Origin of the sequence: Acinetobacter sp. WCHAc060033 (genome assembly GCF_004209125.1) — a bacterium.
GTDB lineage: Bacteria > Pseudomonadota > Gammaproteobacteria > Pseudomonadales > Moraxellaceae > Acinetobacter > Acinetobacter wuhouensis.
Genome location: NZ_SGSW01000014.1, coordinates 1 through 102,303, shown reverse-complemented (window position 1 = coordinate 102,303; position 102,303 = coordinate 1). Strand labels below are relative to the sequence as shown.

Genomic DNA, 102,303 nt, shown 5'->3' with positions numbered 1-102,303 from the left:
GAACTTGGTTATAATTTTGGTAAGTTTACTTCATACACTGATACCGTATGGACTTATACACCACAGTCAAATAGTGGAAATACAGCACTACAGCTGACTGAGAAATTTGAAAAAGTAAATCTAGCTGGTAAGTCAATTAGTGAATACCTAAGTGGTTTCGAACATTATGCAGGTCTCAATAATGCATTGAAATCAGAAGTAGGAAGCTATCCTGCTTATTATGTACAAAAGCTACAAGGGAAAACCTTTCCTGAGGGTTCGACTTGTTTAAGATCAGTATCTTCATCAAGTAATAATGATTTTGCCTATGTTGACTTAACATATGACTCATCAATATATGAGCCAAATTCATATTTTGATGGTGGATATAAAACAATCTCTATGGGGAATTATCCTTTATATTTAGCTACAGATTTAGACTACTATCTAGAATCTGAAGCTACAACGAAAATTGGCGCTAATTATTATTCTGCCGAATTTAATAAAAAAGGCACTTACTATACTCTAGCCGAGCATATTGCTGAGTATGAAAGAGATTTAGATGATGCAGTTCAAGAGTTTGGAAAAAATAGTCCCGAGGCTCAAGTTCAAGATGCTTATTTAAAAGGGTTAAAAACTGAATGTGCCTTATTTAACAAAACAGCGAGTGTCGCAATTGATGCCGTTCGTTAATTAAATTCCAATGCCTACTAATCTCGTATTTATTAGTAGGCATTAACTTCACTGATAGAATAATATTAGTCATTAGTTTTATAATAAAATTCTATAGTAACATAATTTTACAAAATCAAATTCACTCATAATTCCGTGTTTAAATTTAGAACAACTTAACAACAATAAACTTTAACTAGAAAAAAATTAATGAAAATGAAAAAATTTTCCTTATTCTTTATTTTTTCTTTATTTTAGCCAAAATTAAACAATGTGACGAATATCACATTAATATTGTGTTCTCAAAATTCTAGTGTATTTTTTATTATGATAATTACATCACACTATTAAAATAATTAGTGACACAATGAATGTTAAAATATTATCTTCCATCATCGTATCTTGTTTAACACTTACAGCTTGTGGCGGTGGTGGAGGTTCAGGATCCAACAATCCAAACAATGATAATCAAAACTTAGCTACTAACCAAGCACAAGCTTCTATAGAACCGCAACAAGCACCTGTAAATACAACTCCAAAAAACAATAATGGAACATGGAGCAACTATACAGCGACTGGTTTTGACAGTGTTAGTTTTCAAAAAGAAACTTTGACTATTGAAAATGGAAACGTATATAACCAAATAATAAATACAGCTGAATCATTATACAAACCATTAGATCCATTATATTTTAGCCCAATGGGTATTTATCATAACAATCAAACTTCGACAAAATATGGCACTCAAATTGGCAATATTTTAAAGAAATCTGATACAGAAATTACGTATACACCATATACAACTCAGTTAAATACAGCTGATTTAATTTTCACAAAAAAGATTAGAACCATAGATATATCAGGACAAAAAGTACTCAATAATGTATTTAATGAACAATTCAATATCATGACCAGTTATCAAGATTGGAAATTGGTCAATAGTATAGTTGGTACAGCCATGTACAATTGGTTCAAAAGGCAAAATGAAACCACCTTTCCAGCTGGATCGAAGTGTTTTAGCGTCATTACTGAAGAATCTAATATTCCATTTATTCGCACAGATATTAGTTTGCTAAGCCAAACATCTACACATGAATATGATATTGAAAGTTGGAGTGAATTAAAAAACTCACCAACATCTTTCATCGTGAATATGTTCAATATCACAGGTTTTTTTGAAAAAGATAATAACTATATATCAGACTACGGTATTATTGAATATAACGGCGTTCGCCGCTTTGTTGAGTATTTTAGAGGTGGAATCTATTATAATATTAATGACAAAATTAATAGCCTTGAGAGTATTGTTGAATCTTTTGATGAAGATGAAAAAGTAAAATTCAAAAAAGATCTAGAGCATTTAAAATACAATAATTGTGAATTTTATAATGAGGTTGCTTCAGAAACAATCGAAAGCAATTATTTGAAATTTTAAACACACAGTGTGAAGGTCAGATTAAATTTCTCAATCTGACCTTTTTAATATCACACTTGCCAGTTAAATCTGCCTGTTTATTCACAGCAATTTTACCGATATTTTCCAAAAACTTTCCAAACCTCATTATCCGCAAGTGGATCACTATAACTATCATTGCGTTGTTTACGTGGCTTATCTCGTGCATCAACCAATTCAAAATCTTTTTCTGTACTTAAAATCAAACCATTCACATAAAAACGAGTACGGGTATATTCACTTGCACCATGTTGAAAAATATAAGTTCTTAAATCAATAAATTCACGATGCGCAACCAATGCAGCTGTATCATCACTATTCAGCCAATGGGTCATTTTTAAAATTTGTTCAGGTTTAAATTGACCACACTTTTCAAGCAGTGATGCAATTCCACGAAACGTTTTCGACTCTTTTGCCCGTGTTTTATTGATACGAATACGGTCTACATGAAAAAAGAACAATGGTAAATTTAAATGGCTCGGTAGCTGAATCGCATCCAAGACTTCGTCTTCCATAAAAGGTTGAAACAATTCTTGTGCCCTTTCAATCAGACCTATCCATTGTCGATAATAAGTATCCACCTCTGATTTTGAACCATAATAAATCGGTAAACCTTCAACATGGGCTAAATTTGAAGGCGGCCAAATATTTTGTCGTAATAAAGCAATATCACTTTTTAGACTTTGTATGGCAATCGCATCCTGCATGATTTACTCCTTAAGTAATTATAATGCTTAGGCTATTTTGAGTATGCTATAGTCAGCGTATTGAAACAACATCTCTTTAAGGAAATATGATGTCTAATAATGATGATTTATATGAAGATAGTGAAAATGCTGAAGCTGAAGATCAATTTTTCGAGCGCGCAGATGAATTCATTGCTGTAGCGAATAACTTTGCCGATTCTACTCATCAAGTGACACATTTGACTGCTGAACCTGGAAATGTAAGTGCATCATTCATGTTTGCAAATGCACGTTATAGTGTCTGGAATGCAGCGTGTTCATATCGTGAAGCTTCAGATTTTATCAAAGATCGCCAAGTCATTTTAGATTATTACATGGAACAATTTAAAAGCATGCTGGAAAATAATCTAGATGAATATGCAGATAATTTTGAAACATATTTTCCAAAAACGGAAGATGATGAGGACGTAAAGCAGTCTTTTAGTTAATGGATTGTCAGGCATAGATTGCCTATAATACCCAACCAATGAAATACGCTATGTGGAAAAGTCATGTCTCAAAAAATCGATGCTACTGATGTCACCGAAGAAGAAGCTTTAAATGCTGTTTTTTTTGAGCGTGCTGATGAATTTATTAAACAAGCCAATGAATTTTGCCGTCCACCAAAAGGGCAACAGCCAAACCCTGAAGAATTACGTGGTCAAGTCAGTGCCGCGATGTTATTTGCAACTGCACGTTTTAATACTTGGGTTGCTGCTAACACCTTTAAAGATGGCGATGAAATGCGTGATGCAAAAGAACAAGTGATGTCTTATGTATTGCAACAATTTCAAATGATGCTTGAAGATAATTACGACGAATATTGTGAACAGTTTGAAAACTATTTACGTTTCCGTAAAAATGAAGATTTTCATACTCACAAGCATGATCACGATGACCATAAACACTGATTGATTTAAATCAAAATTATGGTTTTAAATACGCGCGGTCTGAATAAGATCGCGCGTATTTTTATTTCTATAACTGATGTTGCGTAGTCATATCAAAATTGTAGATTGTACCTAGATACAAAGTGGATACGCGATAACGTCATCCGCATTTGTCTGAGGCAAGACTACTTCTGACTATAAATGTTTCTGCGATATATTCAATATTTTGACGTGAGTTGGCGAGTTCTGCGGATGACAATGGTTTTGCCTACTTTTTCCGAAAAAAAAGTAGGGCGAGCCGCAGGCTAACCCTGAAATTAAAACTTTCGATGTGCGACTCCGCCGAGTGTGCCCTAAAACAATTTGAAAGGTGCTTTGTTTTTTAAAGTGCGTAACATCAATCAATAAAAAGATAATGCATAAAATTTAACAACTCACTACATTCACAATTTACAAAAATAAGGTATTGTATTTATTTGATAAGAAATAACAATTTGGACGTTATATGCAAAAATTAGACTTCGCCATTATTGACCCACATATTCATCAATGGGATCCCTACAATACCCCACATGCCGCTGCACTTGCGGTCAAACTTTTAGGTAAACGTCCTTATCTATTGGATAAAATAGTTCGTTTAGTCAAATCTAAAGATTTGATTGAAACCATTGGGTTGACCTCGCATATTACTCGCCCTTATTTACCTCAAGATTATAAAAATGATCTTGGACAATATCATGTGGAACAAGTGGTTCATATCGAAGCCAGTTGGGCAAAACACAAAGGTAAAGGTGTTGTAGGCGAAACTGAATTTATTGAATCACTTCCATTTGGTGAAGACACAGTAAAACTCGGTGGGATTGTTGCAACAGCTGATCCTTGTGACAGTAATTTTAAAAAGATCCTCAAATTACATCAAAAAGCCTCGCCGCATTTGCGTGGTATACGTCGGATGGCTTCATATCATGAAGATAAAGGCATTCACAATTGGACAGAAAACCCAAGTTTGTATACCGATAAAAAATTTCTAAAAGGTTTTGAGCAACTCGCGCAACACAATCTCAGCTTTGATGCATGGGTTTATTCACAACAAATTCCAGATGTAATTGCGCTGGCAAAAAGATTTCCTGAAACATCCATTGTTTTAGATCATTTGGGCACACCAGCAGGACTATTTGGAAAAGTGGGGCAAAATACAGGGCTCACTCAAACGGCGCGTGAAAATATTTTTTTATCAATGGCAAGACTATATTGCTGAATTATCGACATGTCCGAATGTCTATACGAAAATGTCAGGCTTATTTATGCCTATTTTAGGTCATCAATTTTATAAGAAGAAGCAATTGGCTTCAAAGCAGCAAATTATTGACCTTGTTTCTCCTTTGATTCTGCATGCATTGGAAAGTTTTGGGACATATCGTGTGATGTTTGCTTCAAATTTTCCGATGGATCGAGTCAATACCAGTCTGGTCAATATCATTGATGCCTTTAGTGATATTGTGCAGCAATATGATGAAATGGCTTTGGAAAAAGTATTCCATCACAATGCCAAACAGTTCTATCGCTTATAATTTATTTTCAATAAGTTAAGTACTTGTTCTTAACTTATTGTATTTTTAATGTGCGCTTTGTTTTTAAAAGTAAATGCTTAAGGTTAGTATATAATTTCTGTATACATTTACACCGCTAAATCTTCTGCAAATTGTAGAAGTTTCTGCAAACCAATGGATGCCCCTCCACACACGATCACCAAAACATTTGCAGTAGGTTCAAAGTCAATCTTCTGACCATACAGCACCGATAGTGTCGCTCCACAAGCAGGCTCAACCAAAGTTCGATGATCGTCCAAAAAGTTGAAACATGCCGAAAGTGCTTCTTGGTCTGAAACAGTTAAACCCATGACTTGCTCATTTTGGGAAATATGAAAAGCATTTGCGCAGACTTGTTTTGCAGCAAGCGTCGTGGCAATACCTGTGACCTGATCGAGTTGAATATGTTGTTTGGCTTTCATCGCGGTATTCAGTGATGCTGTTCCCTCAGTTTCAACCGCATAAATTGGCACATCTAATCCATGATTTTTTAAACCTTGACTAATGCCAGACAATAAACTCCCACCACCGACAGATAAAATCACAGCATCAGGTTGGACACCATCTTCGATTACTTCATCTATGATTTTAGCAACGCCTTCCCACAAATATGGATGATCAAAAGGATGAATATAAATTGCTTCTGAATTGACAAAGCTTAAGGCAAGATCATTTGCGTCCACCCAAGAATCGCCATGCACAATTACCTCAGCATTTTCTTGTCGTATCAAATCAATGGCTTGTTGCGATGTCGTTTTAGGGACAACAACTGTGACAGGAATCTTGAGCATATTGCCCATATACGCAACTGAAATTCCTGCATTTCCGCCCGATGAACTAATAAACTTTTTTGCACCTTGCTGAGCATACTTTTGACATGCTTGACCAATACTTCTTTCTTTGAAAGAACCTGTGACTTGTGCAGATTCCATTTTCAACCAAATATTACAGCTGTTTAAATCACTCAGTTTTTTCGAACGGATCAGCGGTGTTTTCATTGTTTTATTTCATATCATAGGATGACAAAAGCTGATCTTAATCCAATTTTTCTGTCTTTAAATCAAAAATCAGTAACTTTATACAAATTGCGCTAAAAAATTTTCAATTGCAAATTGAGCGATTTCGGCATCCTGAAAAGATTTCACACCTGAAACGCCAATAGCACCAACCAATTGTCCGTCATACAAAATCGGTTCACCACCTTCCAGCATTCCAGAAAAGGAATCCATGGTCAGAAAACCCATTTGACCGTTTTTAATCAAATTTTCAAACACAGCTGATGGACGACGGCTGATTGCAGAACATTTGGCTTTTTCTACAGCCAAATTTGCAGTCATGGGCGAAGCCCCATCCATACGCTTCATCGCTAATAAATTGCCCGTTTCATCGACAATACAAATACTGACATTAAACGCATGTTCTACTGCATATTGATACGCTTGATTTAACAAAAATTCAGCATCAGCCAAGCTTAAATAATGTTTGGTCTTCATTCTCAAAATCCTATTTGAAATAAAAAAGCCCGTAGCGAACTACGAGCTCATTTTAAATGGAGTGATGATCAAAATCAGTAGACTTTTATTTCATTTCCGCAAAAACTTCTTTCGCCATATCAATAGTGAACTGAATATCTTCAACACTATGGGCAGCCGAAATGAAGCCTGCTTCAAATGCAGATGGTGCAAGGTTTACACCACGTTGCAACATACCGTGGAAGAATTTACGGAATGCGTCAACATCACATTTTAGGATATGGTCAAAACTGGTAATTTCAGTTTGATCAGTGAAATAAATACCAAACAAACCACCCGCTTGTTGTGTGAAGAATGGAATGCCCGCTTCATCCGCAGCAGCTTGTAAACCTTTTAGCAATTTATCTAATGTTGCTGATAAATTTGTATAAAAATTTGGTTGACGCAAGGTTTCAAACATTTTGATCCCAGCACGCATTGCCAATGGATTACCTGACAAAGTCCCTGCCTGATACACACCACCTAAAGGTGCAATGCATTCCATGATTTCACGTTTACCACCAAATGCACCGACAGGAAGCCCTGCACCGATGATTTTACCTAATGTAGTCAAATCAGGTTTTACATTGTAATACGCTTGCGCACCGCCCAATGCAACACGGAAACCTGTCATCACTTCATCAATAATAAACACTGATTTATATTGATCACATTGCTCACGAATTGTTTCTAAGAAACCTTGGATTGGTTTTACAAGGTTCATATTGCCAGCAACAGGTTCAACAATCACACCTGCAATTTCATTACCAAACTTAGCAAAACATGCTTTTACAGCGTCAATATCGTTGTATGGGAGAGTCAATGTATGCTTCGCAAAATCCGCAGGTACACCTTTAGAGGTCGGCTCGCCCATGGTTAGCATACCTGAACCCGCTTTCACTAAAAGTGAATCTGAATGACCGTGATAACAACCTTCAAATTTCACAATCATGTCACGACCTGTATAACCACGCGCCAAACGAATCGCGGTCATGGTTGCTTCAGTACCTGAGTTGGTCATACGAACCAATTCAATTGAGGGTACAATTTCACAGATAATATCCGCTAAAGTAGTTTCGTGAACTGTTGGCGCACCAAAACTCAAGCCATCCACTGCTGCTTCTTGAACTGCTTTGATAATTTCAGGATGCGCATGACCTAAGATCATTGGTCCCCAAGAACCGACATAGTCGACATAGCGTTTACCATCGACATCGTATAAATAAGCCCCTTTGGCTTTTTCGATAAATACTGGCGTACCACCCACACCATTAAACGCACGTACAGGTGAATTCACACCACCTGGAATATGTTTGCTGGCTTGTTTAAACAATTGTTCTTGCTTTGGAGATAAGCTCATAAATTTACCCTTTCTAAAATTCAACCAAAAACTTTAATACTATTACGATAATACCCAATACATATTTATGCTGTAGTATCAAAAAGCGCAGACCATTCATCCAAACGTTCAGGAATGGCATTCATTGGACGACCTAATATATCACTAATCACAGCACAATAATCTGCACCTGACTCAATCACATTTTTTGAATTTTCAACAGTTAAGCCACCAATTGCACAAATCGGTACATGAAGTTGAGCTTTGGCTTGTTTTAAAGTTTCTAAACCAATATTCCCTGCTTCTGGTTTAGTATCTGTTGCATAGATTGCACCAAACGCCACGTAATTTGCACCATCTGCAATCGCTTGTTCAGCCAATTCCAAAGAGTTATTACAACTACGTCCAATCAAAACATTATTTGGTAATTGTGCTACAGCTTCAACAATAGAGCCATCACCTTGTCCTAAGTGTACACCAACGCCATATTTGACTGCCATTTCAAGATCATCGTTAATTACGAATGGCACACCATATTCTGCACACATGGCTTTCATATATTCCACTTCGTAAATTTGATCTTCTTTTGCGACTTTTTTACGACGATATTGCAACACAGCGATGCCGCCATTTGCCATTGCCCCTTCCAATTTTGCCAGTAATAATTCTAAAGGGTCATCGTTGGTGATGAGGTAAAGACCGCGCATAGTATCATCCAAAAATTTTAAAGTGGTTTGATTATAGCTGAGAATCGTGACGTCTTTTTAGAATCTTAGCTGTGTATTTGAGCTGTACAATGATGAACTTGGAATAGTAACCTACATCGACGTCCAAATCTGTCAGCGAAATTCAAAAATCTAATCTAATATTCACGTGTGACCTGCTTATCAATGAATTAGCCGATTAAAGAAAGATTTCTTTTCGCATGTTCTTCCAACAAATCTCTAAAATATTCAGTTTGATACAAAGGCTTCATCTGATAAAAATGCTTTAAAACCTCTGCCCTTTTTATCTTATACATTTCAGGCTCAACCCATGAATATTCTTGTTGAATCTGTTGTTCATATTCCGCAAAACGTTGTGGAAAACTACCTAAAATTGCGAGGTCTATATCCAGTAAATAATTTAAATCATGATCTTTTGAGGGGTGATGTTTTTTTGTGGCAATAATCCATTGCGCAACTTTTTCCAGCTTTTCTTTTTTAAGTATACCCTCGCAATGCTTTTGCATGAGTTTTGCACTTTGTTCTTCATTGTCTGAGGCTTGGGGATTGTAAACCACATCATGAAACCAAATTGCCAATTCAATAGCGATTGGATCTTCTAATCGGTCTTTAATTTGGTGAAATAATTCAAGACATTCAATAATATGCTGATGTGTATGATAATAATTTTGTGAATAAGAGAATGAAAGTATCTAAAATAATGATTCGGACTGATTTTTTGGAATATTTAATTCAGTTGAGAATTGCGCCCAATATTGCAGAAATTGATTGGTAAAATTTTGCATTGGACACAATCCTTATTCATTTTAATTCATTTAGTTAAGCCACTTGCTCATCACGTTTAAACACCAACTCACCTTGAATTGAGCTTTCCGCATCAAAATAATAACCATCGGTATTAAACGACTTTAAATCATCTAACTTTTCCAATTTATTTTGAATGATGTAACGCGCCATTAAACCACGGGCTTTTTTGGCATAAAAACTGATAACTTTATATTTGCCATTTTTCTGATCCAAGAATACAGGTTTGATAATTTCTGCATTAATTTTGGCTTCTCTGACTGACTTATAATATTCATCAGACGCAATATTCACCAGTACTTTTGAGCCTGCTTGCTCTAAATCTTGGTTAATTAAATTGGTAATTCGATCTTCCCAAAAATCATAAAGATTTGTACCACGATCATTTTTCAAACGAATACCCATTTCCAAACGATACGGCATCATCAAATCCAATGGACGTAATAAACCATACAATCCTGACAAACTACGCAAATGATTTTGGGCGAATTTCAGCTCATCTTCAGACAGACTATAAGCATCCAAACCTGTGTAAACATCACCTTTAAATGCAAAAATCGCCTGACGTGCATTGGCAAAACTAAAGTCAGCATTCCAATCACGGAATCTCTCTACATTTAGATTGGCAATTTTTTCACTTACCGTCATCAATTTTGCAATTTCCGATGCCGAAAGCTTACGACTTAGGTCTATAAGCTGTTGAGATTGGTCGAGTAGTCTTGGTAGAGTATGCACATCAGTCGGAAGTGCAGTTTCGTAATCGAGCGTCTTAGCAGGGGAAATTAAGGCGAGCATGGTTTTCCTGATCAAAAAATAACTAATCAAACTATAACAGTCGGATTATTTTAAATCCAATTCGTGTTTTCTGTGAACAAAATCGCTAAACTATACCACTTCCCTGCTCTGATCGTTTAAATTATGTCCGAACAAATGTTCATTCAAGGCGTGGTCGGCAAAATCGAAGTATTTGTTGATTACCCTGTAGGCGAAGTAAAAGGATTTGCTGTCGTTAGTCACCCCCATCCATTACAAGGTGGTACTCCTCAACATAAAGTTCCAGCTTTACTTGCGCAAATCCTAAATGAACAGGGTTGCATCGTTTATCGCCCAAGCTTCCGTGGCTCAGGTCAAAGTGAAGGTGTTCACGATGAAGGCTTTGGCGAAACTGACGATATTTTAGCTGTTATCAAACATGTTCGGCAATTACACAAAAGTCTACCTTTCTATGTCGGTGGATTCAGTTTTGGCGCGCATGTCATGGCGAAAGCCTATTATCACTTGCCTGATGAAATTAAACCGAAACAAGTGATCTTATGTGGCTTACCTACAGCGACTGTCGATGGTGTTCGTCACTATGAAACCCCTGCGATTAAAGGGGATATTTTGTTTGTACACGGTGAAGCTGATCCAACCACTAAACTGTGTGATGTGTTGGAATGGGCGAAACCACAACGTCATATCATCACGGTTTTACCAGGTGCAAATCATTTCTTTACCGGTTATTTGAAACAGTTAAGAATTGCGATTTCACGTTTCTTATTAGTACCCTAAACACAGTAAAGAAAAAAAATGACACAGGTTGATGGATATTCAAATTTCCATCAACCTGAAATTTTTCCAATGAGAAGCTGAATTCTCTTTAAATATCTAAACCTAGAAATCTCAGTAGTATATTTTCAATTCAATAGCCAAAATTTCAAAAACTCACGCTACATATTTCCAAATAAAAGATTGCAAATCTATGCATTGAATATCGGCAAAGTTTATAACTTAAATGGAATGCTTTGTGTGATATGCTGTAATAAGTGCTCTTATATATTTCTATGTAGAATCAATCGCTAATGATAAATTTCCGAATAAAACATTGATCAATTATACATTTTGAATATGTTTAAAAAATCAGGATAGACAATGAAACTTGCCGAAGCATTATTAACACGCAGTGATCAGCAGAAGAAGCTTGCTTCACTTAAGCAACGTATCAATGCCAATGTATTGGTACAAGATGGTGACGAGCCATCCGAAGACCCAAATGATTTACTCAAACAAGTTTTTGCTTTGACACAAGAGTCGCAAAAATTAGTTTTAGCGATCCACATGACCAATGCAACTGCAGAACTAGCAGATGGTCGTTCTTTACTTGCGTTACTCACTCAACGCGATGAACTTGTTGAACGCCATAAAATATTAACTTCAGCCATTAGCAATACCAATCGTGAACCTGATCGTTATAGTTCGCGAGAAATTAAATGGCACAAAGTCATTACCGTATCATCCTTGCAAAAACAAGCCGATGATATAAGTGCCAAACTCCGTGACTTAAATGTCTTGATACAAGCAACGAATTGGCAAATTGATTTGCTTGAAATGTAGAAATCGAAAAGTTTCCGTTTATAATCCAATTCGAACATACTGGGCGAGTACAAGATCCCTTATTTCCACAACACAGGATTGAAAATAAAGTGTAGTGGCTTGCAAAGCGAGCGGGTCAGCTTAAAAAATTAAGCACAAATCAACCCATCACCTTGCACAAGGCAAACCTTTGTGAAAGCAAAGTCACAATGCACTCAGCATTACCATGTACTGACAGTATGTTCACCTTGCTTTTATTCATTCACGATTCTTGTTTAATATTTCCGCTCTTAAATACTAAACAACAATTACATGTGTCACTTAAATTTTTTAAGCCCAACCCTATTACTTGCTATTTCAATTGATTATTCATTCATTATTGGCGTTTTATGCGAATAAAATTATCCATCTTTAGTTATATAATCAATATCTTAACTATTTTTAATGCAATTAAAATATTTTAACTTAGGTGTAGGGAATAATGAAAACTCTTATTGGGACATTGGCAATCGTATGTATCAGTTCAATTGCATATGCAGACGATATCACAGGGACATGGCGCTACATTGATGATAAAACTGGTGAAGCCAAAGGTCTGGTGAAAATCGAAAAGCAAAGTAATGGTACATTTTCTGGCACGGCACTAAAATCCACACCACGTCCAGGTTATACCCCAAAAGAATTTTGTACCAACTGCCCTGCACCTTATACCAATAAACCCATCATTGGAATGCAAGTGATCTCAGGCTTAAAAACAACGGATCTAGTGAATTATACAGATGGGCGAATCATCGACCCTGTCTCAGGTAAAATTTACCGCCTCAAAGGTCGTGTCAGCCCAAATGGGAAGAAGCTATTTTTACGCGGTTATTTAGGGGTTTCTGCTGTTGGTCGTAGTCAGACGTGGTTAAAAGTAGAATAATTTTAAATCATATTGATTAATTTTATATGTGAATGGAATGGCAAATATAAGTTTGCCACTCCTAAGCTAATTTTGTTTAAGCTTTCCATTCAAAGCCGCTAAAGGCTTCATCTTTTTTTAAAGTATTCTCTACTGCGTTTGCCAATTGTTTGATCATACTTTGTGTCGCAATCTTTTTAAACCATACTTGTTCTTCATCAGCATGTGCTGAAATTTGACAAGTCAAAAGTCCATCATCATTTAAACGACAATTCACACCTAAACCAATCGGATGATTTTCCACACTTACTGCTAAGTTTTCTTCTGAACTTGTTGATTCAGTTTTAAAACCATACTCAACAAGTTGTGTCGATAATAAGTCGGTCACATAGGCTTGAGTGACATGACATGCATTGCCCTGAGCATCATTTTTAATATGATTTTCACAGTTCGCAGTAAATTGTAATGTTCTCATTGCTTCATCCAAAAGGCTTTATAGTTGTATGGTTTTAGAATAAGCAATAAAAACAAAACAGCCAAGCAAAAGCTTAGCTGTTGTCGAACAAATATACAAAAATTAGACCAATTACTCAGTCAGCAGTTATTCATCCACTTGAATGTTTAAACCCGCTTGCGTTGCAAGTTGAGTAAATGTCGGGAAACTTGTTGCCACTGTTTCAGTACCAACAATTTTAATTTCTTCTGAATTACGCAGACCTGCCATTGAGAAGCTCATCGCAATACGGTGGTCATGATGTGACTCAATTTCACCACCCGTGAAGATTGCGCCCCACTCGCCTGATTTACCTTTACCTTCAATGATAATGCCATCTTCAGTTGGTGTGCAGTCGATGCCCATAGTTTTTAAGCCATCAGCCATCACTTGGATACGATCAGATTCTTTCACACGCAGCTCAGCAGCACCCGTGAGAATCGTTTGACCTTCGGCACATGCCGCAGCAATAAACAATGCAGGAAATTCATCAATCGCTAAAGGCACTTGGTCTTCAGGCATGTGAATACCTTTCAATGTACGGCTACCACGAATACGAATGTCTGCAATCGGTTCACCACCTGCAACACGTTCATTCTCAACCGTTAAGTCAGCACCCATTTGCTTGAGGATTTCAATCACACCTGTACGCGTTGGGTTAATTCCTACCGCTTCAAGTGTTACATCTGAACCCTCAGTAATTGCTGCACCCACCATAAAGAACGCTGCTGATGAAATATCAGAGGGTACCTGAATCTCAGTACCGACTAATTTTCCACCACCTTGCAGTGAAATACGGTTACCTTCAGTTTTGACATCATAGCCAAATGCACGAAGCATGCGCTCAGTATGGTCACGTGTTGGTTCAGGTTCAGTCACAGACGTTTCACCTTCTGCCCACAAACCTGCAAGCAAAATACCTGATTTCACCTGAGCCGATGCCATTGGCAAATCATAATGAATGCCTTTCAGCGCTTGCGCACCTGTGATCGAAATTGGTGGTGTACCACGTTCACCTGTGCTTTGAATTTGTGCACCCATTTCACGTAAAGGCTTGGCAATACGTTCCATCGGACGTTTAGACAATGACGCATCACCTGTCATCACAGAATCAAAATCTTGTGCAGACAACATGCCTGAAAGCAGACGCATGGATGTACCTGAGTTGCCCATATACAGCGCAGTTTTCGGTGCTTTTAAACCATTGATCCCCACACCATGAATGGTCACTTCGCCATTTTTCGGGCCTTCAATGCTTACACCCATATCACGGAATGCCTGTAAAGTTGCTAAAGCATCTTCACCTTCAAGGAAACCTGTCACATGCGTTGTTCCTTCCGCAATCGCCCCAAACATGATGGAACGATGTGACACTGATTTGTCACCTGGCACGGTAAATTTACCTTTAAATGTCTTCTCACCCGGCAAAATGGTAAATTGTTGTGTCACCTTATTTTTCTCCATCAAAGGTTTATTGGCGAGCATGTGATTGAAATGCTGACGTACGGCTTGCGCATGTCCAAGCAGTCCCATCAATGCTTGTGAATCTTCATTTTCAATGAGTTGGCGTAATGTTGCGAGTTGAGCTTCAAAACCATCAACTGCATTCAGAATAGCTTTTTTATTGGCAAAGAAAATATCGTGCCACATCTGCGGATCACTGGCTGCAATCCGAGAGAAATCACGAAAACCACCTGCGGCATAACGGAAAATATCAAGATTATCTTCACGATTGGCAAGTTGTTCAACCAAGTTAAACGCCATCAGATGCGGTAAATGACTGGTATGCGCAAGTACTTCATCGTGCTTATCAACATCCATACAGATCACTTCCGCTTTAGCGGTTTGCCACAGTTGAATCAACTTTTCGACTGCCCAATCTGCACTGCTTGGTAATGGCGTCAGAATCACTTTGTGATTGGCGAATAAATCGACTTTACCTGCATGTACACCTGTATGTTCAGCGCCTGCAATCGGATGTCCTGGAACAAAACCTACAGGTAAGTTTTCACCAAATACTGCTTTGGCTGCTTCCACCACATTACCTTTGGTACTGCCCACATCGGTAATGATGACATTTTCAGACAAATACGGTTTGATACTTTCCAAAGCCTTTTGCGTCGCACGTACAGGCAAAGCTAAAACGACTAAATCAGCATCTTTCACCGCTTCCGCAGGATCACTAAAACCCTCAGAAATAATGCCCAAAGCTTTAGCATCTTCCAAAGTTTTTTTCGAACGTGTAGATGCGACAATATTTTCAGCTAAATGTTCGGCAATCATGACACGTGCCAAACTTGAGCCGATTAAGCCCAAGCCGATAAATGCCACTTTTTTAAACATTTTTTGATCTTTTAAAACAGGTTGTGACATGATGAGTTCTATATTCCTCTATTTCACAACGACTTAAAGTACAGCAGCAGGATAAGAACCTAAAACACGCACTTCTTTGACCAACGGACGAATTTCTTCAATTGCCGCTTTGACATTATCCTGTTCCACATGCCCTTCAAGGTCGATGAAGAACACATAAGCCCATTTCTCAGGCAATGCAGGACGGGTTTCAATACTGGTTAAGCTGATTTGGTGTTTTGCAAATGGTGCAAGAATTTCCAATAACGCCCCTGCACGATCATGCGCAGAAATAAGCAATGAAGTCTTATCATTACCACTTTGTGGAATTTTCTCACGACCAATTACAAGGAAACGTGTGGTATTTTCAGGATTGTCTTCGATGTTACCGTGTAAAATTTCTAAATCATAAATGCTTGCCGCAACATCCGATGCGATCGCAGCAGAATGCCATTCATTGCGGATACGGCGCGCCGCTTCAGCATTTGAGCTAAGTGCAACACGCTCAACACCTGGATAATGTGCATCGAGCCATTTACGGCATTGCGCAAGCGTTTGTTGATGCGCATAAATCTGTTTAATGCTGTCTTTACGGGTATTTGAAGAAATCAGGAATTGGTGATGAATACGCAATTCAACTTCACCAATCACATTTAAATGTGATGCCTTAAAGCAGTCCAAAGTATGGTTGACCACACCTTCAGATGAATTTTCGACAGGCACTAAACCATAGTGCGCACTGCCCGCTTCCACTTCACGGAACACTTCGTCAATGGTTGGCAATGGACGAACCACAGCATCTTGACCAAAATGTTTAAGCACTGCTGAATGGGTATAAGTTCCAACTGGACCTAAGAACGCAATGCTTTGTGGTGCTTCGAGTGCCAAACATGCAGACATAATTTCACGGAACAAACGTGCCATCGTGGTATCTGACAATGGGCCTTCATTGCGCTCCATTACATTACGTAACACCTGTGCTTCGCGTTCAGGACGATAAAACAACGGGTTCTCTTCTGCGGCAAATTTTGCTTTTGCAACTGCTTCAGCCAAACGCGCACGGCGGTTGATCAGTTGTTGAAGTTGCTGATCTACTGAGTCAATATCTTCACGGATTTGAGCAAGATCGAGAGAAGTCGTGTTTTGATCATCGTTGATCATTGTTATATCGCCCTTTTAAAAGTCTGGAATCACAAGTCGTTTAAACTTTAAAACGTCCACAGTATAACAATAGTTCAGGCGAATTTGTTGCACAATACTGCTTTTATCTTGCTTTTAAGCAGGTCTATTCTTCATCCGAAAATAATGTTTAAAGCAATATCACCCACAAGATAAAGCAGTTTACAAAGCCCCTATAGAAAATTATTCATTGAGATTTATGATAAATAGAATAACGTGCAGATCGAGTCATAAAATATGAATAAAAGAATCGCTGTTCTCATCACCCATGACTTCGAAGATGCCGAATATCATCATCCCGTCGAAGCCTTTCGGGCGGCAAGTCATTCTGTACGTAATATCGAAAAACAAGCAGGCAATATTGTTTATAGCCAACAGCGTAAATCTTCGGTCAGTATTGATTTAGGTATTGATGATATTTCAGTTAAAGATTTTGATGCGCTGATGATTCCGGGTGGTCAATCCCCTTACCATCTTAAAAAAGATGAACGTTTTATTGATTATCTACGTTGTTTCGCCAATGCACAAAAACCGATCTTTCTATCCTGCTATAGTCCACATTTGCTGATTGATGCGCAAATTGCCATTGGGCGCAGACTGACGTCTATTGAAACCATGATTCAAGAGTTAAAAAATGCAGGTGCGGTGATATTTGATCATGATGTGGTGAATGACAATAACTTGTATATTTCTTCACGCTCTACCCAAGAGCTACCTATTTTTATTCGTGAATGTTTAACGGTTTTAAGGGCTTAGAAGTAGCTTTCTTCATTAAACTTCTTATAAAAGTTATTTTAAGCGAGATCTAGAGCAATATTGAATGTTCCCTCTCCTTTCAGGAGAGGGTTAGGGAGAGGTTCTCTATTTTAAAGCCCTCATCCTAACCTTCTCCCAAAGGGAGAAGGAACTTCCAGTATGCTTTTGAATATATTTTCAGCCTAAAATTTAAACATTTTCTGACTCTCACAAGAAGTCTATTAACTCAATAGAAATAACTTCTATCCATTTCTTTCAATCAACGCCCTAAAACACCACGCGCAACAATTTCTTTCATGATTTCATTGGTTCCACCGTAAATACGCTGAATACGAGCATCGACAAAGAAACGTGAAATTGGATATTCAGTCATATAGCCATAACCACCGAATAGCTGAAGTAAGCTATCAATCACTTTCATTTGCATATCTGAACTGAAGCTCTTTAATGCTGCCGCAGTTTCTACATCCAATTTGCCTTCTTTATATAAAGCTAAGTTTTGGTTATAGAATGCAGCCGTTGCTAACTCGTCAATTTTTGCTTGCGCCATGACAAAACGAGTATTTTGGAATGAACTCACTTTTTGACCAAAAGCTTGACGCTCTTGTACATATTGCGTTGTCACATCAATCGCACCACGAATCGCACCCAAAGCTGTTGCAGCAATCGCAGTGCGCTCACGTGGTAATTCTTGCATCAAATAAGCAAAGCCTTGACCTGCATTACCCAATAATTGATTGGCTGGTACTTTGACATTATCAAAGAACAACTCTGAAGTATCTTGAGAATGTAAACCAATCTTGTCTAAGTTCGTACCCTTTTTAAAGCCTTCCAAATGTGTATCTACAAGTAGAAGTGAAACACCTTTAGCACGTGCCTGTGGATCAGTTTTTGCTGCCAAAACAACCAAGTCTGCATGTTGACCATTTGAAATAAAGGTTTTAGAACCATTAAGTAGATAATGATCGCCATTCAAAATTGCCGATGAACGCATACCTTGTAAATCAGAACCCGCACCCGGTTCAGTCATGCCAATCGCACCAACAACTTCACCTGCGACCATTTTTGGCAACCAATACTGTTTTTGCTCTTCATTGGCGATATGTAGAATATAGGGTGCTGCAATTTCAGAATGGCAAGAAATCGCGGTAGATAAAGCGCCATAGCCTGCACGTGCTGATTCTTCGATCAGCATCAAAGAATACTCTGTAGGTACACCATAACCGCCATATTCTTCAGGCACATCGACACAAAGGAAACCATTTTCACCCAATTGTGTCCAAACTGAACGTGGCATCAAGCCTTCTTTTTCCCATTGCTCATAATGTGGTGCAATGTTTTCGCTCATAAAGCGTTTAAAGTTATCTCTGAATAATTCTAAATCTGCATCATATGCCAACATTTTCTATATTCCTTTGTATCCGAGTTTTTGATTTTATGATCACAAGCATGCTAATCATTTTTTTAACACTTGTCATGACCGCATAAGGTCAGTTTTTTTGGGCAATTTTGTCAATAAGGTGTTTTGAAGTGAAGACATTTACATAAAAAAAGAGTAGGCAACTGACCTACTCTTTTATTTACGATCAATTTCTCAATCAATCATCAAAATTTATTGTCTTTAAACATCGGCAATGATGAATTTAACTTCGTCACTTCATTCATTAACTTATTCACCACAGATGGAATCAAAGCATCTGCCATTTGAGCGGCTTGAAGCCCTAACTTTTCACCTAAAGTCGGTTTACGACGAGTTTGAATCACATACACATCATGTTGTGGCAATAGGCTAAGTAAATACTCATCCGAAGTTTGTAATTTATCGACAAGGTTTAACTCACGCGCATCTTCACCATACCAGTGCTCACCTGTTGCTACTTTTTCAACATTCAATTGCGGACGATATTTTTCCACAAAGTGTTTGAAGAGTTGATGGGTTTGTTGCAATTCTTCTTCAAATTTAGCTTTGCCTTCTTCGGTATTTTCCCCAAACATGGTCACAGTACGTTTGAATTGACCTGCTGTATAAAGCTCAAAATCAACATGATGTTCTTTCAGTAAACGATTGAAATTCGGTAGCTGTGCAACCACACCAATAGAACCCACCACAGCAAATGGTGCTGAAACGATTTCATTGGCGATACACGCCATCATATAACCGCCACTGGCAGCCACTTTATCTACGCAAATCGTAAGGTTAAACCCTGCATCACGTAAACGTACCAATTGTGCTGCTGCCAAGCCATAACCATGCACCATACCGCCTGGACTTTCTAAACGTACCACAACACGATCACGCCCTGCTTTTGCAGTCGCTAAAATCAGCGTGATTTCTTCACGTAAATTTTCAACCGCAGAAGCTTGAACATCACCTTTAAAATCTAGGATATAAATTTTTTGATTGTTCTTTTTACGCGCGCGTGCTTCTTTTACAAGTTGTTGCGTGAGTTGCAAAAGCTCTAACTTAGATGCAGTAGTCTGCGCGATTCTTTTTCTTTGCTCATTGATTCGGGCATTTAAATGACTGATACGAATCTCAGCAGGCGCTTTAGGTAAATGAAATAACATAGAATTTGTATTCTCTTAAATATTGATTAAATGCTTTTTTATTAAGATGCGGATTGATTGTCCAAATTTCAATACACTTTTTGAAATAATCTACTATTTTTAATGATTCACCCCAAAGCCAACATGATTAAAATCATGCAACATGAATGCTTGAACAAAAAAAGACTTAAGCTTCAAAACATTAAGATATATTAAAAATTGTATAAACAGGCGAACTATTTTTATTTTAGGTGGTGTGCAATTCCATTACATACAATGAAATTGCACACTTAAACACATCAAATGACTTGATCTTGCTCAATTCATTATTTCGAAACTTTATAATATTTGCTCAGCTCTTCAAATACAGGAGCTTTCACATTATCTTTCAATAAGTATCGCGTAATTACGCCTTGATCGGTATGAATCTCCATAAATACACTTTGAGAGCCTCTAAAATCAGCCATCACATTCACTGGCACTAATACACTATTACGTGAACGATTCGCCTTGAACGCAAAATCAATTTCAGTTGGTCCAATTGCATTAAATGAATGGCTTTTCACACCATCACTAAATACAACTTTTTCAATATTATATTTCGTATAAGCACTATTTAAACTCAGCTTCACTTTTAAAATATCTTTGTGCGCTTCGTTCCAAACCACAGTAACGATTGGACAAATTTCATTCGGCTGACAAATTAACAGTCCTTGAGTACCCAAATTTGATGTGTTGTTAACCGAATTTGATGCACAACCTGTGATAAGCAGCGCAGCTAGCGGAATATACCAAAGTTTATTGATCATGTTGATGCCCTATTGGATGCCCAAAAACTTAAAAGGTTGAGTCACTTTAAACGAAGAGTTTGCCTTAGCCGCATAGACTTTCGCTTGATCGACACCTAACTCCAGTTTTTTGGTTTTACCATCTTTAAAATCTATATCTTTTAAGTCTACCCAAAATACGTTTGGTGATACAGCAGATTCAAAGAAATATAAACCGCGCTTATGGTCAACCACAGTACGCCAACGAGTTGAAGAAATATTCGGTTCCTCTTCAGTATTTAATCCAAACGGTACTGAGGTATTACGTATCACACTGAATACACTTGCTAAAGAGTGTTCAGGTGTCGCATCTTTTGGAATAGCATTAATATAGAATGAAGCTCTTGCAAAGCGATCCGCTGCACGGTTCGTACCAGGCAACATGGTTGTACCACCAATTTGTTTCCAATAGGTATTCAATGCCAATTGCTGATCAAAAGTTGGAGAGTTCGTCATCACTTGATATTTTTTGTTGTGATGAATCACTTGTTGTCCATTAATATATTCAATAATTGCACTATCACCAGTTGAATCAGAAATAGATAGATGTAAGGTCGCTAAACGCTTTTCACCAGGCACTTGATCGGTCACAACCATAAAAGGTTCTTTCTCAAGTGCTGCAATCGCTTCATTCACAGTTGCATAATTGTCCAAGACATATTGTGCCCATAATGAAATACTTAAAGGTGGTTTTTTATTCTTATTTACATCTGGATATTCAGACTCGACCAACCACAATAAGTTTGCAACTAAACCTTTCTCATTGACACCATCTGTTGTGGAAATATCGTAGCCTGTTGCAATAACACTACCGTACTTAGACGTCCATTGGATGGAATGTGGTCCTGCCATACCTGTACGCTTTACCTTGCTTGGCAAAATCCATAGATTTGTTCCGACATCGCTCTTCCAATCCATAGAACGTGCTGTCATTACATCATTATTGCCCAAATAGACAACGCGTGTACAAGCCGTCGCGACTTCTGCTGCGACCATAAGCCCTGCTGCAAACAATACTTTTTTTAGCGCATTATTCATACTTCAGTCCCTCTCAGAAAATAGGTAAATTTATACCGATGACTGGTCCATGTTGACGAATGTCCCAATGAAAATGATCCGATTTATAGTCTTGTTCAAAATAACGATAGCCCGCTCTAAGATTTAAGTCTCGGCTTAAAACTAGAATTCGATACCCGATATAAGCTTGTGCAGAAATGGTATTTTCACTACCAAAAGTCACTTCTGAAGCTAAATTCCACGATGAGTCAAAATTATATTTAAAGCGTGAACCCCAAAAGAACTCATCCCAAGTTGCATGAACATCAATCCCTTGATTGAGAACAGCAAGTGTTGCTTCTGCTTTTGTTCTATGTGTACCAAGTGTAGGTTCAACAATAAGTTTTGCTTGGTTTTTTGCTGTCTTTTCAGGTGAAATATAAGCTTGATAGTAAATGCCATAACTGCGCTGATCTAATTTCGTCCCCAATGCTATAGGAATATGCATGACACTTTTTTCTTGTGATGTTTCTACTTTTTGTAGATCTGCATAAATTCCCCATTTGCCTTTGCTTAGATCCACATGTCCCATAAAAGAACGATCTAAATCTTTTAAAGTTTCTTTAAAAGGCTGATCTACATCATAATTCACTTTACCTTTACTGATCTTTCCATCTACATCCGCAGCAAACGCATATAGATTGACATTCAGTTTCGGTGAACCTTGTAACGATTCTGATAACTCACCCGAAAAAGTCACTTGGCTTAAAAGAATACCCAGTGAAAAACATAAATATCTATTAATTTTCATAAAATACTCCAGCATGAGTATTTTTTATCACACGTTAAACTACAAGTATATGAATTATTTAAATTTTTAATTTAATTAATCTAATATAAAATTTAATAAAAACTAAACCAAATTCTTTAATAACTGATTTATATTGTGATTTAAAAATATACTGATCAATGTGAATAGGAAATATCCACCATAGCCACCACGTCTAAAATTTTGTAGAATATCGCTTTATTTCCCACGGTGCTGGTTATGACCACTTGGACACCTCATGTTACTGTCGCGACTGTCGTCGAAAAAGACGGAAAATTTCTTTTTGTAGAAGAACATACCGAAGGTGTGACACACACAGTGTTCAATCAACCTGCGGGGCATGTGGAATGTGGTGAATCTATCATCCAAGCAGCAATTCGTGAAACAATGGAAGAAACTGGACATGCAGTAGAGGTCGATTCATTACTCGGAATCTATACCTATACCCCGCCGATGTTTCCAGATCGTACCTATTTTAGATTTTGCTTTTTAGCCCATGTACTTGAGTATTTTCCAGAGGCAGAACTGGATACAGGGATTATTGGTCCGAAGTGGATGACGCTTGAAGAATTAGTAGAATCTGCACGCGCACGCAGTCCATTGGTGATTAAAGCTGTACAAGATGCACTTTCTGGGCAAAAATACCCACTTTCGCTCGTTTATGAGCACCAAAATTCTCCTTTAATTTCAAATTTGGATGCCTAGTCCTATGCAACAACGTGTCATCGTCGGTATGTCTGGTGGTGTAGATTCATCTGTTTCTGCTGCACTACTTCTTCAACAAGGTTATCTAGTTGAAGGACTTTTCATGAAAAACTGGGAAGAAGATGACGGCACGGAATACTGTACGGCAATGGAAGATCTTGCGGATGCGCAAGCGGTTTGCGACAAAATTGGCATCAAACTCCATACAGCAAACTTTGCGATGGAATATTGGGATCGTGTCTTTGAACATTTCCTTGCTGAATATGCAGCAGGTCGTACACCGAATCCAGATATTCTCTGTAATAAAGAAATCAAATTCCGTGCATTCCTCGATCATGCGGTGAACTTAGGTGCTGACTTTATCGCAACTGGGCATTATTGCCGTCGTGGTGAAACAGCAACCAACTCACGTGGTGAGGAATATGCGCCATTACTTCGTGGTGTGGACAATAACAAAGACCAAACCTATTTCCTGCATGCCGTGCATGGTCGTGAAATTAACAAAACCTTGTTCCCTGTCGGTGAAATTGAAAAACCTGAAGTGCGTAAAATTGCGGAAGAACTCGGTTTAGTCACAGCCAAGAAAAAAGATTCAACGGGTATTTGTTTTATTGGTGAACGTCGTTTTAATGACTTCTTGAAGCAATATTTACCTGCTCAACCCGGAAAAATTGTCCTAGATACAGGAAAAGAGGTTGGTGAACATCATGGCTTAATGTACTATACGCTCGGTCAACGTGGCGGTATCGGCTTAGGTGGACTTAAAGGTGCTGAAGAAGGTGCTTGGTTTGTTCTACATAAGGATATTGAAAATAATCGCCTCGTGATTGGTCAAGGTCATGAGCATCCATTGATGCAAAGTACCATTTTATGGTCAGAAGCGATTGACTGGGTTGCAGGCGAGCAAGCGATTCCTGAAACAGGTTTCCGATGCACGGCTAAAACTCGTTACCGTCAACCTGATCAAGCATGTACAATTTATAAAGATACAGATACACCAAATGGTGTTCGTGTTGAATTTGATGAACCACAACGTGCTGTTACACCTGGACAAAGTGTTGTGTTCTATGTCGATGAAGTTTGTTTAGGTGGTGGTGTGATTCATCATACCAATGCACCAAAACCTGATTTTATTGAATAAAGACGTGTTAATCATTGCAATTTATTTAAAGGAATTTAGGCATGGTTGAGTTGCCCTTTCAACAGCCTCAAACTTTGAATCAACGCCAAAACAAAGCTTTGGCGTTAGCAGCTGTGTTCCAAGCAACACAGCTGACGCACATGACTGCAATGACAGGTCGTCAAAGTATTGGTGAAAGTGGTAATTTCTATTTTGAACAACTCATCAAAGCCAGCTTAAATATCCGCCCTTCCGATAATAAATCAGCACAAACATTAGATTTTTTTCATCAACTTGCTGATATTTCACTGGGTTTAAAAACCTTAGAAAGTAGCATTACCCAACCTTTTTCAACATCACCTAAATCTCGTATTCCTAAACTCGCCAATGCAAAATTACCTATGTCTTATGCAATGTCCTTATTAGCATTGGAAAAAAAGGTGTATAACAATCCGAAATTTGTAGAAATCATTGAGCAATCCCAACAAAAAATATTAAAGCAATTGTCATTTTTTGATCATAATTATTTACATCCCAGTATTATTGCCAATTTAGCGCAGACCTATGTCGATACCGCAGGTCAAATTAATCCTCGAATTTTAGTACGTGGTAATGCAGAAGCATTTAAAGACTCGTCACATACCAATCGCATTCGTGCCAGCTTATTTACAGGTTTACAAATGGCGCACCTTTGGCGTCAGCTTGGTGGAAGTTCATGGAACATGATCTTTAGCAAGCGTAAACTTCTCCAAGATATTCAAGATCTTGCTCGACTTCAATATCAGGTTGTATAACTGATGTTCAATACAGTTTTTTCAGTTTTACGTTTAATTCCAAAGTTTAGGGAATCTTTATGAACGCTTTAACCGCACTTTCTCCATTAGATGGACGCTATGCTAGCAAATGTGATGCACTCCGTCCTTTCCTCTCTGAGTTTGGTTTAATCCATGCTCGTGTGACAGTTGAAGTGCGTTGGTTACAAGCGCTTGCTAACCGTCCTGAAATCACTGAAGTTCCTGCATTTTCAGCAGAAACTAACGCTGCTTTAGATGCAATTGTTGCAAACTTCTCTGAAGACAATGCCAACCGCATTAAAGAAATTGAACGCACAACCAACCATGATGTAAAAGCAGTTGAATACTTCTTGAAAGAACAAATTGCTGATATCGCAGAACTTAAAAATGCGGGTGAATTCATTCACTTTGCATGTACTTCTGAAGACATCAACAACCTTTCACATGCTTTAATGTTGAAAAATGGTCGTGCTGTGCTTGTTGAATCTATGCAACAAATCGTTGATGCGATTGCTGCCTTGGCTGAAACTCATGCAGAACAACCAATGTTGTCTCGTACACATGGTCAAACTGCAAGCCCAACAACTTTAGGTAAAGAAATGGCGAACGTGGCTTACCGTTTAGCTCGCCAAATCAAACAATTCAACCAAGTTGAATTATTGGGCAAAATTAACGGTGCAGTCGGTAACTACAATGCGCACTACTCTGCTTACCCAGAAATCAACTGGCCTGCGCACTCACAAGCATTTGTTGAATCTTTAGGTTTAACGTTCAACCCGTACACCACTCAAATCGAACCACACGATTATATCGCTGAAATGTTCGATGCTTTACGTCGTTTCAACACAGTATTGATCGACTTTAACCGTGACGTTTGGGGTTATATCTCTTTAGGTTTCTTCAAACAACGTTTGAAAGAAGGTGAAGTTGGTTCTTCAACAATGCCGCACAAAGTCAACCCAATTGACTTCGAAAACTCTGAAGGTAACTTAGGTATTGCGAATGCTGTACTTGCGCACTTAGGTGAAAAATTGCCAATTTCTCGTTGGCAACGTGACTTAACTGACTCAACTGTTCTTCGTAACATGGGTGTTGGTTTGGCACAAAGCTTAATCGCTTTTGAAGCTTGCTTAAAAGGGATTGGTAAACTTGAATTGAATGCTGCTCGTATTCTTGAAGATCTGGATCATGCTCAAGAAGTTTTAGCTGAACCAATTCAAACTGTTATGCGTCGTTATAACGTTGAAAAACCATACGAAAAATTAAAAGCATTAACACGTGGTCAAGCAATGACACGTGACATGATGGTTGATTTCGTCAATGGTAATGAACTTTCAGCTGTCCCTGCTGCGGATCGTGCTCGTTTAGCCGAAATGACACCTGCTACATATACAGGTAATGCTGCTGAACAAGCAAAACAAATCAAAGATTTAATTTCTAAAATCTAATTTTTAAACCCGTTTAAAATAAAAAACGAAGCTTCGGCTTCGTTTTTTATTGGATTTTTATAAATATTATTAACTGATGTGACGCAGTAACATAAAAAGTACTGTTGTTTCTAGATAAAATTGGATACGCGATAACGTCATCCACAAGTGTTTGAGGCCAGACTACTTTTAATTAGATATGTTTCTGCGATGTATACGATATTTTGACGGTAGTGGACGAGTTTTGTGGATGACAATGGTTTTGCCTACTTTTTCCGAAAAAAAAGTAGGTCGAGCCGAAGGCAAGTCCCTAAATCAAAACTTTTGATGCAAGACTCCGCTGAGAAATATTAATACAATTTGAACAGAAATACTTCATTTTTCAAATGTGTAATATCAGTTATTGATTTTGCAACTAAGACATCGGACAATAACGTAGCCAATCCGCTTTCATTTTTTCGAGTTCTTCACCCGTTAAAATATCACTGAAATAAATATAATACGTTGCATCAGGATATTGGATTTCATGGCGGTACAACATGCCACGTAAAGACACAGAAAGCTCTTCAGGAAAATCATCTGTCAATTGATACAACTCTTCAAAATCATAATTAAAATAACAATTTTGTTTTGCCTCAAATGCTTCAATCAAAGCCACGCCTAATCCCTAACTTCAAAAAAATACAGTGTAATAGATTCGATTGCTAAAAACCTAGATTGGTTGCTAAAAGTGGTTAAACCACATACAAAATAAGTTTGTCATAATCTATTTAGAATATTTAACACTCGAAATATAAGGTTTTTAAAATTTCGCATTTTGTTTATATTTTGATTACAATGCTGACAATAAATTTAAGAAAAAATACTTAATGATTTACCATTCTCTTACTCAAAAACATTGGCTAATACTTGCTGTACTTGCAATCGCAATTATTTTAGCCAGCATCAATCCATTAGAATACCCATCCTATATGTTGCATCAAATTGGTACAGTATTGATGCTCATAGCCCTATTCTACTGCTTAAAAAAAATCGGGCTGAATTTTTCTTCATTTGCACTTTATATTGGATTTTTAATTATTCATGTGATTGCAGCGCATTATCTCTATTCCTATGTGCCTTATAATGATTGGGCAATCAAATATTTAGGTTTTGATTTAAATCAAGCCATGGGTTGGACACGGAATATGTTTGATCGTTTTGTGCATTTTTTCTATGGATTATTCCTGTATCCATTTTTCTATCGTCTTTTCCAAGTTTGGTTACCGAGTCTAAAACCTAAAGTATTATTTTTATTGGTCATCCAATTTGTCATGGCAACCAGTTTATTTTATGAATGGATAGAATGGTGGATCGCAATCGGCTTATCACCAGAAGAAGCTGAAAACTATAATGGTCAGCAAGGCGACATTTGGGATGCACATAAAGATATGTTCTTGGCGACGATTGGTGCAATCATCACAGGTTTAATGTATTTAAAATCAAAGCCTAAACTTAACACTAAGTAATTAACATTTAGGAATAAATATAACTCCTGCAATTTGCATTACAGTAAATTGTATATTGCAATGATATTGATTAAGTATTTGCCCTAACAATGATTTTCAGATGGTAATATCATTCCATTTAGCATCTAGGGCTTTTATTAAGCACGCATAGCTTATGACTGACTAATTTAAGCCATCATGAATCATTTAAAGCTTAAATTTTCAAACAGCTTATTTGGCTAGTCTTTGCTTATTTTCTAAAATATCAGGCAAACTACGTTCAATCCATCCGATTAAATAATTTAACTTTTCAGCAGCTTGCGCACCCAAAATCGTGAGCTGATACTCTACTCTAGGTGGAACTTCAGGATAAACTGTACGTAAAACCAAACCATCTTGCTCTAACACTTTTAAGGTCTGAGCCAGCATTTTCTCACTCACACCTTCAATACGATTACGCAACTCACTAAAACGTAGCACACCATCACTCAAACAACGCAAAACCAGCACTGACCATTTACTGGTAAGGTGTTCCAATATCTCTCGTGAAGGACATTCACTGGATAAAACTTGTCCAATTAAATGACTTGAAGCATAGATGCTCATCAATTCTCTCCGCTCAGTTATAAGCTTACTTTTAGGTATGTACTTACATTTTGTAAGTTTAATAATTAAGATAATAGCATCAAGTTTAAAAAACATCCAATTTTAATATGGATAAAGGTGAAATGATGAAAATTGCAATCACAGGTGCTACAGGTCAACTCGGACATTTGGTTATTCAAGAATTACTTAAACAAGTTGAAGCAAATAATATTATCGCCTTAGTACGAGATCTTAAAAAAGCTGAATCACTCAAACAACAAGGCATTGAGTTACGATTATTCGACTATGATCAACCTGAAACGCTCTCACCTGCTCTCGTTGGAATTGATAAATTATTGCTCATCTCAGCCAATGAAATTGGTCGTCGTACGCCACAGCACAAAGCTGTGATTGAAGCAGCAGTTGCCTCAAATGTGCCTTATATTGCTTATACCAGTTTACTCAATGCGGATAAAAACCAATTGGGATTGGCGCAAGAACATCGCGAAACAGAAGCGCTAATCCAACAAAGCGGTTTGCACTACACCCTCTTGCGTAATAATTGGTACAGCGAAAATTATCTTGCGAATGTTCAACATACTGCCGATGTTGGAACACTTTATGGCAGTGCTGAAAATGGGCAAATCAGTTCAGCCTCTCGTCAGGATTATGCAGAAGCTGCTGCCAAAGTTTTAGCGTCAAATGGTCATGAAAATAAAATCTATGAATTGGCTGGTTCAACCAGTTTTACCCTTACCGATTTAGCACAATTTATTGGTTTAGCTGCAGGTAAATCCGTGCAATATCAAAACATCAGCGCAAATGACTATAGCAAAGCATTAACAGAAGCTGGGCTCCCTGTAGGATTGGTCGAAGTGATTGTGGATGCGGATGTACAAACAGCAAAAGGTGCAATGTTTAGCGACCGTAACGATTTAGAAAATTTGATTGGTCGCAAAACTACAAGTATTCAAGATCAAGTGAAAGCTTTATTGAATAAGTAACTTTATTGAATAAGTAGCTTTATTAAATTAATAGATTTCTTCAGCAATCACATTGTATATCAATCAATTGCATTCTCTTATAGAGTCATTCTCTATAAGAGAGTCGCTAGATTTTAAATATTTATGGATGAATATTTTTTACAGGTAAATCAATATTCATTTCTAAATCAGCAAGTGACTGACGCTGAGTGTTGTACATCGTGGCATTAAACACAGCTATTTTTTTCATTGTCATCGGATCATTAATATTCAAAATAGGTTTTAAGCGATGTTTGACGTACAAATGCGCCACTTCATCAAATTCAAAGTAAACATTTCCATTAAACATGATTCGAATTGGAACTTGGTATCGTCGTTTCAATTGAAAAGGAACAGCTAGTTTGACAGGAATATCTAATTTTAAAGGAAATTTAGGCAGTAATTTATTTTGATAAACCAAATCTGTTGTGGTCTCTAAAGGCATTACCGTTGAAATTTGAATGGTCGTACTATAATCAATATCAACTTGAATTGGTGTCGTAACTTCAAACGCCAAACCTGCTAAATACTTACCTTGCAAAGGTAGGTTTAATTGCCGATCAATATTCAGCTCTGTGTCTAATGCACCCTTCGCTTGGGTTTCTAAATAATTTCCCACATGAATTTTAGTGGGTAAAGAATCTGGTAAATTGATTTGAGCGTGTTGTGCAGATACATACATTGACGCTTGTATATTCAGATATAACCAAACACTGATCGCAATCAAAAGCACTACACTTATAAATGCGAGCAGTAAGTTTCGAAAAGAATTAAAAATCCACATCGCAAATATCCTATTTCACAACATTGGATTGTGAAGTATCCGCTTTCGTCATGTTTTCTCTTAAATCATGCTTTTTAGAATTATTTGCTACTTCTATACTTCGAGATAAACGTAAACTATTGAGTGGGATGGTGAGTTGCCCTTTTTCTATTTTTACTGGTAAGGTATTTTGCACATCCACAGTTGCTTCAAGTGCTGATTTAATTGGAACATTTAAATGCCCTTGAATCGGAATATTGGCTTTTAATGTTGTTACCAGTGGCACATGTAAATTTTCCTTAAGCACAGTTTTGACTGGTGCATCAAACTTTAAATGAACCTGCTGTTTTAATGGAACTTGTAAGTCAATGGGTACATCCATTTGAATCGGAATCGTACCTTTAAGTGGTAAAGTAATATCTTTACCCAACACTTGAATTTTGACTTTAGTATCGATTGGCATATCTTGATTAATTTTAAGTATTTCTTTTACAGGAATCGTCGTTTCTATTGGAACTTGGTTATCAAAATATACTCGTGGTGTTAAAGTCTGTGTAATCGGCACATTCAGTTTTTCATTGATTGGAATTTCCGCGTTTACTTTACCTGTGACATCGACATCTAAAGCATCATGTATTTGTACTTTTGCTTGTAACGGGGCTTTCAGGTCAATACTAACCGCCTGATTCTCTAAAGGAATATAGATACTAAAATGCTTAAAAACCCAAATAGCGATCAATACTCCACATATTGTTGCAAAGAAAATAAATGCAATAATTGAAATACCTTTCTTGAGCTGCAAAATTCATTCCTTGAGTTTTTGACCATGATTTATTTTAATTTGTTTTGTGATTTAATTTACACTTTTATGTATTAAAGTCGATTAATATTGTTTTATTTCTGCGATTATTCTTTTCTTTTTGAAGAATTTAAGAGCAAACATCCGAATTTAAATTTTATTATCTTTATATAGGCGATAAAAAACCCAACATTAAGTTGGGTTTTTCATACTTACAAATACAATTTAAACAATACGTTTAAAATTATGCATTTGTCTCAGCAGGTGCTTTCGGATAGCTTACGCCACACATTTGTTCTGCGATACGTAATACTTGGCAGCTATAACCCACTTCGTTATCGTACCAAACATACGCTGTCAAACGGTTACCAGAAGTGATTGTTGCTTGCGCATCAAATACACCTGCTGTACGCGAACCGATAAAGTCAGATGATACAACTTCAGTTGAGTTTGTATAACCGATTTGACCTTGAAGGCTTGAGTTAATTGAGATTTGACGAATGTATTCGTTCACTTCTTCACGATCAACTTCTTTCTCAAGTGTTAAGTTAAGAATTGCAAGCGATACGTTTGGTGTAGGAACACGTACTGAGTTACCAGTTAATTTACCTTGTAATTGAGGTAAAGCTTTTGCAACTGCTTTTGCAGCACCAGTTTCAGTAATTACCATGTTCAACGTTGCAGCACGACCACGGCGATCCGCTTTGTGGTAGTTATCAATTAAGTTTTGGTCATTTGTGAATGAGTGAACTGTTTCAACGTGACCATTGATTACTTTGTATTTATCTTCTAACACTTTCAATACAGGAGTGATCGCGTTAGTTGTACAGCTTGCAGCAGAAATGATTTTGTCTGAATCAATGATGTCAGCTTGGTTTACACCAAACACCACGTTCTTCATATCACCTTTACCAGGAGCAGTCAGTACCACACGACCTACGCCAGCACAGTTCAAGTGCTGAGAAAGACCGTCGATATCACGCCATTTACCAGTGTTATCAATTACAAGTGCGTTGTTGATACCATAAGCTGTGTAATCTACTTCAGCAGGGCTAGACGCATAAATCACTTTGATGAAGTTACCATTTGCAATGATTGCTTCGTTTTCTTCATCAACAGAGATTGTACCCTCGAAAGAACCGTGGATTGAGTCACGACGTAACAATGAAGCACGTTTCGCTAAGTCACCATCAGATGATTTACGAACAACAATTGCTTTAAGGCTTAAACCACGACCAAGACCTGATTGGCTGATGATTAAACGCGCTAAGATACGACCGATACGACCAAAACCGTAAAGTACAACATCTTTCGGCTCAACCAATGCTGGACGACCATTTAAAGAAGCTACTGCTTGAGCAACAAATGCATCAACGTCGCCGCCTTTTTCTTTATATTCAACAGCAAGCTTACCTAAATCAACTTCAGCAGAACCGATATTATCTAATTTTGCTAATGCTTCTAAAATAGGAAAAGTATGAACAACTGAAAGCTCAACATCCATCATACGTGTACGACGGTGCGCTTTAAGAATTTGAATAACTGAACGGTTCACTAAAGAACGACCGTACACAGAAGTCACAATGTTTTTTTCACGGTATAATTGACCAATTAATGCAATCATACGTTCCGCGATTTCTTCACGGTTTTTCCAGCGACCTTGGTGCTCTGCATGTAGGGCGATGATAGTGTCTTTGCTCACAGATACGTCCTCTATTTATGTATATATCTAGACATGGATTTAAATCCAGACAATTGTAAAGGAATTCTCTGCAAGATTGAATCAAAAGCTGAGATGGCAATGCAAAAATTCGCATATATTCACTATAATTTTACAAAATACCAATAATTATTTAAATGATGGTCTATTTTTATACAATTCTTTGACCATAGCTTAAGCAATTCATTATTTTTCTTGTTTTATCATTCTTCTCATTACCTGTCTTTTATTCATCAAACATTTAATTTAAAAGTTCTAATCATTCAAACGCTCTGGAAGCTTTTCAACATTGTATTTCAAATGCTCAGTATTTTTTCGTTGCTTATAAATATGCAAAGCACCTTCTAAAGCCAATATCGCAACTGCGCACCAAATCGGAATATACGTCAGCCATTCATCTGCCTGAATCACTTCACCCAGTGCCAGTGAAACCAAAGCCAATAACACAGGTTCTAAATAACTCAGCAAACCAAATAAAACCATCGGTAAAAAACGACTGGCGAGAATATAACTCCCTAAACCAATTGCACTCAGTAACCCTAGCCCTAGCACGACAATAATTAAAGTCGGCGAATCAACAAATTTACCATAAGCATTTAAGCCCGAATGTGCGAAATAAATTGCAACAGGGATGCAAATCAGAATATCCCACCAAAAACCACCTAAATTATCTGTTTTGATTTGCTTACGAATGAGAAAATACAACGCATAACCGACTGCAACAGATACCGTTTCCCACGCTATACTGCCTAGACGCCACAACTCATGTCCAACACCTAGAATCGCAAAAGCTACCGCAAGCATCTGGAATTTGGATAATTTTTCTTTATAAATTAAACTTCCAGCGAGCACCAATACCAACGGCAAAAGAAAATATCCCAACGAAACTTGCAAACCACGACCATTCATTGGCCCCCAAAGGAATAACCATAACTGGAAGCATGTTAATGCAGAGGTAATCATTAAAAGTAGAATTAATAAAGGTTGTTTGACTAAGCGTTGAAAAATAGTTTTAACATGTGCAAAGTCACCACTCCACAACATAAATGCCGTTAAAAAAGGCAATGTGGCAATAATTCGCCAACCAAACGTTTGCTGACTGTCAAAATCCCCAAGTAGTTTGGAATAAAAATACAAAATCCCAAAAGTGACCGATGCCAATATAGACAATGCTACGCCTTTAAACATCAGTCGCCTCACGGTGATTTTACAAAATAGACTCAAGCATTATAAACGTCTTCTGTTCGAATTAACTTGAACTATCAATTATTTTTCGACTTATTCACCAATGAAGAATCGTGAATGAGATTTTAATTGTTAACTGCTAATTTTTACCATTAATTCTATAAATTCCTATAATTTATAATACTCATCCAACTTAAATCACAAAATTCATAACCTAAAGCATCGACAAGATATTACGCGTAAAAAAAAGCTGAAATGATCATTTCAGCTTTTCAAAAACATTTCAAAATCGTAAAAATTAACTGTCAATTTTATCGAATTTTCGATCTTTCAAACTCAAATTACCACGTAAAATATCAGACAACATACGCCAGTCAGAAATAAAGCTATACAGCGGTTGTTTAAAACTTGCAGGCTTATTCTTTTCAAAAACAAAATGCCCTACCCATGCACATGCATAGCCTGAAACTAAACCATACACAAAATATTTTGCTTTACGCTGACGAATCGCTTTCGTAAAAAAGTAAATTCCAATACTACTTCCTGCTGCATGCAGACGACGACTCATGATGCTGCGATGTTCAGTTAAATAAAAGCGATAGAATTCAGAATATTTTTTGATTGGCATTTGAATTTTTGGGCTTTGTACCAAGTCTGATTTTGGTTCTACATGTGCATTCATTGGGGTTTTTCCTGTTTTATTTTTAATCAGCTTAGATTATTTTAAGATACTTTTAAAGCCTAAGGAAATAATCCATCTGTAATTTGCATTGCTTTTAGATAGACGAACAATTTCAAAGAAATGATTTTAAACAAACGGCTCTAAACAAACAATATCACAGCTATTTCACTTCCCTTTTTGCGCTACAATACATATTTATATATCAACATGCTGTTTAATCGTTGAATCAGCAAGAAAATAGGATTTTCACATGCTCGAAGTTGAATTGAAGTTTCAGATTGCAGAAGCCCGTCGCAGTGCGTTACTCAAAGCATTAGACCCTAAAAAATCTGAAATTATTCAACTACAAGCGAAATACTATGACACACCTGATCGTCTGCTCTCACAACAAGGGGCTGCCCTGCGTCAACGCTTAGAAGGAACGCATTGGGTACAGACCTTAAAAGCAGCGACCAAAAGCCATTTACAACGCTTTGAAGACAATACTAATCTAGGCGAACTTGCAGAAGCACCTGATTTAAATCTTGATATTTATCAAGATAAACCCGAAGCATTGGCAATTTTAAAAAATGCATTGGGTGATCAATTTAATCACTTGCAACTTCAGTTTGAAACCGATATTCAACGCACTATGCGCGTCATCACCTTTGAAGATGCAGAAATTGAAATTAGCTTAGATATAGGTGAAGTACGTACTGAAACTGCAACGCAACAAATTCATGAAGTTGAATTTGAGTTAAAAAGTGGTTCGATTCAATCACTACTGACTTTCAGCTTTGAATGGGTGAAGAAATATCAATTGTGGCTTGATGTTCGTAGTAAAGCTGAGTTTGGCAATTTATTGGTGCAAGACAAAAAAGTCAGCCCTGCAAAACAAACCAAAGAGATTATTTTCAATAAAAAAGACAGTGCTGATAAAAACTTACGACTATTGGTAGCCAGCCAATTACAACATTTATTACCCAATATTGCGGCCATTTCAGCTCAAGTAGCTGAGCCTGAACATATTCAGCAAGCTCAGGTTGCCTTACATCACTTACATCTCAGCCTATCACTCTTTAAAGATTGGACAGACAGTAAGACTGAAAAATGGTCACATCAATTGTCTGCCTTTGAAAGTCATTTTAAAAACCTACAACATTTTGAGCATATGCAACGCACTTTAGGGGCTTTATTGCAAAATCCAAAAACTGCGGAAAGTTTGGATAAAGATATTTTATATGCCAATGAAAAACTGAATAACCTAGTTAAATCAACACAAAATGTGCAACATTATTTGGAATTATTGATCTTTAGCTTGGGACAATCTGAAAAAGCACCATTACATGATTTAAAATGGTATGCGCAAAATACCCTGCAAAATCAATATAAACAGCTTCAAGAAAGTTTAAATGATGCCGATCTTTCTGATCTAGAAAGCCTTGAAGCCTTGGCACAACATTTAAATGAATTAAAATTTAGTTTCCCGATTTTGACCAATATTTATGATGTGAAGAATTTACAAAAATATGGTAAATCCCTGAATGATGCTCAACAAGCTTGTGAACAATATCAAGTGCTTGCCTCTTCTGCTTCGTATTTACAACAAACGGATTTGGAAGCCAGTGACTGGTTTGCACTGGGTTGGCTGACAGCGAAACAAGAAGTCTATGCAGAGAAACTTCTTGAAGCGACAGAGCAATTCCTTGTGAGTCGTAAATTCTTAAAATAATCATGAAAGATGGGAATGATTTAAACATTAAATCATTCCTTTACAATACTTTGTACCCTTTATTCTAAGCCCAATATCGCTTGCACGGCTGATTTGTAATCATTCATAAAAAAATGCAATAAATCTAAATTTTCAGATTAAACTCATTAAAAGAATACATAAATGGAATTCAAGCCATGTTCGAAATGGAGTTAAAATTTCAGGTTTCTGAAGATAAAAAAGACGCTTTGCTTAAAGCCTTTCAACGAAAAAGTTGCATAGCGAAAGCCTTAAACGCAAAGTATTATGATACGGCACAATTCGATTTATCCACACATTCCATTTCACTTCGACAACGACTTGAAAATGAGCAATGGTTCCAAACGCTAAAACTTCCAACAGAACAACATTTGAAACGTGTAGAGTTTGAAGAAAGTTTAGGGATGAATGAAACAGCATTACAACTCGACAACTATTTAAAATCTAAGCATATTCCTAAATATATAAAATCCATTTTCACACAAACTGATCACCCTTTAGCTATTCAATTCCAAACACAAATTGAACGTAAAATCACCTTATTTAATTTTCAAAATAGTGACATTGAAGTCAGTTATGACTTTGGAAAAATTATTGCACATCAAAATATACTCGATATTAATGAATTAGAATTTGAGCTTAAACAAGGGACAGTGCAAGATCTAATTTCCTTTATTTTACCGCGTATTAAACGCTATGGGCTGTGGTTAGATACTCGGACTAAAGCGCAACGAGGGACTCTCTTGGCACAAGATATTCAGGAAAATCCTGTGCAATTTCAAACACCGCTTTTTCTTAGTGCAAAGGACAGTCAAGAAAAGGCTTTACAGAAGATTTTTAATCATTGTTTACAGCATTTATTACCAAACAGTAGCGCTATCGCTTCGGGTCATTTCAACTCTAAGCATGTGCATCAAGCGCGTGTTGCAATTCGTCGCCTACGTAGCGCTTTAAAAACATTTTCAAGTTGGTCACTTCGTATTGATCCAACATGGCAAACTCAATTGGCGGAACTATTTCGGCAACTCGGTACGACACGTGATCTTGATGTAATCCGTGAAGAGTTACTTCCGCAACTTGATGCGGTGGATGCACCTAAATTTAAACTTGCTGAATCTGAAACACCTGATCGTCAAAGCCTCATCCAACTCTTTCGTGCCTCTAACTTTAACTATCTTATGTTGTCTTTGATTCAGTTTATTTATCAAGATACGACTGAAAATAGCGATGCTTCTATACATAAAGCAGCTTTGAAAAAGATCAATAAATTACATCAGAAAATTCAAACGGATGCTGAAAACTATTTAGAACTCGATATCGAAGCACGGCATAAAACCCGTAAAAATTTAAAACGCTTGCGTTATAGCATTGAATTTATAACTTCTTTATGTGATGAAAAGGATATGAAGCAATATATTAAAGCGATCAAACCTGCACAAGAAAGTTTAGGGCTATATAATGACTTGATTGTGGCAGAAGAAATACTTAAAAAATTAGTAAAAACAGATGCTAAAATTTGGTTCGCACTGGGATGGATTGCTGCTGAGAAGAACCGTTTATTGATTCAATCGCAACAGGATTTGCTAAATTTTGCCAAAGTAAACGCATTGAAATCATAAATGCTGTGACAATGAGTGTCAGAAATGCGTATTCATCATTCTATTGATAAATACGCATTTTAGATGAATCAATTAAAGTTCAATTTGTTGAACAATAATACTTGTTTCGCCACAACTAAATTTAATATTGAATGCGCCAAAACGTAGTCCATAAACTCGCTGATCATCATGCTGATAGGCAGGTCGCGGATCTAAGCCTAAAACTTGTTCCAACTCATCGACATATTTTTGTTGAATCTGTTTATTTTTCAATAAGGCTTGTTTGGAAAATTCAGCCTCTTCTGACCAAATCACCTGTTTTCTGACGGGTTCAGCCTGTGCATAGCCACTTTGTGCATCAACGATTGCATCTGAATAGTGAATATAGGGCTTAATATCTAGAATCGGTGTGCCATCAAGTAGATCACTTCCTGTGACATAAACACGAACAGCATTGTCCTCTTTTCTGACTTCTTTCAGTTGTACCACAGATAAACCAATCGGCGCAGGTCGATACATACTTCGTGTCGCAAAAACACCTATTTTCTTATTTCCCCCTAAACGTGGTGGGCGAACTTGCGGGCGAAATTTCTCTTTATCTTGTTGATTTTTATTATCATGGAACTGCCAAATCAGCCATAGGTGACTAAATTCTTCGATCCCCTCAAAAGCATCTAATACATTATACGGCGCATACATTTCGATATAGGATTCGACTTGTACCAGATTTGGCTGACGTGGAATGCCAAATTTTTCCACAAAAGGAGATCGCATAACACCAATGATGGGAAGACTCAATTCAGTCATATTTTCAGCCATAATCATTTTTTCTGATAAGCTCAATTAAATATATTCAGTTTATAGAGAATGATTTTAGATTAGAATAGTAAGCTGTTCTAATTTGATAATTTATTGAGACCTTTAATGGCTGCTTTCAACGTCGAAAAGATTACTCACGTACACCACTGGAATGACACTTTATTTAGTTTTAAGACCACGCGTGATACTGCATTGCGTTTTAAAAATGGTCAATTTGTCATGATTGGTCTTGAAGTAAATGGCAAGCCTTTAATGCGTGCTTACTCTATTGCAAGTGCTAACTACGAAGAAGAGTTAGAGTTTTTCTCAATTAAAGTGCCAGATGGTCCTTTAACCTCTATTTTGCAAAAAGTAAAAGTTGGCGACGATATTCTTATTTCAAAAAAACCGACTGGTACTTTGGTTCTTGATGATTTAAATCCTGGTAAAAACTTATACCTTCTTTCTTCAGGTACAGGTCTTGCTCCATTCTTGTCTACGATTCGTGATCCTGAAACTTATGAGCGTTTTGAAAAAATCATTGTCGTTCACGGCACACGTTTTATTTCAGAATTGGCTTATCAAGATTTAATCTTAAATGAAATTCCAAACCATGAGTTTTTCTCTGAGTTAGGAGCTAAAGAAAAGTTAGTTTATTACCCAACAGTAACGCGTGAAGAGTTCCATACTCAAGGTCGTGTAACAACTGCGATTGAAACAGGCGCTTTATTTGAAAAAATTGGTTTACCACGTTTCAACCCTGAAACTGACCGTGCAATGCTATGTGGTAGCCCTGCGTTCCTAGATGATGTTGCCGCTCTTCTAGATCAACACGGTCTTAAAGAATCTCCTAAAATGGGTGTTCTAGGTGACTATGTGATCGAACGTGCATTCGTTGAGAAATAATTTTATTTCTGAATGATTAGATATAAACCGAGGTTAAATACCTCGGTTTTTTGTTAGCACATTATAAACAAGTATAGATGATTATTTCTAATTCCTCCTATAAGCGTTGAAAATGCATAATAAAGCTTAGATTTAAAATTAAAGAATGCATATAAATATTCTATCAAGCGACCCAACAAATCCAATTTCCATTTGATATAGCAGATGTTGCACTCACATTTGTAGCAATATAACAATAGCACGCACTTTTGCCTTTTCCAGAAATTGTATTCTGAATTGCAGATTTACAAGAACCTTCAGGTGTTCCATTATTTACACCAGCATCTGATCCCCAATAGAAGTTTAAAGTTGGACAAGCTTTTACATAATTAGGCCATTGTTCTTTTGTCGTTTTAACAATTGCACCAACTTGTGTATTACATTTAAGTTCTTGCGTATTTGAACTTGTGGTATTTGATGAACCTGTAGTCGTTGTTGATCCTTTACTTGTTGAATTAGGAGTTGTTGTCCTATCACCCGACGAGCTTATAACCGTTGTTGACCCTAGACTCACTGGAGTACTAGTTATGGTTGTCCCTTTACTCGACGAACTTGAAGTCGTTGTTGTCCCTTTTGTATCCGACTCTGATGCTGTATCCTTCAATGCATCCAAGGACTTAGATTCCGAATCTTTCAAAGGATCTAATACAGAGTCAAGATCACTACATCCCTGTAAACTTAAACACGCAAATAAAGTGATTAATAATATTTTTTTCATGTCTATATGCCCTATTTATATTCTTTATTTAAATTATAAATTGCACCATCAAATTTCATGATCAACTGCTCTATATTTTTCGGAGAAATATAAAGATCTATTCTCTCTGGAAGGCTTGAATATAGTGCATAGTATCCGTCATTATTTCTATCGACATGATTAATTTGATAGCTATAAGATTTGCTCGTACTTGGAACTGTACAAATATGATTTTTAAATAAAGTTGTCGTTTTCTTTAATAAAAATGGGTGTTCAAATTCAAACGATATATTAAAATATTTTTTTTGCGCTTCATCGAATACACAATTGGTCCTCCATTTCCCTGTGTATGATTTCATACTTACACTGTGCTGATCTAAAACCACACGATCATTAAAAATATTTTGTTCTATATTGAGGTCATTTGCATATGTAAAACTCCCCAATATTAACAAAGCACCTAAACTCATTAATTTTATTTTCATTTTTTATTACTCTGTCAATGAATATTGAAATGGATTCTAACTTAAGTAGATTTATTGCAAATATCCTCAAATGAGGTATAAAAATTTGTTTTTTCATAAAAATAAATACTGAGCATTTTCTATAACTTTGAAAACATTAAAATTAAAAAATACTAATCACAAAAAATAAACTAATCCTGTTCTATTAAAAGCGCTTCCTTAACCACAGCGACACACTCACCAAAGCAATCAATACAGGTACTTCAACCAAAGGACCAATCACCGTGGTAAATGCTACTGGCGAAGCCAAACCAAAAGTTGCGATTGCTACAGCAAGTGCCAACTCAAAGTTATTGCCTGCTGCGGTAAATGAAATGGCTGTGGTTTTCGGATAATCATTGCCCATCCATTTACTCATAAAAAAGCTAATGAAAAACATCATGATAAAATACAGCGTCAGAGGAATAGCTATTCGCAATACATCCAGTGGCAATGCCACTACATCCGCACCTTTTAAGCTGAACATCGCCACAATGGTAAACAGCAATGCCAGTAAACTCAGCGGACTAATTTTAGGAATAAAACGATTTTGATACCAATCCAAACCCTTTTGTTTCACCAGAATCAAACGGGTTAAGAAGCCCAATAAGAATGGAATACCCAGATAAATCAGCACCGCTTGGGTGATCGTCCAGAAACTGACATTGATCACTTGCGCTTCAACACCAAAAAATGGCGGTAAATAAGTTAAAAATAACCATGCATAACTGCTGAAAAACAGGATCTGGAAAATACTGTTAAATGCCACCAAGGCTGCAACATATTGATGATCACCACAGGCAAGATTATTCCACACCAATACCATTGCAATACAACGTGCCAAGCCAATCAAAATCAGCCCTGTCATATATTCTGGATAGTTCTGCAAAAACAGAATCGCAAGTGCGAACATCAGACACGGTGCAATCAACCAATTTTGCAGCAAAGACAAAACCAAGGTTCGCTTGTCCTGAAAAACTTGGCTTAAATTTTTATAATCTACTTTGGCTAAAGGTGGATACATCATCAAAATCAAACCTATGGCAATCGGTAAATTCACCGTTCCCACGCTCATCTGATTTAGGCTTTGCGCTGTTTCGGGTAAAAATAAACCGATCGCAATACCAACAGCCATGGCGATAAAAATCCAAAGCGTAAGATTCCGATCTAAAAAAGAGAGTTTCTGAACTGACATAGTTGAACATTCACACAATTAAAGCGATTTTTTCGAGTGCTTTGGCTAATTCCTGTGCATTCAATTGTTCAAAATTCAATGCAAAAAAAGCATCAAAACGACGTTGAATATGTTGCACCGTTGAATGAAACGCCTGTAATTTTTCTGCTTCTGGCAAATCCAAATGTGATGGATCATCCAAACCCCAATGAACTTTTAAGGCATTTCCTAAATAAAGTGGGCAAGATTCATTGGCAGCTTCGCTACATACCGTCACCACAATTTCAGGTGCAAACGCCTCACATGCCTGCATGTTTTTACTGAATAAATTTTCAGTCGGAATATTCAAACTTTGCAAGGTTTTCAAGGTCAGTGGATGCACCTGTCCTGAGGGATGACTGCCTGCGCTACATGCCTCGAAACCAACAGGTGCTTGCGCATTAAATAAAGCTTCAGAAAGAATACTTCGACAACTGTTACCTGTACATAAAAATAAAATTTTCATTTTAATTCAACCTTCTATTCACAACATTTGGAATTTTCAGAACCAGCATTTTCAACTAAATTAAAACGCTGATCCTGTTCTGCGAGTTTGAGCAAAATCTCTTTGCACCATGGCGCTAAATCATCATGTAACTGATAATAAACCCATTGCCCTTGGCGACGATCTTGCAAAATCTGTGAAGTACGCAACAGCGCCAAATGCCGTGAAATTTTCGGCTGACTGAGCGCTAAACTTTCAGTCAAATCACAGACACAACGTTCACCCTGTTTCACAATCATCAGTAAAATATCGAGCCGTGTTTGATCAGCGAGACATTTAAAAAAATCAACTTGATTCATATCTATATATGGATATATGTATTTCCATATATATTAAACTTAAAATGAGTAGATTGACAATATTTTGAGGCTAATCATTTTCAATCCCGAGCTTTTTACTAGGTTGAATCTATTTTTTTTATCACTAGAATAATACCCATAAAGTTTTTATGCCTTTTACGACATGACCATTTCCCACGTTACTGAACTTCTCTCTCCTGCCGGTTCGCTAAAGAATATGCGCTATGCATTTGCTTATGGTGCGGATGCTGTTTATGCAGGTCAGCCGCGTTACAGCTTGCGGGTTCGTAACAATGCATTTGATCATGACAATTTAAAAATTGGTATTGCCGAAGCACATGCTTTAGGCAAAAAGTTTTATGTGGTGGTGAATATTCAACCGCACAATTCCAAGCTTAAAAACTTTATCCGAGATCTTGAACCTGTGGTTGCAATGCAACCTGATGCTTTGATTATGTCTGATCCTGGTCTGATCATGATGGTGCGTGAACATTTCCCTGAAGTGTCGATCCACCTCTCTGTTCAAGCCAATGCAGTTAACTGGGCAACGGTCAAGTTCTGGAAAAATATGGGTTTAACTCGCGTGATTTTATCACGTGAATTATCCCTCGAAGAGATCGAAGAAATTAAGCAAAATGTGCCTGATATGGAAATTGAAGTTTTCGTACACGGCGCGCTTTGCATGGCTTATTCCGGTCGTTGCTTACTTTCAGGCTATATGAATAAACGTGATGCCAATCAAGGCGCTTGCACCAATGCTTGTCGCTGGGATTATAAAGTTCACGAAGCAGCAGAAGATGCATCTGGGGATGTCATTCCAGTCCAACAACTGGAGACAGCATCAGGCTGCTGCAACAATAAAGATGCCGACGAGCAACACGCCTTACAACAAAATCAATTTGGCGAACCGGTTTTATTACAACGCAATGAAGAAGACATGTTTGCTGCTGAAGAAGATGAACATGGTACTTACTTCATGAACTCAAAAGACTTACGTGCTGTACAACATGTAGATCGTTTGACTCAAATGGGCATTCATTCTTTGAAAATTGAAGGACGCACCAAATCATACTTCTACTGTGCCAGAACAGCGCAAATTTATCGTAAAGCGATTGATGATGCACTTGCAGGCAAAGGCTTTGATTCTGCACTGATGACACAACTGGAAGGTCTGGCAAATCGTGGTTATACCGAAGGTTTTTTACGTCGCCACGTACATTCTGAATATCAGAATTATGAAACAGGTTCTTCACGCTTTGACCATCAACAGTTTGTTGGTGAAGTTTTAGAACGACATGGCGACTATATCAAGATTGAAGTGAAAAACCGCTTTGTTGTCGGTGACTCATTGGAACTCATGACAACTTCAGGAAACATCACTTTTATTTTGAATGAAATTTTGGATAAAAAAGGCAACTCGATCACCGATGCAAAAGGCTCAGGACATATTGTAGATATTCCTATTCCTGCGGATGTAGATATGCAATATGCTTTATTAATTCGCAACTTACCAAACTCTACTGCTGATATTTCTGCATCATCATTGGCTTATCAAGCGATTTAATCAAAGGATAAAACCATGGCTTTAATGATTACAGACCAATGCATAAACTGTGATATGTGTGTTGCAGAATGCCCGAATCAAGCAATTTTTGAAGGTGAAAAAGTCTATGAGATTGATGCAGAGCGCTGTACAGAATGCGTTGGATTTTATGAGCGCCAAACCTGTGTCGATGTCTGTCCGATTGATTGTATTGTCCAAAATCCAGCACATGTAGAGAGCAAGGAACAATTGTTAAATCGTTTTTATTATCTCAGCCTGTTTGGTTAAACATACTACACTTACTTGAGAAATGTCATAAAAATGTAAAACTTGGAATGTATTTTGCTTATCAATAAATACTGTCTAAGTACAAGATAAAAATAACAATAAATAAAATAGAGTTTGGGAATCAGCGCCCTTACTCGAAACAAGGGGAGAATAATAAGATTAAACGGAAAAGCCAAAGTACATTTGGGGGGTACTTTGGCTTTTTTATTTTAATACAATCATCTTTTAAATTACTTTATAAGTGCCTTCTAATTTTTCTCGGCACCATTTTTTTGTACCGACTATGACCTCATCCTGTTTTAATGATGAGAGTAAATAATAATTCAATGCTTCAACGTAATGCTTAGACACGACTTTCAACATTCCCATTTGTAAATAATGTGCAATCGCAACTTTACTTAACAAAGCAATGCCCTGACCTGCTAATACAGCACGAATTGCATGATTTTCCTCATTATAAAAAACCTGACGTTGTCCAACATGGATTTGCATATTTTGTTGGCTATACCATTTTTGCCAATTGATTCGTTTAGGGCAATATTCATCTCCCCATGAAAAATGGATCAGTGGGACACGATTCCAATCAATATTTTCACTTTCTATAGAGGGGTGACTGACCGCGACATATTGATCTTCTGCCAATAATTCTACATCTAATTCTTGATAACCACCTTGACCATAACGAATCGCTAAATCATATTGCCCTGACTTCATATTCACTGGGTCATAACTGGCATGTACTCGAAACATCACATCGGGATACAAAGCTTGTAACTCAGGTAAATATGGGATCAACCATTCACTCGCATACGGTGGTGTAGTCGTAATGGTGAATAATCGTTGCTGATTTTGGTTCAACTGTAACAGCGCTTTTTGAATATGTTCAAAACCTGTTTGTACATGTTTAAATAAGAACTCTCCTTCTGCCGTTAATTCTATTTTTCGTGTTTTACGTTCAAATAATTTCAGATTAAGTTGATTTTCTAATTTTTTTATACGATGACTCAACGCTGTAGGCGTAAGATGCAAGCGTTCAGCAGCTTTCTTAAAGCTTAGGCTTTCAGCAACATATTGAAAAGCCAATAGTTGCTCCAACGAATAGTGTAAGTCCATATTGCAATCTAAACATAGATGAATCTAATTCACTTATAGCATTTATTTTGATCGTTTGTCACAGCTCCACAATTCAATAAAGATGTAATTCATCTCTTAGATTGAGCAACGATAAATGACCAATATTTTAAGAATAGATTCAAGTGTACGCACAGGCATTGCTGGCAGAGTTCCTCATGGTTCACAAAGTCGTAAATTAACAGAACTTTTTATCCAAACTTGGTCTGAAATAGATTCATCAATACACATCAAACATCGTGATGTCGGAAAAAATCCTCCTCAACTGATCGATGAAGAATGGATTGTATCTGAATTTGGCTATGCGGAATCTGAAGAAAAAGCCCAACAGCGTTTACAACTCAGTGATGGATTAATCGCTGAATTGAAATGGGCTGACCTGATTGTTTTGGGAATGCCTTTATATAATTTTGGTCCACCAGCCCACTTAAAAGCCTATATTGATAATATCGTCAGAAAAGACAAAACCTATAGTTTTGATCCAAATCGCGAACAACCCTATATAGGATTACTAGATCAACAAAAACCGATGATTATTTTATCTTCTCGTGGTGGACACGATTTTGATCATCCTGATGCACCATTTAAGAATCATGCAGAACCATCGGTTAAAACTGCCTTTAACTTTATTGGTATTCAACAGTTTCATGAAATTGCGATCGAATATCAGGAATATGGTGGTGAATTATTTGAACAATCGGCACTAGATGCTGAAAATCTAGTCCGCAAATTAGTACTACAACTTCATCCTACGATCAATACATAGAATCACAGCTTGAATATGCTCCAAAATATATAGACCAACGACTTCATCCAGTTGGTCTATATTGAAAAATTAGAAATATTTAGCTTTTTGCTGCGGCTACAGCGGCTGAACGTGCAAAATATGCTAGGGCTTGTTCAGTGTTTCCTTCTGAATCAGGATGATAATTTGGCGAAATCCAACGCACAACTGATTTTGCTAAAAAAGTAAAGGTGGGTAAATTGCCTGTTTGCTTACCGACTTTTTGCAATTCCCACAACATGCGAGGGAAACTGGCTTTGGCGATTTTCTGCATCTCAACTAAATCATCTTGTCGTGCCAAACTACGTCCGATATCGACCATTAAATACATAAAAATAGGAAATACAGCCGTCATCAACACTTGGCGTGAGATATAAAAACCTAATTTGTTTTGCAATAAATGCTGAAACAAATCAAATGCGACATTACGATGTTCAACCTCTTCTGCTAAATGCCAACGGAACAAATCACTTATCTCAGCATCTGCACCATATTTATCCCAATTATGACTATGATCCAAGGTCCATTGACCAATCACACCTGTGAAATGCTCAATTGCAGCAACAATTCCCACACGTATGGTCAGCCAATAAGACGCTAGCCATTTCGATTTTGATAATTCCAAACCAAAAGGTTTGTCTGATAAAAGCTGCTCAAATAGCGTTTCAGCGGTTTTTAAACCTTCATCAAGATTGTAATGCTGTTCTGTCATAAACTTTTGCCCTTGAATATGAGCACGTGCATGCGTCGCTTCTTGCTTAATAAAGGCACGGACATCTTCTTTTAGCTGAGCATCTTTGATCAAAGGTAAAGCTTTATTAAAAACACGGCAAAACCAAAACTCACCTGCGGGCAATAACAAATTTATCGCATTATAGGTATGTGATGAAAATGGATCTTCAGGAATCCAATGAATCGAAGAATCAGAAAAATTAAACGCAACAGCTCTAGGTGTAATTTTTATATGCTCATGCTTCACAAGCTTAATCCTTATAGATTTTAAAAATATTCTAAACAAGCTTAACCACATTACATTGGCTGAATCATTCACCACACTATTGTAAATGTACAAATTCCATTCTTAGCTTATACATCCATCTATAATTTAATTTTACGACTAATACGCCATAAAAAGGTGCTATGGCGAATATAAAAAAGGAACTGAGCTGTTAGCAACTCAATTCCTATAAACCATTTAAAATGTTTTCAATAAAATAAGAAGAAAGCCAAAATCATTCAATATTTTGGCTTCCCTTTCTATTCATTGATGATCAAAACTTATTGACCTGAACGAATGATGTAATCGAATGCTGATAATGACGCTTTAGCACCCTCACCCGCAGCAATGATAATTTGCTTATAAGGCACAGTGGTACAGTCACCCGCAGCGAATACACCTTTTACATTGGTTTCATTACGATCATTCACCACAATTTCATTACGGTTTGACAACTCAACAGCTGTTTCTTTCAAGAAATCTGTATTTGGCAATAAACCAATTTGTACAAAGATCCCTGCAAGTTCAACAACATGCTCTTCATCAGTTGCACGATCTTTATATTTCAATGCAGTCACTTGTGAACCATCACCAATCACTTCAGTAGAAAGTGCATTCATGATCACAGTGGTATTTGGCAAGCTATTCAATTTGTTTTGTAAAACTTGGTCAGCACGGAGTTTTGTATCAAACTCAACAACAGTGACATGTTCTACAATCCCAGCAAGGTCAATTGCGGCTTCAATACCAGAGTTACCACCACCAATCACAGCAACGCGTTTACCTTTGAATAATGGACCATCACAGTGTGGGCAGTATGCAACACCACGTGTTTTATACTCTTTCTCACCAGGTACATTCATCTCTCTCCAACGCGCACCTGTTGAAAGGATGACTGTTTTTGATTCAAGTTTTGCACCATTTTCAAGTTCAATTTCCACTAAACCGCTGGCAGTTTGATCTGCACCTACAAGGTTTTTCACTTTTTGTAGGTTCATAATGTCCACACCGTACTCACGTACATGTGCTTCCATATCTGCACCAAATTTCGGACCTTGAGTTTTTTGCACTGAAATAAAGTTTTCAATGTCCATCGTATCCATGACCTGACCACCGAAGCGCTCAGAAACGATACCCGTACGAATACCTTTACGTGCAGCATATACCGCTGAAGTTGCACCAGCAGGTCCACCACCGATCACTAAAACATCAAATGCTTCTTTTGCATTCAGTTTTTCAGCATCTTTCGCAGCAGCACCACTGTCCAATTTGGCAACAATTTCTTCCAAAGTCATACGACCTTGACCGATATGCTCGCCATTTTGGAATACCATAGGTACAGCCAAGATTTTGCGCTCTTCAACTTCGTCTTGGAAGAATGCACCATCAATCATGGTCGCAGTTGTACCAGGATTGTTGATTGCAATTAAGTTCAATGCTTGAACAACATCAGGACAGTTATGGCAGCTTAAAGACACAAATACATCAAAATCAGCAGTTAAATTTAAGCCTTTGATTTGCGCTAAAATTTCATCTGAAACTTTCGGTGCATAACCTGACACTTGCAATAATGCAAGAATCAAAGAGGTAAACTCATGCCCCATTGGCAAGCCAGCAAAGAATACGCGAGGTTGTTCACCCACTTTAGCGATACCAAAGCTTGGTTTACGTCCATTTTCGCCATCAAAACGTGCCGTCACTTGATCAGAAAGAGCAGCAACTTCTGTGACTAATTCTTTGATTTTGTCTGATTTTTCAGTGCCATTTAAAGAAGCAACAATTTCAATAGGGCTTTCAAGACGTTCTAACAATGTTTTTAATTGAGCAGAAGTATTTGTATCTAACATGCTAACAATCTCCAAGGGAGTAAATTCTTTCGTTGAACCTATAATACGTCGATTTAAAAAATAGATAAAACAGTTTGTTTTTATAAAAACAATCGGTTTTTTAGTTTAATGAAAATATTTTTAATTTCACGCACCCCAATGATTCACAAAACCGTGTTTTATCTAGGTTGTGTATGAATATGGGGACATTTCCAATAAAATCAATAGTGCTCATAGATACCTCGAAACTTAAAATTAAATTAATTTTCAATAAATATAATCATTCTGCAACGATCGCTCTACAAAAATTCATGTGCAAATTTTATCTAAAGTTTTAATCTGAAATAACGAAGTTGTTTATCTAAACCGTGTTGTTCCCCAAAAGTACAGGCAGTACTTACTTATAAAATTGAAATAGTTAAAACTGAAATAGTGAACCGAAGTGAACTAATTTCAGATACAAATCACAATGAGGTAAAACAATGAAAATTGAATTCGTATTCGACCTAGTCTATCCAATGAGTTATGTCGCATTTGAAAAACTTAAACAGCATTGGAATCAGCCAACGACTCGAAAAATCGAATTATTGCCAGTGCAAGTTTTACCTGAGATTCCAGAACAAGGTTTAGATGTTTATCAATACTTGACTGTACGCTATGGAACCAAAGAAGCAGATCGTAAATTGGATATGGCAAAGTTTGCTGCCTACAGCCAAGATTTAACTGTTGATATTGAACACATGAAACGTATGCCAAACAGTGGTTTAGCGCATCAGGCAATCTTGGCTTTGGATAATATCTTTGATCAATTTGCCCTAACCCAAGCGTTATTTCATGCTATTTTTGCACATGGCAAGGACATTGCGAATCCTGAGATACTGAAACAAGTGATTGAAGGTATGGGCTTAGATGGCACAAAAGTATTGCGCTCAATTCAACATAAAGAAGTAGCAGATAAACAGGCTGAAATTACGCGCTATGTGCAAAGTTTCGGAAAACACCCAACGCCGTACTATATCGTCGATGGTGAAATTTGGGACAAAACATTTGATACTTTAGAACTGAAAGAATTAATTTTACATCGCAGTAAAGAAGTCGCTTAAATTGCATGTCGTTTCTAAATCAAAAGCGCTTCTCAATAAAAATCCGTACTATAAAAAAAGCACTTTCCCCATTGAAAGTGCTTTTTTAAATCTGCGCGCTCATCCAATCATTGAAAAGCTAAAGGCTGCAAGAACTTTAAGATTTCAATTGTGTTGCAATTCGATCAAGACGCTTCGCAATGCGACTTGCTAACATATAAACCATTAAACTCAATAAGAAACTAACTGCTGTAATCCCCCATAAGATCTTGCCAACCCAATTTGACCAAAAGTTTGCACGATCAACTTGAGCTTCCACACTTTTAGCAATTGGCGAAACTGCTTGATTAAACACTTGATGTTGAATCGTCCACAATTGCTCAGGTTTAAAACCATATTCTAAGAATTGGGGATCAGATTGTTCCGCTTTAATCAGTTTTTCTGCATATACCGTTGCAACCACTTTATCTACAGGTTTATGCATCAAAGCAGTTTGAGCCAATAAATAACTTTGCACATTTTCAGGTATATCTGATTTTTGTAAATATCGATAAAAATCACTTTGTTGAATATTTTGATCATATTGAACAAAGGCACTGACCACACTCTCTTCATCATCTTTCAGCTCATACTGCACATAGCTTAACCCGCCCCAAAGTACAATAAATGTGATGAGCCATGCGACAAATTTAAGGATAAAAGACTGAAAGCGTATCAAAAAGAATTTAAATCTTTTTAAAAATCCAACAATCATAAATGCACCAATGAATGAGACTATTAATTTTAAAATTAACCATCCCAACCATGAAAAAGCATTCATAAAATAATCAGGTTGATGGACATATTCTCTTAATTTTCCATCAATCATATACGGCAAATGAATTTGCTGAACCTGTTGCGCCACGCCAAATGAATTGAAAACCAATTCCTGCTGAAAAAAAACTGCAACTAAACTCACAACACCGACGGTTGATAAAAGTAACGCAGAAGCTGTTAGATTAAACTTTCTGCGTTTAAGAACTTTTAAACCCTGCTCAATCTGCTGAATATCCGCAGGATATTGATTTTTTTCAGTCAAGCGCTATACCTTTAATTCATGGGCAAAATACATTGAACAGACAATACCATTAAGCCTTAGGTGTACTGGTGTCCAATACCAATTGTTGCAGATTCGATTGTAAAGCTTTGATTCGTGTAGATGCTTCTTCACGTTTTTGCATGCCTTCTTTTTGAATCTGAATCACATCATTCACTGTTTTAATGAGGGTATTTTGCACGTGTTCAAGGGTTTCAATATCAATTACTGAACGCTGATTGGCTTTTGCGGTATCAACAGAGTTTTGATGTAATAAGTCAGCATTACGTTTTAACAACTCATTGGTTGCATCATCAATAGTATTGGCAAGTTGCACACTATTACGTTGCTCATTCAGTGAAATAGCTAAACTAATCTGATTCTTCCACGCAGGTAAAGTAATGTTTTTAATCGCATAAAACTTATCCACCAACATCATATTATTAGATTGAATAATACGAATCATCGGTAAAGTTTGCATCGCTGATTGCTGCAAAACTTGTAAATCACTCACTCTTTTTTCAAGATTATTGGCGAGATGATTTAGGTCATAAACCCGTTGATTGGTTTTTTGATCTTGCTCTTGAGCAGATAATGTCGCAATTTCTTTCTGAACTTCGTCTTGTTTAATTTTCCCTGCTGCAATGTAAATACCCAACTGACGGTATTCTTCTTGCACGCCATTGAACATACGATCAAGTGTGTCTACACGTGTTTTTAAACCTGATTGTGAGGTTTCAATTTCTTTCACCAAAGAATCAATTTGCTCTTTGGTGGTATTAAATTGCTGATCAAAACTTTGTTTTGCACCTTTAAACTTACTTAAAATGCTACCGATAAAGCCTGAATTTTTTGATTTATTTAAAATACTCGAGGTATTCAACTGTTGTGCAACTTGAACAACTTCATTCAATTTTTGTCCAGTCACATCGAGATCTTTATTCTTGACGAGATTTAATAACTCATCTGTATAAGATGATGTCTTGGTCGCAATATTCTTACCATACTCAGCCACAGCAGTATGATTAATATTAGCTAAGTCTTTATGGGCATTCAGCACTTCATTAAAGTCTTCACTATTCAACCCAATTTCTTTTAAATTTAGTTGCTCAAACTTCTGCAACTCTAATGGTGATTCTGTTGTTGCCACCTGTGTTGTTACTGGATTGTTTGAATCGCTCATCGTATTACCCTATTTATTTTCTAATGATTTCTTTAATGATTGAATTAATTTATCACGACTTTGATCCAATTCTTCAGTCATATTTGAAGAACTTTGCGCTTGGCTTTGTTTCACATGATATTGCCAAGCAGGAATCAAAACTTGTTGTGCCTCATTAAACCGATCTAATAATGTTAATAAAAGCTGTTGCGTCAGTTGCATTTGTGCCAAAGCAATATCATTACTGGCTTGTAAAGTCTGTAATGTATTAATTTTTTTAGACAAACGCTCGGAAAAATTATCCAAAGGATGCCTATTCTGTACAAAAGCTGGATATTCTTGAGCAAACTCTTGTGCAGCACGAATATATTTTGCCATCTGTTCACGTAAACCCACAGCTTGCTGGAAACGTGATTCTGATTTTTGAATTTCAACTTGTAAGCGTTGACTCAGCCTATTCGCTTCATCAATTAAACGATCTAAATCTTTTAGATATTGATTCTGCCCAACACTAAACTCTAAGTCTAAACCTAACCACTTTTGTAATGCATTAAACTTTTTTTGATTTAGTTTCTTTTTAGAAGCCGATAATTGTTCAATAATCTGTGCAATTGTGTGGCTTAACTTTTGTGTTAACTCAGGATCAATACCATTCAATAATACTGATTGCCCTTGAATCAACTGATCTGCATATAGATTCATACGCGTTTGATTATCCAATAAGGGAACCAAATCATTACGTTTTATCGAAACTAACTCTTCAGCACGATAAGAAATCTGATCAATCGGGGTTAATACAGTAAATTGCTTCATATAAATTCAAAATGAAAATTTTTCAATAGGTTAAGGATCGTACCCAAACTATCCTCTTGTATCTAAAACTTATAATACAATTTGAAGCACATGCCTATCTAAATAGCAAAAAATATACATTGCTGATAAAGAAAAAGAAGCCAGTTTCGAGAAACTGGCTTCTTAGATAACAAAGACCGATATTACGCTTTTTTATTCATCTTCATTCGGCGATAACCCGCTAAACCAATAAGACCTACTAAACTTAACCAGCCGAATGATCCACCGCCACTCACACGCGGACTGTTCGCAGCAGTACCTGAGTTTTCAAGCGTAATTGTGCCCTCATTTGATGCAAGCCCATCTGCATCATAGACCAAATATTTCACTTTATAACTAAAAGGATCAAGCGTGTTTTTCAGCTGAATATGAATTTTACCACCATAACATGTGTACTTGTTATCCGTACCTGGACATGCACCACTACGATCAGCAGTAATCACAACAGGATCTAAATCAGTTGTGATGCGAATAGGCAGTTCTTCACCTTTAGAGTTAATATAGAATTTTGGCTTATTCGGTTTTGTTATCAGTGCTGCTGCATTACCGTCACCATCATCATTTGCATATTGCAATAAATCAACATCTATAGGTTTGGTCGAACCTGCTTCGATGTTCAACGTAGTATCAGTTGTTGACGGAGCAATATTTACTAAATTTCCAATTAGATACGCTGTCGAGGTAATATTTGGATCTGATTTTAAAGTCAATGTATAACTACAGAATTCATTATCACCCGAAACTGTGACTGCATCATCAGTACGCCACATCAGAATCTTTTTCAGGTTCGCATTCCATTCACAATGCAAATTTGGATCAGGATTACCATTAAACTTACCATCTGTGAGTAAACCTAAACCGAGTGATTTTGCTGTGACCGTATAATTATCAGCACTTAAATGCTTTACTTCACGAACCATCTTGCCATTTGAATCTTGAGTAATGATTTCTGTTGGTATATTTGCAATGAATGGATCAATAAAAATAGTGCGATATTTTTGCTCAGATTTCGTATATTTAATTAAATTACTATAGTTCTCTGATTGAATTTTATAGTATGGAATATAATCCTGATTCGTTTTTGGATCTGCAATCAGTTTGTTATAAATATCTAATTCATTTTGATAACTTGCCAATGCAACTGTAACAGATGTATTGTTCGCACTTAAATTATTTGCTGTTAAACGTAAAATTTCTGTTGAACCAATATCGCATGAATTCGAAATATCATTCTCACCCGTAGAGTTTTGCGCAATGATACGAGTTACACCGCGTTGATCAGCAGTGCTACATCCAGTAAAACCAATATCGACTAAATCTTTTTCAGTCCCTAAATTTTTAGGGAAGTACATTGGCATAAAACTAGTTGATTCACTTGGTTGCTCTAAATCATATAAAATTGAAGAAAAATTAATATTACTCACATCAAGTGAGTAGTCTTTCCCCTCTTTGGTTAGTGAGTTTGCAAGTTCACATTGATCATTTCCAGCAGCTAAGGTTAAAGCGTTATAACCGACCACTACACCTGAATCAGTAACCTCACTCACATCACCATCTGCATAGCGACAAGACTTACCATTATTATATGCTAAGATGTTATTACTTATACTTTTAGCACCATTATAGCCATACAATAATGTTGCCCAAGCATTGTTTTTAACAATTGTATTACTTAATAATGATAAAGTTGAATTATCACTAAAATTTACTTTGCCTTGAGGCGTTAATTGACTAAATTGAATAATACTGCCTGAATCTGGATTGGCTATATTATTGGTAATTGTATTTGCCGTGAAAGTTACACTCGGTTGACCACAAAAACTAAATGTGCTCGTACTATTTGTAGCGCCGTTATTAAGAAAACTAGCACCAGTGATTTCTATCGTACGTGTAGTAAATAGCAAATTATCTGCACAAGTCATTCCCAATACACTACCTTGTTCAGCAGTGTTTCCATCAAATACGCCAAAGTTAACAGTTAATGAGCTTGTTGCATCATTTAAATAAATTGCCGCTCCATTTTTAGCTTTAGCATTCAGAATACTTACATTAGTTAATGTAGTTACGCCACCTGCATAAATTGCCCCACCCACACTGTTATTGGTGTCTTTTAGGCTTGATCCATCTTTAAGAATCAAATTTTTCAAAGAAAGACTTGGTTTATTGTCATAAATCGTATTAAAAATACGACTTACACCTTGACCAGAAATAGTTGTTTTAAGTGCAGTTTCTGCTGGGTAATTATTGGTTAAAACATCAGGACGGCTATAATCAGCGGGTTCTTTACCAATAATAATAACATCCGAGTTTGGTCTCAACTCTTTACTTAACTTATACTCACCCGCTTCTAATTGGATCACGTTCGGAACTGTGGAGTATATTTGGCCAGCACTACAACCACCATAAGCTTGGCGCATTTCTGCAGTTTTTATGGCTTCTCTTAATGAACACTTTGCCGGATTCGTACCATCTTCATCATCCAAAGTATTGACATAAATGGTCTTATCATCAGCCGCCATCAATGACATCGTTGATAATATTGCTAGCGCCAATAATCCTTTTTTATAATTTTTCATATTTAATCCCTTATTTGTATTTTATGCGTCGATAACCTACCAAACCAAGTAATCCGATAATTGAAATAATGCCTAAACTACCGCCAGAAGTTTTTACTTTATAATCTTTAAAATCATCTGGTTTACGTTGGACAATTCGCGCGGGGATCGAAATATAAGGATTATCCGACTTATTAAAACTTGTTGTTGAAGTAATAACATTGATTTTAAACTCGTCCGAACCTTGCCAATTGCTATTTGGTGTATAAATAATTTCACCATTTTGATCTATCGCCATCGTACCTTTTGATGGTGTATTGGTTTGAATTATTTTTAGGCACCCTATTTGCCAAGGCTTACCATTTTCATCTACATCACGATTAAAAATTTGTTTACACTTTTCAACGCTCACCAGCTCCCCATCTTGCAATTGATCTGCAATAGAAAACTTAGCAGTTTGACCATACAAAATATCTTGCCCCACTGTCGTGGTACTAGATGAATCAATCACTAATTCAATAGCACCACGGTCACACAATTCCATATTTGCGTTTCTGCTTTTACCACGTTGATCTACAGTTGAACAATTTAATATTTTGTCTTGAGGAGCAGGTCCTTTATTGACAATCAAAGAATCTTCAGCAGAAGTATAGCTTGGTAAAATTCTTGGTAAAAAATAACCCAAAGCGAGTGATTCTACTTCAGAAAATGGGCAAAGAATGCCATTACTATTGTAATCACATTTTCCTTCCGTGCTGCCAGAAATCAGTTGAGTCGCGCCTAAAGCAGTACCTTTATAACCACCACAACCTACTGAATATAAATTATTACTGATCTGACTCTCTTCACCACCTGCAATCGTCGTACAGTCTGCATTACCATTTTTGGCAATAATGCTATTCGCTACGAAGCCTTTTTTATTCGGCGCATCAATAATCAATCCCATCGTATTTAAAATCATGGTGACATTATTAACTTGCATTGCATCGTATACTTTAACGACATAGCCCTTATTATTGAAAATTGTACTATTGATAAACCCAAATGGAACTGATTCTCCAATTGCTTTAATCGCTTCCTCTGAAAATTTATTTTTGACTTCAAAATTAGAACTATTGCTATCCGTTACTTCATTATCTCGAATCAAAGACTGCATGATCGTAAATGCTGGAATCTCAGCATAAATAACCCCACCTTCTTTCGCTTTATTACCTTGCATCAAGGTGTTATTCATCGAAACAGTGCTCAAACTGGTATTCGCGGCATATTCTCCAGCATTATAAATAGCGCCACCTTGTCTTGCAGTACCATTTAAAAGCTGACTATTTGTCAGAATCAATGTTTCTTTGTTGTAAATCAAACCACCTTGATCTTTACATTCTGCTTGGCCACAACCTTTCAAAGTCATTTCACTAAAAACGACGGTCAGCATAGCTTGCTTTGCTGTTGCTTCTGGATCTATTATTTTTTCAATATGAAATAAACGGTCTTTTCCAACCATTTTGATAATGGCATTTTTTTTACCTACAACAGTACTGGTATCATTAATGTCAGTTTCATAATCAGAAGCGAAACTTACAGTTTTTGAAATACGTATCTGGCTATTGAGTGTATATTCTTTATTCGCCTGCAACATGATCGTTGCTGTAGCACTTTTGCCACCACAACCATTGTAACCTGCTTCTGGCATCCCTTGATTAACGTATTCAATCGCTTCCCTTAATGAACACTGATCATCTGCTTTCACAACATCATCTGTTGTCGTGACAGTAATATTTGCACTGAATGCATGACCAGCAATACATAATAATCCTAAGCCTATGCCCTGTTTGAGCATTATAGTCTCCTTGATTTCTTTTAATTATTTCTTATTAGCCAGCATTAAGCTTTGCCATAAATCCTTTTTGCGTACTTTGTCACAGCTAAAAAAAATTCTCAAGAATTTTTCTTATATATCCTATAGACGACCTTATATGTGGTACGCACACTCAATCTTTATCAAAAAAGACTATTGTCTATATTCATCAATCAATGCATAGATCTGCCTTAATGTTGCATGAGACAACTTGGTTTTCTCACCTTTCAATAACTTTTCTAATTGCTCGACTGATTGCAGTAGTGTACTGGTTTGATGTGGTCCATGTAATAGCAAATATTCCGTTATTTGTGGGTCAAAATGTACACCCCGACGTTCCAGTACCGAATGTAATAAGGCATGACGATCTGCATAAGACTGTCCACTCGGTACTTTTACACTCACCGCTTGGGTTAAACGAGATTGTAAATCAGGTAATTCTAATTTGAGTTCTATTGGTGCAAAACGTGATGAGAAGACTAATTGTCCACCATCTTCATTATTGTTATTAATCAGGTGAAATACTGCTTTTTGCCAATGTGGCACTCCGCTAATCGCTTCAATATCATCTAGTGCGACTAAATCATAATTCTCTAATGAGGTAATCGCTTCAATCGGTGCATCAAGTAATTCTAATAATGAAACTTTAATTGCGGATTTACCCACTTCCAAATACGAATCACAAATGGCAGATAAAAGATGACTTTTTCCTGTACCAGCACCACCATAAATATAGAAACGATTCATCAACCCTGCATGAAGCTGACGTACAGCATCAATTACAGGTCCCCAACCTGGCCCAGAAAAATCACTGATTCTGGCATCCAGTTGCGGTTCTATATCCAACTGTAATTGACGCATATATTCAAATCATTCCTTATGTGGATTTTGATCAGTTTTGACTGATTCATCAGTATCTTGCGTGTTTTTAATCTCAATATCAAGATCAACTTTATCGCTTTCAACTGAAATTACATCTGAATCACCATGACTATGTATACTCACCAAAGCATTTTCAGACTTATAAAATTGGCTTTCTTGGTATAAATCTTTGAGATGCTTTAATAAAACCACAATAACTGCTGCCACAGGGAGTGCAATCAACATACCGACAAAACCACCTAGCTGTGCACCCGCAAGCACTGCAAACACAACAGCAACTGGCGAAAGCCCAATTTTATCACCCAACAAAAATGGTTGTAAAATATAGCCTTCTATCAATTGTCCGACACCAAATACGGCCAAGACCATGAGTAAATGTTTTGGATCCATACCGAACTGGAAGAAGCACGCAATAATGGCTGCAATAATCCCTACGCCAAAACCTAAGTAAGGAATAATACTACACAGCCCCGCGACCATCCCGATGATTAAACCGACTTCTAGCCCAACCAACTGTAACCCTACTGCATAAACTATGCCCAGTAAGACCATCACAAGGAATTGACCTTTAACAAAAGCACCAAGAACACTATGACATTCAGCGACGATTTTTAAAGTACTGGCTTTATATTTCTGTGGAATAAACTCTCGCATGCCTTCTAACATACGATTCCAATCCAATAAGAAATAGAACGCAATCACAGGAATTAAAACAATCGTTCCACCAATGGAAAGAAAACTTAAACCCGATTGCGCAATTTTTAATGCCATCGTTTGAATGCTGTCAGCACTGTAGTTGGTCTGGATATACTCCATCACAACTTTGGAAATTTGGTCGGTATCCAACTCCATGCGTTCGACATTAAAATTATTTGAAACCCACGGGAGAAATGTTGAATTAATCCAATGAATCCCAGCAGGGATACTATCTCGTGCGTAAATCAACTGCTTCCAAACCAAAGGTACAACAAACCACATTGCCCAAGTTAAAACCACACCAATCCCAAGAAAAACGACTGTGATTGATAACCAACGCGGTAGAATTTTGGATAGTCGATCAACAACTGGACTAAAGAGATAAGCAACTAAAAATGCTGCGACAAAGGGAATCACTACAGGTTTGAGTAAGTACAAAACCCAAAGCACTAAAGCAATTCCAGCAAGGATAAAAATTCGTTTTAAGGTCCGATCGTGCATGTAATCACGCCTTTTTCAGATTTAATCATTATAGAAAGTAAAATATTTGAATAAAGATAGCATTTTGGTGCAGAAATAACATAAGAATTTCGTATATTCGGGTATAATCTCCGCGCGAATGCGGAGACTTCAAATATGAGCAACTCAACTTCTACCCCAAACACTGGTTTAAGCTATAAAGACGCTGGTGTCGATATTGAAGCGGGCGACGCACTTGTCGATCGAATCAAATCTGTCGCTAAACGTACCACTCGTCCTGAAGTTATGGGCGGATTAGGCGGCTTCGGCGCACTTTGTAAAATTCCTAAAGGTTATGAAGAACCTGTTCTCGTATCTGGCACAGACGGTGTAGGTACAAAATTACGTTTAGCACTTAACCTAAACCGTCATGACACCATTGGTCAAGACTTGGTGGCAATGTGCGTAAACGACCTTCTTGTATGTGGTGCTGAACCATTATTCTTCCTCGACTACTATGCAACAGGTCATTTAAATGTCGATGTTGCTGCAAACGTGGTAACAGGTATTGGTCAAGGTTGTGAGCTTGCAGGCTGTGCATTGGTCGGTGGTGAAACTGCTGAAATGCCAGGCATGTATGAAGGCGAAGACTACGACTTAGCTGGCTTCTGTGTAGGTGTCGTTGAGCAAAGCAAAATTATTGATGGTACTAAAGTCAAAGCAGGTGATGTTTTGATTGGTGTGGCTTCTTCAGGTGCACATTCAAACGGTTACTCTTTACTTCGTAAAATTTTCGATGTTAAAAATGTTGATTTAACTCAAATCGTTGATGGTCGTCCACTTGCTGATACAGCAATGGAACCAACACGTATTTATGTAAAATCAATTCTTGAATTGATTAAACAAGTTGATGTTCATGCTATGGCACACATCACTGGTGGTGGTCTACCTGGTAACTTACCACGTGTATTGCCAAATGGTGCTCAAGCTGTGATCAATGAGTCTTCTTGGGAATGGCCAGAATTGTTCAAACTTCTTCAAAAAGAAGGTGGTGTTGATCAATTTGAAATGTATCGTGCATTTAACTGTGGCGTAGGCATGGTGATTGCAGTTGATGCAGCAGATGCAGACAAAACTGTCGAGTTGTTAAACTCACTGGGTGAAAAATCTTGGAAAATTGGTTCAATCCAAGACAATGCCGAATCTGTTGAAGGCGCTGACGAAAGAATCCGTGTGATTTTTGCCTAAGTCCAAAGCATAGTTAAGTCACATGATAAAAATTGCTGTACTGGTTTCAGGCAGTGGAAGTAACCTACAAGCCCTGATAGATGCAAATCTCTCAGGGTCGATTGTTGGGGTGATTTCCAATAAAGCTGAAGCTTATGCCTTGGAACGGGCAAAAAAAGCAGGAATTGACACTGCGATCATTGAACACAAACAATTTCCAAACCGTGAAGCGTTTGATGCCGTAATGCATCAACAATTGCTCGATTGGAATGTAGATTTAGTGATTCTTGCAGGCTTTATGCGCATTCTGAGTGCAGATTTTGTCCAAAAATGGCAAGGGAAAATGGTGAATATCCATCCTTCTCTGTTACCACATTACAAAGGTATGCATACCCATCAACGTGTTTTAAACACGGGGGATGTATTGCATGGTTGTACTGTACATTATGTCACTGCGGAATTGGATGCAGGTCGAGCACTGACACAAGGCGTGGTTAAAGTTAATTTACACGATACCGTAGCCACTTTGGCTGAACGTGTACATGCACTTGAACACTTGATTTATCCGCAAGCGGTTGAATGGATCTGTAATGGAACGATTCAACATTTGGATAATGGTCAAGTGTTGTATAAAGGGCAATTACTTGAACAACCAATCCAGTTTTGTAAATTTTAAAATATAATTGATCAATCAACGCATCTTCGGATGCGTTTTTTAACACTTGGAAAATAAATATATATTTTAGATACATGAAAACAGTTCAAAAATAAAGCAATACTTATGCAAAAATGTTTTAACTCTGAATCATTTGTGTATTTTTAAGTTAATTAAAAAGCTTATTTTCAAATTGAAAAGTATGATATGTCTCAATACATATTAATCTTTTTTATTCTTTATAACTTTCTTATTCCTTATAAAAAGTGGAGAACCTTAAATGTTAAAATCTCTCATCATTCCGACTTGTACTGCTTTAACACTTTCTATGGTGGGCTGTGCAACCATGTCAAATCCCTCTACTGAACGTAATTTAGATGACTTACAAGGTAAGAATTGGATTCTCAGTGAAATTGATGGTGTCAAATTAGTGGCTGATCCTGCACAGTCATCTGTACCATCTATCATGTTTGACAATGAGCGTGTAAGTGGTTCAGATGGTTGTAACAGCTTTATGGGTGGTTATGCTGTTAAAGCTACTGAAATTAAATTTTCACAACTTGCTTCGACTAGAAAAGCATGCCTAAATGCAACCGATATCGCTCACAAGTATTCACAAGCACTTGGCCAAGTCACTCAATATGACGCATCTAAAAAAGAATTAAAATTCTTAGATGCCAATAAAAAAGTGATTTTAAAATTTGATCTTGCTCAATCAAATTAATACTTTTGAAATAAAAATAGGCACTCTATTGAGTGCTTATTTTATGTAATATACTGATGCTTACTTCAAAAAATAAATTAGACCATCGTTATATTTTTTTAATTAAATCCTGAATTAGAGCAACAATTTCAACAGGCTGTTCTAAAGGGAACATGTGCCCACCGTTAAATACTGTATATGGTATGCCCAACTTCTTTTTTGCGATCTGAGGAAATTTCTGCTTTAAAAATGGGCTTTCACTTCCTGCAATCATATGAACAGGCATTTCAGGTTTTTTATGTGGCAACCACCAATAAGATGGACCACTTCTAAAAATTTCGACTTCTATGGCTTTAGGAATGGTTAAAGTTACACCACCATTCACAACATCTTCGACTAGCCCATAATCAATATAGGCTTGAAAACAGGCTGGATCAAAAGCTTGATATAATTTTTTAGAATGCAACAAATCAAAAGCTTGCTGACGACTTTCCCAATGATCTCGGCGCTTTAAACTGAGTTTAGCAGGTGTCATTTGATCAACTTTTTTTGGGAAAAAGCGTTTTGCAATGTCAAATGCAAAAGAAGCGAACCCCATGATTAAAGGTGGGTCTAATAAAATCACTTGCTTAAATAAATCAGGTCGCTTAAAACTTGCCAACAATGTAGACACTGCACCCAAAGAATGCCCTATTCCAATCACCTGATGTCCATTGGCTTGTTGTTCAATACTTTGAATGATTTGATCTGCTAAATTTGACCAATCTTTATCGACAGGGAACTCAGGAGATGTCCCTAATGAGCATGATGGATAGATCACATGATAATCATCTGCCAATAAATCAAATAATTTCGTATAAACCTGAGCAGGTAATCCATTGGCATGACCAAAATGGATCAATGTTTTTGATTGTTCTATCGTATCCATGGAATCCTATTTCTTTACTTACTTTACTGCTTCCATTTAAAAAGAAGTAATATGTTTAAATATTACTTCCCTGTTCTATACTGCCTTATATTTTAATAACGTAGTATTTTCAAGTAAATTACTGCATTTTTACATCTTGGTTCATACCGAGTTTTTGGCTCATTGCCTCACCAAGACCATGCCCCATTTCAGAACCTAAACGCCCTAAGACTGAATCAAACGGTCCACGTTCAACTGTATAATTTACAGTTTTCTTCACTTTAAGCTCACGTTTCAAACTTTCAATATTTCCTGTTTTATCCGCGATACCGAGTTTAATCGCTTGTTCCCCTGTCCAGAATAAACCAGAGAAAATTGCAGGATCTTGTGACTTAAGTTTAGTACCACGACCTTCTTTAACAGCAGTGATAAAGTGACCATGTACATTATCAAGTAAGGCTTGGATATGCGCACGTTGCTCAGGATTAACAGGCTTAGTCATACTGAGAATGTCTTTATTGCTACCTGATGTCATGGTACGGTCTTCAACACCCAATTTTTGAGCTAAACCGCTCACACCATAATTCGGCATAATCACCCCAATCGAACCCACAAGGCTCGATGGGTTCACCCAAATCTCATCTGCTGCTGATGCGATATAATAAGCACCTGATGCACCCATATCTCCAATCACCGCATACACTTTCTTTTCAGGGTTCTGTTTTTTGAGGTATTGAATTTCTTGCCAAATATCATCAGACTGGACTGGTGAACCGCCTGGTGAATTGACATTCAATACTACTGCTTTGGCAGATTTTGCTTCAAAAGCTTTTTTCAAAGACTTAATCGTATCTGTACTATTCACACCCTGATTACTTGAATCAATTGTCCCTACAATATTCACAACGCCTAAGTGCGAATCACCAACACTAGGTGACTCACTATCGGTCGCCATTGAGCAGCTTTTTTGCATAAAGAAAATCACAAAAAAAACATATAATGCTGTCAAAATTTTAAAGAAAATTCCCCAACGACGACTACGTCGTTGCTCTTCCACAGAAGCCAATACAGCTTTTTCTAGAATTTTCCATTCTTGCCCTGTTGGTTGTTCACCTTGAGGGGAATTTAAATTTGCCTTGTCATTTTGAGGTTTCGGTGGCCAATCGGACATTTATACCATCCAAATTAATTATTCATATCGCATTATATACACTGAATCTATTTAATCATCACGATTTAACTTATAATATTTTGCCAAATCACTACACAATTCCACCTCAGCGTTAATTTTTTGCCCCAGATGACTGATAATCAAAAGACAATAACCACACGACTACTTAATTTTTGTAGTCGACTTCCTATTCCAATTGCACGTTTTATTGCGCGTTTTTTGGCTGGATTAGTTAATTTATTACAAGTCACTAAAACATCGGAAATTATACGTCTAAATATTGAAATCTGTTTTCCTGACATGGATCAGAAAAGACGAGAAAAAATTACTGAACAAGCTATTCGAAATGAATTGCAATCCTATATGGAGTTTTTCTCTATCTGGGGAGGATCGAATGAAAAAAATATTGCACGCATTCACAATATTCAAGGTGAACAACTTTTTCACGATGCCATCCAAGTAGGTAAAGGCTTAGTTTTAATCGTTCCTCATTTTGGAACATGGGAAGTCATGAATGCATGGTTCGCCCAATATACACAAATGACCATCATGTATGAACCGATCAAAGATGCAGGTGCAGATCAATTTGTCCGCACTGCACGTAGCCGTGAAAATGCTACACTTGTTCCAACTGATGAATCTGGCGTACGTCAAATTTTTAAAGCCTTGAAACGCGGTGGAACCACTGTGATTTTACCTGATCATTCTCCACACCATGAAAGTGACCTGATTAAGTATTTTGGTATTCCACTATCTTCAAGTAATCTTAGCGCTAAACTCATCCAAAAAACCAAAGCCAAAGCATTATTTCTTTATGCAATTCGAAATGATAATGATGGTTTTGATATGTTTATTGAACCAATCGATGAACAAATTTACCAAGTTGACGCCAATCAAGGTACGCGTCTTATTTTCAATACTCAAGAAAAGCTGATTCGAAAATATCCTGTACATTATCACTGGAGTTATAAACGCTTTAAAGCTAATCCTGAATTGAAAAAAATCTATGATATACCTAAGCAAGATGCGACAGCATTGATTCATTCAGTCCGCAATAGCTCCCTTATTGAAGATTAACCATTTACGCGTTGAACGAAAATCACTTTCTGTCATCACTCCCTTAGTATTTAAATCAAATTGAATCGAACCTTGCTCAATGGTTGTTTTAAATGGAATTTTAAGTACTTCTAATCGCTTCAATACCAATGGATGTGGATGTCCATAACGGTTTGTATAACCCACTGAGGCAATTGCGAGTTTTGGTTTTAGTTGTTTCAAAAATGCATACGAAGAACTATTGTGACTGCCATGATGTCCCAAGACCAATACATCAACTTTTAAATCTGGATATTGTTGTAATAGGTTAAATTCAGTTTCCCAACCAGCATCTCCCATCAAAAGAAAGTTTTGATATGATTTTGATTGCGGTATTTGAATATAGACCACACATGAAAGTTCATTCTGATGATATGGTGCTTGGCTTAACAAGTTTTTAGGTGGTGAAAGCACGGTAATTTTGATTTGATCATATTGCCAGTGTTGTCCTTGATGACAATACTCGAAGTTAGCATGCTCAAATCGAGCATCTTTTTCATTAGAATATACTTTTTTAATTTTGAGTACTTTTTCAACCTCAGAAAAAGCACCGCTATGATCTTGATCTAAATGGGTTAAGATGACCTGATCAAGTTGATCAATACTTTGTCGCATCAAATATGGAATAATGACATTTTTACCTATACTGAACTGCGACTCATCAAAAGAACCTCCAACATCTATCATCATCTTATGATCTGGCAATTTCAAAAATATAGCTTGTCCCTGCCCAACATCAATGATGTTTAATTGAAAAATTGAAGTATTTTTTTGAGGTAAAAATAACGGCACTAAACATATTACTGCCCAAAACTTAGGTAACACCCCTCTAGGAAAAAATAGAATGAGTACCGCAAATGCGATACACACGATTTCTAAAGTATTAAAAGCCCACCAATTCAATTGAAATGCAAATAATTGATCTAATTTTTCAAGTAAAAACAATAAAATGGATAATAGCCCATCAGCCATTTTAAATATCAATATACCCAAAGGCTCATACAACATACTTACACATGCGGCAAATACTTCAATTGGAACAATTAAAGTGCCAATCATCGGGATCGCGATGAGATTACTGAATGGCGTAATCCATGAAAACTGCTGGAAAATAAACAAAACCAAAGGTAATAGTGCAAGAAAGGTTTTCCACTGCGAATCAAATAATACGCGTAAAAAGAGTTTCGATTTTACTTGCCATGTTTGTACAGCTTCATTCGACTGCTGTTGAATGGTTTGATAGACCCGAATCAAAATAAAACATGCGCCAAAGGACAACCAAAATGCGGCTGAAAGAATGCTAAATGGATCAATGAGTAATAAAACACTGGCTGTCAGCAATAAATGTTTTAAAGCTTGGATTTTCTGTTTCAGTAAAATAATCACACTTAAAATGGAAACAGTAATCAGGGTACGTACAGCAGGTATTTCAAAACCAACAAAAGCAGTATAAAAAATTACACATGCCCAAAAAGGAAAAACCAGTAAATAAGGTCTTGGTATTTTTAAGAATAAACGTGGATAAATACTTTGGATAATTTTATTGAAAATAAAACAAAAAATAACTGCAAAAATTAGAACATGCGGTCCCGAAATCGCCAGTAAATGTGAGATTCCCAATTTCTTAAAAAAATCTTGTGTTTGATTGGAAAGTAAACTTTCATCACCTGTAAGTAATGCCAGTAACAAACCTTTATTTTGTAATGATGAATTCAAAATCATCGTTCTGAAATCCAATCTTAATGATTCAATTTCCAGTTGGATTTTATTCAATAGCCCATGTTGTTGACGTACAAAAGCGCCATAACCGAATTGCTGCACCTGATTTTCATCCAAAACCTCAAATGACTGCGCTTTTAATTGCCCCGAAATATTCTCTTGAATAAGCCATTTTTCTTTATCAAATACCCCTTCCACAGCAAAACCATGAATAGGCTTTATTTCCCCAGCAACACGATAATATTGTCCAAGCTGAATGGCTTCCAACTGAGATGGATTGACATACATCATAACTTGAATGGGCTGTTGCGCTGTTAATACGGTGACACGTTGTTGAATAGAGTTTTGTATTGATTGCTGATTTTTTGATTTTTTTTGCCCAAATCGCTGTGAATTTACCTGATTACTTTCTGAAGTTTTATCTTTGATCTTATTGATATGTGAAATATAGATAATTTGTTCAGTGTGTTTTTGCGCAACCTCTCGTAAACTTAAGCGTTTTTCTAATGCGCTATCCGCATAGTACATGCCAAGTAAATAACTGCTTAAACCCAATGCAATGGCATAGAGCATCTTATAAGCAAATACATGCGCATACTTGAACTTTAAATACTTACCCAGTATAAGCGCACTGACTAAGCTGACATTTAAGCAAATATAGACACTTAAATTTTGCGGTATTTGATGTCCCATGAATGAAATACCAAATATCCATCCAAATAAAAGCACGTATATATACATAGAAAATCATTCAGTTTTATTGTTATCAAATTTGTTTTTATCAATTGTAGTGAATTTTGCTCTGATAAAAATTTACGGCTAAGCTCAATCAATCGAACTTAGCCGTTTAATTATACAGTTTTTATAAACTCATGTTTTAAATTTAAACACTAACTTTATTCATCGACCCAAACACCATCTTGCATATGCAAAATGCGGTCAGCAGATTTCGCCAACTGCTCATCATGGGTTACGATCAACATCGCCATATTGAACTCATCTCGTAAATCACGTAACAATTCAAAAATAGATTTTGCTGTTTTACGGTCTAGATTCCCTGTAGGCTCATCTGCAAGCATGAGTTTTGGCTGAGTCACCAAAGCACGAGCCAAAGCCACACGTTGACGTTCACCACCCGATAACTCACCTGGTTGATGGGTCAAACGATGTGATAAACCGACACGATCAAGCAAATATTCTGCACGCTCTTTGACTTTTTTAAATTCAGCGTCTTTACGCAACATCAGAGGCATTGCGACATTTTCAAGCGCAGTAAACTCTGGCAACAAATGATGGAATTGATAGACAAAACCTAAATGCTCATTGCGAAGGAAACCACGTTCAGATTCACCTAAGGTATCAAAACGTTTACCATTTAAATTGACAATACCCTGAGATGGTAAATCTAAACCACCCAAGATGTGCAATAAGGTACTTTTACCTGAACCACTCGAACCAACGATCGATACAAACTCGCCTTGATGAACTTGCAATGATAGACCTTTGATCACATCAACATGCGACTTACCATCGGTAAATGATTTACATACGCCTTGCGCTTCTAAAACAATCGGGGTGGCTAAAGCACTATTCATAACGAAGCGCCTCCGCAGGTTGAATTTTTGCCGCACGCATTGCAGGATAAATCGTCGCTAAGAAACTGAGTAATAATGATAATCCAACGATCACGACCACATCTTGCCATCTTAAATACGAAGGTAGGTAGTTAATAAAATATGCATCGAATAGGTGTAATCCAAATGCTGAATTCAACCAACCAATAAAGTTACTAATCCCTAATGCAGAAATAATGCCAAGAATCGCACCTGCAACAGTCCCAACAACACCAATCACCGTACCTTGTACCATGAAGATTTTCGTAATCGTGGCTGGAGATGCACCTAAAGTTCTCAGAATCGCAATGTCTGATTTTTTATCAGTTACCACCATCACCAAAGATGACACAATGTTAAACGCTGCAACCAATACAATCAGGAATAATAATAAGCTTACCATTGCCTTTTCCATTTGGATTGCACTGAATAGATTCCCATGGGTATAAGTCCAATCCGAAGCATAAAAGTTGCCAGGTAATTCTCGGACAATTTCATTTGAAATTTGTGGTGCAAGGAAAATATCATCCAACTTCATGCGTACACCCTGTGCGCCATCTGGAAGACGTAACAAAGTTGAAGCATCATTGAGTGCGATATAACCCAAACTAGAGTCAACTTCTGCACCAATACTGAAAATACCCACAATTTTAAATCGTTTAAAACGCGGGACAACTCCAGCTGGAGATGGTGTCGCTTCTGGTAATACTAAAGTTACATTGTCATTCAACCGCAATCCGAGTGCGTCTGTCATTTGTTTACCTAAAACAATGCCATATTCACCTTTTTTGAGCTGATCTATGCTACCTTCAACCATGTGATTTTGAACGATTGATACTTTCTTTTCGTACTGTGGTTCAATCCCAGTGACCATGATTCCAGCAACCTGACCTTGCGCTGTAAGCATGCCTTGTAACTGGGTAAATGGAGCTACGCCAGTGACATGCTCATGTTGTTCAATTTTCTTTGCAAGAACTGGCCAGTCTGTTAAAATTTGTGTTGAAGAAACAGTAGCTTGAGGTATCATACCTAAGACACGGTTCTTTAGCTCTCGGTCGAAACCATTCATAACAGAAAGCACTGTAATTAATACAGCGACCCCTAAGGTTAGACCGATCATGGAAACCAGAGCAATAAAAGAAATAAAGTGATTACTACGCCGTGCGCGAGTGTATCTCAACCCTATATACAGCGAGATTGGTTTAAACATACCATTCTAGTCCGAGGTGTTTTATGGAAGCGTTACAGCAACAAAATGAAGCAAGTGAACGTCGTGTGATGTCACGAATCGATGCTGCATTAAGAATCAACTATCAAATCATTTCTGAAGAAGTTGCGCTGAACGACCCATACGATCCTAATTTTGTATTACCGCGCTATTTTCTACTACTTGCAGAATTAGATCAATTTGATCATGCACTTCACTACGAATTAGAACAATTAAATGAAAAAGATCAACAAATTGCTCGAATCTTATCCTTATTCAACCAAAAATTAAACCTCATTACGGGTTCTCTTTACGATTCAATTGTACAAACCATGTTACCAACCCCGCAAAATGTGAATTTTTCGGAGAATGGTTTTAGCTTTAATAATCCGCAATTACTGAAACAAGGTAGTTTTATACACGTGACATTAAGTCATCCTGAAAATTTCTTTCATATTGCAGCAACTGCACAAATCGCCTATTGCGAACTAGATGCAAATGAACAATATCGAGTAGGAGCATATTTCATTACGTTGCATCCTCAAGACAAAGTAAAACTTGCAGAATGCATTCAACAACATCTTTTAAATACCAACTGATGACTAACACCTACTATCAATGAGCTCAATGATACTGGCTTTTGCCATAATCTCTTTGGGTATGGCACTCACGCCTGGCCCCAATATGATTTATCTAATCTCACGATCATTATGCCAAGGTAAAACGGCTGGATTTATTTCATTAGCTGGAACAGCTATAGGTTTTATTTTTTACATGCTCTGTGCTGCATTCGGAATAACAGCACTGCTCATGACTATACCGCTTGCTTATGAAGCATTAAAAATTGCAGGTGCACTTTACCTGATCTATTTAGGATGGAAAGCCATTCGCTCTCCGCACTCACCTTTTGAAATGGTGAATGTGCAAAGCTATTCAAACTCTAAACTATTATTCATGGGTTTTCTGACCAATTTACTCAATCCCAAAATTGCCATGATGTATTTGGCACTCCTTCCCCAATTTATTCGTCCTCATGAAAATTATGTATTGCTACAAACCATTTCATTAGGCTTAGTTCAAATCATCATCAGCTTAATTGTAAACTCAATATTTATTTTAACAGCAAGTTCATTTACTCAGTTTCTCAATCGCCATACTTTATGGCTAAAACTTCAAAAATGGTTCATGGGCACAGTTTTCTTTGGATTAGCCACTCAAATTATTCTTAGTTCAAGAAGATAAAAAGATATTTGCAAGTAAAAAAAGCTCAAAGATAAGTTTCCACTCTGAGCTGATCAAGGTATTTCAAAATCCAAACGAAACGATTGTTTAGTTCATTCATTATTTGGTTAATTTATGAATTCGGCTTGCATAACCTGAATGTGCAGAATGATCAATTTTGGTTAAAATACCATCATCACCTAAAATCTTACGTGCGCTTTTTTGCATCCATTGTGGCATCAAACCATAAGCCCCATGTACTGTTTGTAAAAAAATCAGGCACGGCAATAAATAATCGTGGCTTAATCAAAGTACTCACAACGGCATTCGCCACTTGTTGGGGTGTCACTGAAGGAATGGTTTTAGATGCTTGATCCGTACCTGAGGTCAATTCCGTTAAAACTTTACTTGGTAGAATTGCTGTGAATTGAATATTAGAGTCACGGAACTCACCTGCTACAGCTTCAGTTAAACCAATTACAGCAAACTTTGTTCCTGAATAGACCGCTGAACCAGGTAAAGCAAAGCGTCCTGCAAGCGAAGCAATATTGACAATATGACCTGTACCCTGTTTGATCAATTCAGGCAATGCCAACTGCATGCCGATAATCACACCACGGAAATTAATATCAATTTGTGCATCTGCCAAAGCTGGGTCTTCATCCAAAAATGCTCCCATTGGCATAATCCCTGCATTATTCACCAAAGCATAGAGACTGCCGAAATGTTGAATGGTATTTTGAATAAACTGAGTAAATGAGTCGCGATCACGGACATCCACTCTAAATGCTTTCGCACCGATTCTTTTTGCTTCTTTTTCAGCAAGTTCAAGATCTACATCACCAATGCTGACTAAAGCACCTTGGGCAATCAAAGCTTCTGCCGTTGCTAAACCAATACCACGCGCAGCACCTGTAATCGCAACTACTTTGCCTTTTAATTTTTGTTTTTTAAACATCACTCATTCCTTTTACTTTTTTTAAAAATTTGTTTATCAAAATATTCTTTTATCAAGACCTAAATTGAGATAGCCAAATCGTGATTTACACGACATGTTCAGACTTTTTCTGAGTCTGAGATTCAGGCAAATAATCAATTAAGTATTCTTTTAACTCAAAATGCTTCATCTTTTCGCGCAGCTTAAATGTCGTCCACGGCCAAACCGTACTATTACGTCCATTGCGGTCAATAAAGTAACTCTGACAACCACCTTTATTCCACACAGTTGATTGAAGTGCTGCCTGAACTTTTTCATTAAACACTTTGGTAATTTTTGGATTAGGTTCAATTGTTTTAATACCCAAATGAATCGCTTGCTTTAATGCATCCATAATATAATCAAGTTGCGCTTCAATGATAATGAAAGCGGAAGAACTAACTGCTACGTTCGGCCCAAACATCAAGAAACCATTCGGGCAATTCTCAACCATTGTCCCCATATAACCCTCTGGACTACCCTGCCATACATCCGACATTTTCTGTCCAAAACGGTTATAAACACGATTGGCAATCGGTGGTTCTGCGATTTCAAAACCTGTTCCAAGAATAATCACATCGACTTCACAACTTTCCCCATTTGCAGCAATCAACGTATTGCCTTTCACTTCTGCTAATCCACTGGCAATCACGTCTACATTTTTTTGTGCAAGCGCAGGATACCAGTTGTTTGATTGGAGAATACGCTTACAGCCAATAATGAAGTTCGGTGTCAATTTTTCACGTAAAGTAGGATTTTTAATGTGGAAATTTAAATGCCATTTAGCGAGTTTTTGGAATTGTTTCATTGCTGCTGGACTTTGAATACCACCATTAATGGTTTCAAAAATTCCATAAACTGAACCTCGCATGAGTTGCTGCGTCATTGGCAAAAACTTAAACATGGCACGTACTGGCGCAAGCAGTGGCATATCAGACTTTGGCAGAACCCACTGTGCGGTACGTTGGAATACGGTGAGTTGTTGTACTTTAGGCTGAATCTGTGGCACGAATTGCAGCGCAGAAGCACCCGTCCCAATCACTGCAACACGTTTGCCTGTTAAATCAAGATCATGGCGCCATTGTGATGAATGGAAAATTTCACCTTTGAAGTCTTCAATGCCTTTGACATTGGGTAATACCGGCTCGTGCATTGGACCACAAGCTAAAATTGCAAATTGTGATCTTAATTCACCTTGATTGGTCTGAATGATCCAACATTGTTCTGCATCCGACCATTTTGCTTCTAAAGCCTCTTGGTTCAAATGCACATGCGGCATGACTTTATATTTATCAACGACATCGAATAAATACTGTTTAATTTCTTTTTGTTGCGCGAATACACGTGACCATGATGGATTTTGCTCAAACGAATATGAATACAAAGCTGATGGCACATCACATGAACAACCAGGATAAGTGTTTTCACGCCAAACACCGCCCATTTCCGAAGCTTTTTCTAAAAGAATAAAATCTTCAATGCCCGCTTCTTTTAATTTAATCGCAGCGCCTAAACCCGCAAAGCCACCACCAACAATGATGATTTTATAAAAATTATGCGCTTTACTGTTATTTTTGTGTTGATCCATGATGAAAATCGCTTAGAATATAAACAATAGGAATACAATGTCAAAAACGGAATGACTTGTCAATTTTCATTGTTTGACAGTTTCTAATTTAATTTGGTATTTTTTGCCTATGAATGAAAAAGTAAATTTAAGTCGCGCAGAACGTCAACGTTTACAATTACAAGCGGATATTTTAGAAGCTGCTTTTCTTGAGTTTTCAGAACGTGGTTATCATCAGACAGCGATTGCCGATATTGCCAAACGTGTCGGTGTTGGTCATGGGACCTTCTACCGCCATTTTGAAAATAAACGTGATATTTTACAACATGTCATTTCTGATACTTTACAAAAAATCATGGCTTTACTGACGGGTGAAAATGCACCTCAAGCAGTAAATAACATTGAAGAATATCGTGAACAATGTCAGCGTATTTCTGAACGATTAAGGCATTTTGCAGAAGATAATCCTTTAACATTAAAATTGTTATTGTTAGAAGCCACTTCAATTGATGTTGAAATGACCAAGTTTGTGCAAGGCATCATGCAGATGGCTGGCGTTTTAACAGCTAACTATTTACAACATGGAGTGGAACTTGGATTCTTTCGAGAAAATCTTGATTGTGAAAATACGGGGCATAACATTGTGGGTATGATTATGAATGGGGCACTACGTTTCCTCGCAAATCCTGAGGATACTGAGAATTTAAAGAAATATGGCGACTCTATTATTGATTTGATTATCAGCGGAATGATAAGAACTTAGTTTTAAATTAATTTTCAAACTTGAATCAATAAGCCTTAATTGAATAATGTCTGTACTTGATAATTTTTTCTACACATATTTAAAATAAAAAAGGGAAGCCGAAGCTTCCCACGGGGTACTGACACTTTTATCATTATCATTTAGATCAAGCTTTTATCCTTAACCTAGCAGTGCCTTTGCTTGATCACACTGGTTTAGAAAGTCTTTCTTAAACTAATCCAATATTGATGATCATCTCGGTCTTTCATTTGCTCTGGCGTATTTCCGATTGGAAATGCAACTTCTGCATTGGCTTGAATATTCCATGCATTTGTCCAATTTACGCCCAAACCTGCACTGCTGATCTGAACTTGATTGTCACCAGTCACACCTGCCCATTTCTTGGCATTTAAAGTCACTTCTGCGGTATCCACAAAGACTTTTCCTGTGATTTGATTCTTAGCATCTGCAAATAAGCTTTGGCGTAACTCAGCTGTTGCTAAATAACCTGTAGAGCCTGTAAACTGACTAGACTCATAACCACGGACGTTAAATGGACCTCCACCTAAGTACTGTTCCGCGCTGTCTAGGTTATATGGGCTGTATTGTCCATAAATTCCTAAATAGCCTTGTGTGCCATTTTTACCCAGATTTTGTAACCGTGACAGATTTAAACTGGCAGTATAGTAATCCCCTGCTGTTTTGGCTGTTTGCGCATCGAGTGCTGATGCATCATCATTTTTAAATTTTACGTGTCCAAAACTGGTTGAAGCACCGTATTGAGTTAAGCCTCCACCTAAGAATTGATCAAACTGCGAACCATCGAGTCGTGCTGTAACCACATCAATATCGCGATGTTTGTAGTATTGGTTGAGTTTAATGTCATCTTCAAGCTGCTTGTGATCATATTGCAGTGTGAGTAGAACTTCCGCATTATTGGTCAATAAAGCAGGCTGGCTGATAAAGACACTGGTCTGTGCTGCATTACCTTCTGCACCAAGCACTTTGAGTTCTTTACCCAGTTCGTAGTCTAAGTAAGAATAACTAGCACCTGCACGAGTACCCATACCTGTAAAGGTGAAAGCATATCCTACTCGTCCGTAGTTCATACGCTCGCCCGCTGTCATCAGGTCTAAGCTAAGTTCATCTCCTAAACCTGCAAGGTTATAAGCAGCGATCCCTGCTGTGCCTCGAACACGACTGGTGTATTTGTTCCCAAAGTTATCCGCGCCAATATATCCACCCAACATGGATGAATTGTTGACTTCAACATTGAGCTGGCTACTTCCAACTGTTGCACCCGGTGCAAGTACATTACGTGTCGTCACGCCTTTTAAACGATTCAACAATTTAAGTTGTTGTTGCATTTCATTGCTGTCAATGCGTTCGCCTTGCTTAAGTGGTGCAACAGTTTTTTCAATCAACCAGTTTTGAGTGCGACTTTGATTGTCGATTTGGGTTTTGTCGTAATACGCTTCAAGGACATTGATTTGTACAACACCTTGGCTCAAATTTTGTTGTGGTAAATAAGCTCGACTGTACTCATAACCTTGTTGCTGATAATAGGCTGTGATTCGTTGCGTCACCTGCCAAAGTTGATTTAAATTGAGCTGAGTTCCTTCTGCATCTGCAACTAAACGATGTAGCTGTTCAGAACTAAAACGACTATTGCCTGTGATTTCAATTTTTTGTACAGGGATTTGTACATCACTGCTGTTCGGTGCTGTAGTATTTGTGGCACTTTCAACTTCAACCGCTGTTTGTGGTTCTAAGGTCTGCCCTTGTTGTTGCTGTTGCAGTAACTGCCCTGCATTAGGTGCAGGCGCAGCGCTTACTGACATCGAACATGCAAAAATTGAAATTGCTAAAAGGTTATGTTGTAGTTTCATCAATTAATGCTCCCCAGAAATTTTATTTAAACCAACCAAATTTACACCACCATCAATCACTTCGATTTTGATTTCACCTTGTGGTTCAAATTGATCTTTATCTCTTTCTAATGCTTGAATAGCTTGTAAATATGCTGCGCTAGGTTGGAATATTACTGGATTTACCATCGGTTTGATCGTTGCTGTTGTTGTCGCTGTGCTATCAACAAGTTCATAGTTTGCTGCATCATCACCAGAAAGTGTAATCCCATTGATAGTCACGGTTTTACCTGTACCTGCATTTTTGTCCGCAAACTGACCTTGCGCAGAACCTACAGTCAATGAGTCACCATTCAATAAACCATTGAATGTTGCAGAGCCTGTATTCAAGCTGACATTGGTTGTTCCATCATAAACACGGTCATTGGCAGTGATACCAGTAATATTATCAATCTTAGCTTTGCTGATATTGGCTTTTGCAGTTGCTGTGTTATTAACGAGTTCATAGTTTGCTGCATCTGCACCAGACAAGGTAATACCATTGAGATTTACGGTTTTACCTGCGCCTGCATTTTTGTCTGCAAACTGACCTTGCGCAGAACCCACAGTCAACGAGTCACCATTCAATAAACCATTGAATGTTACTGAACCTGTATTTAAGCTTGCATTGGTTGTCGTATCATAAGTACGGTCATTGGCTGTGATACCAGTCACATGATCAATCTTAGCTTTGCTAATATTGGCTTTTGCAGTTGCTGTGTTATTAACAAGTTCATAGTTTGCTGCATCTGCACCAGACAAGGTAATACCATTGATATTTACTGTTTTACCTATGCCTGCATTTTTGTCTGCAAACTGACCTTGCGCAGAACCCACAGTCAACGAGTCACCATTCAATAAACCATTGAATGTTGCTGAACCTGTATTTAAGCTTGCATTGGTTGTCGTATCATAAGTACGGTCATTGGCTGTGATACCAGTCACATGATCAATCTTGGCTTTCAGAATCGTACTATTGGAATTATTTACATATTCAACAATATAGTTTTTACCACCATTACCATCTTCGACAGTTACCCCTGCAACAGTTACAACTTTACCAGTTCCCGCATTTTTATCTTGGAATGTAAAGTTCCCCCCCACCAGACGATCCCCTTCAAAAACTTGAGTATCATTGGTTGCTATCGCTTCGCCGTTTGCAGTCGTCGTACGATCATAGGTTTTAGTAATATCATCAGTGGTTATATATAACTTTGCAGCATCTATCGTTAGATTGGCAGTATCCCCCAATAAATCATAGCCTTGCTGATGTGAATAGAATTGGGCTTTATATGTACCAGCATTTCGAGCACTGCCTGAACCACTTCCAACCAATAATTTGCTTGAATCTAAGTCTTTAGCGCCGTTGAGTGTCAAGCTATGTGTTTTACCATCATAAAAGATCTTGTTTGAACTATTTGAGGTATCCGCTTTGATTAAGAAGTTTCTGAGTAGAGGCCCCGTATAGCCTTCGTAAACTCTCCAAATAGTTTCCTCACCACCTTTATTAGAGATATCCCAACCTGCCTCTTTGAAAGTCGAAGACTGTTTCATTTGTGCTGTAGTGATGCCTTTTAAGCTTTCTGGAACTTGTTTTAATGCATCAATTTGAGCTAACACTTCCGCAGAAAGATCACCGAATTGCTCTTGATTTGGGGCAATAAATCCACCAATCCCTTGAGTTTGACCTGATGTTTCAGTATTCCAAAAACTATTTGAAACAGTGCCACTTAAAGGCTCTAAAAGTGGTGAATCTGGATTTTCATTGTTGTATGAGTAGTTAACAACAATCTGATTTGCACCAAGCAATCCACCTGCATACGTTTGTTCAGCACTTGCACCTGTTGCAGTGACTAAACCTGTTGCATAAGTGTTTTGAATGTCGCCACCAATAGAACTATCTCCGCCAAATCCTAGTCCATTAGAACCGACTAAACCACCTGCAAATGCTTCTCCACTCGATGTTACTGTAACCGAGCCTACGGCATAACTATCGAGAATATTTCCACCAGTTCCAACAGGTACATCCATATTTCGAGTATCATTTGAGTAGTTATTCCCGATATTTACACCTACTAAACCACCAGCATACGCTTGTGCAAGTACCTCCCCTTCAAAGCTTGAACTGATGTCGGTTCCTGTAGCACCGTCTATGACAGAACTTTTCACAGACGCTGAAACATCACCAAAGGCATAACTTTCTTTGATATTTCCAGAATTTTCACCAACCAATCCTCCAGTATATGACCGTGCATACACATGACTGTCTGGATTAAATGCCTCATCAACTGTTTTTTTAATAATTTCAGCCGTTAACGAAGTCTTTACATCACCTAGAGCATAACTTTGAGTAATGTTCCCTGAGTTTTCTCCAACTAATCCACCCGCATATATTTCAGCTTCCACATATGGATAGCGCACTCCAACATATCCAGCATTTGACTCTTTGCTAATTGCTTTCGCAGTTATATGCCCAAGCGCATCACTATTGCTAATATCTCCATAATCATTTGAACCAACAAGCCCACCAACTTTTAACTCAATATTTGGGTCTGTATAACGCTCTGTTAAAATTTTACTATCTAAAGTGATATTGGCATCAACATTTCCCGTTGCATGGCTATTTTGTATATCAGCCCAACGGTTATAACCAACCAATCCCCCTAGATTGGCTTCAACATCTAAATATAGATCAGTAGTCTGGCTATTTACATTTAACTGTATATGACCACTCGCTGTAGACTCACTAATTGCCCCAGCATAATTCGAGCCAATCAAACCACCAATGTTTCCTTCAAAGTCAGTTCCATTGCTCATTACAGTAATTGAGCCACTCGCTGTAGAGTCACTAATCGCTCCACCATCATTCGAGCCAATCAAACCACCAAGGTTATTATCACTCTCAACTTCGATAATACTGTAATTACCATTTTCACCATTAACTGTAACAGTTGAATCAATAGTTGAAACTAAAGAAACATTACCACTCGCTGTAGAGCCACTAATTGCCCCAGCATAATTCGAACCGATCAATCCACCAAGATTATTATCACTGCCAACGTCAATATCACTATCATGATAATTCCCAGCATTAACTGAAACATTTGAGTTAATAGTTGAAATTAAAGAAACATCACCACTCGCCGTAGAGCCACTAATCGCTCCACCGTCATTCAAACCAATCAAACCACCGATGTTGTTATAACTATCAACTTCAATATAATTGTAATTATAATTTCCACCATTAACTGAGAAATTTGAATTAATAGTTGAAGTTAAAGAAACATTACCACTCGCTGTAGAGCCACTAATAGCCCCAGCATGATTCGAACCAATCAAACCACCAATATTAAAGTTAAGATTAGAATAATTTCCATCAATACTATTATTTGTCTCCGAAGTTACAGTAATTGCTCCAGAAGCTGTACTATCTGAAATACCTAAAACCGGATTTTCTGAATCAACATTTGGTTCATCAGAACGACGAGCTTCGAACATCCCAACTAAGCCACCAACGTTTAATGTTGTCTGCGTAGCATTATTGACTATATTAATATCACCTGTTGCATGTGATGAAATTATTTGCCCATCAATACTATATCCAACTAAGCCACCCACACGATGTTCAGAATAGTTATTTTCAAAGGTTAAATCTATTTTTGTATTTGCTGTTGAATCACTAATCGAACCTAAGTAATTACTCCCAACCAGTCCACCAACTGCATAACCACTCCCTGAAATCGTTCCTGATACTGTTGAATCACTAATGGAACCTAAGTAATTACTCCCAACCAGTCCACCTACTACAGATCCATTTCCTAAAATCGTTCCTGATACTGTTGAATTACTGATCAAACCAGTATTTCCACCAACCAGCCCACCTACTAAAAAACCACTTCCAGAAATCGTTCCTGATACTGTAGAATTGCTGATCGAACCACCATCATTTATACCGACCAGTCCACCTACGAAAAAACCATTTCCTGAGATCGCAATATTTGTGAGATTGAGATTATTAATTTCAGCTTTTAAATCTTCTGTTCCCAAAATAGCACCAAATAAACCAACATATTCTTGTTGCTCTGCTTTAATGTTTAAACCTGAAATAGTTTTATGATTCCCCTCAAAAATGCCTGTAAAGCCATTATCCCCAAAGCCACCAATTGGTTTAAAACCTGACGTTCCATTCCAGTTGACAGTACCACTTGCATCTATGTCATTTGCCAGTTCGAAATTGTCATTTAATTTAGTTCCTACACCTTGCACACCATAAATATCAGTCAATTGATAAGGGTTAGATGCAGTACCGTCACCACCTAAGGCACGGATAAAACCACCACCATGCAACTGAAAGTCTGTTGCTTTAAAACTTGGAAGTAGTGGTGCATTTTGCAACCAATTACCGTTATTTAAAGTAAATGTACCAACATCTACATTACCTGTAGCTGTAATACTATTGGCTGCATTTAAAGTTAAACCACCATTTTGAGCTGTGATATTATTATTGATATTGATGTCGTTATGCGCTGTTAATGTTAAGGTTGTAGGTGCATCCCAAGACACTTCAGCATTGACATGAATATCGCCTGACTCTTCACCCTCACTCACAGTTTGCAATTCAATATCTGTTCCCGCTAAATTACTTTGTAAGGTTTCAGCACCTATGCCACTATTTGTTTGATCTGCTGTTCCTGAACTAATAGTAAAATCAGTCGGATCAATTAACCACTTACCTGTTTTACCACCATCAGAAAGTGTAGAAACTTTCGTACCATTTTGGATTTGGACATTTGCTGCTGATGTTTCAATAAAACCACCATCTACACCGTTTTTACCTTCTGCTTTTAATATTCCACTGACTGTAGTTGTCCCAACTTGCATGTCCCCAAGAAGGATAATTTCACCTTTGGCGTTTTGCGTTAAACGATTGGCTTCAATCACACCAGTATGGTTAACTACAGCTTTACTTAAGCTGTCTTTAGCTTTTGCAGTTAAATACACTGCGCCATTGTCAGCAATAATTGCTCCACCATTTTCCACTAAGCCTTGCAATACGCCTTGATCCACTTGGTACTGTGTCAAAGATCCATTTTGTAGTGCTAAGGTCACCTGACTTGCTGAAGTGAGATGTGTTATGCCATCTGGAGTTTTAATTGTCCCTGTATTTTTTACATTGGGTGCAATTAAAGCAACTGTGCCACCTTTTAGAGTTTGAATTGAACCATGGTTTTCTACACTGGCATTGCTATTGGCATCGCCTTTTAAAGTGTATTTGCCATTTTGCTGATTTTGATAAATATCTGCATCATTTAAGTTTAAAGTTGAAGCAACAATCCCCCCCACATTGACCTGTGCTGTTTTCGAGAACACAACGCCATTTGGATTGAGTAAAAATACCTGACCATTGGCATTTAAACGTCCCATGATCTGAGAGGCATTGCTGTCTAACACACGGTTAATCGCGGTTGATGATTGATTCGGTTGATTAAAGTTAACTGTGGCATCTTTACCAATGTTAAATGTATTCCAGTTGGTACTGAGATTTTGAGTATTTTGATTAATATTTAAAGTATTGTTGTTTTGGCTAAAACTTGCAGAACCTGAGTTGATGTGTGCGCCTGTTGGTAGTTCAACATTTGAAATTGCCGCATGAATGGATAATGGTAACAACGCCATACCAAACAAAATCAAACGTGAAACTTTTTGCGCCAAACTACGACCAGTAGACTTTGAAATATCAGAGCTTTGAGAAGCGGTATGATTTTTTGCTAACTCTGAAACGGCTTGCCAACATCCTAGTTGTGCATTCCAAATAACCTTATAAATCTTGTTCATAAAAACCCCATAAAATATTAAAAAATTCTTTCCTATTTGATCAAAGATACATAGGGGGGGGATATACCTGGAATTAGGTATTTTTATACTGATTTTACTTATAAATTAAATACTTATTAAACATATTTAATTAAACAATTAGGCAAACTACACAGTAGTTAAAATTTCAAATGAATATTTTATTTAAGATTTGAATTGCACACTGATCTACATCTAGACCTACTGTATTTATCGTCAAAAAAGGCGACTGAGGTACTTCATAACTTGCCGTAATCCCTGTGAAATTTTCAATTAAACCTAAGCGCGCTTTTTGATATAAACCTTTGACATCACGTTGCTCACACACTTCGAGCGGTGTCGCAATATGAATTTCAAAAAAATCCTCAGCACCAATGATACTTTTTAACAGGGCTCTATCTTTTTCCAATGGTGTAATAAAAGCAGCAACTACAGTGATACCATCATGATTGAGTAACTTGCAAAGTTCAGCAGCTCTTCTTAAGTTCTCACTACGATCTTGCTCAGAAAAACCTAGATTTCGGTTTAAACCTGCGCGTAATTGATCTCCATCTAAGCCAAAACAAATCTGTTGTGTTGCACGTAATTTTTCAATCAAGCACTGCGCAATCGTACTTTTCCCCGCACCACTTAGCCCCATGAGCCAAATCGTTTTCCCTTTTTTTAATTTTTGCATCGTCATTTGGCTCATGATTTGCTTGATGATTGATTCAGCACACTACGTCTTTGATTTTATGGCTTCGATTTTAACTGCTGCCAAAAAGATAATTTATGGCAACGTTCAAACAAATCTGGTGGCAGAATACTTTTACGCTGATTCAGCTCAATCTTAGCTTTTACTGTATGCATGCCAGGTATTCCATGAACACGGTCAAATACTTCCGCAGAATAACTTAATCGAGTAAAGTCATGCTCGAACCACTCTTCACCGATAAATGAGTAAATCAAACGCATCACTTTTTCAGGTTCAGCGACCAATAAATCATAATCAACTAACAATACAGAACTTGCATGCTCTCCGTAAAAAGCATCCTTAACCGCTGACAGTGAATATCCAAGCAAACGATTGCCACTCAACAAGGCTTCTGTTCGGGTATATACCGTTCCTTTTTCTGCATGAGCAAAAAGTTTTGTATTTTCATAAGGATTCGCCCGATATAGCCTTTCTAGACTATCCATCACCCATGCAACATCACGCACGCAAGCAATCACTTTTGCTTTAGGAAAAACATCTTTAACCAATTGCATACGGGCGCACCACATGCGATTGGTATCGAAAACCACCGATTGTGGGTTGTTTTTATAATAATTGGTAAATAATCCTTTAACTAAGTCACGGCGAGTTTCACGGCTCACAACACCATCAAACTCAGTTCCGACCGAAAGGTTATCTATCAAATTGCTCGACAAGATTGCAACTGGACTTGACATGCCCGCATGGAACTTTGGGTTTTGAGATAAAATTGCAGAAAGTAATGTCGTACCTGAACGTGGTAGCCCAGCGATAAAATGAAATGTTTTATTGTCTTGCTTGCTCACACCTACCCCCAAACTTATGAATATAATCACAAGTCAAAAATTAAAATGTACAGAGTACAAAAGAAATCATATATGTCATAGGGAAAATCCTTTACCCCCATGACATATATTTTTGTCGCCACTAAAGCATCTAAGATTTAAGCAAAATTCATTGCCAAAAAAAATACCTAGAATTGGGTATTTTAAGGTTTTTTATTTATAAAAATTAAATAGATACATTAATAAAACTAACATTTAAAACTAAAAAATCCCTCATTTGAGGGATTCTCCACAAAAATAGATTAAGACACGTTCTGCAACTGCTTCAGTGCTTCTAGTTGCTGATTTAATTTACCTAAATTCCCTTTAGGATCAAGCCACCATTCCACTGTCCAAAGCTGAATAATTTTCCAACCTAGCCCTTTTAAAACTGTTGGACGCAATTGATCGCGATCTCTTGCTGTTGCTGCTTTGGCATAGTCATCACCATCGACCAATATACCCGTGAGATATTGTCCTGAAATTTCAGGATGTTGAATCGCTAGATCGATACGACTATCGCCACTGCCTACAGCCAAATCAACCATCCAACCTTGTTGCTCAAGTTGTTGTTTTAAATACAGCATAAACTCGTCTTTAGATTTTACTTTTTCAGTGCTCTGTGCGTAATACGGCATTTGACCTGTCTTGGCAAAACTTAGGAAATCTTTCAAGTCACGAACACCTTCACTACTGGTACGCGATAAATCAATCTGCTCAGGTGTCAACGTTGAAAAGACATGTAAACCTTGTCTTGCACGGGTAATCGCAACATTTAGACGGCGCTGTCCACCTTGGCGATTCAACGCACCAAAATTCATTAACAATTTACCGTTTTGGTCTGGCGCATAAGTGATTGAGAAAATAATAATATCTCGCTCATCCCCTTGCACATTTTCTAAGTTCTTCACAAATAAGGGTTCAAATCCCTCTCTGCTCAACGCTTCCAATTCAGGATGATTTGCCAATTCATTATCTAACAAATCTTCAATGAGTTTTTGTTGGGTAATATTGAACGTTACCACACCAACTGTTTGCTTATATTCAGCATTTAACTGTTGTTGTAAATGTTGAATAATAAATTCGACAATGGCTTGCGCCTCTGCCTTATTTGTACGTGTATCACCTTTATCATAGATGCCTTGTACAGCATGCAATTGAATCGCGGTATCTTTGGCAACAGGTGCAGGGAATGTGAGTAATTCACCTTTATAATATTTTTGGTTACTGAACTGAATCAAGCTTTCATAACGGCTGCGATAGTGCCAATTCAGCACCAACTCAGGCAATTGAGCTGCCAAACATTCATCCAAAATGCTTTCTAAATCTTCCGTCACCTCTTCATCGACTTCTTCGGTATCACCTTTGCCAAAGAAACTGGTCGGTGGCATTTGCTTATTGTCTCCAACCACGATCGACTGCTGTCCACGTGCCAATGCACCGATTGCATCCCACACTGGAATCTGTGAGGCTTCGTCAAAAATTACCACATCAAAGGTTGAATCTGGATCGAGATATTGCGCAACGGATAACGGACTCATCAACATACAAGGTTTTAAGCCTGTAATTACATCTGGAATTTGTTTAATTAACTCACGCACAGGGATGTGGCGGCGCTTTTTGCCTAATTCTTTATTGAGTAAAGCCCACTGTTTCTTGAATTCGTCTGGATTTTCAAAAATCTTATGCCAACGACGGGTAATTTCTTCGCTGGCGAACTTCTGATGTGCCTGATCTTGCTCAGAGAATTTCTGAATTTTCTGTTGTTGTAACTCACCATTAAACTGATTTAACTCAGGATGTAAGCTAAATTGTTGAATAATAAATTGTCGTGCAAGATTCACATCTAACAATTGAACCGCATCTTGTTGTGTAAACTTATCAACTACTTGTAAATGATCAGCAAAACTTGCTAAACCTTGTAGTTTCAGATCAGTTTTTAAAGCTTGCCAATTCAACCAATGACGCCATTCACCTGTCACTGTTTGTAATTGCGTTTGACGTACAAGTAACGAATTAAAAGCAATTTGTGAATATGCTTTTAAACTTTCAGTTTGTATATGTAGATCGGGTAAGAATTGTGAATAGATTCCATCAATCGATTTAATTTGTTGATTTAGTTCAACAAGTTCATGCTGATTGGCAAAATCCACAGCTTGACGGAGAATTTGAATATCTGGAATACGTGTCGCCAATTGATTTTTTAGCTGTGACCACGCTTTTTCAATATTTTCAAACTGAACCCAATCAGTTTTATCCCCTTGCCAATATTGCTCCAAGCTTTTGCTTAGGCTATTTTCAATTGTAGCAAATTGCTGTTGATGATTCTGTAAGTGAATCAAAATCGGCAAATCATTGTCCACCACTGTAGATGACGGCTTTTGTTTTTCAGTTTGATAACTTCGGATTAAGTTTCTCAGCTGAAATTTTCCAAACCAAGACCACGGCCAGAATTTGGCTGAAGCCTCGCGCCATTTAAACTCAATTTGCTTTAAATCTGCTTGGAAAATGGTTGGATCATATTTAAAAATCAATCGCGTACGATTCTTTGAAATTTCCTCACAAATAGTTTTAGCATCTGAAATTTGACGAATATCAATGGTATCTAGAATTTTTAATAATTTTAAATCATGCTGTTGCGTGAATTGTTTGAGCTGCTGATAGATTGCTAAATCTGCCTGAGCTTGTTGTAAATTTTCAGCTTGCGAAAACTGGCAAATATCTTGCCAAACTTGGGATGTAATTTGGAGCTTTTTGACAATGTCAGCGAAATTTTGCTGAACTTGCAAATATTGATCTTGCCAAGCCAAATTCCAAATATTCGAGCTTGCACCATCCGCAAAACCGTTCAACGTCTCGATTGCGGTAGGCGAAATTTGTTGGTATTGCAAAGTTGCTTTTGCCACAAGTTCTTTCAATTGAGACCGTGATGATTCATTAACTTTCTGAATATCAAGATTGAAGCGTAAATTCACCACATCACGATGCAACAGTTCCTCACTCATCGCATCAAACAAACTCCAACCTATTGGATGTTGTTGATGTAAAACAGCCACATGCTGATTTAGATCATCACGACTATTGACCAACTGTTGGGATAAGAGTTGCCATTCTTCTAAAGTCTGCTTTTGTTCAATCGCATAGGGATTATTATTGTTTTCGGCACGTTCACGTAATTGATCTAAAACTTCAATTTTCTGTGCTTTGGCAGAATGTAATTGTAAACACAAATGCCCTAAACCAATCTGATTTAAACGACGGTAGACCACATCTAAGGCTGCCATCTTCTCTGAAACGAACAGTACCGATTTACCATCTGCCAAACATTGCGCCACCATATTGGTAATGGTTTGCGACTTCCCTGTTCCTGGTGGTCCTGAAAGTAAAAAGTACGTCCCAAAGCGGCTGACATCACCGCTGCAAGTTGAGAAGAATCTGAGGATAATGGCGTAAATAATTGCTGAGGCTGATATTTTTTATCTAATTCTGTCGGATGAGGAAAGGCTTCTTGCTTTTGAAATGGCTCGCGTGGCGTTTCTATCAAATGATTGACCACCGCTTGCTCTTTGAGTTGTTGCATACGTGAAGATAAATCACGCCACATTAAATATTTTGAAAATGAAAACTGTCCAATCGCTGCTTCAGCTTTGACTTCCCATCCACGCATATTGATCACAGCACGGCGTACCAGTTGCAAGACAGCATTGACATCCACGCCTGAATCATCTTGCGGTAAAGGATCTAAACCTGCAATTTCAATTTCAAAATCTTGTCGAAGTAATTGTAATAGTGTTGAATTAAACCGAGGTTCATCATCATACATCCACAGTCGATAACCTGACTTTGCAGACTCACGTGTCATCCGTACAGGAATCAGTAATAGTGGTGCTTTAAAAGTTTTCTGCGCCTTTTCAGATTCTTTCCACTCTAAAAATCCAATGGCTAAGAATAAAGTATTCGCCCCGCCTTCTTCTAAAGCTGTCCGTGAAGCACGGTAGACTTCAACCAAACGCTTATTCAAAGTGTCCGTGTCTAAACCACTGAATAATAATTGACGTGATAAATTTTCATCAATATAGGTTTGTACATGCTGTGCTTCATTCTCTCGAGTCACATCTTTAAGCGAAATATAATCCACACTATGAAAGAAAAAGCCTTTATTTTCAGCTAATGCATCTTCTAACGAAGACAATGTTTTTTCTGAACACTGCAAAGGAATACTCAGACGATTATCTTTAAAATTGAGTAATTTATTGCGTAAACTTAAATCAAGTAATCGTCGCAACCAGCGTTGCACACGTGTGGCGACATTGTCATCCGTTGCAGTCAGACCATACTCAGGCAATGAAGCTTGTGTCCATTCAATTTCGTCAGTGTCTAAATTCTTTTGTACATCAATCTGCGTTGAGATTGGACGAACACCACGCAAACGGCTTTGACGAATATCAATGGCAACGTAAAACTTTTCAATTTCTTCAGGATTTGTTAGGTATTCTTTCGCAACATCTATCGCCTGTTTCAAACTTCCTTTAGAAGTAAGCAATGTAGTTTCGATAAAGGTAATTGCACCCAGTTCCATACATTTACGCAAGGTTTGAATATCGTCAATGAGAACATCCACAATTGGTGTTTCCTGCAACCATACCCCAATAAAACTATGCCCTTGAACCATCATGACAATTGGATCTAGCCCGATTTGCTCTAGAAGTGAACTCATTAACATGGTGGTGTCTAAACAACATGCCATTTTTTCGTCTAGAATTTGTTTGGCAAAACGGATGCGTTGTCCATGTTCGATATAGCTGGCAGGGTTGACAATATAGTGTAGGTCTTGCTCAATCAGCGACTGCCAAATTGCCTGAATTTGATTAAATACTTGTTCATTATTTTTATCTTGATAACCATTTAAACTGCCCAATTGTTTTGCATTCAACCATTCACTGGCACGTTTTAAAATCGGAAGTAAAGATGCAGCATTGGGTTGCGAAAAACTGGCTAACAGTTCTAAGGGTTGCTTCTCACCGCCCCATGTATCGACAGTTAAAACCTCGATCTCCTTTTGTTGTTCTGCGAGTATATTTCCTTCTAAATCAACCCATTTAAAAGACAATGATGCTTTGATATTTTCAGAAAGATTTAAAAGATAATGAATATCAAAATGTAATTTTGGATTATTCAAAGCAATACTTTGTGATGCTTCAATGGCAGCGATTTTAATTTCTGTACTTTGAATAAACTCAGGATTTGCTTGAATAATTAACTTAGTTTCAGCAATACGACTATTACTGCTTAGAGTGATGTTACGAATCAAAGGGATAGAATTCTGCTGAAAAACAAAGTTCAGACTCGAACCGGCATCGACTGAGATTTTAAATGATGTGAGTTGCTGTTGATGTAGAACATCTAAATCTGACATGAAGAATTTTATCCTAAAACTTTTTTGATTATGGATTGCTTGATTCAGCTTACTTTATACCAAATCTGCCCCAATAAAAAAGCACCCGAAGGTGCTTCATTTACGATATTTTATATTTAGAATATGATCACTTGAGGGTTCAATAAATCAGCTATCGTATCTGACTGTACAATAGGAAGCCCAAGAACTGTATCACTATTTGTAGTTGTCAACTGACGCGGATTATCCGAACTTATATCTTGAGCCGATTGTGGAATTGAATTGGCGATCACCTGATCAATCGGACTTGTTACCGAATCAAACGTGTTTACCGAGATCAAATCATTCACATCGACGTCTACTGTACTTGACGAATGTACAACATTTGTATTGTCGTCTACATTTCCGAGTACCTGAGCAATACTACTTGGTTCAGTTACAGGAGACGAAGATATACCAATCGCTGCACTACTAACAGTAGTATCACTAAGATCGTGATTTAAAGAGGCACCATTTACTGAATTTGTTTCAACTGCTACTTCTACAACAGTAAAAGTTCGAGCATCACTGGCTAAACTGGTATTGCCTGATTTGTCTGTCTGAATCGCTGTTAGAGTATGACTACCTAAACTCAAATCATTCTCGAAACTAAACGACCATTTTCCATCAGTACCGACAATCATACTACCTAGTGCCTTTCCATTATCAGAAATGATTAATGTTGCACCTGCTTCACCTGTTCCAGAAATAACAGGACGTTTATCATCTGTTGAACCATTTTCTCCAATTGAACCTGTAGCACTTCCTACATCGTCAGTAACTGTACTAATCTTAGGCGCACTTGGTGCTGTAATATCTTTCGTCCCCGTTACAGTTACAGTTGTGGACTTGTTACCAGTAGCATCTTTTGCATATACCGTTGCTGATATTTTTTCTGTTAATGCGGTAGATAAATTCACAGCATAATGACCATTTGCATCAACCGTAGACGTTCCCAATAATTTATTGGCGCTGTCATAGACTGAAATTGTACTATTGGCTTCGGCAGTCCCCGTGATAATCGTACCTTCAGCATTTAAACTTGCAACAGGCTGATCTGGCGCTAAAGTATCTTGTCCAGCTTTTATGTCTGCGGGTTTAGACTGATTACCAGCAACATCTTCGATAATAATTTTACCCGTTGTACTTGTATCTAAGGCAGGTGAAACTGAAACAGTAAATTTACCATTGGCGTCTGCTGTTCCTGTACCAATCACTATGCCTTTAGAATCTTGGATAATCACTTTTGCATTGGCTTCTGCGATTCCCTTGACTGTCAAACCATCACTCGTGACTTCAAACTTTGCTTGATCAGGTGCAATCGTATCTTTACCTATCTCAATTGAATGCTTGTCAGATTTGTTACCTGAAGCATCTACTGATTCAACCGTACCCACTTGTCCTGAAGTCAATGCAGGTGAGATAGGTACATTAAACGTACCATCAGCACTCGCTTTCGCAGAACCGATTAAATTACCCACTGCGTCATAAACATTAATCGTCGCATTTGCTTCGGTCTTTCCTGCAACAATATTACCCAGTTCATTTAGCTGTGCTTGAGGTTCATCAGGTGCAATCGTATCTTTCGTACCAGTTACATTAGTACTTGATGAATTTCCTGCTTTATCTTTAGAAACTACTGAATAAACATTGTTGTTTAACAGTGCCTCAGGCAATTCGACTGAGTAATTACCATCTTTATCTACAGTCGTCGTTGCAACCACTTTTTTATCTTTATCAATAACAGTAATTGTCGTTCCTGCTTCACCTGTACCTTTAATCGTTTTACCATCCTCACTTAAAGTAGCTGTTGGCGCTTTAGGTGCAGTAATATCACTTGAAGTTTTTGTACTACTATCACCATCTATCAAAGCCAAACCTAGACCAACAGCTGCTACTATCCCTAGTCCCGCTTTCACTGCGCTTGAAGAAAGTAAGTTTGAAAATGAAAAGTCTGTCTCCGATGCACCTGTTGCTGTTGATTGATAAGCTTGGACTTGCTGTACAGCAACAGTATCTGCCCCTTCATACAATAAGGCATCTAACTTTTGTAAACCTGAATAATTCACAAACTTGCCTTGGCTATTAAAATTCGCCACGACAAAACTTCCGTTTGGTTCCGGAAATGTTAAAGAATGTGCTTTAGCCGTATCCACGGTAAAGAAATTTTCTAAGACAATCTGTTCACCATTTTTTAAAGTAATGATTAGGTTATTACCAGATTTAGTTAAACTTTTGACATCTTGCTTAGTTACGCCGACTTGAATAATAGCGGGCTGATCTAGACTTATTTCCCTTGACTGTGTGTCTTGTAATAATATTTTATTCTCTTTTGCTACAACAACGATTCTTGTCATTATGTCCTCAAACAACCACGATGCATTTTCAATAGAATTATACAGAAGACATGTATTTAAACAAATTTACTAGATCAAAAAGATGAAAAATAGAAACATATTTTCATAATTTAAATGCTGAGTATTAAATGGATTAACTCAGAAACTAGCTCAATGTAAATCATTCACAAATTGCTTCTTTAAATTTCACATGATCATCCAAGATTTCAAACCAAGCAGCTTTATAGTCAGTAAATGCATGTGATGCAATCTCAGCCTTTAAGGGTTCATTGATAATCCCCACTCTTAAACGAATCAGATCAGGCAAATCCAAACGTGCACTGAATAATGGTGAACCACAGCTTTTACAGAACACCCGCTTTTTATTGGTTGTTGCATAATATTCTGAACATAACTCTTGCCCTTTAACGATTTCCACATTTTTCGTTTCAATCGGTGCAATTGCAACAAAGGCTGAACCTTGGGCTTTTTGGCATTGCTGACAGTGACAGATAAATACGTGTGGGATTTCGGTATTAATTTTCAGTTGAATACCACCGCACAGGCAGGATGCTGTGTACATTGTTATTCTTTCTTCATTTGTATTGATGAAAACAGATTAGCCTAATTTTTTTGGTAAAACAATCAATATCAAAATACAAAATTCTGATCATTTAGACGCTGCTATATCACTTTCTCGAATCTGTTTTAAATTGTCTATTTCCGTATAAATCAACTGTTGTAAATCATCTCTAAATGCAATCAACTCTTCCATCGTTTCAATCTGATCAATGGCTAAACGGGGCATAAATTTAAAATAAAACGGAATTCTTTTCGGGATAATATGCGTTGGAATCGAAGGAATGACTTCACCCTGACGTAGAAAAGAACCAATTTTTTTATTGGACAATAATTTGTTAAACCATTTTTGTTTGAGTAAAACATTGGCATCAAAACCCAACTCAAAAACTTCATCTCCACCCAAAGCCACAAAGGGTGCAATGTCATAACCAAATTCTTGCGCTAATTTCAGAAAGCCAAAACGCTGTTTCCAAATCAATTGATAGGCTTCACCTTTGCGTTTAATCACTTCTCGTCCACCGCCAGGAAAAACAAGGATGGAATAGCCTTGTCGCATGGCTTCTTTGGCATATTCTTGGATGCCGTCGACACCACCGACTCGCTTGACCACTTCTTTCCAAATCGGGAGATGAAAATGGATGTGATCCGCCAAACTCACCACTGCAATTTTATGTTCATTGAATAGATAATCAATCAGAATCGGAGAATCTAGTACGCCATAGATAGTATGATTACCGACATACATGGCAGGTTTTTGAGGGTTGAGATTTTCAGCACCGAGAAAAGTTGGTCGGAAATAATAGCGTTGTAAAGCACTGATCATTTTTATAATTTTTGAATTGTGCTGAATTTTTAATTCTGTTTTTCTCATGCCCAACCTCTAAATAATTCTAAAAAATTCTTATGTAGACTTTGCTCTTATGAATTTAAAGAATAATTCGATACGCGTAATCGTCATTCGCAACTGTTCGAGGCAAGACCAACTGAGCTATATAAAGTTTTTGCGAAATATTGGCAACTAGACAGAAATCGACGAGTTTTGCGAATGACAATGGTTTTGCCTACTTTTCCCGAAAGAAAAGTAGGTCGAACCGAAGGTTAATTCCTACAATTAAACTTTATTGAAAAGACTCCGCAGAGTAAGTAAAAAGTTAGAAAATTAAAGAAATTACTAAATTCAGTTCATATCAAAAAGATTTAAACCACATGCTTCTGTACAAGAATCGAACCAACCGAATACCCTGCACCAAATGAACACAGCACACCATATTCACCATCACTCACCTGATCCGCAGTACGATGCAATGCAATGATCACACCCGCAGAAGAAGTATTGGCAAACTCATCCAAAATGATCGGCACAAGATCAGGATCAGCTTCAGCAACTTCTTTACCCACGATCAATTTCAGAATCAATTCATTCATATTGGCATTGGCTTGGTGTAACCAAAAACGCTTCACATTTTCAGGTTGAATGCTATTCTTTTCCAACTGTGTCGAAATGATTTTTGCCACCAATGGACACACTTCTTTAAATACTTTACGACCATCTTGACGGAATTGTTTATCGTCACGAGATGTCAATTCTGAACCATTTAAGAAACCGAAGTTGTTACGGATATTGTTTGAAAATTGCGTGAATAAATGCGTATCTACAATTTCAAAACCTGATTTACTGTCTGTCTCTTCAATGATTGACGCTGTCGCCACATCACCAAAAATAAAGTGACAATCACGTGAACGATAGTCTGTATGACCTGATGTAATTTCTACATTCACAAGCAATACACGGCGCGCGCCTGTTTTTACCGCATCATATGCTTGTTTCAAACCAAATGTTGCCGCAGAACACGCCACATTCATGTCATAAGCATAGCCTTGAATACCCAACGCAGTTTGAATTTCAACAGCAACCGCAGGATATGCACGTTGTAAATTTGAACAAGCCAAAATCACCACGTCGATGTCTTCCGCAGTTACGCCTGCATTTTCCATCGCTTGTTTTGCTGCAATCACGCCCCATTCAGCTTGAATAGATAATTCTTCATCAGTACGTTCTTCAAGGCGTGGACGTAAACGATTGATATCTAATACACCTGATTTTTCAATCACATAACGGCGTTTTACACCTGAAGCTTTTTCAATAAATTCTGCACTTGAACCACGACGAGCTGCTACTTCACCCGCTTCAATTTTCTCAGCATTGACGCTGTTAAATTGTTCCACATAAGCATTTAAACTTTCGACCAATTCTTCATTGGTAATCACCTCTTCAGGATGATAGAGACCTGTACCTGTAATACGGATGCCCATGTAAAACTCCTTTTCCAAATTTACAAATATTTCAAATTGTTTCTATTCTAACTGATTCCGAGCTTTTCCCAAACTTTTTGCAGACGGGTTGGCGAAATCGGCATCTTGGTTTTCATCGGTTGAGAGAATATCGAAATGCGTAATTCTTCAACCATAAAATACAGCTCTTTCAAACGATCATCATTTTTAAACTTAAACAGTTTATCCACCCACGGATCAATCTGTGCAATTGCATCATCATCTCGATTGAGATTATTGGGCAAACGCTCCAAACGCAAGATTAAAGCTTTCAAATAACGTGGATATTCCTGCCATACATCGGAAGATTTGCTATAGACAAAGTCAGATAAATTCATCAAATCCAATTGATCTTCCATGTCATCAATATTTTTGGCAAAGACATTTTGATCGACCATCAGTAACTTTTGGCGAATCTCTTGCCATTGAATATAAATTTCACTGATCAGACGCAATGCATCCTGACCATGAGACAGGAATTTTTGCTTGACGTCGATGACTAATTTGTCAAATTCTTCAGCATTAATCGGTAAATCTGTAATCGACATTTGCAAAGTAGCATAGACCAACATCTGTTCCAATTTTGCCTTATCACCCAATGGCGAATACGCCAAAGCCAAAGGTTTGGAAATTTGCTTTTTCAACTGACGAATCAAATCACCGAGTTGCATGTGAATCAAACGAATCACACCTTCACGATGTTGTTTAATGGCTTCATTTTGATCATTAAAAGTCTGAATCACAATACCTGATTCATCTTTGGCATCGAGCTTAGCAAAGTCTTTTGTAGCAACAAGTGCTTGATATTGCTTAACCACCACACCTGTGACTTTTTGCGAAGCTTCAAAAACGAACTTATCAGGGAATGTTTTAAATTCGCCTTTCAATTGTTTCACAGGGCTATGCGTTTCTGTGCGACAACGGGCTTTTAACTCGCTTATATCACGCCCTTTTTCAATCAACTTACCTTTTTCATCAATCACTTTGATCAATGGAATCAAATATTCTTCAATACGTTCAAAAGAGAAATCTTTGGCAGAAATTTGTTCGCCACGCAACTGAAATGCAAGGAAATCGAAAATGTGCGCATTTAAATGTTGTGCATCAACCGCTTTCATCAACTTTTTAGCAGTATCAGGAATCGGTACCAAATTTCGACGCTTATCTTTTGGCAAAGCTTTGAGTAAAGCTTCAATCAAATCTGAACGCCAACCCGGAATCCCCCACGACCAAATATTTTCATCCACTTGTGGCAAAGCTTGCACAGGAATTTTAACCGTTGCACCATCTTCATCATGACTTGGATCAAAACGATAACTTGCTGCCAAACGCAATTGACCATTATGCAAATAATCAGGAAATTGCTGTGTAGTCGGACGATCATTCATCCACAACGCATCATCATCTACAAATAAATAGCGTGGATTTTTCGGCTCAATGGTCGCGCGCCAATCTTCAAAACTACGACGACTTGCAATTTCCGCAGGCACTTTCGATGCATAGAATTGGTAAATGGTTTCTTCATCCACCACCAAATCACGGCGACGTAATTTATCCTCAACGCGTTCAACTTCTTCAAGTTTTAACAAATTATGCTTTAAAAATGGAGGCGTTGTTCCTAAGTTGCCTGTGGTCAGTGCATCACGTAAGAAAATTTCATGTGCCGCAGGCTGATCGACCTTTTCATAATTGGTCGCACGCTTCGGCTCAATAATTAATCCGAATAATGAAATCTGATCATAGGCATTGACCACACCCGGCTTTTTCGCCCAATGCGGTTCAAAATAATGATGTTTTAATAAATTTGGAGCAGCTAATAAAATCCATTCAGGTTCAATTTTCGCCAAAGTTCGCAAATACACTTGCGAAGTTTCCACCATTTCAAATGCCATCACCCACGGCGTATTGGTTTTATGCAAGGTTGATGCAGGGAAAATTCGGGCTTTTTGCTGACGCACTGCCGTAAACACATTACGCTCATCAGTTTTATTGGCAATAAAAGACAATAAACCTGTCAATAAAGCACGATGCAGATTTTCATAATTGGCTTTCTTTTCATTAAAAGACAGCTTTAAACCTTGTGCTAAATCAAGCAATTGCTCATGGGTCTTCTTCCATTCACGTAGGCGTAACCAACTTAAGAAATGCTGTTTTGCAAATGCACGGCGTTTATTTTCACTTAAATTTTCACGGTTCTCAGTCAATGTATTCCACAGTTTGATATAGAACAAAAAGTCTGAATCCGCTTCTTTAAACAATGCATGCTTTTGATCCGCTTGCATTTGTTTATCGGCAGGACGTTCACGTGGATCTTGAACCGCAAGTGCTGCCACAATCACCAAAACTTCATTCAACACACCAAAATGCGCACCGCCTAAAATCATACGAGCAAGGCGTGGGTCAATCGGCATTTTCGCCATTTGTAGACCGATTTTGGTGAGTTCGCCTTGTGATAAATCTTTCTTATTTGATTTGCTTTGAAGTCCCCCTTTGGAAAAAGGTGAGGAGTTTTTCTCCGCAAGAGGGGGATTTTCTTTTTGAGAATTTAAATCTCCCTCATTTATCTTAGGAGAATTCTGATTCTGCTCATCCCGAATCGCCCCCAACTCAATCAGCAACTTACGACCATCATTCACCAAACGGTGATCAGGTGGCTCAATAAAATCAAAAGATTCAACAGCACCTAAACCTAAACTTTGCATTTGCAGAATAACTGACGCCAAGTTAGTCCGTTTAATTTCAGGTTCAGTAAATTCAGGACGACTTTGGAAATCTTCCTCAGAATACAAACGAATACACACGCCCGGTGCAATACGACCACAACGTCCTTTACGCTGATTCGCTGCTGCCTGTGAAACGGCTTCAATCGGTAAACGTTGTACACGAGAACGATAGTTATAACGTGAAATACGTGCAAAACCACTATCAATCACATAACGAATATTCGGTACAGTTAAAGCTGTTTCCGCTACGTTAGTGGCAATAATAATGCGTCGTCCACCACCCGAAGGATTAAAGATTTTCTGCTGTTCTGCAAGTGCTAAACGTGCATAAAGTGGTAAAACTTGGGTATGTTTTGGACCAAATTTCTGTAAGGTTTCCTGTAATTCTCGAATTTCTTGTTCGGTGCTTGCGAAAATCAAAATATCCGCATGTTCAGGATGCCCCTTACTTTCCGCATCGTGGAAACATTCTTCCACTGCCGATACCACTGCACGAGGTAGATTTTCTTCAAAATCATCGAAATCGTCATCATCACTCCCCCCAATCGTCAATTCTGAAATTGGACGATAGACCACTTCTACAGGGAAGCTACGCCCTTCCACTTCAAAAATTGGTGCATTATTAAAATATTGACTGAAACGATTTACATCCAACGTTGCAGACGTAATGATAATTTTTAAATCAGGGCGCTTTTTAACAATTTGTTTTAAATAGCCCATGATGAAGTCGATATTCAGCGAACGTTCATGCGCTTCATCAATAATAATGGTGTCATATTTATTTAAATAACGGTCATTGGATAGCTCTGCAAGCAGAATACCATCCGTCATTAAACGTACGATTGAATCATTTGAACCTTGTTCATTAAAACGAACTTTAAAGGAAATAGATTCACCGAGTTTTTGCCCAACTTCTTCAGCAATACGTTGTGACACACTACGAGCCGCCAAACGACGCGGTTGGGTATGACCAATCATGCCCGTTAAGCCACGCCCTGCAAGCATCGCAATCTGTGGAAGCTGTGTGGTTTTACCCGAACCCGTTTCCCCTGCCACAATAATAATTTGATTGTTTTGAATCGCTTCAATCAATTTATCTGCATATTGGGTTACAGGCAGGTCTTGATTCAGTTTAATGGTGGGTAAACTTGCAAAACGCTTTTTGACCTGATGATTGGATTTTTCAAATAGTTCTTGAAATTTTTCAGGATTCGCCTCTTTGCCTTTTTTCAGCCGACTTAAACGATGACGATCCCGAACCATGACCAATTGATCGACATTGAACTGATTTGGCACAGATAGATTTTCCTAAAGATAAATTTTGAACGAAACATTTTACGCTGTAAGCGTTTTGAATAAAAGATGAATCCATTCGCTTTCAAGTTTTATCGAGTTTTAACAAGTAAATTGCCACAGCACCCCAATACAAATAAAAGATTAGAACAGTGCTAAGTAATACACGATGACCACAGAGAAAAATACTTTCATAAATAACTTGATAAAAAGGTGCAGCAGAAAACATACTCATCGGAATCGCCATACACATCAACATGACCATATTTACTGCGAAAAACCAAAATTTAGTTTTGCTGAAACTTAAAAGAATGGCAAAAAATAATCCAATGATCCCTGCAAAAACAAATAATACAGGTTCATCAGATGCAAAACCTATCGTATTTAAATGAGTAATACCTTCTACCCCATAACCTGTCACACAAAAAGCATCATCATAAATAAATGCTACAAATGTACTCAGCGAAGCAATTACGAGAATTGCAATAGCGAGGAATTGATATTTTTTTGCTTTCACCATTCTATTTCCAATATGAGGAAAAATTGAGATACATCAAATTTAAAATGATAAAAATCAAAATAATTTGACTGAAAAACATGAAAATCATTTACTTATCATGGTTTATTTTAAAGATATTTTTAATTTTCAAAATCATAAAAAATAAACACCAAACTTAAAATAAGAAATAATGATTCTCCAATCACCCAAGCCAACAACCAATAATTTTGACAATAGACAATACTGTCATACACCAAGCCCAATACTGAAGGCGAATCAATCATGGTACTCAGGAAAATTGTTTGCAGAAGAACTAACACAACAAAAAATAACAAATACCAACCTCGATGATAAGACAACAGTAAAGGTATAAAGAAAATCAATGCTGTCAAGGCACTCATGCCAAATATACTTGGATCTTTGCTTATACCGCCATTTAACTGATCAAATGACCAGACTGTATTTTGCCCTACATATTCATACAGACAAAATGAACCGTTCCCTCAAATTACACATACGGAAGCAATCAAAAGAAAAATAACAGCTAGAACTCTCAGAATTTGACTTGTGACCATAGACACATTTGTTGCAAAAAAGCCTATCTTAGCTGAATAAAATTTAAGCTTTGAAATATTTTTTATAACTTTTTTGAAAATTTACCCTTGAAAATAAGCCCATCTGACTGCATGTTGTTTTAGCAGTAAAAGTGATTGTTTTGTCATTCAGCGATCATGTTTTTAATGTTTTAATGACATGGAAATGATGCTGCATGAACAAAACGATTCATTGAAGAAATAGTGTTAAAATTTGACTGATTCGGATTTTCCGATATTAACCATGAAAAAATACTATTTCCCCAATAAGTAAAAATGCACTATTCTACTTTCAAATTAAAGACTAACCTCAATCATGGAGATAATGATGAGCTTGATTAATACTGAAGTTAAACCATTTAAAGCACAAGCTTTCCAAAACGGTCAATTCATCGAAGTTACTGAAGCTGATCTTAAAGGCAAATGGTCTGTAGTTTTCTTCTATCCTGCTGACTTCACTTTTGTTTGCCCAACTGAGCTTGGCGACCTTGCTGACAACTATGCTGAATTCCAAAAATTAGGCGTTGAAATCTACTCAGTTTCTACTGACACTCATTTCACTCACAAAGCTTGGCACGATTCTTCAGAAGAAATCAAAAAAATCCAATACGTAATGGTTGGCGATCCAACTTGGACTCTTGCTAAAAACTTTGAAGTATTAATCGAATCTGCTGGTCTTGCTGACCGTGGTACTTTCGTGATCGATCCAGAAGGTAAAATCCAAATCATCGAAATCAATGCTGGTGGTATTGGCCGTGATGCTTCTGAACTTCTTCGTAAAGTTAAAGCAGCTCAATACGTTCACGCTCACCCAGGTGAAGTATGTCCTGCTAAATGGAAAGAAGGCGAAGCGACTCTTGCTCCTTCTATCGACTTAGTTGGTAAAATCTAATTTATAATTAGATCATACTGATTGAAAAACCACGCTTTTTAGCGTGGTTTTTTATTGAATTATTTCAAATGTACTCACTCAGACCAAATTGCCAGCTCATATCCATCCAAATCCTGAAAATGAAAACGGCGGCCACCAGGAAAACTAAAAATTTCTTGCACAATCTTTGCTCCTGCATCTTTTACACACTGTAAACTGCCTTCGAGATCATGACTGTACAAAATGATCAGTACCCCTCCACTACTTTTTACATTGTCAGATTGAGCAAAACCACCTTTTAAAGCCCCAGAATTAAACTCACAATACGCCGATCCAAAGTCAATAAAAGTCCAACCTAAGTGTTGATAAAAAGCTTTTGATTTCTGAATGTCTCTAACATTAAACTCAATATAATTGATTGCATTTCTTTGGTCACTCAGTGTTTGATCCATTTTTTCCAAACCTTTTTTTCACAATAAAAATTATTAAATAATTTTAATTTACAACAGTTTAATAAAACTTAGATTATTATGGTATTGCTCTACTTAATCGGTCAACCTCTTTCAACAATTCAGGAATACGAAACTTCCCATACATATTTTCCACATGATTCTTGGCGACATCCAAATCAATCCCAATTGCAGTCACATATAAAGGCTTCTGACTTTGCCCTCGTAAAATTTCACAATATTTTGGCGTCCCTTTAAATTCATTTTTAGCTACACCAATCACAGGAATTTTATAATCCAAGGCTTCATATAAATATTGCCCTAAACCATGATGCTGATCTTCTCCTAAGGTGACATAGCCATCTATTACAATTAAATCAATAGGCTCTT

85 protein-coding genes and 4 pseudogenes are annotated in these 102,303 nt (G+C 37.3%); 30 read left to right on the top strand and 59 right to left on the bottom strand.

Annotated features, from left to right (window positions below; all coding sequences use genetic code 11):
* The coding region (locus tag EXE10_RS21465) for a hypothetical protein (protein ID WP_165383006.1) at positions 1 to 672 on the top strand (672 nt) is incomplete at its 5' end.
* 346 nt (positions 673 to 1,018) lie between these two features.
* Complete coding sequence (locus tag EXE10_RS08425; RefSeq protein ID WP_130113059.1) at positions 1,019 to 2,086, top strand: hypothetical protein; 1,068 nt, start codon at positions 1,019 to 1,021, stop codon at positions 2,084 to 2,086.
* Between the two features lie 92 nt (positions 2,087 to 2,178).
* On the opposite strand, the gene EXE10_RS08420 is transcribed toward EXE10_RS08425, so the two are convergent.
* The gene (locus EXE10_RS08420; protein WP_130113058.1) at positions 2,179 to 2,811 is read right to left on the bottom strand and encodes a hypothetical protein; all 633 of its coding nucleotides are present in this window, start codon (positions 2,809 to 2,811) and stop codon (positions 2,179 to 2,181) included.
* Positions 2,812 to 2,900: 89 nt separating this feature from the next.
* Between EXE10_RS08420 and EXE10_RS08415 the strand changes: the two genes are divergently transcribed.
* The 3 genes and pseudogenes from EXE10_RS08415 (at position 2,901) to EXE10_RS08400 (ending at position 5,290) form a co-directional block, all read left to right on the top strand.
* Positions 2,901 to 3,278 carry a DUF3144 domain-containing protein gene (locus EXE10_RS08415; RefSeq protein ID WP_130113057.1) on the top strand — a complete coding sequence of 126 codons (378 nt, stop codon included), beginning with the start codon at positions 2,901 to 2,903 and terminating at the stop codon, positions 3,276 to 3,278.
* Positions 3,279 to 3,341: 63 nt separating this feature from the next.
* Entirely contained in the window at positions 3,342 to 3,740 is a 399-nt protein-coding gene (locus tag EXE10_RS08410; protein WP_087553988.1) for a DUF3144 domain-containing protein, read from the top strand.
* A gap of 484 nt (positions 3,741 to 4,224) precedes the next feature.
* Positions 4,225 to 5,290, top strand: a pseudogene (locus tag EXE10_RS08400) (amidohydrolase family protein).
* A gap of 107 nt (positions 5,291 to 5,397) precedes the next feature.
* Here EXE10_RS08400 and EXE10_RS08395 read toward each other — a convergent pair.
* The 6 genes and pseudogenes from EXE10_RS08395 to yaaA all read right to left on the bottom strand — a co-directional run bounded on the left by EXE10_RS08395 (position 5,398) and on the right by yaaA (position 10,482).
* Positions 5,398 to 6,306, bottom strand: a complete 909-nt coding sequence (locus EXE10_RS08395; protein ID WP_130113056.1) for a pyridoxal-phosphate dependent enzyme — start codon at positions 6,304 to 6,306, stop codon at positions 5,398 to 5,400.
* Between the two features lie 78 nt (positions 6,307 to 6,384).
* On the bottom strand, positions 6,385 to 6,801 hold the full coding sequence (locus EXE10_RS08390; protein WP_130113055.1) for a GlcG/HbpS family heme-binding protein: 417 nt from the start codon (positions 6,799 to 6,801) through the stop codon (positions 6,385 to 6,387).
* Positions 6,802 to 6,886: 85 nt separating this feature from the next.
* Positions 6,887 to 8,179: a glutamate-1-semialdehyde 2,1-aminomutase gene (gene hemL, locus EXE10_RS08385; RefSeq protein WP_130113054.1), complete on the bottom strand. Its 1,293-nt coding sequence runs from the start codon at positions 8,177 to 8,179 to the stop codon at positions 6,887 to 6,889.
* A 65-nt stretch (positions 8,180 to 8,244) separates the two neighbouring features.
* Positions 8,245 to 8,865 carry a thiamine phosphate synthase gene (gene thiE, locus EXE10_RS08380; RefSeq protein ID WP_130113053.1) on the bottom strand — a complete coding sequence of 207 codons (621 nt, stop codon included), beginning with the start codon at positions 8,863 to 8,865 and terminating at the stop codon, positions 8,245 to 8,247.
* A 188-nt stretch (positions 8,866 to 9,053) separates the two neighbouring features.
* Positions 9,054 to 9,668: pseudogene (locus tag EXE10_RS08375) on the bottom strand (metal-dependent hydrolase).
* A gap of 34 nt (positions 9,669 to 9,702) precedes the next feature.
* The gene (yaaA, locus tag EXE10_RS08370; protein ID WP_130113052.1) at positions 9,703 to 10,482 is read right to left on the bottom strand and encodes a peroxide stress protein YaaA; all 780 of its coding nucleotides are present in this window, start codon (positions 10,480 to 10,482) and stop codon (positions 9,703 to 9,705) included.
* 123 nt (positions 10,483 to 10,605) lie between these two features.
* On the opposite strand from yaaA, the gene EXE10_RS08365 reads away from it, so the two are divergent.
* From EXE10_RS08365 to EXE10_RS08355, 3 genes are all read left to right on the top strand, one after another.
* Entirely contained in the window at positions 10,606 to 11,238 is a 633-nt protein-coding gene (locus tag EXE10_RS08365; RefSeq protein ID WP_068972822.1) for an alpha/beta hydrolase, read from the top strand.
* Between the two features lie 360 nt (positions 11,239 to 11,598).
* Positions 11,599 to 12,060, top strand: coding sequence for a DIP1984 family protein (locus EXE10_RS08360; RefSeq protein WP_130113051.1), 462 nt, complete (start codon positions 11,599 to 11,601; stop codon positions 12,058 to 12,060).
* 460 nt (positions 12,061 to 12,520) lie between these two features.
* Positions 12,521 to 12,961 (top strand): DUF2147 domain-containing protein, encoded by a 441-nt coding sequence (locus tag EXE10_RS08355; RefSeq protein ID WP_068972814.1) that lies wholly within the window; start codon positions 12,521 to 12,523, stop codon positions 12,959 to 12,961.
* A gap of 76 nt (positions 12,962 to 13,037) precedes the next feature.
* On the opposite strand, the gene EXE10_RS08350 is transcribed toward EXE10_RS08355, so the two are convergent.
* The 3 genes from EXE10_RS08350 to pheA form a co-directional block, all read right to left on the bottom strand.
* Positions 13,038 to 13,415 carry a hypothetical protein gene (locus EXE10_RS08350; protein WP_130113050.1) on the bottom strand — a complete coding sequence of 126 codons (378 nt, stop codon included), beginning with the start codon at positions 13,413 to 13,415 and terminating at the stop codon, positions 13,038 to 13,040.
* A gap of 126 nt (positions 13,416 to 13,541) precedes the next feature.
* Positions 13,542 to 15,806 carry a bifunctional prephenate dehydrogenase/3-phosphoshikimate 1-carboxyvinyltransferase gene (locus tag EXE10_RS08345; RefSeq protein WP_130113049.1) on the bottom strand — a complete coding sequence of 755 codons (2,265 nt, stop codon included), beginning with the start codon at positions 15,804 to 15,806 and terminating at the stop codon, positions 13,542 to 13,544.
* Between the two features lie 33 nt (positions 15,807 to 15,839).
* Entirely contained in the window at positions 15,840 to 16,946 is a 1,107-nt protein-coding gene (gene pheA, locus EXE10_RS08340; RefSeq protein WP_068972811.1) for a prephenate dehydratase, read from the bottom strand.
* Positions 16,947 to 17,201: 255 nt separating this feature from the next.
* Between pheA and EXE10_RS08335 the strand changes: the two genes are divergently transcribed.
* Complete coding sequence (locus EXE10_RS08335; RefSeq protein WP_068972810.1) at positions 17,202 to 17,720, top strand: DJ-1/PfpI/YhbO family deglycase/protease; 519 nt, start codon at positions 17,202 to 17,204, stop codon at positions 17,718 to 17,720.
* Between the two features lie 259 nt (positions 17,721 to 17,979).
* Here the strand turns inward: EXE10_RS08335 and EXE10_RS08330 are convergent, their stop codons facing one another.
* From EXE10_RS08330 to EXE10_RS08310, 5 genes are all read right to left on the bottom strand, one after another.
* Positions 17,980 to 19,122: an acyl-CoA dehydrogenase family protein gene (locus EXE10_RS08330; RefSeq protein ID WP_068972809.1), complete on the bottom strand. Its 1,143-nt coding sequence runs from the start codon at positions 19,120 to 19,122 to the stop codon at positions 17,980 to 17,982.
* A gap of 203 nt (positions 19,123 to 19,325) precedes the next feature.
* Positions 19,326 to 20,288: a protease SohB gene (gene sohB, locus EXE10_RS08325; protein WP_068972808.1), complete on the bottom strand. Its 963-nt coding sequence runs from the start codon at positions 20,286 to 20,288 to the stop codon at positions 19,326 to 19,328.
* Between the two features lie 305 nt (positions 20,289 to 20,593).
* Positions 20,594 to 21,076: a hypothetical protein gene (locus tag EXE10_RS08320; RefSeq protein WP_068972807.1), complete on the bottom strand. Its 483-nt coding sequence runs from the start codon at positions 21,074 to 21,076 to the stop codon at positions 20,594 to 20,596.
* 9 nt (positions 21,077 to 21,085) lie between these two features.
* Complete coding sequence (locus EXE10_RS08315) at positions 21,086 to 22,132, bottom strand: linear amide C-N hydrolase (RefSeq protein WP_130113048.1); 1,047 nt, start codon at positions 22,130 to 22,132, stop codon at positions 21,086 to 21,088.
* Positions 22,133 to 22,145: 13 nt separating this feature from the next.
* Positions 22,146 to 22,901, bottom strand: a complete 756-nt coding sequence (locus EXE10_RS08310; RefSeq protein ID WP_130113047.1) for a hypothetical protein — start codon at positions 22,899 to 22,901, stop codon at positions 22,146 to 22,148.
* Positions 22,902 to 23,138: 237 nt separating this feature from the next.
* Here EXE10_RS08310 and EXE10_RS08305 point away from each other — a divergent pair, with 237 nt between their 5' ends.
* From EXE10_RS08305 to purB, 4 genes are read left to right on the top strand one after another with little or no spacing between them, the layout of a single operon-like run.
* Positions 23,139 to 23,624: an NUDIX hydrolase gene (locus EXE10_RS08305; protein ID WP_068972804.1), complete on the top strand. Its 486-nt coding sequence runs from the start codon at positions 23,139 to 23,141 to the stop codon at positions 23,622 to 23,624.
* A gap of 4 nt (positions 23,625 to 23,628) precedes the next feature.
* A complete protein-coding gene (gene mnmA / locus EXE10_RS08300; protein WP_130113046.1) occupies positions 23,629 to 24,765 on the top strand; it encodes a tRNA 2-thiouridine(34) synthase MnmA in 1,137 nt (378 codons plus the stop codon).
* Between the two features lie 41 nt (positions 24,766 to 24,806).
* Positions 24,807 to 25,538 (top strand): high frequency lysogenization protein HflD, encoded by a 732-nt coding sequence (hflD, locus tag EXE10_RS08295; protein ID WP_130113045.1) that lies wholly within the window; start codon positions 24,807 to 24,809, stop codon positions 25,536 to 25,538.
* A 59-nt stretch (positions 25,539 to 25,597) separates the two neighbouring features.
* The gene (gene purB, locus EXE10_RS08290; RefSeq protein WP_130113044.1) at positions 25,598 to 26,986 is read left to right on the top strand and encodes an adenylosuccinate lyase; all 1,389 of its coding nucleotides are present in this window, start codon (positions 25,598 to 25,600) and stop codon (positions 26,984 to 26,986) included.
* Between the two features lie 394 nt (positions 26,987 to 27,380).
* On the opposite strand, the gene EXE10_RS08280 is transcribed toward purB, so the two are convergent.
* Entirely contained in the window at positions 27,381 to 27,623 is a 243-nt protein-coding gene (locus EXE10_RS08280) for a hypothetical protein (protein WP_130113043.1), read from the bottom strand.
* A gap of 211 nt (positions 27,624 to 27,834) precedes the next feature.
* Here EXE10_RS08280 and EXE10_RS08275 point away from each other — a divergent pair, with 211 nt between their 5' ends.
* Positions 27,835 to 28,473 carry a DUF2238 domain-containing protein gene (locus EXE10_RS08275; protein ID WP_130113042.1) on the top strand — a complete coding sequence of 213 codons (639 nt, stop codon included), beginning with the start codon at positions 27,835 to 27,837 and terminating at the stop codon, positions 28,471 to 28,473.
* Between the two features lie 210 nt (positions 28,474 to 28,683).
* Here EXE10_RS08275 and EXE10_RS08270 read toward each other — a convergent pair whose 3' ends face one another.
* The gene (locus EXE10_RS08270) at positions 28,684 to 29,058 is read right to left on the bottom strand and encodes a winged helix-turn-helix transcriptional regulator (RefSeq protein WP_130113041.1); all 375 of its coding nucleotides are present in this window, start codon (positions 29,056 to 29,058) and stop codon (positions 28,684 to 28,686) included.
* A gap of 125 nt (positions 29,059 to 29,183) precedes the next feature.
* On the opposite strand from EXE10_RS08270, the gene EXE10_RS08265 reads away from it, so the two are divergent.
* Positions 29,184 to 30,041, top strand: a complete 858-nt coding sequence (locus EXE10_RS08265) for an SDR family oxidoreductase (RefSeq protein WP_130113040.1) — start codon at positions 29,184 to 29,186, stop codon at positions 30,039 to 30,041.
* 121 nt (positions 30,042 to 30,162) lie between these two features.
* Here the strand turns inward: EXE10_RS08265 and EXE10_RS08260 are convergent, their stop codons facing one another.
* The 5 genes from EXE10_RS08260 to EXE10_RS08240 all read right to left on the bottom strand — a co-directional run bounded on the left by EXE10_RS08260 (position 30,163) and on the right by EXE10_RS08240 (position 35,208).
* On the bottom strand, positions 30,163 to 30,843 hold the full coding sequence (locus EXE10_RS08260) for a hypothetical protein (protein ID WP_130113039.1): 681 nt from the start codon (positions 30,841 to 30,843) through the stop codon (positions 30,163 to 30,165).
* A 10-nt stretch (positions 30,844 to 30,853) separates the two neighbouring features.
* Entirely contained in the window at positions 30,854 to 31,627 is a 774-nt protein-coding gene (locus tag EXE10_RS08255; RefSeq protein ID WP_416346101.1) for an MFS transporter, read from the bottom strand.
* 238 nt (positions 31,628 to 31,865) lie between these two features.
* Positions 31,866 to 33,323 (bottom strand): glyceraldehyde-3-phosphate dehydrogenase, encoded by a 1,458-nt coding sequence (locus EXE10_RS08250; protein ID WP_068972795.1) that lies wholly within the window; start codon positions 33,321 to 33,323, stop codon positions 31,866 to 31,868.
* A 273-nt stretch (positions 33,324 to 33,596) separates the two neighbouring features.
* On the bottom strand, positions 33,597 to 34,529 hold the full coding sequence (gene rarD / locus EXE10_RS08245; protein WP_068972794.1) for an EamA family transporter RarD: 933 nt from the start codon (positions 34,527 to 34,529) through the stop codon (positions 33,597 to 33,599).
* A 295-nt stretch (positions 34,530 to 34,824) separates the two neighbouring features.
* The gene (locus EXE10_RS08240) at positions 34,825 to 35,208 is read right to left on the bottom strand and encodes a DUF962 domain-containing protein (RefSeq protein ID WP_130113038.1); all 384 of its coding nucleotides are present in this window, start codon (positions 35,206 to 35,208) and stop codon (positions 34,825 to 34,827) included.
* A 250-nt stretch (positions 35,209 to 35,458) separates the two neighbouring features.
* Here EXE10_RS08240 and EXE10_RS08235 point away from each other — a divergent pair, with 250 nt between their 5' ends.
* On the top strand, positions 35,459 to 36,919 hold the full coding sequence (locus EXE10_RS08235; RefSeq protein ID WP_130113037.1) for a CYTH domain-containing protein: 1,461 nt from the start codon (positions 35,459 to 35,461) through the stop codon (positions 36,917 to 36,919).
* Between the two features lie 176 nt (positions 36,920 to 37,095).
* A complete protein-coding gene (locus tag EXE10_RS08230; protein WP_130113036.1) occupies positions 37,096 to 38,556 on the top strand; it encodes a CHAD domain-containing protein in 1,461 nt (486 codons plus the stop codon).
* Positions 38,557 to 38,628: 72 nt separating this feature from the next.
* Here the strand turns inward: EXE10_RS08230 and tsaA are convergent, their stop codons facing one another.
* Positions 38,629 to 39,342 (bottom strand): tRNA (N6-threonylcarbamoyladenosine(37)-N6)-methyltransferase TrmO, encoded by a 714-nt coding sequence (gene tsaA / locus EXE10_RS08225; RefSeq protein WP_130113035.1) that lies wholly within the window; start codon positions 39,340 to 39,342, stop codon positions 38,629 to 38,631.
* Positions 39,343 to 39,459: 117 nt separating this feature from the next.
* On the opposite strand from tsaA, the gene EXE10_RS08220 reads away from it, so the two are divergent.
* Positions 39,460 to 40,239: a ferredoxin--NADP reductase gene (locus EXE10_RS08220; protein WP_068972790.1), complete on the top strand. Its 780-nt coding sequence runs from the start codon at positions 39,460 to 39,462 to the stop codon at positions 40,237 to 40,239.
* 163 nt (positions 40,240 to 40,402) lie between these two features.
* Here the strand turns inward: EXE10_RS08220 and EXE10_RS08215 are convergent, their stop codons facing one another.
* From EXE10_RS08215 to EXE10_RS08195, 5 genes are all read right to left on the bottom strand, one after another.
* Positions 40,403 to 40,891: a hypothetical protein gene (locus tag EXE10_RS08215; protein WP_130113034.1), complete on the bottom strand. Its 489-nt coding sequence runs from the start codon at positions 40,889 to 40,891 to the stop codon at positions 40,403 to 40,405.
* A gap of 116 nt (positions 40,892 to 41,007) precedes the next feature.
* Positions 41,008 to 41,460: a hypothetical protein gene (locus EXE10_RS08210; RefSeq protein WP_130113033.1), complete on the bottom strand. Its 453-nt coding sequence runs from the start codon at positions 41,458 to 41,460 to the stop codon at positions 41,008 to 41,010.
* A 184-nt stretch (positions 41,461 to 41,644) separates the two neighbouring features.
* Positions 41,645 to 42,673: an ACR3 family arsenite efflux transporter gene (gene arsB, locus EXE10_RS08205; RefSeq protein ID WP_130113032.1), complete on the bottom strand. Its 1,029-nt coding sequence runs from the start codon at positions 42,671 to 42,673 to the stop codon at positions 41,645 to 41,647.
* Positions 42,674 to 42,683: 10 nt separating this feature from the next.
* Complete coding sequence (locus tag EXE10_RS08200; RefSeq protein ID WP_130113031.1) at positions 42,684 to 43,157, bottom strand: arsenate reductase ArsC; 474 nt, start codon at positions 43,155 to 43,157, stop codon at positions 42,684 to 42,686.
* A gap of 14 nt (positions 43,158 to 43,171) precedes the next feature.
* Positions 43,172 to 43,495 (bottom strand): ArsR/SmtB family transcription factor, encoded by a 324-nt coding sequence (locus EXE10_RS08195; protein WP_130113030.1) that lies wholly within the window; start codon positions 43,493 to 43,495, stop codon positions 43,172 to 43,174.
* A gap of 163 nt (positions 43,496 to 43,658) precedes the next feature.
* On the opposite strand from EXE10_RS08195, the gene yegQ reads away from it, so the two are divergent.
* Both yegQ and EXE10_RS08185 read left to right on the top strand, forming a co-directional pair.
* Entirely contained in the window at positions 43,659 to 45,059 is a 1,401-nt protein-coding gene (gene yegQ / locus EXE10_RS08190) for a tRNA 5-hydroxyuridine modification protein YegQ (RefSeq protein WP_130113029.1), read from the top strand.
* 15 nt (positions 45,060 to 45,074) lie between these two features.
* A complete protein-coding gene (locus tag EXE10_RS08185; RefSeq protein WP_068972784.1) occupies positions 45,075 to 45,326 on the top strand; it encodes a YfhL family 4Fe-4S dicluster ferredoxin in 252 nt (83 codons plus the stop codon).
* Positions 45,327 to 45,551: 225 nt separating this feature from the next.
* On the opposite strand, the gene EXE10_RS08180 is transcribed toward EXE10_RS08185, so the two are convergent.
* The gene (locus tag EXE10_RS08180; RefSeq protein ID WP_265937137.1) at positions 45,552 to 46,409 is read right to left on the bottom strand and encodes a LysR family transcriptional regulator; all 858 of its coding nucleotides are present in this window, start codon (positions 46,407 to 46,409) and stop codon (positions 45,552 to 45,554) included.
* Between the two features lie 145 nt (positions 46,410 to 46,554).
* Between EXE10_RS08180 and EXE10_RS08175 the strand changes: the two genes are divergently transcribed.
* On the top strand, positions 46,555 to 47,223 hold the full coding sequence (locus tag EXE10_RS08175) for an FMN-dependent NADH-azoreductase (RefSeq protein ID WP_130113027.1): 669 nt from the start codon (positions 46,555 to 46,557) through the stop codon (positions 47,221 to 47,223).
* A gap of 79 nt (positions 47,224 to 47,302) precedes the next feature.
* On the opposite strand, the gene EXE10_RS08170 is transcribed toward EXE10_RS08175, so the two are convergent.
* Together EXE10_RS08170 and ahpF are read right to left on the bottom strand one after the other, a co-directional pair.
* On the bottom strand, positions 47,303 to 48,271 hold the full coding sequence (locus EXE10_RS08170) for a metal-dependent hydrolase (protein ID WP_068972837.1): 969 nt from the start codon (positions 48,269 to 48,271) through the stop codon (positions 47,303 to 47,305).
* Between the two features lie 248 nt (positions 48,272 to 48,519).
* Complete coding sequence (ahpF, locus tag EXE10_RS08165) at positions 48,520 to 50,085, bottom strand: alkyl hydroperoxide reductase subunit F (RefSeq protein ID WP_130113026.1); 1,566 nt, start codon at positions 50,083 to 50,085, stop codon at positions 48,520 to 48,522.
* A 461-nt stretch (positions 50,086 to 50,546) separates the two neighbouring features.
* On the opposite strand from ahpF, the gene EXE10_RS08160 reads away from it, so the two are divergent.
* On the top strand, positions 50,547 to 51,167 hold the full coding sequence (locus tag EXE10_RS08160; RefSeq protein WP_130113025.1) for a DsbA family oxidoreductase: 621 nt from the start codon (positions 50,547 to 50,549) through the stop codon (positions 51,165 to 51,167).
* 136 nt (positions 51,168 to 51,303) lie between these two features.
* On the opposite strand, the gene EXE10_RS08155 is transcribed toward EXE10_RS08160, so the two are convergent.
* From EXE10_RS08155 to cxpE, 7 genes are all read right to left on the bottom strand, one after another.
* Positions 51,304 to 52,224, bottom strand: coding sequence for a hypothetical protein (locus tag EXE10_RS08155; RefSeq protein ID WP_130113024.1), 921 nt, complete (start codon positions 52,222 to 52,224; stop codon positions 51,304 to 51,306).
* A gap of 49 nt (positions 52,225 to 52,273) precedes the next feature.
* On the bottom strand, positions 52,274 to 53,404 hold the full coding sequence (locus EXE10_RS08150) for a toxic anion resistance protein (protein ID WP_130113023.1): 1,131 nt from the start codon (positions 53,402 to 53,404) through the stop codon (positions 52,274 to 52,276).
* A 9-nt stretch (positions 53,405 to 53,413) separates the two neighbouring features.
* Positions 53,414 to 54,196 carry a tellurium resistance protein gene (locus EXE10_RS08145; RefSeq protein ID WP_130113022.1) on the bottom strand — a complete coding sequence of 261 codons (783 nt, stop codon included), beginning with the start codon at positions 54,194 to 54,196 and terminating at the stop codon, positions 53,414 to 53,416.
* 182 nt (positions 54,197 to 54,378) lie between these two features.
* A complete protein-coding gene (locus EXE10_RS08140) occupies positions 54,379 to 56,811 on the bottom strand; it encodes a CSLREA domain-containing protein (protein WP_130113021.1) in 2,433 nt (810 codons plus the stop codon).
* A 10-nt stretch (positions 56,812 to 56,821) separates the two neighbouring features.
* A complete protein-coding gene (rbtA, locus tag EXE10_RS08135) occupies positions 56,822 to 58,627 on the bottom strand; it encodes a rhombotarget A (protein WP_068972775.1) in 1,806 nt (601 codons plus the stop codon).
* Positions 58,628 to 58,798: 171 nt separating this feature from the next.
* Complete coding sequence (gene hda / locus EXE10_RS08130) at positions 58,799 to 59,506, bottom strand: DnaA regulatory inactivator Hda (RefSeq protein WP_068972774.1); 708 nt, start codon at positions 59,504 to 59,506, stop codon at positions 58,799 to 58,801.
* A gap of 9 nt (positions 59,507 to 59,515) precedes the next feature.
* Positions 59,516 to 60,724, bottom strand: coding sequence for a chloramphenicol efflux transporter CxpE (gene cxpE / locus EXE10_RS08125; RefSeq protein WP_068972773.1), 1,209 nt, complete (start codon positions 60,722 to 60,724; stop codon positions 59,516 to 59,518).
* Between the two features lie 135 nt (positions 60,725 to 60,859).
* On the opposite strand from cxpE, the gene purM reads away from it, so the two are divergent.
* The 3 genes from purM (at position 60,860) to EXE10_RS08110 (ending at position 63,288) form a co-directional block, all read left to right on the top strand.
* Entirely contained in the window at positions 60,860 to 61,930 is a 1,071-nt protein-coding gene (purM, locus tag EXE10_RS08120; protein WP_130113020.1) for a phosphoribosylformylglycinamidine cyclo-ligase, read from the top strand.
* A gap of 22 nt (positions 61,931 to 61,952) precedes the next feature.
* Positions 61,953 to 62,585: a phosphoribosylglycinamide formyltransferase gene (purN, locus tag EXE10_RS08115; RefSeq protein WP_130113019.1), complete on the top strand. Its 633-nt coding sequence runs from the start codon at positions 61,953 to 61,955 to the stop codon at positions 62,583 to 62,585.
* Positions 62,586 to 62,844: 259 nt separating this feature from the next.
* Positions 62,845 to 63,288 carry an META domain-containing protein gene (locus EXE10_RS08110; protein WP_130113018.1) on the top strand — a complete coding sequence of 148 codons (444 nt, stop codon included), beginning with the start codon at positions 62,845 to 62,847 and terminating at the stop codon, positions 63,286 to 63,288.
* Between the two features lie 88 nt (positions 63,289 to 63,376).
* Here EXE10_RS08110 and EXE10_RS08105 read toward each other — a convergent pair whose 3' ends face one another.
* Positions 63,377 to 64,195: an alpha/beta fold hydrolase gene (locus tag EXE10_RS08105; protein WP_130113017.1), complete on the bottom strand. Its 819-nt coding sequence runs from the start codon at positions 64,193 to 64,195 to the stop codon at positions 63,377 to 63,379.
* 118 nt (positions 64,196 to 64,313) lie between these two features.
* Positions 64,314 to 65,345 carry a signal peptide peptidase SppA gene (gene sppA / locus EXE10_RS08100; RefSeq protein WP_130113016.1) on the bottom strand — a complete coding sequence of 344 codons (1,032 nt, stop codon included), beginning with the start codon at positions 65,343 to 65,345 and terminating at the stop codon, positions 64,314 to 64,316.
* A gap of 129 nt (positions 65,346 to 65,474) precedes the next feature.
* Between sppA and EXE10_RS08095 the strand changes: the two genes are divergently transcribed.
* On the top strand, positions 65,475 to 66,422 hold the full coding sequence (locus EXE10_RS08095) for a lysophospholipid acyltransferase family protein (RefSeq protein ID WP_130113015.1): 948 nt from the start codon (positions 65,475 to 65,477) through the stop codon (positions 66,420 to 66,422).
* On the opposite strand, the gene EXE10_RS08090 is transcribed toward EXE10_RS08095, so the two are convergent.
* The 3 genes from EXE10_RS08090 to EXE10_RS08080 form a co-directional block, all read right to left on the bottom strand.
* Positions 66,390 to 68,852 carry a DNA internalization-related competence protein ComEC/Rec2 gene (locus EXE10_RS08090; RefSeq protein WP_228256803.1) on the bottom strand — a complete coding sequence of 821 codons (2,463 nt, stop codon included), beginning with the start codon at positions 68,850 to 68,852 and terminating at the stop codon, positions 66,390 to 66,392. The two genes, EXE10_RS08095 and EXE10_RS08090, sit on opposite strands and share 33 nt — an antisense overlap.
* A 203-nt stretch (positions 68,853 to 69,055) precedes the next feature.
* Positions 69,056 to 69,754 carry a lipoprotein-releasing ABC transporter ATP-binding protein LolD gene (gene lolD / locus EXE10_RS08085; protein WP_068972765.1) on the bottom strand — a complete coding sequence of 233 codons (699 nt, stop codon included), beginning with the start codon at positions 69,752 to 69,754 and terminating at the stop codon, positions 69,056 to 69,058.
* A complete protein-coding gene (locus tag EXE10_RS08080) occupies positions 69,747 to 70,982 on the bottom strand; it encodes a lipoprotein-releasing ABC transporter permease subunit (protein WP_130113013.1) in 1,236 nt (411 codons plus the stop codon). The genes lolD and EXE10_RS08080 overlap by 8 nt, the downstream gene beginning before the upstream one ends.
* A 23-nt stretch (positions 70,983 to 71,005) precedes the next feature.
* Here EXE10_RS08080 and EXE10_RS08075 point away from each other — a divergent pair, with 23 nt between their 5' ends.
* Both EXE10_RS08075 and EXE10_RS08070 read left to right on the top strand, forming a co-directional pair.
* Positions 71,006 to 71,578 (top strand): PilZ domain-containing protein, encoded by a 573-nt coding sequence (locus EXE10_RS08075; protein WP_130113012.1) that lies wholly within the window; start codon positions 71,006 to 71,008, stop codon positions 71,576 to 71,578.
* A 19-nt stretch (positions 71,579 to 71,597) separates the two neighbouring features.
* Positions 71,598 to 72,221 (top strand): LysE family translocator, encoded by a 624-nt coding sequence (locus EXE10_RS08070; RefSeq protein WP_130113011.1) that lies wholly within the window; start codon positions 71,598 to 71,600, stop codon positions 72,219 to 72,221.
* Positions 72,222 to 72,408: 187 nt separating this feature from the next.
* Here the strand turns inward: EXE10_RS08070 and EXE10_RS08065 are convergent, their stop codons facing one another.
* Together EXE10_RS08065 and EXE10_RS08060 are read right to left on the bottom strand one after the other, a co-directional pair.
* A complete protein-coding gene (locus tag EXE10_RS08065) occupies positions 72,409 to 73,158 on the bottom strand; it encodes an SDR family NAD(P)-dependent oxidoreductase (protein WP_228256802.1) in 750 nt (249 codons plus the stop codon).
* An 85-nt stretch (positions 73,159 to 73,243) separates the two neighbouring features.
* On the bottom strand, positions 73,244 to 74,764 hold the full coding sequence (locus tag EXE10_RS08060) for a flavin-containing monooxygenase (RefSeq protein WP_130113010.1): 1,521 nt from the start codon (positions 74,762 to 74,764) through the stop codon (positions 73,244 to 73,246).
* Positions 74,765 to 74,873: 109 nt separating this feature from the next.
* Here EXE10_RS08060 and EXE10_RS08055 point away from each other — a divergent pair, with 109 nt between their 5' ends.
* Positions 74,874 to 75,506, top strand: a complete 633-nt coding sequence (locus EXE10_RS08055; protein WP_130113009.1) for a TetR/AcrR family transcriptional regulator — start codon at positions 74,874 to 74,876, stop codon at positions 75,504 to 75,506.
* Positions 75,507 to 75,700: 194 nt separating this feature from the next.
* Here the strand turns inward: EXE10_RS08055 and EXE10_RS08050 are convergent, their stop codons facing one another.
* The 12 genes and pseudogenes from EXE10_RS08050 to EXE10_RS07995 all read right to left on the bottom strand — a co-directional run bounded on the left by EXE10_RS08050 (position 75,701) and on the right by EXE10_RS07995 (position 100,401).
* Positions 75,701 to 77,374: a ShlB/FhaC/HecB family hemolysin secretion/activation protein gene (locus tag EXE10_RS08050; RefSeq protein ID WP_130113008.1), complete on the bottom strand. Its 1,674-nt coding sequence runs from the start codon at positions 77,372 to 77,374 to the stop codon at positions 75,701 to 75,703.
* A 3-nt stretch (positions 77,375 to 77,377) separates the two neighbouring features.
* The gene (locus EXE10_RS08045) at positions 77,378 to 83,227 is read right to left on the bottom strand and encodes a YDG domain-containing protein (RefSeq protein ID WP_130113007.1); all 5,850 of its coding nucleotides are present in this window, start codon (positions 83,225 to 83,227) and stop codon (positions 77,378 to 77,380) included.
* A 166-nt stretch (positions 83,228 to 83,393) separates the two neighbouring features.
* Positions 83,394 to 83,921 (bottom strand): adenylyl-sulfate kinase, encoded by a 528-nt coding sequence (gene cysC / locus EXE10_RS08040; RefSeq protein ID WP_213073847.1) that lies wholly within the window; start codon positions 83,919 to 83,921, stop codon positions 83,394 to 83,396.
* 56 nt (positions 83,922 to 83,977) lie between these two features.
* Positions 83,978 to 84,784: a sulfotransferase family protein gene (locus tag EXE10_RS08035; protein WP_130113005.1), complete on the bottom strand. Its 807-nt coding sequence runs from the start codon at positions 84,782 to 84,784 to the stop codon at positions 83,978 to 83,980.
* 281 nt (positions 84,785 to 85,065) lie between these two features.
* A pseudogene (locus EXE10_RS08030) lies at positions 85,066 to 90,218 on the bottom strand (DUF4011 domain-containing protein).
* A 116-nt stretch (positions 90,219 to 90,334) separates the two neighbouring features.
* Positions 90,335 to 92,593: an Ig-like repeat protein Blp2 gene (gene blp2, locus EXE10_RS08025; RefSeq protein WP_130113004.1), complete on the bottom strand. Its 2,259-nt coding sequence runs from the start codon at positions 92,591 to 92,593 to the stop codon at positions 90,335 to 90,337.
* A 160-nt stretch (positions 92,594 to 92,753) separates the two neighbouring features.
* Positions 92,754 to 93,155: a GFA family protein gene (locus EXE10_RS08020; RefSeq protein WP_130113003.1), complete on the bottom strand. Its 402-nt coding sequence runs from the start codon at positions 93,153 to 93,155 to the stop codon at positions 92,754 to 92,756.
* A gap of 87 nt (positions 93,156 to 93,242) precedes the next feature.
* Entirely contained in the window at positions 93,243 to 94,025 is a 783-nt protein-coding gene (locus tag EXE10_RS08015) for a lysophospholipid acyltransferase family protein (RefSeq protein WP_130113002.1), read from the bottom strand.
* Between the two features lie 326 nt (positions 94,026 to 94,351).
* Positions 94,352 to 95,467, bottom strand: a complete 1,116-nt coding sequence (locus tag EXE10_RS08010; protein ID WP_068972750.1) for a beta-ketoacyl-ACP synthase III — start codon at positions 95,465 to 95,467, stop codon at positions 94,352 to 94,354.
* Positions 95,468 to 95,514: 47 nt separating this feature from the next.
* Positions 95,515 to 99,471 carry a DUF3418 domain-containing protein gene (locus EXE10_RS08005; protein ID WP_416346100.1) on the bottom strand — a complete coding sequence of 1,319 codons (3,957 nt, stop codon included), beginning with the start codon at positions 99,469 to 99,471 and terminating at the stop codon, positions 95,515 to 95,517.
* Positions 99,472 to 99,586: 115 nt separating this feature from the next.
* Positions 99,587 to 100,021, bottom strand: a complete 435-nt coding sequence (locus EXE10_RS08000; protein WP_130113000.1) for a hypothetical protein — start codon at positions 100,019 to 100,021, stop codon at positions 99,587 to 99,589.
* 119 nt (positions 100,022 to 100,140) lie between these two features.
* Entirely contained in the window at positions 100,141 to 100,401 is a 261-nt protein-coding gene (locus EXE10_RS07995) for a hypothetical protein (RefSeq protein ID WP_130112999.1), read from the bottom strand.
* 520 nt (positions 100,402 to 100,921) lie between these two features.
* On the opposite strand from EXE10_RS07995, the gene ahpC reads away from it, so the two are divergent.
* Positions 100,922 to 101,485 (top strand): alkyl hydroperoxide reductase subunit C, encoded by a 564-nt coding sequence (ahpC, locus tag EXE10_RS07990; protein ID WP_068972746.1) that lies wholly within the window; start codon positions 100,922 to 100,924, stop codon positions 101,483 to 101,485.
* A 74-nt stretch (positions 101,486 to 101,559) separates the two neighbouring features.
* On the opposite strand, the gene EXE10_RS07985 is transcribed toward ahpC, so the two are convergent.
* Complete coding sequence (locus EXE10_RS07985) at positions 101,560 to 101,916, bottom strand: VOC family protein (RefSeq protein WP_130112998.1); 357 nt, start codon at positions 101,914 to 101,916, stop codon at positions 101,560 to 101,562.
* Positions 101,917 to 101,992: 76 nt separating this feature from the next.
* A pseudogene (locus tag EXE10_RS07980) lies at positions 101,993 to 102,303 on the bottom strand (endonuclease V); the annotation flags it as partial.

Coding starts and splice junctions, on each gene's coding strand:
- EXE10_RS08010 (WP_068972750.1), bottom strand. CDS start 95,467: ATGGGCATCCGTATTACAGGTACAGGTCTCTATCATCCTGAAGAGGTG.
- EXE10_RS08145 (WP_130113022.1), bottom strand. CDS start 54,196: ATGAAGCAATTTACTGTATTAACCCCGATTGATCAGATTTCTTATCGT.
- EXE10_RS08005 (WP_416346100.1), bottom strand. CDS start 99,471: ATGGTTCGGGATCGTCATCGTTTAAGTCGGCTGAAAAAAGGCAAAGAG.
- EXE10_RS08310 (WP_130113047.1), bottom strand. CDS start 22,901: ATGAAAATTAATAGATATTTATGTTTTTCACTGGGTATTCTTTTAAGC.
- EXE10_RS08320 (WP_068972807.1), bottom strand. CDS start 21,076: ATGATCAATAAACTTTGGTATATTCCGCTAGCTGCGCTGCTTATCACA.
- EXE10_RS08315 (WP_130113048.1), bottom strand. CDS start 22,132: ATGAATAATGCGCTAAAAAAAGTATTGTTTGCAGCAGGGCTTATGGTC.
- EXE10_RS08330 (WP_068972809.1), bottom strand. CDS start 19,122: ATGTTGGCATATGATGCAGATTTAGAATTATTCAGAGATAACTTTAAA.
- blp2 (WP_130113004.1), bottom strand. CDS start 92,593: ATGACAAGAATCGTTGTTGTAGCAAAAGAGAATAAAATATTATTACAA.
- EXE10_RS08220 (WP_068972790.1), top strand. CDS start 39,460: ATGGCTGCTTTCAACGTCGAAAAGATTACTCACGTACACCACTGGAAT.
- yegQ (WP_130113029.1), top strand. CDS start 43,659: ATGACCATTTCCCACGTTACTGAACTTCTCTCTCCTGCCGGTTCGCTA.
- purM (WP_130113020.1), top strand. CDS start 60,860: ATGAGCAACTCAACTTCTACCCCAAACACTGGTTTAAGCTATAAAGAC.
- EXE10_RS08045 (WP_130113007.1), bottom strand. CDS start 83,227: ATGAACAAGATTTATAAGGTTATTTGGAATGCACAACTAGGATGTTGG.
- EXE10_RS08020 (WP_130113003.1), bottom strand. CDS start 93,155: ATGTACACAGCATCCTGCCTGTGCGGTGGTATTCAACTGAAAATTAAT.
- EXE10_RS08140 (WP_130113021.1), bottom strand. CDS start 56,811: ATGAAAAATTATAAAAAAGGATTATTGGCGCTAGCAATATTATCAACG.
- thiE (WP_130113053.1), bottom strand. CDS start 8,865: ATGCGCGGTCTTTACCTCATCACCAACGATGACCCTTTAGAATTATTA.
- ahpC (WP_068972746.1), top strand. CDS start 100,922: ATGAGCTTGATTAATACTGAAGTTAAACCATTTAAAGCACAAGCTTTC.
- EXE10_RS08060 (WP_130113010.1), bottom strand. CDS start 74,764: ATGGATCAACACAAAAATAACAGTAAAGCGCATAATTTTTATAAAATC.
- EXE10_RS08000 (WP_130113000.1), bottom strand. CDS start 100,021: ATGGTGAAAGCAAAAAAATATCAATTCCTCGCTATTGCAATTCTCGTA.
- EXE10_RS08110 (WP_130113018.1), top strand. CDS start 62,845: ATGTTAAAATCTCTCATCATTCCGACTTGTACTGCTTTAACACTTTCT.
- hflD (WP_130113045.1), top strand. CDS start 24,807: ATGGTTGAGTTGCCCTTTCAACAGCCTCAAACTTTGAATCAACGCCAA.
- EXE10_RS08345 (WP_130113049.1), bottom strand. CDS start 15,806: ATGTCACAACCTGTTTTAAAAGATCAAAAAATGTTTAAAAAAGTGGCA.
- EXE10_RS08240 (WP_130113038.1), bottom strand. CDS start 35,208: ATGAATGCACATGTAGAACCAAAATCAGACTTGGTACAAAGCCCAAAA.
- EXE10_RS08065 (WP_228256802.1), bottom strand. CDS start 73,158: ATGTTTAAAAAACAAAAATTAAAAGGCAAAGTAGTTGCGATTACAGGT.
- pheA (WP_068972811.1), bottom strand. CDS start 16,946: ATGATCAACGATGATCAAAACACGACTTCTCTCGATCTTGCTCAAATC.
- EXE10_RS08050 (WP_130113008.1), bottom strand. CDS start 77,374: ATGAAACTACAACATAACCTTTTAGCAATTTCAATTTTTGCATGTTCG.
- arsB (WP_130113032.1), bottom strand. CDS start 42,673: ATGTCAGTTCAGAAACTCTCTTTTTTAGATCGGAATCTTACGCTTTGG.
- purB (WP_130113044.1), top strand. CDS start 25,598: ATGAACGCTTTAACCGCACTTTCTCCATTAGATGGACGCTATGCTAGC.
- EXE10_RS08160 (WP_130113025.1), top strand. CDS start 50,547: ATGAAAATTGAATTCGTATTCGACCTAGTCTATCCAATGAGTTATGTC.
- EXE10_RS08095 (WP_130113015.1), top strand. CDS start 65,475: ATGACTGATAATCAAAAGACAATAACCACACGACTACTTAATTTTTGT.
- EXE10_RS08350 (WP_130113050.1), bottom strand. CDS start 13,415: ATGAGAACATTACAATTTACTGCGAACTGTGAAAATCATATTAAAAAT.
- EXE10_RS08090 (WP_228256803.1), bottom strand. CDS start 68,852: ATGGGACATCAAATACCGCAAAATTTAAGTGTCTATATTTGCTTAAAT.
- tsaA (WP_130113035.1), bottom strand. CDS start 39,342: ATGACTGAATTGAGTCTTCCCATCATTGGTGTTATGCGATCTCCTTTT.
- EXE10_RS08410 (WP_087553988.1), top strand. CDS start 3,342: ATGTCTCAAAAAATCGATGCTACTGATGTCACCGAAGAAGAAGCTTTA.
- EXE10_RS08335 (WP_068972810.1), top strand. CDS start 17,202: ATGAATAAAAGAATCGCTGTTCTCATCACCCATGACTTCGAAGATGCC.
- EXE10_RS08105 (WP_130113017.1), bottom strand. CDS start 64,195: ATGGATACGATAGAACAATCAAAAACATTGATCCATTTTGGTCATGCC.
- EXE10_RS08170 (WP_068972837.1), bottom strand. CDS start 48,271: ATGTGGTTAAGCTTGTTTAGAATATTTTTAAAATCTATAAGGATTAAG.
- EXE10_RS08055 (WP_130113009.1), top strand. CDS start 74,874: ATGAATGAAAAAGTAAATTTAAGTCGCGCAGAACGTCAACGTTTACAA.
- cysC (WP_213073847.1), bottom strand. CDS start 83,921: ATGCAAAAATTAAAAAAAGGGAAAACGATTTGGCTCATGGGGCTAAGT.
- sohB (WP_068972808.1), bottom strand. CDS start 20,288: ATGTTATTTCATTTACCTAAAGCGCCTGCTGAGATTCGTATCAGTCAT.
- EXE10_RS08200 (WP_130113031.1), bottom strand. CDS start 43,157: ATGAAAATTTTATTTTTATGTACAGGTAACAGTTGTCGAAGTATTCTT.
- mnmA (WP_130113046.1), top strand. CDS start 23,629: ATGCAACAACGTGTCATCGTCGGTATGTCTGGTGGTGTAGATTCATCT.
- EXE10_RS08425 (WP_130113059.1), top strand. CDS start 1,019: ATGAATGTTAAAATATTATCTTCCATCATCGTATCTTGTTTAACACTT.
- EXE10_RS07985 (WP_130112998.1), bottom strand. CDS start 101,916: ATGGATCAAACACTGAGTGACCAAAGAAATGCAATCAATTATATTGAG.
- rbtA (WP_068972775.1), bottom strand. CDS start 58,627: ATGCTCAAACAGGGCATAGGCTTAGGATTATTATGTATTGCTGGTCAT.
- sppA (WP_130113016.1), bottom strand. CDS start 65,345: ATGTCCGATTGGCCACCGAAACCTCAAAATGACAAGGCAAATTTAAAT.
- EXE10_RS08070 (WP_130113011.1), top strand. CDS start 71,598: ATGAGCTCAATGATACTGGCTTTTGCCATAATCTCTTTGGGTATGGCA.
- EXE10_RS08395 (WP_130113056.1), bottom strand. CDS start 6,306: ATGAAAACACCGCTGATCCGTTCGAAAAAACTGAGTGATTTAAACAGC.
- rarD (WP_068972794.1), bottom strand. CDS start 34,529: ATGTTTAAAGGCGTAGCATTGTCTATATTGGCATCGGTCACTTTTGGG.
- EXE10_RS08275 (WP_130113042.1), top strand. CDS start 27,835: ATGATTTACCATTCTCTTACTCAAAAACATTGGCTAATACTTGCTGTA.
- EXE10_RS08265 (WP_130113040.1), top strand. CDS start 29,184: ATGAAAATTGCAATCACAGGTGCTACAGGTCAACTCGGACATTTGGTT.
- cxpE (WP_068972773.1), bottom strand. CDS start 60,724: ATGCACGATCGGACCTTAAAACGAATTTTTATCCTTGCTGGAATTGCT.
- EXE10_RS08270 (WP_130113041.1), bottom strand. CDS start 29,058: ATGAGCATCTATGCTTCAAGTCATTTAATTGGACAAGTTTTATCCAGT.
- EXE10_RS08420 (WP_130113058.1), bottom strand. CDS start 2,811: ATGCAGGATGCGATTGCCATACAAAGTCTAAAAAGTGATATTGCTTTA.
- EXE10_RS08195 (WP_130113030.1), bottom strand. CDS start 43,495: ATGAATCAAGTTGATTTTTTTAAATGTCTCGCTGATCAAACACGGCTC.
- EXE10_RS08080 (WP_130113013.1), bottom strand. CDS start 70,982: ATGTTTAAACCAATCTCGCTGTATATAGGGTTGAGATACACTCGCGCA.
- hemL (WP_130113054.1), bottom strand. CDS start 8,179: ATGAGCTTATCTCCAAAGCAAGAACAATTGTTTAAACAAGCCAGCAAA.
- EXE10_RS08415 (WP_130113057.1), top strand. CDS start 2,901: ATGTCTAATAATGATGATTTATATGAAGATAGTGAAAATGCTGAAGCT.
- EXE10_RS08210 (WP_130113033.1), bottom strand. CDS start 41,460: ATGAAAATAAAATTAATGAGTTTAGGTGCTTTGTTAATATTGGGGAGT.
- EXE10_RS08305 (WP_068972804.1), top strand. CDS start 23,139: ATGACCACTTGGACACCTCATGTTACTGTCGCGACTGTCGTCGAAAAA.
- purN (WP_130113019.1), top strand. CDS start 61,953: ATGATAAAAATTGCTGTACTGGTTTCAGGCAGTGGAAGTAACCTACAA.
- lolD (WP_068972765.1), bottom strand. CDS start 69,754: ATGAATAGTGCTTTAGCCACCCCGATTGTTTTAGAAGCGCAAGGCGTA.
- EXE10_RS08230 (WP_130113036.1), top strand. CDS start 37,096: ATGTTCGAAATGGAGTTAAAATTTCAGGTTTCTGAAGATAAAAAAGAC.
- EXE10_RS08390 (WP_130113055.1), bottom strand. CDS start 6,801: ATGAAGACCAAACATTATTTAAGCTTGGCTGATGCTGAATTTTTGTTA.
- EXE10_RS07995 (WP_130112999.1), bottom strand. CDS start 100,401: ATGAGTGCCTTGACAGCATTGATTTTCTTTATACCTTTACTGTTGTCT.
- EXE10_RS08360 (WP_130113051.1), top strand. CDS start 11,599: ATGAAACTTGCCGAAGCATTATTAACACGCAGTGATCAGCAGAAGAAG.
- EXE10_RS08185 (WP_068972784.1), top strand. CDS start 45,075: ATGGCTTTAATGATTACAGACCAATGCATAAACTGTGATATGTGTGTT.
- EXE10_RS08355 (WP_068972814.1), top strand. CDS start 12,521: ATGAAAACTCTTATTGGGACATTGGCAATCGTATGTATCAGTTCAATT.
- EXE10_RS08075 (WP_130113012.1), top strand. CDS start 71,006: ATGGAAGCGTTACAGCAACAAAATGAAGCAAGTGAACGTCGTGTGATG.
- EXE10_RS08015 (WP_130113002.1), bottom strand. CDS start 94,025: ATGAGAAAAACAGAATTAAAAATTCAGCACAATTCAAAAATTATAAAA.
- EXE10_RS08235 (WP_130113037.1), top strand. CDS start 35,459: ATGCTCGAAGTTGAATTGAAGTTTCAGATTGCAGAAGCCCGTCGCAGT.
- EXE10_RS08260 (WP_130113039.1), bottom strand. CDS start 30,843: ATGTGGATTTTTAATTCTTTTCGAAACTTACTGCTCGCATTTATAAGT.
- yaaA (WP_130113052.1), bottom strand. CDS start 10,482: ATGCTCGCCTTAATTTCCCCTGCTAAGACGCTCGATTACGAAACTGCA.
- hda (WP_068972774.1), bottom strand. CDS start 59,506: ATGCGTCAATTACAGTTGGATATAGAACCGCAACTGGATGCCAGAATC.
- EXE10_RS08365 (WP_068972822.1), top strand. CDS start 10,606: ATGTCCGAACAAATGTTCATTCAAGGCGTGGTCGGCAAAATCGAAGTA.
- EXE10_RS08175 (WP_130113027.1), top strand. CDS start 46,555: ATGACCAATATTTTAAGAATAGATTCAAGTGTACGCACAGGCATTGCT.
- EXE10_RS08150 (WP_130113023.1), bottom strand. CDS start 53,404: ATGAGCGATTCAAACAATCCAGTAACAACACAGGTGGCAACAACAGAA.
- ahpF (WP_130113026.1), bottom strand. CDS start 50,085: ATGTTAGATACAAATACTTCTGCTCAATTAAAAACATTGTTAGAACGT.